General features: G+C 49.3%; 110 protein-coding genes and 1 pseudogene (2 of these 111 running past the window's edge). 100 read left to right on the top strand and 11 right to left on the bottom strand.

The features are described from left to right. The 85 genes and pseudogenes from NYE29_RS23850 to pduL all read left to right on the top strand — a co-directional run. On the top strand, nt 1–460 hold the 3' portion of the coding sequence (locus tag NYE29_RS23850; protein ID WP_340897799.1) for a FliH/SctL family protein. It extends 395 nt beyond the left edge of the window; only the last 460 of its 855 coding nucleotides appear in the window; its start codon lies beyond the left edge, outside the window; its stop codon occupies nt 458–460. Continuing rightward, nucleotides 453–1,766: a flagellar protein export ATPase FliI gene (gene fliI / locus NYE29_RS23855; RefSeq protein WP_038600094.1), complete on the top strand. Its 1,314-nt coding sequence runs from the start codon at nt 453–455 to the stop codon at nt 1,764–1,766. Before NYE29_RS23850 ends, fliI begins: the two co-directional genes overlap by 8 nt. 6 nt (nt 1,767–1,772) lie before the next feature. After that, on the top strand, nt 1,773–2,216 hold the full coding sequence (gene fliJ / locus NYE29_RS23860) for a flagellar export protein FliJ (RefSeq protein WP_038593525.1): 444 nt from the start codon (nt 1,773–1,775) through the stop codon (nt 2,214–2,216). Between the two features lie 18 nt (nt 2,217–2,234). Then, entirely contained in the window at nt 2,235–3,182 is a 948-nt protein-coding gene (locus NYE29_RS23865) for a MotE family protein (protein ID WP_340897800.1), read from the top strand. A 23-nt stretch (nt 3,183–3,205) separates the two neighbouring features. Further along, nucleotides 3,206–4,801: a flagellar hook-length control protein FliK gene (locus NYE29_RS23870; RefSeq protein ID WP_340897801.1), complete on the top strand. Its 1,596-nt coding sequence runs from the start codon at nt 3,206–3,208 to the stop codon at nt 4,799–4,801. A gap of 28 nt (nt 4,802–4,829) precedes the next feature. Beyond that, a complete protein-coding gene (gene flgD / locus NYE29_RS23875) occupies nt 4,830–5,318 on the top strand; it encodes a flagellar hook assembly protein FlgD (protein WP_038593518.1) in 489 nt (162 codons plus the stop codon). Further along, nucleotides 5,315–5,698, top strand: a complete 384-nt coding sequence (locus NYE29_RS23880; RefSeq protein ID WP_076110103.1) for a TIGR02530 family flagellar biosynthesis protein — start codon at nt 5,315–5,317, stop codon at nt 5,696–5,698. Before flgD ends, NYE29_RS23880 begins: the two co-directional genes overlap by 4 nt. Before the next feature lie 123 nt (nt 5,699–5,821). Further along, on the top strand, nt 5,822–6,640 hold the full coding sequence (gene flgG, locus NYE29_RS23885; protein ID WP_076110102.1) for a flagellar basal body rod protein FlgG: 819 nt from the start codon (nt 5,822–5,824) through the stop codon (nt 6,638–6,640). Between the two features lie 84 nt (nt 6,641–6,724). After that, nucleotides 6,725–6,949, top strand: coding sequence for a flagellar FlbD family protein (locus NYE29_RS23890; RefSeq protein ID WP_038593507.1), 225 nt, complete (start codon nt 6,725–6,727; stop codon nt 6,947–6,949). Further along, entirely contained in the window at nt 6,946–7,413 is a 468-nt protein-coding gene (locus NYE29_RS23895) for a flagellar basal body-associated FliL family protein (RefSeq protein WP_340897802.1), read from the top strand. The genes NYE29_RS23890 and NYE29_RS23895 overlap by 4 nt, the downstream gene beginning before the upstream one ends. Before the next feature lie 39 nt (nt 7,414–7,452). Continuing rightward, entirely contained in the window at nt 7,453–8,451 is a 999-nt protein-coding gene (fliM, locus tag NYE29_RS23900; RefSeq protein ID WP_038593500.1) for a flagellar motor switch protein FliM, read from the top strand. After that, nucleotides 8,441–9,739 carry a flagellar motor switch phosphatase FliY gene (fliY, locus tag NYE29_RS23905; RefSeq protein WP_340897803.1) on the top strand — a complete coding sequence of 433 codons (1,299 nt, stop codon included), beginning with the start codon at nt 8,441–8,443 and terminating at the stop codon, nt 9,737–9,739. The genes fliM and fliY overlap by 11 nt, the downstream gene beginning before the upstream one ends. Before the next feature lie 26 nt (nt 9,740–9,765). Next, nucleotides 9,766–10,131, top strand: a complete 366-nt coding sequence (locus NYE29_RS23910) for a response regulator (protein WP_019910416.1) — start codon at nt 9,766–9,768, stop codon at nt 10,129–10,131. Between the two features lie 9 nt (nt 10,132–10,140). After that, entirely contained in the window at nt 10,141–10,668 is a 528-nt protein-coding gene (locus tag NYE29_RS23915) for a flagellar biosynthetic protein FliO (protein ID WP_038593494.1), read from the top strand. After that, a complete protein-coding gene (gene fliP, locus NYE29_RS23920; RefSeq protein ID WP_076110099.1) occupies nt 10,665–11,432 on the top strand; it encodes a flagellar type III secretion system pore protein FliP in 768 nt (255 codons plus the stop codon). Before NYE29_RS23915 ends, fliP begins: the two co-directional genes overlap by 4 nt. A 22-nt stretch (nt 11,433–11,454) precedes the next feature. Further along, entirely contained in the window at nt 11,455–11,724 is a 270-nt protein-coding gene (gene fliQ / locus NYE29_RS23925; RefSeq protein ID WP_038593488.1) for a flagellar biosynthesis protein FliQ, read from the top strand. Between the two features lie 10 nt (nt 11,725–11,734). Beyond that, entirely contained in the window at nt 11,735–12,520 is a 786-nt protein-coding gene (gene fliR, locus NYE29_RS23930) for a flagellar biosynthetic protein FliR (protein ID WP_038600090.1), read from the top strand. A gap of 22 nt (nt 12,521–12,542) precedes the next feature. Continuing rightward, nucleotides 12,543–13,637, top strand: coding sequence for a flagellar biosynthesis protein FlhB (gene flhB / locus NYE29_RS23935; protein WP_340897804.1), 1,095 nt, complete (start codon nt 12,543–12,545; stop codon nt 13,635–13,637). Nucleotides 13,638–13,657: 20 nt separating this feature from the next. After that, the gene (gene flhA, locus NYE29_RS23940) at nt 13,658–15,691 is read left to right on the top strand and encodes a flagellar biosynthesis protein FlhA (protein WP_340897805.1); all 2,034 of its coding nucleotides are present in this window, start codon (nt 13,658–13,660) and stop codon (nt 15,689–15,691) included. Further along, nucleotides 15,688–17,112: a flagellar biosynthesis protein FlhF gene (flhF, locus tag NYE29_RS23945; RefSeq protein WP_076110097.1), complete on the top strand. Its 1,425-nt coding sequence runs from the start codon at nt 15,688–15,690 to the stop codon at nt 17,110–17,112. The genes flhA and flhF overlap by 4 nt, the downstream gene beginning before the upstream one ends. Then, nucleotides 17,112–17,987 carry a MinD/ParA family protein gene (locus NYE29_RS23950; RefSeq protein WP_038593478.1) on the top strand — a complete coding sequence of 292 codons (876 nt, stop codon included), beginning with the start codon at nt 17,112–17,114 and terminating at the stop codon, nt 17,985–17,987. The genes flhF and NYE29_RS23950 overlap by 1 nt, the downstream gene beginning before the upstream one ends. Nucleotides 17,988–18,025: 38 nt before the next feature. Then, complete coding sequence (locus tag NYE29_RS23955) at nt 18,026–19,429, top strand: protein-glutamate methylesterase/protein-glutamine glutaminase (RefSeq protein WP_340897806.1); 1,404 nt, start codon at nt 18,026–18,028, stop codon at nt 19,427–19,429. 34 nt (nt 19,430–19,463) lie between these two features. After that, complete coding sequence (locus tag NYE29_RS23960) at nt 19,464–21,509, top strand: chemotaxis protein CheA (RefSeq protein ID WP_340897808.1); 2,046 nt, start codon at nt 19,464–19,466, stop codon at nt 21,507–21,509. Nucleotides 21,510–21,536: 27 nt separating this feature from the next. Continuing rightward, the gene (locus NYE29_RS23965; RefSeq protein ID WP_038593472.1) at nt 21,537–21,998 is read left to right on the top strand and encodes a chemotaxis protein CheW; all 462 of its coding nucleotides are present in this window, start codon (nt 21,537–21,539) and stop codon (nt 21,996–21,998) included. A 3-nt stretch (nt 21,999–22,001) separates the two neighbouring features. Next, nucleotides 22,002–22,628, top strand: coding sequence for a chemotaxis protein CheC (locus tag NYE29_RS23970; RefSeq protein ID WP_038593470.1), 627 nt, complete (start codon nt 22,002–22,004; stop codon nt 22,626–22,628). Beyond that, nucleotides 22,621–23,118 (top strand): chemotaxis protein CheD, encoded by a 498-nt coding sequence (locus NYE29_RS23975; protein ID WP_076110094.1) that lies wholly within the window; start codon nt 22,621–22,623, stop codon nt 23,116–23,118. Before NYE29_RS23970 ends, NYE29_RS23975 begins: the two co-directional genes overlap by 8 nt. Before the next feature lie 2 nt (nt 23,119–23,120). Continuing rightward, complete coding sequence (locus NYE29_RS23980; RefSeq protein WP_076110093.1) at nt 23,121–23,534, top strand: hypothetical protein; 414 nt, start codon at nt 23,121–23,123, stop codon at nt 23,532–23,534. Between the two features lie 76 nt (nt 23,535–23,610). Then, the gene (locus tag NYE29_RS23985; RefSeq protein ID WP_076110092.1) at nt 23,611–24,399 is read left to right on the top strand and encodes a FliA/WhiG family RNA polymerase sigma factor; all 789 of its coding nucleotides are present in this window, start codon (nt 23,611–23,613) and stop codon (nt 24,397–24,399) included. Between the two features lie 29 nt (nt 24,400–24,428). Then, complete coding sequence (locus tag NYE29_RS23990; RefSeq protein ID WP_076110091.1) at nt 24,429–25,832, top strand: DUF342 domain-containing protein; 1,404 nt, start codon at nt 24,429–24,431, stop codon at nt 25,830–25,832. A gap of 117 nt (nt 25,833–25,949) precedes the next feature. Further along, nucleotides 25,950–26,261, top strand: coding sequence for a hypothetical protein (locus NYE29_RS23995; RefSeq protein WP_038593454.1), 312 nt, complete (start codon nt 25,950–25,952; stop codon nt 26,259–26,261). Between the two features lie 37 nt (nt 26,262–26,298). Beyond that, entirely contained in the window at nt 26,299–26,877 is a 579-nt protein-coding gene (locus tag NYE29_RS24000; RefSeq protein ID WP_076110090.1) for a hypothetical protein, read from the top strand. After that, nucleotides 26,874–27,500: a hypothetical protein gene (locus NYE29_RS24005; RefSeq protein ID WP_340897813.1), complete on the top strand. Its 627-nt coding sequence runs from the start codon at nt 26,874–26,876 to the stop codon at nt 27,498–27,500. Before NYE29_RS24000 ends, NYE29_RS24005 begins: the two co-directional genes overlap by 4 nt. Nucleotides 27,501–27,701: 201 nt before the next feature. Further along, on the top strand, nt 27,702–28,403 hold the full coding sequence (rpsB, locus tag NYE29_RS24010) for a 30S ribosomal protein S2 (RefSeq protein WP_036692565.1): 702 nt from the start codon (nt 27,702–27,704) through the stop codon (nt 28,401–28,403). 129 nt (nt 28,404–28,532) lie between these two features. Next, complete coding sequence (gene tsf / locus NYE29_RS24015; RefSeq protein ID WP_038593448.1) at nt 28,533–29,183, top strand: translation elongation factor Ts; 651 nt, start codon at nt 28,533–28,535, stop codon at nt 29,181–29,183. Between the two features lie 108 nt (nt 29,184–29,291). After that, a complete protein-coding gene (gene pyrH / locus NYE29_RS24020; protein WP_038593446.1) occupies nt 29,292–30,020 on the top strand; it encodes a UMP kinase in 729 nt (242 codons plus the stop codon). Next, nucleotides 30,020–30,574 carry a ribosome recycling factor gene (gene frr, locus NYE29_RS24025; protein ID WP_038593444.1) on the top strand — a complete coding sequence of 185 codons (555 nt, stop codon included), beginning with the start codon at nt 30,020–30,022 and terminating at the stop codon, nt 30,572–30,574. Before pyrH ends, frr begins: the two co-directional genes overlap by 1 nt. A 79-nt stretch (nt 30,575–30,653) precedes the next feature. Next, nucleotides 30,654–31,427: an isoprenyl transferase gene (locus NYE29_RS24030; RefSeq protein WP_038593442.1), complete on the top strand. Its 774-nt coding sequence runs from the start codon at nt 30,654–30,656 to the stop codon at nt 31,425–31,427. A gap of 21 nt (nt 31,428–31,448) precedes the next feature. After that, a complete protein-coding gene (locus NYE29_RS24035; protein ID WP_076110088.1) occupies nt 31,449–32,252 on the top strand; it encodes a phosphatidate cytidylyltransferase in 804 nt (267 codons plus the stop codon). A 24-nt stretch (nt 32,253–32,276) separates the two neighbouring features. After that, nucleotides 32,277–33,416, top strand: a complete 1,140-nt coding sequence (locus tag NYE29_RS24040) for a 1-deoxy-D-xylulose-5-phosphate reductoisomerase (protein WP_340897817.1) — start codon at nt 32,277–32,279, stop codon at nt 33,414–33,416. Nucleotides 33,417–33,566: 150 nt separating this feature from the next. Continuing rightward, nucleotides 33,567–34,841, top strand: coding sequence for an RIP metalloprotease RseP (rseP, locus tag NYE29_RS24045; protein WP_038593436.1), 1,275 nt, complete (start codon nt 33,567–33,569; stop codon nt 34,839–34,841). 105 nt (nt 34,842–34,946) lie between these two features. Beyond that, nucleotides 34,947–36,395, top strand: a complete 1,449-nt coding sequence (gene proS / locus NYE29_RS24050) for a proline--tRNA ligase (protein ID WP_038593433.1) — start codon at nt 34,947–34,949, stop codon at nt 36,393–36,395. Nucleotides 36,396–36,702: 307 nt separating this feature from the next. After that, complete coding sequence (locus tag NYE29_RS24055; RefSeq protein WP_340897819.1) at nt 36,703–41,031, top strand: PolC-type DNA polymerase III; 4,329 nt, start codon at nt 36,703–36,705, stop codon at nt 41,029–41,031. 176 nt (nt 41,032–41,207) lie between these two features. After that, nucleotides 41,208–41,675, top strand: coding sequence for a ribosome maturation factor RimP (rimP, locus tag NYE29_RS24060; protein ID WP_038593427.1), 468 nt, complete (start codon nt 41,208–41,210; stop codon nt 41,673–41,675). 26 nt (nt 41,676–41,701) lie between these two features. Next, the gene (nusA, locus tag NYE29_RS24065; RefSeq protein WP_076110085.1) at nt 41,702–42,799 is read left to right on the top strand and encodes a transcription termination factor NusA; all 1,098 of its coding nucleotides are present in this window, start codon (nt 41,702–41,704) and stop codon (nt 42,797–42,799) included. 32 nt (nt 42,800–42,831) lie between these two features. Next, on the top strand, nt 42,832–43,140 hold the full coding sequence (gene rnpM, locus NYE29_RS24070; RefSeq protein ID WP_076110084.1) for an RNase P modulator RnpM: 309 nt from the start codon (nt 42,832–42,834) through the stop codon (nt 43,138–43,140). Next, nucleotides 43,133–43,451: pseudogene (locus NYE29_RS24075) on the top strand (YlxQ family RNA-binding protein); the annotation flags it as partial. The gene rnpM and the pseudogene NYE29_RS24075, both read left to right, overlap by 8 nt. Next, nucleotides 43,449–46,217, top strand: coding sequence for a translation initiation factor IF-2 (gene infB, locus NYE29_RS24080; RefSeq protein WP_340899785.1), 2,769 nt, complete (start codon nt 43,449–43,451; stop codon nt 46,215–46,217). The pseudogene NYE29_RS24075 and the gene infB, both read left to right, overlap by 3 nt. Before the next feature lie 18 nt (nt 46,218–46,235). Then, nucleotides 46,236–46,589 carry a 30S ribosome-binding factor RbfA gene (gene rbfA, locus NYE29_RS24085; protein ID WP_076110082.1) on the top strand — a complete coding sequence of 118 codons (354 nt, stop codon included), beginning with the start codon at nt 46,236–46,238 and terminating at the stop codon, nt 46,587–46,589. Nucleotides 46,590–46,610: 21 nt separating this feature from the next. Beyond that, nucleotides 46,611–47,588 carry a DHH family phosphoesterase gene (locus tag NYE29_RS24090; protein ID WP_340897823.1) on the top strand — a complete coding sequence of 326 codons (978 nt, stop codon included), beginning with the start codon at nt 46,611–46,613 and terminating at the stop codon, nt 47,586–47,588. After that, nucleotides 47,585–48,499 carry a tRNA pseudouridine(55) synthase TruB gene (truB, locus tag NYE29_RS24095; RefSeq protein ID WP_076110080.1) on the top strand — a complete coding sequence of 305 codons (915 nt, stop codon included), beginning with the start codon at nt 47,585–47,587 and terminating at the stop codon, nt 48,497–48,499. The genes NYE29_RS24090 and truB overlap by 4 nt, the downstream gene beginning before the upstream one ends. A 37-nt stretch (nt 48,500–48,536) precedes the next feature. After that, entirely contained in the window at nt 48,537–49,484 is a 948-nt protein-coding gene (locus NYE29_RS24100) for a bifunctional riboflavin kinase/FAD synthetase (protein WP_340897825.1), read from the top strand. Nucleotides 49,485–49,634: 150 nt separating this feature from the next. Then, the gene (rpsO, locus tag NYE29_RS24105; RefSeq protein ID WP_019910460.1) at nt 49,635–49,904 is read left to right on the top strand and encodes a 30S ribosomal protein S15; all 270 of its coding nucleotides are present in this window, start codon (nt 49,635–49,637) and stop codon (nt 49,902–49,904) included. 300 nt (nt 49,905–50,204) lie between these two features. Next, on the top strand, nt 50,205–52,307 hold the full coding sequence (gene pnp, locus NYE29_RS24110) for a polyribonucleotide nucleotidyltransferase (RefSeq protein ID WP_340897826.1): 2,103 nt from the start codon (nt 50,205–50,207) through the stop codon (nt 52,305–52,307). 360 nt (nt 52,308–52,667) lie between these two features. Next, the gene (locus NYE29_RS24115; RefSeq protein ID WP_340897827.1) at nt 52,668–53,654 is read left to right on the top strand and encodes a polysaccharide deacetylase family protein; all 987 of its coding nucleotides are present in this window, start codon (nt 52,668–52,670) and stop codon (nt 53,652–53,654) included. 80 nt (nt 53,655–53,734) lie between these two features. Further along, nucleotides 53,735–55,000: a M16 family metallopeptidase gene (locus NYE29_RS24120; RefSeq protein ID WP_076110077.1), complete on the top strand. Its 1,266-nt coding sequence runs from the start codon at nt 53,735–53,737 to the stop codon at nt 54,998–55,000. Next, nucleotides 54,978–55,424 carry a dUTP diphosphatase gene (gene dut / locus NYE29_RS24125; RefSeq protein ID WP_179091716.1) on the top strand — a complete coding sequence of 149 codons (447 nt, stop codon included), beginning with the start codon at nt 54,978–54,980 and terminating at the stop codon, nt 55,422–55,424. The genes NYE29_RS24120 and dut overlap by 23 nt, the downstream gene beginning before the upstream one ends. Before the next feature lie 212 nt (nt 55,425–55,636). Further along, on the top strand, nt 55,637–56,533 hold the full coding sequence (dpsA, locus tag NYE29_RS24130; protein WP_038593387.1) for a dipicolinate synthase subunit DpsA: 897 nt from the start codon (nt 55,637–55,639) through the stop codon (nt 56,531–56,533). Next, complete coding sequence (locus tag NYE29_RS24135; protein WP_038593383.1) at nt 56,534–57,130, top strand: dipicolinate synthase subunit B; 597 nt, start codon at nt 56,534–56,536, stop codon at nt 57,128–57,130. It begins immediately after the preceding gene. 172 nt (nt 57,131–57,302) lie between these two features. Next, entirely contained in the window at nt 57,303–58,202 is a 900-nt protein-coding gene (gene dpsA, locus NYE29_RS24140) for a dipicolinate synthase subunit DpsA (protein WP_076110075.1), read from the top strand. Between the two features lie 187 nt (nt 58,203–58,389). After that, on the top strand, nt 58,390–59,610 hold the full coding sequence (dapG, locus tag NYE29_RS24145) for an aspartate kinase (RefSeq protein ID WP_038593379.1): 1,221 nt from the start codon (nt 58,390–58,392) through the stop codon (nt 59,608–59,610). 16 nt (nt 59,611–59,626) lie between these two features. Next, nucleotides 59,627–60,502, top strand: coding sequence for a 4-hydroxy-tetrahydrodipicolinate synthase (dapA, locus tag NYE29_RS24150; RefSeq protein ID WP_076110074.1), 876 nt, complete (start codon nt 59,627–59,629; stop codon nt 60,500–60,502). A 611-nt stretch (nt 60,503–61,113) separates the two neighbouring features. Next, nucleotides 61,114–62,793, top strand: a complete 1,680-nt coding sequence (locus tag NYE29_RS24155) for a ribonuclease J (RefSeq protein ID WP_038593375.1) — start codon at nt 61,114–61,116, stop codon at nt 62,791–62,793. Between the two features lie 231 nt (nt 62,794–63,024). Further along, on the top strand, nt 63,025–63,519 hold the full coding sequence (locus tag NYE29_RS24160; protein ID WP_038593373.1) for an RNA polymerase sigma factor: 495 nt from the start codon (nt 63,025–63,027) through the stop codon (nt 63,517–63,519). Then, the gene (locus NYE29_RS24165) at nt 63,516–64,526 is read left to right on the top strand and encodes an anti sigma factor C-terminal domain-containing protein (protein ID WP_340897828.1); all 1,011 of its coding nucleotides are present in this window, start codon (nt 63,516–63,518) and stop codon (nt 64,524–64,526) included. Before NYE29_RS24160 ends, NYE29_RS24165 begins: the two co-directional genes overlap by 4 nt. Before the next feature lie 130 nt (nt 64,527–64,656). Then, nucleotides 64,657–65,436: a ClpP family protease gene (locus NYE29_RS24170; protein ID WP_340897829.1), complete on the top strand. Its 780-nt coding sequence runs from the start codon at nt 64,657–64,659 to the stop codon at nt 65,434–65,436. Then, complete coding sequence (locus NYE29_RS24175; RefSeq protein ID WP_038593366.1) at nt 65,433–65,648, top strand: YlzJ-like family protein; 216 nt, start codon at nt 65,433–65,435, stop codon at nt 65,646–65,648. Before NYE29_RS24170 ends, NYE29_RS24175 begins: the two co-directional genes overlap by 4 nt. A gap of 124 nt (nt 65,649–65,772) precedes the next feature. Further along, nucleotides 65,773–68,433, top strand: coding sequence for an FtsK/SpoIIIE family DNA translocase (locus tag NYE29_RS24180; protein ID WP_340897830.1), 2,661 nt, complete (start codon nt 65,773–65,775; stop codon nt 68,431–68,433). A gap of 378 nt (nt 68,434–68,811) precedes the next feature. Further along, the gene (gene sleB / locus NYE29_RS24185; protein ID WP_038593360.1) at nt 68,812–69,672 is read left to right on the top strand and encodes a spore cortex-lytic enzyme; all 861 of its coding nucleotides are present in this window, start codon (nt 68,812–68,814) and stop codon (nt 69,670–69,672) included. A 204-nt stretch (nt 69,673–69,876) separates the two neighbouring features. After that, nucleotides 69,877–71,115 carry an EF-P 5-aminopentanol modification-associated protein YfmF gene (yfmF, locus tag NYE29_RS24190; protein WP_340899787.1) on the top strand — a complete coding sequence of 413 codons (1,239 nt, stop codon included), beginning with the start codon at nt 69,877–69,879 and terminating at the stop codon, nt 71,113–71,115. A 2-nt stretch (nt 71,116–71,117) separates the two neighbouring features. Continuing rightward, nucleotides 71,118–72,398, top strand: coding sequence for an EF-P 5-aminopentanol modification-associated protein YfmH (gene yfmH, locus NYE29_RS24195; protein ID WP_038593355.1), 1,281 nt, complete (start codon nt 71,118–71,120; stop codon nt 72,396–72,398). Next, nucleotides 72,398–73,165, top strand: a complete 768-nt coding sequence (gene ymfI / locus NYE29_RS24200) for an elongation factor P 5-aminopentanone reductase (RefSeq protein WP_038593352.1) — start codon at nt 72,398–72,400, stop codon at nt 73,163–73,165. The genes yfmH and ymfI overlap by 1 nt, the downstream gene beginning before the upstream one ends. Nucleotides 73,166–73,318: 153 nt before the next feature. Further along, nucleotides 73,319–73,579 (top strand): DUF3243 domain-containing protein, encoded by a 261-nt coding sequence (locus tag NYE29_RS24205; protein ID WP_038593349.1) that lies wholly within the window; start codon nt 73,319–73,321, stop codon nt 73,577–73,579. A gap of 177 nt (nt 73,580–73,756) precedes the next feature. Next, a complete protein-coding gene (locus NYE29_RS24210; protein WP_038593346.1) occupies nt 73,757–74,524 on the top strand; it encodes a DUF3388 domain-containing protein in 768 nt (255 codons plus the stop codon). A 91-nt stretch (nt 74,525–74,615) separates the two neighbouring features. Continuing rightward, nucleotides 74,616–75,596: a helix-turn-helix domain-containing protein gene (locus NYE29_RS24215; RefSeq protein ID WP_340897831.1), complete on the top strand. Its 981-nt coding sequence runs from the start codon at nt 74,616–74,618 to the stop codon at nt 75,594–75,596. Nucleotides 75,597–75,677: 81 nt separating this feature from the next. Continuing rightward, nucleotides 75,678–75,839, top strand: coding sequence for a hypothetical protein (locus NYE29_RS24220; RefSeq protein ID WP_167347618.1), 162 nt, complete (start codon nt 75,678–75,680; stop codon nt 75,837–75,839). A 208-nt stretch (nt 75,840–76,047) separates the two neighbouring features. Continuing rightward, nucleotides 76,048–76,539, top strand: coding sequence for a YajQ family cyclic di-GMP-binding protein (locus tag NYE29_RS24225; protein WP_038593340.1), 492 nt, complete (start codon nt 76,048–76,050; stop codon nt 76,537–76,539). A gap of 149 nt (nt 76,540–76,688) precedes the next feature. Continuing rightward, on the top strand, nt 76,689–77,276 hold the full coding sequence (gene pgsA / locus NYE29_RS24230; protein ID WP_038593337.1) for a CDP-diacylglycerol--glycerol-3-phosphate 3-phosphatidyltransferase: 588 nt from the start codon (nt 76,689–76,691) through the stop codon (nt 77,274–77,276). Nucleotides 77,277–77,322: 46 nt separating this feature from the next. Next, a complete protein-coding gene (locus NYE29_RS24235) occupies nt 77,323–78,612 on the top strand; it encodes a competence/damage-inducible protein A (RefSeq protein WP_076110063.1) in 1,290 nt (429 codons plus the stop codon). Nucleotides 78,613–78,909: 297 nt separating this feature from the next. Next, on the top strand, nt 78,910–79,974 hold the full coding sequence (gene recA / locus NYE29_RS24240) for a recombinase RecA (RefSeq protein ID WP_038593331.1): 1,065 nt from the start codon (nt 78,910–78,912) through the stop codon (nt 79,972–79,974). Nucleotides 79,975–80,088: 114 nt separating this feature from the next. Continuing rightward, complete coding sequence (locus NYE29_RS24245) at nt 80,089–80,823, top strand: regulatory protein RecX (protein ID WP_038593328.1); 735 nt, start codon at nt 80,089–80,091, stop codon at nt 80,821–80,823. Between the two features lie 307 nt (nt 80,824–81,130). Further along, nucleotides 81,131–82,672 (top strand): ribonuclease Y, encoded by a 1,542-nt coding sequence (gene rny / locus NYE29_RS24250; RefSeq protein WP_038593326.1) that lies wholly within the window; start codon nt 81,131–81,133, stop codon nt 82,670–82,672. Between the two features lie 125 nt (nt 82,673–82,797). Continuing rightward, nucleotides 82,798–83,592: a TIGR00282 family metallophosphoesterase gene (locus NYE29_RS24255; protein ID WP_038593324.1), complete on the top strand. Its 795-nt coding sequence runs from the start codon at nt 82,798–82,800 to the stop codon at nt 83,590–83,592. A gap of 200 nt (nt 83,593–83,792) precedes the next feature. Continuing rightward, entirely contained in the window at nt 83,793–84,053 is a 261-nt protein-coding gene (locus tag NYE29_RS24260) for a stage V sporulation protein S (RefSeq protein ID WP_019910496.1), read from the top strand. Between the two features lie 165 nt (nt 84,054–84,218). Next, nucleotides 84,219–85,196 (top strand): dipeptidase, encoded by a 978-nt coding sequence (locus NYE29_RS24265; protein WP_340897834.1) that lies wholly within the window; start codon nt 84,219–84,221, stop codon nt 85,194–85,196. Between the two features lie 164 nt (nt 85,197–85,360). Beyond that, entirely contained in the window at nt 85,361–85,933 is a 573-nt protein-coding gene (pduL, locus tag NYE29_RS24270) for a phosphate propanoyltransferase (RefSeq protein WP_076110060.1), read from the top strand. A 159-nt stretch (nt 85,934–86,092) separates the two neighbouring features. Here pduL and NYE29_RS24275 read toward each other — a convergent pair whose 3' ends face one another. After that, nucleotides 86,093–86,257 (bottom strand): hypothetical protein, encoded by a 165-nt coding sequence (locus NYE29_RS24275; protein WP_179091715.1) that lies wholly within the window; start codon nt 86,255–86,257, stop codon nt 86,093–86,095. A 289-nt stretch (nt 86,258–86,546) separates the two neighbouring features. On the opposite strand from NYE29_RS24275, the gene NYE29_RS24280 reads away from it, so the two are divergent. Further along, on the top strand, nt 86,547–88,124 hold the full coding sequence (locus tag NYE29_RS24280) for a DEAD/DEAH box helicase (protein WP_076110059.1): 1,578 nt from the start codon (nt 86,547–86,549) through the stop codon (nt 88,122–88,124). Between the two features lie 495 nt (nt 88,125–88,619). After that, nucleotides 88,620–89,033: a VOC family protein gene (locus tag NYE29_RS24285; protein ID WP_076110058.1), complete on the top strand. Its 414-nt coding sequence runs from the start codon at nt 88,620–88,622 to the stop codon at nt 89,031–89,033. A 111-nt stretch (nt 89,034–89,144) separates the two neighbouring features. Here NYE29_RS24285 and dapA (NYE29_RS24290) read toward each other — a convergent pair whose 3' ends face one another. Beyond that, a complete protein-coding gene (dapA, locus tag NYE29_RS24290) occupies nt 89,145–90,020 on the bottom strand; it encodes a 4-hydroxy-tetrahydrodipicolinate synthase (protein WP_038593308.1) in 876 nt (291 codons plus the stop codon). 119 nt (nt 90,021–90,139) lie between these two features. On the opposite strand from dapA (NYE29_RS24290), the gene NYE29_RS24295 reads away from it, so the two are divergent. From NYE29_RS24295 to NYE29_RS24305, 3 genes are all read left to right on the top strand, one after another. After that, nucleotides 90,140–91,036 (top strand): LysR family transcriptional regulator, encoded by an 897-nt coding sequence (locus tag NYE29_RS24295; protein WP_076110056.1) that lies wholly within the window; start codon nt 90,140–90,142, stop codon nt 91,034–91,036. Between the two features lie 176 nt (nt 91,037–91,212). Next, nucleotides 91,213–93,093, top strand: coding sequence for a molecular chaperone HtpG (htpG, locus tag NYE29_RS24300; protein WP_340897836.1), 1,881 nt, complete (start codon nt 91,213–91,215; stop codon nt 93,091–93,093). A gap of 190 nt (nt 93,094–93,283) precedes the next feature. Next, nucleotides 93,284–94,015, top strand: coding sequence for an MOSC domain-containing protein (locus tag NYE29_RS24305; protein WP_144024283.1), 732 nt, complete (start codon nt 93,284–93,286; stop codon nt 94,013–94,015). 77 nt (nt 94,016–94,092) lie between these two features. Here the strand turns inward: NYE29_RS24305 and NYE29_RS24310 are convergent, their stop codons facing one another. Further along, nucleotides 94,093–94,962, bottom strand: coding sequence for a LysR family transcriptional regulator (locus tag NYE29_RS24310; RefSeq protein WP_076110054.1), 870 nt, complete (start codon nt 94,960–94,962; stop codon nt 94,093–94,095). 151 nt (nt 94,963–95,113) lie between these two features. On the opposite strand from NYE29_RS24310, the gene NYE29_RS24315 reads away from it, so the two are divergent. Then, nucleotides 95,114–96,850 (top strand): ABC transporter ATP-binding protein, encoded by a 1,737-nt coding sequence (locus tag NYE29_RS24315; protein WP_076110053.1) that lies wholly within the window; start codon nt 95,114–95,116, stop codon nt 96,848–96,850. Beyond that, entirely contained in the window at nt 96,847–98,586 is a 1,740-nt protein-coding gene (locus NYE29_RS24320; RefSeq protein WP_076110052.1) for an ABC transporter ATP-binding protein, read from the top strand. The genes NYE29_RS24315 and NYE29_RS24320 overlap by 4 nt, the downstream gene beginning before the upstream one ends. A 203-nt stretch (nt 98,587–98,789) precedes the next feature. Here the strand turns inward: NYE29_RS24320 and NYE29_RS24325 are convergent, their stop codons facing one another. After that, nucleotides 98,790–99,920, bottom strand: coding sequence for a YARHG domain-containing protein (locus tag NYE29_RS24325; protein WP_340897838.1), 1,131 nt, complete (start codon nt 99,918–99,920; stop codon nt 98,790–98,792). A gap of 144 nt (nt 99,921–100,064) precedes the next feature. Beyond that, nucleotides 100,065–100,955 (bottom strand): helix-turn-helix domain-containing protein, encoded by an 891-nt coding sequence (locus tag NYE29_RS24330; protein ID WP_076110050.1) that lies wholly within the window; start codon nt 100,953–100,955, stop codon nt 100,065–100,067. A 189-nt stretch (nt 100,956–101,144) separates the two neighbouring features. On the opposite strand from NYE29_RS24330, the gene NYE29_RS24335 reads away from it, so the two are divergent. Further along, on the top strand, nt 101,145–103,223 hold the full coding sequence (locus NYE29_RS24335) for a beta-galactosidase (RefSeq protein WP_340899789.1): 2,079 nt from the start codon (nt 101,145–101,147) through the stop codon (nt 103,221–103,223). Between the two features lie 141 nt (nt 103,224–103,364). On the opposite strand, the gene NYE29_RS24340 is transcribed toward NYE29_RS24335, so the two are convergent. Then, on the bottom strand, nt 103,365–103,988 hold the full coding sequence (locus tag NYE29_RS24340) for an NUDIX hydrolase (RefSeq protein WP_076110049.1): 624 nt from the start codon (nt 103,986–103,988) through the stop codon (nt 103,365–103,367). 155 nt (nt 103,989–104,143) lie between these two features. On the opposite strand from NYE29_RS24340, the gene NYE29_RS24345 reads away from it, so the two are divergent. From NYE29_RS24345 to NYE29_RS24365, 5 genes are all read left to right on the top strand, one after another. Further along, nucleotides 104,144–105,277 carry a stalk domain-containing protein gene (locus NYE29_RS24345; protein WP_340897839.1) on the top strand — a complete coding sequence of 378 codons (1,134 nt, stop codon included), beginning with the start codon at nt 104,144–104,146 and terminating at the stop codon, nt 105,275–105,277. Nucleotides 105,278–105,361: 84 nt separating this feature from the next. Continuing rightward, nucleotides 105,362–105,814 (top strand): hypothetical protein, encoded by a 453-nt coding sequence (locus tag NYE29_RS24350; protein WP_076110047.1) that lies wholly within the window; start codon nt 105,362–105,364, stop codon nt 105,812–105,814. Between the two features lie 155 nt (nt 105,815–105,969). Then, a complete protein-coding gene (locus NYE29_RS24355) occupies nt 105,970–106,644 on the top strand; it encodes a response regulator transcription factor (protein ID WP_038593282.1) in 675 nt (224 codons plus the stop codon). Then, nucleotides 106,641–108,008: a sensor histidine kinase gene (locus NYE29_RS24360; protein WP_076110045.1), complete on the top strand. Its 1,368-nt coding sequence runs from the start codon at nt 106,641–106,643 to the stop codon at nt 108,006–108,008. Before NYE29_RS24355 ends, NYE29_RS24360 begins: the two co-directional genes overlap by 4 nt. 221 nt (nt 108,009–108,229) lie before the next feature. Continuing rightward, the gene (locus NYE29_RS24365; RefSeq protein ID WP_076110044.1) at nt 108,230–109,156 is read left to right on the top strand and encodes a phosphotransferase enzyme family protein; all 927 of its coding nucleotides are present in this window, start codon (nt 108,230–108,232) and stop codon (nt 109,154–109,156) included. Nucleotides 109,157–109,278: 122 nt separating this feature from the next. On the opposite strand, the gene kduD is transcribed toward NYE29_RS24365, so the two are convergent. The 3 genes from kduD to kduI all read right to left on the bottom strand — a co-directional run bounded on the left by kduD (nt 109,279) and on the right by kduI (nt 111,728). After that, complete coding sequence (gene kduD, locus NYE29_RS24370) at nt 109,279–110,034, bottom strand: 2-dehydro-3-deoxy-D-gluconate 5-dehydrogenase KduD (protein WP_076110043.1); 756 nt, start codon at nt 110,032–110,034, stop codon at nt 109,279–109,281. Between the two features lie 70 nt (nt 110,035–110,104). After that, nucleotides 110,105–110,860, bottom strand: coding sequence for a DeoR/GlpR family DNA-binding transcription regulator (locus NYE29_RS24375; RefSeq protein ID WP_076110042.1), 756 nt, complete (start codon nt 110,858–110,860; stop codon nt 110,105–110,107). 34 nt (nt 110,861–110,894) lie between these two features. Continuing rightward, a complete protein-coding gene (kduI, locus tag NYE29_RS24380; protein ID WP_038593270.1) occupies nt 110,895–111,728 on the bottom strand; it encodes a 5-dehydro-4-deoxy-D-glucuronate isomerase in 834 nt (277 codons plus the stop codon). Between the two features lie 259 nt (nt 111,729–111,987). Between kduI and NYE29_RS24385 the strand changes: the two genes are divergently transcribed. Beyond that, nucleotides 111,988–113,667, top strand: a complete 1,680-nt coding sequence (locus NYE29_RS24385; RefSeq protein WP_256718075.1) for a hypothetical protein — start codon at nt 111,988–111,990, stop codon at nt 113,665–113,667. Between the two features lie 74 nt (nt 113,668–113,741). Here the strand turns inward: NYE29_RS24385 and NYE29_RS24390 are convergent, their stop codons facing one another. Further along, the gene (locus NYE29_RS24390) at nt 113,742–114,071 is read right to left on the bottom strand and encodes a DUF4362 domain-containing protein (RefSeq protein WP_076110040.1); all 330 of its coding nucleotides are present in this window, start codon (nt 114,069–114,071) and stop codon (nt 113,742–113,744) included. 88 nt (nt 114,072–114,159) lie between these two features. Between NYE29_RS24390 and NYE29_RS24395 the strand changes: the two genes are divergently transcribed. Further along, complete coding sequence (locus NYE29_RS24395) at nt 114,160–114,642, top strand: SRPBCC family protein (RefSeq protein WP_076110039.1); 483 nt, start codon at nt 114,160–114,162, stop codon at nt 114,640–114,642. Nucleotides 114,643–114,972: 330 nt separating this feature from the next. Here NYE29_RS24395 and NYE29_RS24400 read toward each other — a convergent pair whose 3' ends face one another. Further along, on the bottom strand, nt 114,973–115,343 hold the 3' end of the coding sequence (locus tag NYE29_RS24400; protein ID WP_076110038.1) for a beta-galactosidase. Its footprint extends 1,966 nt past the window's final position; only the last 371 of its 2,337 coding nucleotides appear in the window; the start codon falls outside the window, past its right edge; its stop codon occupies nt 114,973–114,975.

The raw sequence follows: 115,343 nt of genomic DNA on the forward strand, positions 1-115,343 counted from the left end.
TGCGGAGATGATGGAAGAAGCACGTAATGTTCTTCAAGAAGCATACCGCGGGAGAGACGTCATTATTCAGGAAGCTGAGCCTTTCCTGGTGGAGCTTAGCTGCAGTATCGCCGAGAAAATTGTGGACAAGCAGCTGACGGTTGAGCCGCAGTTCGCACTGGATCTGATCCGCAAGAATCTGGCCCGTAAACGTGAGCAGGGACTTATCTCCCTCTGCGTTTCACCTGCGCAGTTCGCTTTCGTCAATGCGGCCAGGGAAGAATTGGCGCTGGCGGTGGATTCGCAGGCCGAACTGCAAATCCTGCCTGATTCCACGGTCAAGGATCTTGGGTGTGTGATCCGCTCTTCCTTCGGCAGCATTGATGCACGAATCGACACTCAGCTTGCAGAAATCAAGAAAGAGCTGGTTCGAATCGCATTGGACACCGAGGAGCACAGAAATGGGGAAGACGATGCTTGACAGTGGGCGATATAAAGAACAGCTGCGTAATTTCGACCCCGTAAGAATTAACGGGAAGGTTACCCAGGTGATCGGGCTGATGGTTGAGTCAGAAGGGCCGGATGCCAGCATCGGTGATGTCTGCTACATCTATCCTTCAAAAGGCAATAAGCCGCTGCAAGCTGAGGTTGTAGGCTTCCGCGATAATAAAGTGCTGCTGATGCCTCTTGGAGAATTGCAGGCGATAGGCCCCGGTTGTGATGTTGTAGGTACAGGCAAACCGCTGAGCGTTCAGGTTGGTTCCGAACTGCTTGGTAAGGTGCTCGATGGATTGGGCCAGCCGCTTGACGGCTCATTGATTCCGGCCCGGATGCCGCATAGCTCGACCTTCAATATTCCGTCCAATCCGCTGAATCGTCCCCGGGTGCATGAGCCCATCAGTATTGGCGTCCGGGCGATCGACGGTCTGCTTACGATCGGCAAAGGTCAGCGGGTAGGGATTTTTGCAGGGTCCGGCGTCGGTAAGAGTACTCTAATGGGCATGATCGCCCGCAATACTTCGGCGGACGTGAATGTGATTGCCCTTATCGGTGAGCGGGGCAGGGAAGTGCTGGATTTCATTGAACGTGATTTAGGGCCGGAAGGTCTGCAGCGCTCGGTAGTTATTGTTGCCACATCCGACCAGCCGGCACTCATACGGATCAAAGGTGCGCTGATCGCCACAACGATTGCTGAATATTTCCGCGACCGGGGACTGAATGTGATGCTGATGATGGATTCGGTAACACGTTACGCCATGGCACAGCGCGAAGTAGGGCTGGCGGTAGGCGAACCTCCTGCAATGAGAGGTTACACCCCTTCCGTATTTGCCAGTCTGCCCAAGCTGCTGGAACGGGCGGGAACAGGGCCAACGGGTTCCATTACCGCTTTTTACACAGTGCTGGTGGATGGTGACGATATGAATGAACCCATCGCCGATGCTGTGCGGGGTATACTCGACGGACATATTGTGCTCAACCGGAATATCGCGAATAAAGGTCACTTTCCTGCAATTGATGTACTGGCCAGCATCAGTCGTGTAATGAAGGATATTGCTCCCGAGGAGCAAATTGACGCGGCCGAGAATGTAAAACGACTTATGGCGGTATATAAGGATTCAGAGGACTTGATCAATATCGGTGCCTATCAGAGAGGCTCCAATGCCCAGATTGATGAGTCGATGCATTATATCGACAGCATCTGGGATTTCACGAAACAGAAAGTTAACGAAAAAGTGACGCTGGCCGAGGTTCAACAATCATTAATTTCACAGTTCTCGAGGAGTTGATCAGCAGTGAGGTTCCATTATACTTTTCAAAAAGTTGTGGACTTGAAAGGCAACGAAAAAACACAGGCAGAGTGGATGCTTTCAAGTGCGCTCGGAGAATTGCAAGCCCAGGAAAAAAGTCTTGATGAATTAATCTCTCAGCGCAGCACACTGATGCTGTCCCTGCAAAGTGCAGCCGAACAAAAGACACCGATGGCCAAGATTCGAGAGATGCAGGATTACATGGATTATCTGGATACCTGTATCGCCCGCAAGCATTTGGATATCCGCCGGGCTCATGTAGAGGTGCAGCATAAGCAGGATCATCTTAGCACTAAGGTCCTTGATGAGAAGGTTTGGCTGAAAGCCAAAGACAAGGCTCAGACTATATTTCAGCAGAATATGATTTTACGGGAACAAAACGAACTGGATGAGATGGCTACCGTCCGCTTCGCGATGAAATCCCTCTAACCCGGGAGGTTTCCGCTAGTGGCTAACAATGATATGGAATTTGAAAATGAAGAGTCAGCAGGTAAATTCGAGCGGTTTTTGTTCTTAATGATTCCGATCATATTCACTCTCGTACTGCTTGGTGTGTTGTTGACTCTATTTAATATGGATATCCGCAACAACGTGCTGGCAATCGGAAACAAGATCCCTTTTATCGAAAAAGTGATTCCTGATCCTCCCGCCGAACCGGGGAGCGAGACTGCCACTGATCCTGAAGCGCAAAGCGAAGAGCAGGAGGCAAGTTCGGAAACAACGATCAAAAAACTGAAGGCCCAGGTTGCTGAGCAGGCCAAACAGCTGCAGCAGGTGACCGAAGAAAAAACGACTCAGGAAACCCAGGTTCAGGCGCTCCAAAAGCAGATTGACGGTATGAAGGAAGAAGCTGCAGCTGCGGAGGTTGCTCCTGAGGAGACGGAAGATCCGTATGAAGTGAAGGTCGCTGAATTAGCCAAGCTGTATGCGGGAATGAAAGCCTCCAAGGCAGCTCCGATTATGGAAAATTTAACTACTGAAGAAATGGTTCAAGTGTTTAGCGCCATGAGTAAAGCCAGCAAAACAGTGATTCTGGAAAAAATGGATCCTAAAAAGGCTGCAGATGTCTCGATTAAGCTAAAAGAAACGACAGATTCTACCGATATGGCTATTGCAGCCCTTCAATCGAGGTTGAAGCAGAATGAGGCTAGTGTGGCCACAACAACTTCAACCGCTAATCTCAATAAGGACAAACTCAGCCAGACATTCACGTCTATGCCTGCGACGGAAGCGGCAACCTTGCTTGGTTCAATGTACAGTATTAGCCCTGATAAGGTGATTACGATATTGAACACGGTGAGTGACAGTGTAAGATCCTCGATCTTAGGCGAGATGACAAAGAAAAACAGCGCTCAAACTGCCAAAATTGTAAATCGGCTGATGGGTGGTAAATAACACTTGAAAGGAGGTGAAAAATAATGAGTTTAGTCGTTCCATCACTTTCAGGCGGTAACCTGACAACATCGGCAGGAACTTCTTCTGCTGCAACCGGAGCAGCTTCAGCCCTTGGTGGAGCAACTGCTGCAAACGGAACAACAACGGCAATGCCTTTTGCTCAGACTCTAGTTCAGAGTATGACTGGAGGAACTACAAAGGAAACAGAGACGCCTTTACTGGGCAATCTGGCTTCATTGCTGCAGGGTTTGCTGAATAGCGCAAGCTCGACGGGGGAAGAAGCTGGTCAATCGCTGGGCGGTAAGGATGCAGAAAGTTCCGAGAGCTCTAAGCAGCTGGAAGGGCTTTTGCAGGATATTGAGAAGCTGGATGACAATATCAGCACTGACCCTGCTTTGCTCGCTGCCCTGCAAGGCTGGCTGATTCAGGTATCGGCACTGCTGTCCGGCAGTAACAACCCTGCTGAGACTGGTGCAGCAAACATGGACATTGACCCTGCATCGGGCTTATCTCCGCTTGCCCAGAACTCAGAGACTGTGCGTTTTGTTGTTCAGGATGACCTTACTAGTCTAGTGAATCTGATTCAGCAGTCGTCCGTTACCGGGAATGAAAAAAATGCGGCCGAGGGTATTGAGTTGTTGAACGAGTTCACGGTCATTATGGCCCAAGCTGCCGTTTCTGAGAGTAAACTTAAGTCAAAACCAGTTATCCATGCGGAGGCATCAGCCGTAGAAAATAACGTTATTGCTAAAGAGTTAACTCGGGCAGAAACTTCTATACCGGACAATAAGGCAAAAACGGTAGAGGCAACAATCCTTAGCAATACTCCTGCTGTGACTTTGAAACAACAGGCAATGGCTGAGAATAACAGGCCTGTATATTATTTTGAAGCTAAAGCACCTGTACTTGAGAGCGCAGATCCGCTTACGCCTGTAACAAATACAGGTGCTGCTGAAGCAGAGGTGATCACAACACCGGCCTCCAAGACTGGAGCGGAGGTTAAACCAGCCGGAATCTTAGAAGAAGCTTTGCCCGAGATCAATGGGACTGCAGATGAGAACAATGTCGTGACTGCAGGACAATTGTCACTTAGAGGCGGTATTACAGCGCCGCTGAAGGCAGCGACAGTCCAAGTGCCCGTTCATCAATTCGCTCAAGAAATGGACACAATGATCACGGGGAAACTTGAAATTCTAAAAAAAGGCGGGGTAGCTGAAGCTACAATTACGCTTTTTCCGGAAAATTTGGGACAAGTAGATGTTAAGATTACGATGCAAAACGGCAATTTGATTGCCCAGTTCTTGACTGAGCATTCCGGAGCCAAAGATATGCTTGAGCAGCAGATGAGTCAATTGCGCAGCGCATTGCAGTCTCAAGGACTTCAGGTCGAGAAATTGGAAGTTTCGCAGAATTCAGCGCTCCTCTCCCAGTTCAACGGGCAGCAGGGACGTCAATCGGCTTCCGGCGGGCAACAGCAGGATGGTCGCTCTAAGGAACGCCGTGAGGAAATTGCTGATGCGGTGCTTGCCGCAGAGCTTAATGGGGAATGGAAGGATTGGGTAGCAAACGGCCAGGAGGATATCCGTTACGAAGGCGGAGGCTTCTCAGCCAAAGCTTAATATTTTGAAAAAAGTGAGGTGAAATGAAATGGAATCAACGACTCCGATAACTACCAAAGATCAATGGAATTATGTAGTTCCTGACAGCAGCAAGAAAACAACAGGCAGCTCCGTCCTGGGCAAGGATCAGTTCTTGAAAATCCTCATGACTCAATTGCAGAATCAGGATCCCACGCAGCCTATGGAGGATAAAGAATTTATCGCCCAGATGGCTCAATTCTCATCGGTAGAGCAACTTATGAATATTTCGACCCAAATGACGGCTATGAGTCAGTCGCTTGGTTCGGTCTCCGGATTGATCGGAAAGGATATCACCTGGACTGATACGGAAACCAAACTTCCAAAGACAGGCAATGTAGAATCCATAGTTGTCAATAAAGGTGTGCAATATGCAGTTGTAGGCACTGAGCGAATTGCTTTAACTGACATTACACAAATCCAGAATGCAGCATCTAAAGTGGAAACTGTGAGCGACAAGACTCAAGACGACGCCGGGGAGAGCGGGGGGACAATATGAGCGACAGGTTGACTATAGGACAACTGTATCCCTCAAGTGTACATCCGCAGGCTCTACAGCGACAGCAGGCAGCAAAGAATACGGTCAAAACAGAAGCTTCATTTGAAAGTGTGCTTCAGCGGAATTTACTGAAATTCAGCAATCATGCCGCGAAACGACTGGAGCAACGGGGGATTGAACTTGGAACCCGTCAATTGGATGAGATCTCTTCGGCAGTGGATAAAGCTGCAGCCAAGGGTAGCAAAGAATCCTTGATATTAATGAAGGATATGGCTCTAATCGTCAGTGTGCCTAACCGTACTGTAGTCACGGCTATGGATGGAAGCTCTATGAAGGACAATGTGTTCACACAAATTGATAGTGCAGTTATTATCTCATAAACCGGCCGGTCCTATCGGGAGAGCCGGAGTAGACGCCGACCGACTGACGTGTCTACAGCTCAATTATGATTTACATTATAAATTATGGGTCAGTTGACTCTATAATCCGGGAGGATATTAATCATGTTAAGATCTATGTATTCAGGTGTTTCAGGTATGCGCGGATTTCAAACCAAGCTGGATGTCATCGGCAATAACATCGCCAATGTGAACACACTCGGTTTCAAATCGGGCCGCGTAATGTTCAAAGACATCATGAGCCAAACCGTATCAGGTGTTACTGCTCCGGTTGAAGGCGGTCAAGGCGGGGTCAATGCGCAGCAGATTGGCCTTGGAGTAAGCATCGGTTCCGTAGACACCATGCATCTGGCGGGCAGTGCCATGACTACCAACAATCCTACCGACCTGCGGATTGACGGAGACGGCTTCTTCGTGGTTAGACTTTCGGATGATCAGGAGACTCCTTTTCTGACCCGTGCCGGTGATTTCCATATGGATGCAGCCCGCAACCTGATCACTTCCGATGGACTGCATGTTCTGAATTCCGATGGCGAGGCTATTCAACTTGCAGCGGAAGTAACGGCGTTCTCAATCTCCAGCGACGGCACCATCGTACAGACGATGGCTGACGGAACAACTGAGCCGGGCGTTAGAATCGGTATGGCTAAAGTAAGCAATCCGCAAGGTTTGGAGAAAATCGGCGGTAATCTGTATCGCATGACATTGAATGCGAATGCCGATGGTGAGCTTGTGATAACGACTCCGAATGATGCAGAAGCAGGTACAGGGAAAATCGTCTCCGGTCAGCTAGAAATGTCCAATGTCGATCTGACGGGTGAGTTTACTGAAATGATCGTAACCCAGCGCGGTTTTCAGGCGAACTCACGGATTATTACAACTTCTGATGAAGTCCTTCAGGAAGTTGTTAACCTCAAGCGTTAATTTTTAAACCATAATCATAAACTTGCTGTATTGTGAAGTCTTGGGGGAGGAACTCCTCCCCCTATTTTTGTTAGGAGGTCTGTTATGATTTCGGTAACAAGATTGAATGGAACGCCAATGTTTTTAAATGCTTTGCTGGTAGAAATGGTAGAGGAAGGCCCGGATACTTACATTACACTGGTAACCGGAAAAAGACTGATCGTGCTTGAAAAAGCCGATGAGGTCATACGTAAGATCCGAGATTATAACAGGGACATAGGCACATATGCTGCCACCATTAAAGTCCAGTCTATGGAGGAGCTCTCATGAAAAAGATGATGCCGTGGCTCATTACAATTTTACTTGCGGTAACACTCATCGTAGTAGCTGCATTTTTACTAATGGATAAGATCTTCCCAAGCGATGCGAATGATGTGAAAGCGGCAGTTCAAAATGTGGAAACCAACACAATGAGTGCTGATCAAATCGTCGAACTGACGGCGCAAATCACCGATATCAAAACTAATCTTGCCGATCCCGATTACATCCTTTCAGTAGACATCGCGTTCCAATTGGATACAGCGAAGTCCAAGGAAGAATTCGAAAAGATAAAAGCTATTAAGATCACGCCGCTAATTATTAAGGCGATTGCCGATACCAAGCCAGAGGATCTCAATGGTGCTAGCGGCAAAGATCAAATCAGCAGCAAGCTGGTGAATATAATCAACAAGAATTTGACTGAAGGGTCTATAACCCAGATCGAATTCACTAAATTCATTATGGCTTCTATTTAGCTGCTGGCGGGTTTAATTGTTTGATGGGGGGTGATTGAATTGGTTGATGTACTATCACAAAATGAAATTGATGCTCTGCTTGCCGCACTTTCATCCGGTGAAATGGATGCCGACGAACTTAAAAAAGAAGAAACCCAGAAAAAAATCCGCTCTTACGATTTCAAACGGGCCGTGCGCTTCTCGAAAGATCATATCCGCAGCCTTACGCGGATTCATGATAACTTTGCCCGCTATCTTACGACGTACTTTTCGGCCCAATTGCGTACCTTTGTGCAGATCAGTGTCGTTCAAGTAGAGCAGCTCCCTTATGATGAGTTCATCCGTTCCATTCCAAAAATGACGATTTTGAATATTTTCGAAGCGGAACCGCTGGAGGGACGAATGGTCATGGAGGTGCATCCGAATATTGCCTTTGCCATGCTTGATAGGCTGCTGGGCGGTTTTGGAACGGCACCAAGCAAGATTAATGCACTGACCGAAATTGAAACAACTATCATGGAGAGGATTTTCAGCAGATGTTTTGAAAGTCTACAGGAAGCCTGGAAGACGGTTCTGGATATTAATCCACGGATGGAAGCTCTGGAGACGAACCCGCAGTTCATGCAGATTGTATCACCGAATGAAACGATTGCGCTGATCTCGTTAAGCACCAAAATAGGCGACACTACCGGGATGATCAATCTATGTATCCCTCATGTCGTACTGGAGCCGATTATGACAAGGCTGTCCGTACACCAATGGTTTGTTTCTGAGAAGAAGGTGCGGGACGAGGTTGAACTTGAATCTATCCGTTCGAGAGTTCACAGGGCGCAGCTGCCTATAGTTGCAGAGCTGGGTGAATCCAGGTTATCCATAGCTGAATTTCTCGGGCTTAGCGTCGGCGACGTAATCTCTCTCAATAAGACCGTGGATTCCGGGCTGTCGATCAAAGTAGGGGACAAGCTGAAATTCATTGGAAGTCCAGGGATGATTAAAGAGCGTGTAGCTGTGCAAATAGACGAGATTGTCAGTGAAGGAGCTGAAGAGTTTGACGAGTAAAGACTATTTATCCCAAGAAGAGATCGATGCTCTTCTCAGACAGTCCGCGGAAGGCTCAATGGAACCACAGGAAAAGACAGTTGATGATTACCTGACACCATTTGAGCAGGATGCGCTGGGGGAAATCGGCAATATTACATTTGGCAGTGCAGCGACTGCACTTTCCACTTTGCTGGGTAAGAAGGTTGATATTACGACTCCGCAAGTGTCCATCATTACCCGTGGGCAGTTTGAGGAAGCTTTTCCTAAACCTCATGTTGCGGTACATGTACAGTACGTGGATGGTTTTCAAGGCATTAACTCACTGGTAATCAAGATCAGGGATGCGCAAGTCATTGCCGACTTAATGCTTGGCGGTGAAGGAGAACCCAAGGATGAAGAGCTGAATGAAATTCATATCAGCGCCGTGCAGGAAGCAATGAACCAGATGATGGGCTCATCTGCTACCTCCATGTCAACGATCTTCAACCGGTTTGTCAACATCTCGCCTCCGGGAATTGATATCCTGAATATGTCGAGTGGAGAAGGGGTAGGCAGTCTTCCGGATGACGAAACTTTGATTCAAATTTCCTTCCGACTGAAGATTGGGGATCTTATCGACTCCACGATTATGCAGCTTTTGCCGGTTCAGTTCGCCAAGGATATGGTCAGCATGCTGCTCGGTGATGTCAGCCAGGCGGATCAGGAAGCGGCTGTGTCGACAGCAGACAAGTCTGCTGCACCAGCACCTGCCCAGGCCCCTGCAGCACCTCCAGCGCAGCAGACGCCGCCTGGACCTGGTGAAGTGCCGCCGCAATATCCGCCTCAGGGAATGCCGCCTTATCCGGGGATGCCTGAAGGAGGCTATTATTATCCACCGGCAGGAATGCCTGCTTATGGAATGCCGGGCGTGCCGCCATATGGAGTACCGCCTCAGGGAATGCCTTACGGACAGGTTCCACCGCAGGCGCCGCCTCTTGGACGCAATGTAAATGTACAGCCTGTTCAATTCGCTAATCTTAGCGCAGGAGCCTTTGGCAATATTGATGAAAATAATTTAAATTTATTAATGGACATACCACTGAGAGTGACCGTAGAATTAGGAAGGACCCAGAAGCAGATCAAAGATATTCTGGAAATGTCGCAAGGTTCGATTATCGAGCTGGACAAGCTGGCTGGTGAGCCTGTTGACATTCTGGTGAACAACAAGCTCATTGCCAAGGGTGAAGTCGTAGTTATCGACGAAAACTTCGGAGTTCGCGTTACGGATATCGTCAGCCAGTGGGACCGAATTCAAAAATTACAATAAGCATACTTAGGGAGGATTTTTTAAAAATGGCTAACCGAATTCTAATCGTGGACGATGCAGCATTTATGAGAATGATGATCCGGGATATTTTGTCAAAGAACGGATTTGAGGTAGTGGGTGAAGCCCAGGACGGTTCGCAGGCTATTGAGAAGTTTAAAGAACTGCGTCCGGATCTGATCACGATGGATATTACCATGCCTGAAATGGACGGAATTGCCGCCCTTAAAGAAATTAAAAAAGTAGATGCCAATGCCAAGGTCATCATGTGTTCAGCCATGGGTCAGCAGGCTATGGTCATTGACGCGATTCAAGCGGGTGCCAAGGACTTTATCGTTAAACCGTTCCAGGCAGACCGTGTTATTGAAGCAATCAACAAAACGCTGGGCGTGTAGGAATCAGACATGCCGGCTAACAGCGAACCGCTGGGAAACAGTAACCCCCTGCTGAATTTGCTCAACGTTATTTTTGTCCTTGCGGCAATCGTCATTCTTATAGTGCTGCTGATCCGTTTTCTTGGCCGCCGCAATCAGACGTTAATGAGCGGGCGCTCCATCCGAACGCTGGGTGCGCTCGGACTGGGCCCCAATAAGTCTGTGCAGATTATTGAAATCGGCGGCAGCCTTTACATGATCGGGGTCGGTGAGAATATATCCATGTTGGATAAAATCACGGACCCGGCGGAAGTGGCACTTATCATTTCTACGTTTGAAGAAGAGTCGTCAGGACAGAACAACTTTCTGGTGCCGCTCATTTCCAAAATCAAAGCCAAGGTGCGCGGTGAGGTTCCATCTCAGGAAATCGAACTTAGTGAAACATCCTCTTTTTATGAGACCCTGCAATCCAAGCTTGCACTTGCACCTGAGCGCAACGAAAAAATGGAAGAGCTTCTCCGGGATGATGCACTTAAAGATGAGTCGAGGGATTTATGAAAAAAAAGCTGATTCTTTCTTTTCTGCTGCTCGGTATGTTCAGTGTTTTGCTTTTGCATCCGATACACGCTGATCCTATACCGAACATTAATATTCAAGTTGGCGACAGTAACGGTTCAAGCAGCGGGGGTACCAGTTCCATCTCTATACTGCTACTTGTGACAGTTCTGAGTGTAGCCCCGGCTTTTCTTGTTCTAATGACCAGCTTTACACGGATCGTCATCGTATTGGGTTTCGTCAGAACCTCACTCGGTACACAGCAGATGCCTCCGAACCAAGTGCTTGTAGGGTTGGCGCTTTTTCTTACTCTCTTCATAATGTCGCCTACACTTGCACAGGTGAATGAAACGGCGCTGCAGCCGTACATGAAAGGTACCTTAACTCAGTCCGAAGCGCTTAATAAAGCAGCCGAACCGATGAAGGAATTCATGTTCAAACAGACGAACACCAAAGATCTGCTTTTGTTTATGAATTACACGGGTAACAATGCCACGGTCAAACCCGCCACGTACAATGATATTCCGTTGACAGTGATGGTGCCGGCTTTTGCCATTGGTGAAATGAAAAAGGCGTTTACAATGGGCTTCATGATTTTTATACCTTTTCTGATCATTGATATTGTAGTTTCGAGTACACTGATGGCCATGGGGATGATGATGTTGCCTCCGGTCATGATTTCATTACCGTTCAAAATAATGCTCTTCGTACTGGTAGACGGCTGGTACTTAGTTGTAAAATCACTGCTGATGAGTTTTAACACCTGACGTATAAGAGGAGGCATAAGGGATGAATACGGAGTTTATTATCGGTCTAGCCGGCCAAGCCGTATATTTGGTGCTGGAAACAAGCGCTCCCATGCTGATTCTTGGTCTGGTGGTAGGACTGATAGTCAGTATTTTCCAAGCTACAACCCAGATTCAGGAGCAGACGCTTGCGTTCGTTCCCAAAATCGTCGCCGTACTGCTCGCTTTACTGCTGTTCGGCCCTTGGATCATTACGAAGCTGGTAGACTTCACCAGTCAAATTTTGGGCAGTCTCTACATGTATATCGGTTAAGACTATGGATATGGAGACCCTTCTGCAAAGTTTTCCCGTCTTTCTGTTGATTTTTTGTCGAATTTCCGCCTTTTTTGTTGTAATACCAGTGTTTTCTTCTCAGAGTCTACCGGCAACTTTCAAAATCGGATTGTCCTTTTTTGTCGCCTTAGTTGTCTTCAGCTCAAGGGGGACCGGCATTGTTGTTCCACAGGACCTCACCTATATTTTGCTAGTGGCCAGGGAAGCGTTGATAGGTTTGCTGCTCGGGTTCATCGGCTATCTGATGTTTATGACGATTCAGACGGCCGGATCCTTCATTGATATTCAAATCGGATTTGGGATTGCCAACGTCATTGACCCAATGACTGGAGCATCAGCCCCAATCATAGGTAACTTTAAGTACATGATCGCCCTGTTGCTGTTTCTGAGCATGAATGGACATCATTACTTGTTGAATGCGATCGTATACAGCTATAACTGGGTGCCTCTAGACAACGATTTGTTTGTCAAAATGATCAATGGCAGTCTTTCAGAATTTCTGGTCCGCTCTTTTGCCCAATCTTTTATGCTGGCCTTTCAAATGTCGGCACCTTTGGTTACCGCGCTGTTTCTTACGGATATCGGTTTGGCCTTTCTGGCAAGAACCGCTCCGCAATATAATGTATTCGTCATCGGGGTACCGCTCAAAATTATTATAGGTCTTGCGCTGCTTCTTATTCTGATGCCGAGTCTGGCTGCGTTGTTCCAGAATCTCTTCGACATTATGTTTGAGTCCATGCAAAATTTGCTGGGTCTTATGGGGAAGAGTCCTTAGGTGACTGTAAGGAGAGAGTGTTATGCCGAAGCCGAAACGATATAAACTGGATCTTCAGCATTTTGGGGGGGATAAGACAGAGAAAGCCACCCCGAAAAAACGTCAGGATGCCCGTAAAAAGGGTCAGGTAGCCAAAAGTGCCGAACTTTCCGGTGCGGTTGTATTGTTTTCGGCGCTGCTTAGTCTGACGATGTTCGGAAGTTTCATGAAAGAACGTTTTATGAGTCTATATTTGGATGTTTTTCAGAATCGCATTATGATGGAAGTAACAGCGGAAAATGTGTCCAAGATGTTCAACGAGTATGGTCTGCAGATACTGATTCTGCTGGCCCCGCTGCTCGGGATTACCTTCTTACTTGCACTAGTCGTAAATTTTGCACAGGTTGGCTTTATGGCCTCAGGTGAGGGGATTACGCCTAAGTTCAGCAAGATTAATCCGATCAAAGGGTTCAAAAATATATTTTCCATGCGTTCGTTTGTGGAGTTCCTGAAATCGGTCTTTAAACTGGTGCTGATTGCCTATCTGGTTTACAGCACGCTTTGGGGAGAGAAAGAGAGTTTTGCCGCTCTTTCACATGTGAATGCGGAGGGTGTATACCGTTTCACTGCAAAGATGACCATGAATCTTGGCATCAAAATAGCAGCTGCATTGTTCATTATGGCAATTCTCGACTATATATACCAGAAGTACGAACATGAAAAAAGTCTGAAAATGTCCAAGCAGGACATTAAAGATGAATACAAAAAGATGGAGGGCGATCCCTTAATTAAAGGAAAGATCAGGGAGCGCCAACGCCGAATGGCAATGCAGCGGATGATGCAGGAAGTGCCAAAGGCGGATGTGATCATTACGAATCCTACGCACTTTGCCGTTGCCCTTAAATATGACGGTTCCAAAATGGAGGCTCCGCAGATTATAGCCAAAGGCCAGGATTATGTGGCGCTCCGCATTCGAGAGCTGGCTAAGGAGCATGGTGTTGTGACTATGGAGAACAAGCCGCTGGCACGGGCATTATTCCAAAGAGCAGAAATTGGCGATGTCGTTCCTGCCGATCTGTTCCAGGCGGTTGCCGAAGTGCTGGCCTATGTATACAAGCTTAAAGGTAAGAGGAGATAAGCCGGGGGAGGTAAAGGACATTGAAAGCTAAAGATCTTACAGTTCTACTGGGCGTTATCGGTATTGTGCTTATGATGATTCTGCCCATCCCGGTCTGGCTTCTGGATGTACTGCTGATTGTCAATATTTCGATAGCACTAACCATTATTTTGGTCGCAATGAATACAAAGGATCCGCTGCAATTTTCGATTTTTCCTTCTTTGCTGTTGATCACAACGTTATTTCGTCTCGCACTCAACATTTCCACTACCAAGCTGATTCTTAAAGATGGTCATGCAGGTGAAGTTGTTGCCACGTTCGGCAGCTGGATTGCCGGGGGACAAATCGCTATCGGATTCATCGTCTTTCTAATTCTGGTTGTTGTGCAGTTCATTGTTATTACCAAAGGTTCGGAACGTGTTGCTGAAGTAGGCGCCCGGTTTACATTGGACGCGATGCCCGGTAAACAAATGAGTATTGATGCTGATTTGAATGCAGGGATGATTAATGAACAGCAGGCACGGGAACGCCGCCGGAATGTTGAACGCGAAGCTGACTTCTTCGGAGCAATGGATGGTGCGAGTAAATTCGTCAAAGGTGACGCAATTGCCAGTATCATCATCTTGCTGATCAACCTGATCGGCGGATTCGTCATCGGGATGACTATTCATGGACTGTCGTTTCAGGATGCACTTTCGACATATTCCGTACTGACAATTGGTGATGGACTGGTCAGCCAAATTCCTGCTTTGCTCATTTCAACCGCTTCCGGTTTGATCGTTACACGGGCGGCGTCAGAAGGGAACCTGGCAGAGGATTTAACAGGCCAATTATTGTCCTATCCGAAGCTCTTGTACATCGTTGCGGCGACAATCGCCTTCCTTGGATTCTTCACTCCGATTTCAGTAATGTCTACCTTGCCCCTCGCAGCACTCATGGGATATGCGGCTTACAGCATGGGCCAGAAGGCAAACCAAAAACAAATTGCCGAGGAACAACTGGTCGAGGAGAAGCAGATTGAAGAAGTGCGGAGTCCGGAGAGCGTCATTAACTTGCTTACAGTGGATCCCATTGAATTTGAGTTCGGTTACGGACTTATTCCTCTGGCCGATACAGGTCAGGGCGGAGATTTACTCGACAGAATTATCATGATTAGACGACAATGTGCCCTAGAAATGGGACTTGTGGTGCCTGTTATTCGTATTCGCGACAATATTCAGCTAAAACCGAATGAATATGTCATAAAAATTAAAGGGAATAATGTCGGCGGTGGTGAATTATTACTTAATCACTATCTTGCCATGAGTCCCGGTTATGATGATGAATCTATAAACGGTATTGAGACTGTTGAACCATCTTTTGGACTTCCTGCACTTTGGATTGACGAATCGGTGAAAGAACGGGCGGAATTATCCGGCTACACCGTAGTTGATCCGCCTTCCGTGGTTGCTACGCATTTGACGGAGCTGATCAAACGTCATGGGCATGAGCTGCTAGGACGTCAGGAAACCAAACAGCTGGTCGACAATCTCCGGGAGAATTACCCCGTGCTGGTTGATGAACTTATTCCTTCGGTACTGGCAATTGGTGATGTTCAGAAGGTGCTCGGCAAGCTGCTGCGTGAAAAGATTTCGATCCGCGATTTGGTGACGATCTTCGAAACGCTGGCTGACTATGGTACTTACACCAAAGATCCTGATATCCTGACCGAGTATGTCCGCCAGTCGTTGTCGAGACAGATTACACAGCAGTTTTCCCAAGTGGGAGAGACGCTGCGTGTAATTACTGTCGGACCTAATTTGGAGAAGAAAATTTCCGAAAGTGTGCAGCAAACGGAACAGGGCAGCTATCTGGCACTGGATCCGGTTTCGACACAAACCGTGTATCAGCGGCTTACGGAACAGATCAACCGTTTGCTCCAGTCCGGGCAGCAGCCTATCGTACTGACTTCACCGACCATTCGTATGTATTTGCGGCAGGTTATTGAGCGGACGATGCAGGATATTCCGGTGTTGTCCTACAGCGAACTGGAACCTAATATCGAAATTCAAAGCGTTGGAGTGGTGAACTTATGAGAGTGAAGCGTTATGTGGTCGATACGATGCCTGACGCCATGCATTCCATCCGCAGCGAGCTAGGAAGCGATGCCGTCATCCTAAGCACCAAGGAAGTTAAAGTCGGCGGATTTATGGGCATGTTTAAAAAGAAAAAAATTGAAGTTGTAGCCGCAGTGGAAGAGGTACGGAAGCCGGCAGTACCTGATAAGGCCCCTGTACAATCGCTGAATGTTCCGCGTAGTGCAGTGCCACAGGCCTATCAGAAAGCCGCCACAGCATCATCACCGTCAGCATCGCTCACGAAGGAGCCTGCTGCTGGCCGGAGCTTTGCTGAAATTGCCGCTGCCATATCGGAAGCCTCCGGGATTGCTGAGGCAGGCGGGAATGTAGCCGTTCTGCCTGCAACTGCAACCGTAACTGCTGTTGAGGAACAGAAAGAGGAATTGGATAGAGAGCTTGCATATGCAATGCAGGCCTCTGCTCCGAAGGAACAGCCTGGTTCGGTCAAGGCACTTTACGAGAACTTTGGTGCTGAACCCAATCCTCCCGCAGTCTCGGTAGCGGAAAGTGATGTCCTTCGCGAAATCAGGGACATGAAGCATTGGATGGAACGTATCGCCCGCTACTCTTCAAGCGGAGTGGAATTGCCCGAGCAGCTGGAACAGCTTAAGATCCGTTTACTGGACCAGGAGACTGATCCGGTGCTGGTGGAGGAATGGATCAGCAATGTGTTTACCCGCTGGAATGATGAGGGGCGTACCGGAGCTCCTGATCAATTCGGTGAAATGCTGAAAGCTCAGGTGGATGAATTTTTGTCAGGCCGTATTGCAAACGGAATTGCGGCGGATACGCGGATTGTTTACATTGCCGGGCCAACCGGAGTGGGCAAAACAACAACAATCGCCAAGCTGGCGGCAGAGCAGCTGTTTAGACAAGGCAGGAAGGTCGGCCTCATTACCTCCGACACTTACCGGATTTCCGCGGTGGAGCAGCTGCGCACGTATGCATCGATACTGAATATTCCGCTGGAGGTTGTTCAGTCCCCGGGAGATTTGCAAAGAGCGTTGTTCCGCCTGGAGAGCTGTGACCTCGTTTTGATGGATACGGCAGGCCGGAATTACCGCAATGAGATGCTCGTCGCTGAACTTCAGAGCCTGCTGGCCAAGGAACTTAAGAGTGAAACTTTCCTTGTACTCAGCCTGACCTCAAAAAGTCGCGATATGAAGACGATCGCCGAGCATTTCGGCCGTTACCAGCTTGACAAGGTTATCTTCACAAAGCTGGACGAGACAGGAAGCTATGGTCCGCTATTTAATGTTCTGAATGACTTCCCTCTTATGCTGTCTTATATAACGAATGGCCAGAATGTGCCAGATGACCTGCTAATGGCTACCAAAGAGCAGCTATCAGGGATGTTGCTGGGAACAGGAGGGGCGTAATGGATCAGGCGCAATCCTTGAGACAGCTGGTGTCCAACAAGGACACCAAACTCGTGCCCAAAGACGGGGTTTCCGCCAGAATCATCACCGTATGCAGTGGAAAAGGCGGTGTCGGAAAGTCGAATTTCACGCTGAACTTTGCATTAGCGCTGAAGGCAATGGGCCGTAAGGTACTATTGTTCGACGCCGATATCGGAATGGCCAATATAGACGTCTTAATGGGTGTCTCTTCTAAATATAATTTGTACCATCTGCTGAAAAGAGAGGCGGATATCGGACAAATTATTCAGACGGGCCCAGGCGGTCTACAATTCATTGCAGGCGGATCGGGTATGGATGAGCTGTTTTCTCTCTCGGAATCAGATTTGAATTACTTTACAACACAGATTGCGCAAATTGCTGATACTATGGATTTTATCCTGTTCGATACGGGGGCAGGACTTTCCAAAGAAACACTCAAATTTATTAGCTCGGCGGATGATTGCCTTGTGGTAACAACCCCTGAGCCTACAGCTATAACTGATGCATATGCATTGATGAAGGTAGTGCACAATTCCTTTCCCGAAACTTCCTTTAGACTGATTGTGAACCAAGCAGGAGACGAAAGGGAAGCGAAAGCAACCAGCGACAAAATCCGCATGGCGGCAAGCCGCTTTTTACAATTAGATATTCCTTTTCTCGGGTATATGAGTAGTGATGCACATGTTGTTCAGGCAGTTAAGAAACAAGTTCCATTCTCAGTGGCTTTTCCGAACAGTGCAGCAGCCAAAGACGTACAGCGGCTTGCCCAAAACTATTTGGCCGCGGATTCAGCGGAACCAAGCAAGGTAGAGGGCATAAAGGGATTTATCAACAGGTGGTTGAAGCGTAAATAATAATTGTTCTGAATTAGAGGAGCAGAGGTGGAAATGATATGAAGCCATATAAAGTTTTGGTTGTTGATGATTCTGCATTTATGCGCAAGATCATTTCCGATTTAATTGAAAATGACGCGAACTTCCAGGTCACCGCTACGGCTTCAAACGGCCGTGAAGCTATTGAGAAAGTAAATCAGCTTTCTCCGGATCTGGTAACGATGGATGTGGAGATGCCGGAAATGAACGGCCTGGAGGCGCTGAAAATAATAATGGCCCAGCGTCCGCTGCCGGTGATCATGCTCTCAGGAATCAATGAGCAGGGCATGAAGGAAACGATTATGGCGCTGGAGTCAGGAGCATTTGATTTCATACGTAAGCCATCCATTTCCAACTCCCAGGATATTATTGCTGTAGGAGAATCTCTCCGGGAGCAAATGAAAGAAGCGATGATGGCCCGTGAGCAGCGTGAAGCTCGAGCATCCGCCTCCAAGAGTGAGGACAAGCCGCCAGCTGCGGTTATTCCAAAACCTCTGGCAGATCCTCCTGTACGCAAGCAGGAACTTCCCAAGAAAGCAAAAGCCGCGGAAGTTCCCGGCACATCAGCACGAGACAAGCTGAAGCCGGAGGCAAAGACCGCGTCCACTAAGGAAACGGGCAAGAATTTGCTTGATAAGCAGCCAGGGAATAGCGGATCCCCGCGATATCCTGTCAAGCCTACTGCAGCTCCGGTAACCCCGGCATCTTCTGAAAAAGCAAAAAACCGCTCCAAAGCGAACGCTACTCCAGTCACACCTGATGTACGTCTGCAACTGGATGGTGTTCCCGGTACGTTCGTCGAACCTCCTGCAGCTTCGGCTGACCGGAAGTCCGGCAGTACTAAAGGGCTGCGCAAGCTTGTTGCTGTAGGCTGCTCTACAGGCGGGCCGCGTGCGCTCAAGGCGTTTTTGGAGAACATCCCGGCTGAATTTCCGGCACCGATAGTCATTGTCCAGCATATGCCGCCTAATTTTACTAAATCATTAGCCCAGCGGCTTAATACCTTTAGCCCGCTTGAGGTTGCAGAAGCGGAGCATGGCATGATCCTTCGCCAAGGAGCGGCTTATATCGCTCCCGGAGGTTATCATCTGAAGGTTGTTCCAGCAGCGGGCGGACAATATGCGATTGAGCTTACGAGTGAGGATGCCCGCAATGGGCATCGTCCATCCGTGGACATGATGTTCGAATCACTATTGCCGCTTACCACGCTGGAACGGCATGCGGTAATTATGACGGGTATGGGCAGCGATGGTGCCAGAATGATGAAATCCCTATATGATTCGGGTGTAACCTCAACCTTCGCTGAAAGTGAAGAAACCTGCGTTGTATATGGAATGCCGCGATCTGCGGTGGAATTGAATTGCGTTAAACATATCCTGCCTTTGCATGAAATTGCTCCAAGGCTGGTGCAAGCCGTTAAATAATGGAAAAGCGAACTTGAAGGGGAGGTGCTCGTTAGTGGACATGAACCAATATTTATCCATGTTTATTGATGAGTCAAATGATCATCTGCAGTCATTGAACGAAAGTATGATGGGGTTGGAAGCAAATCCTGATGATCTGAGTATTGTACAGGTAATATTCCGCTCTGCGCACACCTTAAAAGGTATGGCGGCTACGATGGGTTTTGAGGATTTGGCTTCTCTTACCCACCAGATGGAAAATGTTCTGGATTTAGTACGCAATAACAAGCTGCGGATGCAGGATTTCACTTTTGACACACTGTTCAAAAGTCTGGATGCCCTGGAATCAATGGTTGAGGACATTACGGCTGGGGGCGAAGGTAAGGCGGATGTCTCGGCAATCGTGACTTCTCTTCAGGCTATTGTTCGAGGCGAAGTTCCTACTGCGGCCGGTGCCGCTACCGAGGTTACAGCTGCAGCTCAAAAGACTGGAGACGCTCCGGTGTTTTTAGATGAATTCCAATACTCGGTTCTGCAGCAGTCGCTGCAGGAAGGCCATCAGGTGCTTTATGTGGACGTAGCGATCCGTCAGGATTGTCAGCTTAAAGCGGTGCGGGCATATATGGTTTTCGATCTCTTGGAACGTTCAGGAGAGGTGGTCAAATCCTTCCCTTCGGTTCAAGATATAGAGCAGGAAAAATTCGATTACGGCTTTTCCCTCTATTACATAACCCAAAAGGACGCAAGTGAAATTCAATCTATGATCCTAAACTTATCGGAAATTGATAAGGTTACGGCTTTAGCCCTTGATCAAGAGACACTGGAACAGATGGTGCAGGATATGGCTGCCGCTACTGTGGAAGCACCGGTTCAAGAAGCGGCTGCTCCCGCAGCGGCACCGGTCAGAGAAGAAGCAATCAAAGCGGCAGCTGCCAAAACGGTTGCAGCACCTTCCCGGACGATCCGCGTAGATATCGAACGCCTGGATGTGCTGATGAACCTGTTCAGCGAACTGCTGATCGACCGTGTCCGTCTGGAACAGCTGGCTACAGAAGTGCAGAATAGCGACCTTACTGAGACTGTTGAACATATGGGACGGGTTAGCGGCGATTTGCAGAACATTGTCATGAAGCTGCGCATGGTACCGGTCGACACTGTATTTAACCGTTTCCCCCGCATGGTTCGTGACCTTGCCAAATCTCTGGACAAAAAAATCGATCTGATCGTTACTGGTGCTGAAACAGAGCTTGACCGTACTGTTATTGATGAGATTGGTGATCCGCTGGTGCATTTGCTCCGTAATGCCGTTGACCATGGGGTTGAAGGCGTTCAGGAGCGTATTGCTGCCGGCAAACCGGAGACGGGTACGATAAATCTGCGGGCTTTCCATAGCGGCAATCACGTCTTTATCGAAATTGAGGAGGACGGCGCCGGAATCAATCCGCAGAAAATATTGAAATCTGCTGTTAAGAAGGGAATTCTTACTCAGGATCAGGCTGCTGGCTATTCGGATGATGAAGCCATTCAACTTTTGTTCTCACCGGGCTTTAGTACCGCAGAGGTTATCTCTGACGTATCGGGGCGCGGAGTCGGGCTCGATGTCGTGAAATCCAAGATTACTTCTCTTGGCGGCAACGTGGTTGTTTATTCCACCTTCGGCAAAGGAACTAACTTTTCAGTACAGCTTCCACTAACCTTATCAATTATCGCGGCCATGCTGGTGCGGCTTGGTTCCGAGAAATACGCCATCCCGCTTTCTTCCATCGTGGAGACTGGGATTGTGAAGAAAACTCAGATCCGCACGATTCATAGCAACAAAATGATTGAATTCCGTAACGGTCATATCCCTCTGCTTTCACTGAGCAAATTCTTCTCGGTGCCTGATTTTGATGAAAGTACTGAAGAGGAAACGGAAATAGTAGTAGTCCGCAAAGGGGAACGCCTCGTAGCCCTGGCCGTTCAGGATTTTATTGGGCAGAACGAAATCGTCATCAAGAATCTTGGCAAGTATCTGCCTGAGGTTCAAGGCATCTCCGGGGCGACCATACTTGGTGACGGTCAGGTTGCACTTATTATTGATCCGAATGCTTTTATTAAATAATCAGGATAGAACAGGGAGGTTCATTCCATGGCTGAAGATATCAAAGTAATCGTGTTTAAACTAGGCTCTGAAGAGTACGGTATTGAAGTGGAGAAAGTCCAAACTATTGAACGCATGATGCCAATTACCCGTGTGCCGAAGACCTACTCCTTTATTAAGGGAGTTATCAATTTGCGCGGAGTGGTTATTCCGGTAATTGATTTGCGGGGCCGTTTCGGTATTGAGGAAGCTGATCATACTGATCAGACCCGTATCATTATCGTCAATGTAAATGCAATGGAAGTCGGCTTTATTGTGGACTCGGCCAATGATGTTATTGACTTGAACCGCGATTCCATTGATACACCACCGGAGGTTGTGGGCGGCATCAGAGCGAAGTATCTGGACGGGGTGGCTAAAATTGGAGAAGAACGTTTGCTGATCATGCTCAATTTGAACGAGGTGCTGAACAAGGGCGAAATCGTGCAATTGGAAAGCCTAGAGGGCTAACATATGGAGCTTTTCAAAAACTTCAAAGATTTTAAAATGGATGTCCTTAAGGAAGTGGGCAACATTGGAGCTGGTAACGCCGCCACCGCGTTATCTCAGCTTCTTGGCAAGCCGATCGATATGGCTGTTCCGAAAGTGCAGCTGCTGAGCTTTGAAGAAATCACTGAAAAGGTCGGAGGAGCAGAAGAACTGGTATATGCAGTTTTCCTGCGGGTCGAGGGTGAAGCACCGGGCAATCTCTTTTTCATTCTTACTCCGGAAGCGGCTATAAGCCTGCTTAACCGGGTTGCCGGTATTGAGATTTCTCCCGAGCAGGAGCTGGGTGAAATGGAGCTTTCGGCTTTGAATGAAATTGGCAACATTCTTGCCGGGTCTTACCTGTCTTCCCTTGCCGACTTCACCTCGCTTTCCATGTACCCTACAGTACCTGCACTGGCCATGGACATGGCCGGGGCCATTCTGGGCTACGGTCTGCTGCAGTTCGGTCAGATGGGCGATGATGCTTTGCTGATCGACACGACTTTCCTGGAAGGCAAGGACGAAATTGAAGGACAGTTCTTTCTTATTCCCGATCCAGAATCATTCCCGAAGATCTTTAAATCATTAGGAGTACCGTTTGATAATGATTGAAGAACAAAGCATTATTAAAGTAGGTATGGCAGATCTTAATGTAGGAAGCCAAGACAGCCTTGTGCGCACAACAGGTCTTGGTTCCTGCGTGGGGCTTACATTGTTTGATCCCGGGAAGAAGCTGGCGGGGATGGCGCATGTGATGCTGCCTTCGTCGGATATTGCACGTGAGGGACAAATGAACATTGCCAAATTTGCAGATACCGCAGTGCCGGAGCTTTTGAACCGCTTGCTTACACTTGGAGCAATGCGCAGCCGGATCGTGGCCAAGATGGCCGGAGGCTCTCAAATGTTTGCCTTTGCCGGGGGGAATGACACCATGAGGATCGGGCCTCGTAATGTGGAATCCTGTAAGCTTGCTTTGGAGGCGCTAAAGATCCCTTTGATTGCTGAGGACACGGGCGGCAATTTTGGCCGCACCATTGAAATTTCCTGCAGTACCGGTATACTCTATATCCGCAGCGTGCAAAAAGGCACTAGGGAAATATAACCATGAGCAGAAAAATAGTAGTGAACATCATCGTCGGAGCGATAGGATTTTTGTTTACCTTTTTTGTGAACTATGGGCATAATTTACTTGGAACAAGTTTAATTCGGGCCAGTTTTGGATTTATTATTTGGTTTGTGCTTGCATTCCTCTTAAGATGGGTATTGGGTTTTATTGCTGGACAGTCCGCAGAGCCAGAAGATGCTGAGACAAACTTAGAGGGCAACGAGGCGCTGGGTGGTAATTTTGATGTCATTACTCCGGATGAGGATGAAGAATTAATAAACCTGCTGAAACCGAAGCCGGCCGAAGAAAGCGGAAGCAGTGAAGGTTTTACACCGCTGCAGCCGCCTAAACTGGTCTCTATGAAAGATCCTGAAGAATTGGCCAAGGCCGTTCGTCACCTGAAAGAAGAATAAGCGTGTGCTATTGCGGAAGTGGCTCACCTGTTCCGTGTTATGCCCGCTGACTAAACTTTGGGAAGGGTGAAAGCCGTTGAACGAGCATAAAGCTTCTCAATCGGAAACTGACGGGCTCTGGGAACAGTGGAAAGAGCAAGGTAATCCCGAAGCCAAAAAAAAGCTGATTGAGAATTACCTCCATATTGTAGATTACGTGTCCAGCCGCTTGGCAGTCGGATTACCTAAAAATGTATCTAAAGATGATTTGGCCAGCAACGGTGTCATGGGTTTGATTGATGCCATCGAGAAATTCGACTATAAGCGGGGACTCCAGTTTCAGACTTATGCTTCCTGGCGTGTACGTGGAGCGATTCTTGATTCATTGCGCCAGAGCGACTGGGTTCCCAGGTCCGTGAGGGAGAAAGCCAAAAAAATCGAAGATGCTTACCAGCAGCTGGAGCAGAAATACCTAAGATCAGTCAGTGACGAGGAAATGAGCGAATATCTGAATGTTTCGGAGACGGAATTTCAGAATATGCTGCAGGACGTAGCAGTAATGTCGCTCTGCTCACTAGAGGATCCTATTCGCGAGGAAGAATCAGAGACACGCTTGTCCATCCTCGTGGATGATAAAGCCAAAAATCCGGATCGCAAAGTAAATGAGTTTTATTTGCGCGATACGCTCACTAAAGGCATCGAGAAACTAACGGTGAAAGAAAGGACCGTTGTGTCCCTTTTATATTATGAAGATTTATCATTAAGCGAGATCGCCGAGGTGATGTCACTGTCGCCTTCACGGATTTCGCAGCTTCATTCAAAAGCTATTTTGCGGCTGAGAGGAACACTTGAGAAAAATCGCGATCTTCTCATGCAAAACGATTAACCGGGCGACGGTGACAAGGGGGAGCAAAATTGATCGGTAATTATGCTTTGAACCAGTACGTGAGTATCACGTTTTCGGAGGATAAAGGGATTGCGTACCTCCAATTTTCCAAGAAGGATGAAAACTTCTCCTGTTCGAGTGAAGATCTCGAAAGCTTCCTAAACAGTCACAATATTCGTTACGGTATTCAGCGGGATATTGTACAGCGAATCAGCAGCAATCCAGAAGAGTATTTCTTCAACAGGGTACCAATTGCTATTGGTGATCCCGCGGTGAATGGTACGGATGGGCGGGTAGTCCTTACTATCGATATGGAAGAGGACCGCAAACCGCTAGAAAAAGCTGACGGCAAGGTCGATTATAAGGACCTGGTCCGGCTTCACAATGTTAAGAAAGGTCAGTTGATTGCCAGGAAAATTCTGCCAATGCCCGGCAAAAGCGGCAATACGGTTACCGGCGAGGAAATTCCGTATAAAGCGGGAAAAGATGCCCACTTTAAAGTCGGCAAAAATGTTCTGATCGATCAAGATGAAACTTCGATGTATGCCGCGATGGACGGACTCGTTACTCTGACGGAGAAGGGCAAGGTCAATGTTTTCCCGGTTTATGAAGTCAACGGTGATGTTGATTACAGTACGGGAAATATTGATTTTGTAGGGACAGTTGTTATTCGCGGCAACGTCTTGACCGGGTTTACGGTTAAATCTGCCGGAGATATCCGTGTGGTTGGCGGAGTGGAAGGTGCTGAACTGATATCCGGGGGATCGATCGAGATTGCCGGCGGAATTATCGGATATAACAAGGGACTCGTCAGTGCAGGCAAAAATGTAAAAGTATCGTTCATCCAGGATGGAAATGTCGTCGCCGGAGAGGATGTTATCGTTTCGCAAAGTATTATGCATTCTAATATCCGGGCTGGCCGGGATGTGCTTTGTAATGGTTCAAAGGGACTTATAGTAGGTGGTGTTGTACAAGCCGGTGAAAGAGTTGTAGCAAGAACCATCGGAAATACGATGTCTACGGCGACGGCCATTGAGGTTGGCGTTGTACCAGAACTCCGAAATGAGATTAACGATCTGCGCCTGGAGCTGCGGCAACTGCTTGAAAATGAGGACAAAACCAACAAAGCGCTGTACCTGCTGAATCAATTGGCGAACAATGGTCAGCTTGCTCCTGATAAGGTGGCATTGCGCGTCAAGCTGAACGCCACCAAGCAATCGCATATGCGTGAGGAGAAGCGCATTAAAGAGCGTGTACTGGAAATTGAAAGAATGCTCGAGGATACGGTTAGAGCCAGGGTGGAAGTAGTTAAGACCATCTACGGAGGTTCCAAAATCGTAATTGGCAGATATACACGTTTTGTCAAGGATCCTACGGAACGGGTTGTATTTATTTATAGTGAAGGCGATATCACTTTGGCGCCGTACGTTTAATCAGGCGGGCAGCGACAGGCGGCCGGCCATCCTTGATGTCTAAATACAGCAGGCTTCGGAAGGATTTGCGAATCTTGGGACGGCCCGTCCGTTTCTACTTATGAGAAGAGGGTTGCTATGAGTCTGAAACCGGTGGAATTGCAGATTGCCCTGCCCCGGACAACTGACGCGGGCAAAGTCCAGCATGGGCTGCAGCATCGTCCTGCTGTAGATCAGCAGCAGCTCGCAGGACAGAATGTCAAGCAGAGCTCGGAGCTGGCCCATCGCAGCACTGAGGTTGACGAATCTGCGGAATCTGCGCTGCGCAATGATGATAGCCAGGGAAATCATGCGGGAAGTCAGTCCTCTTCCCATCAACAAGAGAAACAGCAGACGTCTCACGACGCTGAACATCCCTATAAGGGCCGACGGATCGATCTCAGTCTCTGAGAGGATATAATTTGATATGTAAAAGGAGATAGGGCACTTGCAACCATGGGTATATATCGTGCTGGTAGGCGCTGTCGCTATCGTTTATGCCCTGAGACTGCCGGCGCGTGCAAAAGAAGACTCAGCCGATAAGCAGAGTCTAAAGGAAACAGAAGCGGCGCTTGAACTATATATGGCGGACATCGAGCGGGAAAATGATAAAATGCTGCAGCTTGTCAGCAGCATCAAACAGCAATCCCAGAACAACAGAACAGCAATGCAGGAGGAGGTCGATTCACTTCGGGAGCAAGTTGCCGATCTGCAAAAGAACTCTATGCTGCTTGAAACGCGTCTGACGGCTGAAGAAAAGGGCCTGCTGCAGCTAACAGCTTCATTTGCCAAGGAATCTTCAGCCAGCCGCGCTTCAGAAGCTGTGAGACCGCCTTCAACAGAGCACGCTGCAGAACAGCCGGAGCCGAAACCAAAGCCGGTCAACTCGATCAAATTGCGTTATCCGCGATTGTTCGAGCTGCATGAGCAAGGTAAGTCTATTGACGCTATCGCTAAGACAGCAGGACTTCAGCGTGGAGAGGTTCAACTGATTCTGCAGCTGGCCAAGCAGGAGGAAACCGGATGATCAAGAATCGTTCCTTCATGTTCGGACTAGGTACAGGCCTGATTGCAGGAGCATTGCTGCTGCAAGTGATGATCACCGGGGGGGCTGCTCCCTTGTCCAAGGAGAAGCTAATCAAGGAAGCTGCGAAGCTGAACCTTACCGTAACCGATCCGAGTGCAACACCTATTGCCACTAGTAATACAGGCGAGACAGGAGAGGTAACAGATGGAGCAGGGAAAGAGGGGACAGCTGCGGTTGTTCCGTCAGCAACTGTATCCGCCGCTCCAGCTTCGCCTGCTTCTACGCCGCAAGCGGCGTTGGAGCCAAGCGCTGCCGCTGCTCCTTCTGAACCAGCTACCCCGTCAAAGCCGGCAAGCGAGAAGAAACCATCCAGTGCCCCAGTTGCGCCAGCAACTCCGGAGGTTGCCGTAAACGGCTCGATATCGGTTACAATTCCTACCGGCAGCACACTTACGGAAACTGCCGATTTGCTGGTCAAAGCAGGTGTAATTACGGATAAGAATAAGTTTCTTCAGACGGCAGTAAGCCGTAAAGCCAATACGAAAATTCAATATGGACGGTACAGCTTTACTAAAGGTGAGAGCAATAATGTTATCATTGACAAGCTGATTACAGTGAAATAATTTATCTTAGAACTTTGAAATTCACAAAACTTTTCATGAATCGTTGCATACATTATTTTATTATGGTATAGTAATTGACGGTGTTAAAACACACGCCGGTTGATTTCGACAAGGGGTGCTTTCTTCTGAAGAAAGTCTTGTAGAAAAATGACACGCGGCGGAGGAGACACACAATAAACCAAAACTAGGAGGTGTGTGAAGATGGCAGTAATTTCCATGAAGCAGCTTCTCGAAGCTGGGGTACACTTCGGTCATCAGACTCGTCGTTGGAATCCAAAGATGGATCGTTATATCTTCACTGAAAGAAACGGAATTTACATTATTGACCTGCAAAAAACGGTTAAAAAGGTAGAGGAAGCTTACAACTTTGTAAAAAGCGTCGCTGGCGACAACGGCACAATCCTGTTCGTAGGAACAAAGAAACAAGCTCAAGATTCCGTAAAAGAAGAAGCTGAACGTTCGGGTATGTTCTTCATTAACCAACGTTGGCTGGGTGGTACCCTGACTAACTTCCAAACTATTCAGAAGCGTATTGATCGCCTGAAGAAACTGGAAGCTTGGGAAGAAGACGGTACCTTCGCAGTTCTGCCTAAGAAAGAAGTAATCCTTCTCCGCAAAGAGAAAGATCGTCTTGAAAAATTCCTGGGCGGTATCAAGAACATGAAAGGCCTGCCAAGCGCGCTGTTCATTATCGACCCGCGTAAAGAGCGCATCGCTGTTGCGGAAGCTCGCAAATTGGGTATTCCTATCGTGGCTATCGTTGATACTAACTGTGATCCGGACGAAATCGACTATGTTATCCCGGGCAACGACGACGCAATCCGCGCCGTGAAATTGCTTACTGGTAAAATGGCTGATGCCGTTGTCGAAGCTCACCAGGGCGAAGACACAACTACTGCTTAAATAGTAGCCGGAATCAAACAAGAACTTAAATGAAAAGGGTGGTTGGCAGGTGGATAACCTCTCACTGCCCTTTTTTTAGGATAATGGACCAAAATGGTATAAAACGACAATTATCTGGAGGGAATAACAATGGCAGTAGATGCAAAAGCAGTAAAGGAACTTCGTGAAAGAACAGGCGCAGGGATGCTGGATTGCAAAAAGGCGCTTGAAGAAGCTAACAATGACATCACCAAAGCCGCTGAATTGCTTCGTGAAAAAGGCCTTTCCGCAGCAGCTAACAAAGCTGGACGTATCGCTACTGAAGGTACAGTAGAATCTTACATCCATGCTGGCGGACGTATTGGAGTACTTGTAGAAATCAACTGCGAAACTGACTTCGTAGGTAAAACGGATTCCTTCAAAGAGTTTGCACGCGATATCGCAATGCAAATTGCTGCAGCTAACCCGCTTTATGTTCGTCGTGAAGAAGTTCCGGCAGAAGCTGTAGAGAAAGAAAAAGAAATTCTGAAGGCACAAGCGCTTAATGAAGGCAAGCCTGAGAAAATCGTTGAAAAAATGGTTGAAGGCCGTATCAGCAAGTTCTACGAAGAATATTGTTTGCTTGAGCAACCCTTCGTTAAAGATCCGGACAAAACCATTTCCCAGCTGCTGAACGAAAAAATCAGCACTATTGGTGAAAACATCTCCATCCGTCGTTTTGTTCGTTTTGAACTGGGCGAAGGTCTGGAAAAGAAAGTCGACAACTTTGTTGAAGAAGTAATGGCGCAAGTTAATCAATAAGAAGCAAGTCGGATTACAACTTCATTGAACTGAATAATGCAAGCATCAAATGAACGGAACACAGGCACAATCGTGTTCCGTCTTTTGTAAGAAAGTGAGGGTATACATTTGGAACAGCCGGTATTTAAAAGAGTAGTCCTTAAGGTAAGCGGTGAGTCACTATCAGGACAAAACGGATATGGCATTGATGCCGAGACGATTATTTCCATCGCAGAGCAGGTCAAGGAAGTTGTTGAGCTTGGAGTTCAAGTCGCTATTGTTTGCGGCGGAGGCAATATCTGGCGCGGAATCGCAGGAAGCGCAAGCGGTATAGACCGTGCAACAGCCGACTACATGGGGATGCTGGCAACAGTGATGAACTCACTTGCACTGCAGGATGCATTGGAGCAAATCGATGTTCCTACCCGGGTGCAGACCTCCATTTCGATGCAGCAGATTGCTGAGCCGTACATCCGCCGCCGTGCCATTCGCCATTTGGAGAAAGGACGCGTGGTAATCTTTGCCGCAGGAACGGGTAACCCCTTCTTCTCGACGGATACGACGGCAGCTCTCAGAGCAGCTGAGATTGAAGCAGAAGTTATCCTGATGGCGAAGAATAAAGTGGACGGTGTCTACTCAGCAGATCCTTTCAAAGACAGTACTGCCGAGAAATACGAGCAGCTGACCTACATGGATGTGCTGAACAAAAATCTTGGCGTCATGGATTCCACTGCATCCTCTCTGTGCATGGATAATAATATACCGCTCATTGTGTTTGCTATTACAGAGCAAGGCAATATCAAACGTGTCGTTCTCGGTGAGAAGATCGGGACGATTGTTAAAGGGAGTGTAGATTAATGCCACAAGCGGTCAAGAAAAATGCCGAAGAGCGTATGGAAAAAGCGATTTTATCGCTGAAACGTGATTTGGCCTCATTGCGGGCGGGACGCGCTTCGACAGCGCTGCTGGATCGCATTCAAGTTGAATATTATGGTGCACCTACCCCTGTTAACCAGCTGGCCAACATCAGCACACCAGATTCACGGACGCTGCTGATTCAGCCTTGGGACAGATCATCGCTTTCCGACATTGAACGGGCAATTATGAAGTCCGATCTGGGACTTACACCGGCTAACGACGGTACTATCATCCGTTTGTCTATCCCTGCGCTAACCGAGGAACGCCGTACTGAGCTTGTGAAGTTCACCAAAAAGTTCGGTGAGGAAGCAAAGGTAGCCATCCGCAACATCCGCCGCGATGCCAACGATGATATCAAGAAAATGGAGAAGAACGGCATCTCCGAAGATGAATCACACGGACACCAAGAAGATATTCAGAAATCAACGGATAAGTTCATAGCTGAAGTTGATAAGGTGCTCTTGTCCAAAGAAAAAGAGATTATGGAAGTATAATGACAATCAAGAGACTTCAGGGCCCCTCCGTTTATGGTGGGGTTTGTCTCTTTCTGATAAGAGCTTGGAGGAAACGGAAATGATCAAACGGATTCAAGCATGGCTGAGCCGTAAAGACAGGCAGGAGCCACAGCCAGTCGAGATTTCACCGGACAACATTCCCCGGCATGTGGCTGTAATTATGGACGGCAATGGGCGCTGGGCTAAACGGCGTGGTTTGCCACGCATTGTCGGCCATCAGAATGGAATGAAAGCTGTAAAACGTGCAACAATTGCGGCCAACGACCTGGGCGTTGAGTTTTTGACCATGTACGCTTTTTCTACAGAGAACTGGAAACGTCCTAAGGATGAAGTTGACTTCCTGATGCGTTTGCCTGTGGAGTTCCTGGCCCTTGAATTGGACGAGCTGATTGAGAAAAACGTACAAGTGCGCGTGATGGGTGATACCGATGCTTTGCCTACACATACCCGGAAGGCGATGGAAGAAGCCGTTGCCCGGACACAAGGGAATACTGGACTTATATTAAATTTTGCCCTGAATTACGGAGGACGTAAAGAAATCGAGGATTGCATGCGCGGATTGGGTCAGGATATCCAAGCAGGCCTGCTGTCCCCGGAGGAGATTACATCGGAGCTGATCGACAGCCGACTGTTATCAGGCGGGCTGCCAGATCCGGATCTGCTGATCCGGACCAGTGGAGAGATGCGGCTCAGCAACTTTATGCTCTGGCAGGTCGCTTACAGTGAGCTCTGGTTTACAGACGTGTTCTGGCCGGAGTTTGATAAAACGCACTTGCTGCAGGCTGTAGCGGAGTACCAGAGACGCACACGCCGTTATGGTGGACTGAAGTAGCCTGATGGGAGATGGAAATCTTTGAAGCAGCGATTGATTACCGGAATTGTTGCCGGAGCAGTGTTTTTGGGATTGTGTTTTTTGGGCGGCTGGGCTTATCAGCTTTTGCTTGCCGGTATGGCGCTCATCGGGTTTTATGAATTTGTTAAAATGACAGGTGTCCGGGTGTTTGGTGGTACTGCGATACTTGGTTATGCTGCTGTAGCCTGCTACATGATTCCTTGGAGCCTGCTCGGAGTGAATCCATGGCTGTCCTGGGAACAAGGTATATGGCTTCTACTGCTGCTGTTCCTGCTGGTGACGGTATTCAGTAAGAATAAGCAGGATATTAAGATTACTTCACTCCTGTTCACAGGGATTGTATACATAGGAATGGGCTTTTCCTATATGGCTGTGGCCCGAGCTGCGAGCGACGGTCATGGGCTCTTCTGGACCTTCCTTTTGTTGTGCTGCATTTGGGGCAGTGACGCAGGTGCTTATTTTGTAGGGAGAAGCATTGGGAGAAATAAGCTCTGGCCAGCAATCAGCCCCAATAAAACGGTAGAGGGAGCCCTTGGAGGGGTAGTGATCTCTATCGTAATTTCCATTGTTTTCGCGATATTTGTTCCTGATCTGCTGACTTACGGACGCGCGCTGCTTATCGGTTTGTCCTGCGCTGTGCTCGGTCAGCTTGGAGATCTTGTACAATCTGCCTATAAACGGGTGTACGGTATTAAGGATTCAGGCTCGCTGCTGCCAGGTCATGGAGGAATTCTTGACCGCTGCGACAGCTGGATTATCGTATTTCCTTTCGTACATATCGTAATGCTTATGCCTTACTATTAAAACGACGGGAAAGAAGGTTCACATATGAAGAAAATAAGTGTTCTCGGATCTACCGGCTCGATCGGCACTCAAACACTGGATGTAGTTGCAATGCATCCGGACTCTTTTGATGTTGATGGTTTGGCTGCAGGGAGTAATACAGCCCTGCTTATGGAGCAGGTCCGCCGCTTTCAGCCTCGCCGAGTATCAGTGTCCACGAAAGAACTCGCTGAGCAGATCAGACCGGAGCTGCCCTCCGGTATTGAGCTTTTTTACGGAAGTGAGGGATTGGTAGAAATTGCTGCGGGTGGGGACGCTGATACGGTCGTCACAGCAGTGGTGGGCAGCGTGGGCTTGCAGTCAACGCTTGCCGCGATCGAAGCCGGACGGCATATTGGGCTAGCCAATAAGGAAACGCTTGTCACGGCAGGGCATTTGGTCACCGAGCTTGCCAACCGTAAAGGTGTTAAGCTGCTGCCCATCGACAGTGAGCACTCCGCAATTTTTCAATGTCTGAACGGTGAGAACCGTGAGGATGTTTCCAGCATTACCATCACCGCCTCTGGCGGGTCTTTCCGTGATTACACCCGCGAGCAGCTGAAGAAGGTTTCCGTAGAGGATGCGCTTCGCCACCCCAACTGGAGTATGGGAGCCAAAATAACAATTGATTCGGCAACCATGGTTAACAAAGGACTTGAGGTCATTGAAGCGCATTGGCTGTTCGGTCTGCCCTATGAGCAGATAAATGTCCTGCTGCATCCGGAGAGTATCATTCACTCCTATGTAGAATTCCGGGACAGCAGTATTGTCGCCCAGCTCGGAAATCCGGATATGCGGGTCCCGATCCAATATGCGCTGACCTATCCGGAACGTTGGGAATCGCCTGCCGCGCGGCTGTCACTTGCCGCAATAGGACGCCTAACTTTCCGGGAAATGGATTTTGTACGGTTTCCAGCCTTGAAGCTGGCGATTGAATGCGGGAAAGCGGGGGGGACGGCAACCACAGCCTTTAACGCGGCTAATGAAATTGCAGTTGCCCGTTTTCTCCGGCATGAGATTCCCTTCCTGCGTATTGAAGAGATTATTGAAGAAGTGCTCCAGCGCCTGGTGAATGTCAATCAACCGGATTTACAGCAGATTCAGCATTGCGATGAGATAACCCGGGAGCTTGCAGCTAAACTTTAAATAAATCACTTTATGTATTTGAAAAATGGAAATATTTGCTTTGCCCTGAAAAATTGGGTGGGACAGTTGATTCTCTTGTGCAGGGCCTTGGAATAATGATAAATTAAGAGGACATACTTCGGTCTTACACCTTAAGGGGGAATGTAACGCATGGAAATGGTAAGAGTCGTCTTTTTAACGGTGTTCATGTTCTTTGTTTTGGTGACCGTGCATGAATGGGGGCATTATTATTTTGCCAAACGCGCGGGTATCCTTGTAAGAGAATTTGCTATCGGTTTCGGTCCGAAACTGTTTTCTTATAAACGCAATGAAACCCAGTTCACGCTTCGCCTGCTGCCTTTTGGCGGTTATGCACGGATGGCCGGTGAAGATCCCGAAATTATTGAGATCGGTCCAGGGCAGACGATTGCCGTAAGACTGGGACAGGATAACAAAGTTAAAAGCATCTTTCTAGACGCGCTCGATACCCGCAGAAATGTAATCCGTGGGGAAGCGCAATATACCGACCTTGAGAACGAGCTGAAGATCCGCCTTGATGTCGATGGAGATGTCACCACTTATGATGTTCATCCACAGGCAATGATGATCAAACGGGGACAGCAGACTCAGATTGCGCCCAAAGACCGTCAATTCGGCAGTAAAACTGTAGGTCAGCGTGCTTTGGCCATCGTTGCCGGGCCGGTGATGAACTTTCTGCTTGCTTTTGTGCTTTTTGCAGTACATCTGCAGATGGCTGGTATCGTCATTGAGAATCCAACCTTTGTGAAGATTGGAGATCTCAGCGAAGGCATGCCGGCTCAGGAAGCCGGAGTGCAAAAAGGTGACATTGTCGTCTCTATTAACGGAGAACAGATTGGCGGAGACTACCAGAAGATGATTTCATTAACTTCCGCCTCCAAAGGTAAAGAGATGCAGTGGACGTTGCAGCGTGGCGATGAAACCTTTAATGTGGCCATGATTCCCCGCAGTATGGAGGGCGAAGAAGGCGGCAAAGTGGGGATCACTCCTGAGTTGCCTACACGGCAGCCCGGTTTTGGTGAGACCATTACTAAATCAGGAACAGCCATGGTGGATTGGACCAAAACGATTTTTGTTAGTTTTAAAACACTGATTAATAACTTTAATATGGATGATATTTCGGGTCCGGTCGGAACAGCGAAGATGACGGGGCAAATCGCTCAGCAAGGCATTCAATACTTGACCTATTGGGCGGCTATTCTAAGCCTGTACCTCGGTATTTTTAACCTGCTGCCGATCCCTGCGCTTGACGGAAGCCGTCTAGTCTTCCTGGGTGTAGAAGCACTTCGCGGCAAGCCGGTAGATCCAAGCCGTGAAGGGATGGTCCATTTTGTCGGATTTGCCTTGCTGTTCCTGGTCATGATCGCCGTTACCTATAATGATATCCTGCGGCTAATTACCGGTTGATTTTTACTTGAATGAATTTGAGCTTTGGCAGTCCCCGCAAAGGACTTGAACGATGTTGTGAAACCAAAGCCACACTTTGCAGGGCATTAGGAGGAGTTCCATCATATGGCAAAAGATAAGCAGTTTGTTACGGAAATCACCCCACAGAGCGAGGATTTCTCGCGCTGGTATATCGATGTAATCAAGAAAGCGGACCTGATGGATTACTCTCCGGTCCGCGGCTGTATTGTATTCAAACCGGAGGGATACGAGATTTGGGAGCATATCCAGGAGGAAATGAACCGCCGCCTTAAGGCAACGGGCCACCGTAATGCTTATTTCCCGGTCTTTATTCCGGAAAGCTTCTTCCAGAAGGAGAAGGATCATATCGAGGGCTTTAACCCTGAGCTGCCTTGGGTTACGGAAGCTGGCGGTGATGTGCTGGAGGAACGTCTGGCGGTTCGCCCGACCTCCGAAACCATGTTCGGGCATATGTATTCCAAATGGATTCAATCCTACCGCGATCTTCCGGTATTGATTAACCAATGGGCCAACGTAGTCCGCTGGGAGAAGCGTACGCTGCCGTTTATCCGTACCACAGAGTTCCTGTGGCAGGAAGGCCATACGGCGCATGAGAATGAAACTGAGGCCCGTGAGGAAACGATGCGGATGCTTGAGAATTACCGTGATTTTGTCGAGACCTATTTGGCAATTCCGGTCATCACTGGACAGAAGACACCTTCCGAGCGTTTTGCCGGGGCGGTTGACACGTATTCTATAGAAGCCATGATGAAGGATGGACGAGCTGTACAGGCGGCAACCTCTCATTATTTGGGAACCAAGTTTGCTACAGCATTTGATATTCAATATTTAAGCCGTGACAATGTGCTGGAATATGTTCATACAACCTCATGGGGCTCCACAACACGCTTAATCGGCTCGCTTATTATGGTGCACGGGGATGACCGTGGTTTGGCTTTGCCGCCTAAGGTCGCTCCAACACAGGTAATCATGATTCCAATCGGACCTCCTAAGACCCGTGAAGCTGTCATTGGCCGGACGGACGAGCTGTTCAAGGATCTGAAAGACGCAGGCATCCGTGTGCGTGTGGACGACCGTGCTGACGTTACTCCAGGCTGGAAATTCAATGAATACGAAATGCGTGGAGTGCCAGTCCGTCTTGAATTAGGTCCTCGTGATATGGAAAACGGGGTTTGTGTTCTGGTTTCGCGTATTACAGGTGAGAAGAAAATCATTCAGCAGGAGAACCTTGTCGCAGAGGTTAATGCCATGCTGGAGCAAGTACACAATGAAATGTTTGAACGTGCATTGAAATTCCGTGAGGACCACTTCTATTCGGTGGATACGTTAGCAGAAATGAAGGATTCGATGGAAGAACAGCGTGGTTTTGCTTTGGCAGGCTGGTGCGGTTCCGAAGAATGCGAGTCTAAAGTCAAGGAAGAAACAGGTGCAGGCAGCCGTAATATTCCGTTTGAGCCTGCGGTGAAGAAGGATACTTGTATTTGCTGCGGCAAGCCCGCTGCGCATACGGTTGTTTTTGCCAAGGCGTATTAATTCTTTGCTCAATACTATATAATTCTTCAGTATCTGAATGTAGCTTCTGGGAGAGGAGTCGGCGGGCCGAAAGAACCCAATGCTTTCACCTCCCGGGAGCTTTTTAAAATAGTGGACTCAAGGCTTCCTAATGTTTTCTTTGGTTTTGGAAATTAGGTTTTTTCAAAATATAAGAATTTATATGCTACACGCTATAAATTATCCTTCTATTTCTCGCTGAAACGGATACCGTCCTTTTGAGGACAGCGAAGCCGTTTCCACTTGCGGGGAGATTTTATTATCTGTGTAAAAGTTAGGTGGGGGAAGCATGGAACAGAACATGGAAAGAAGAAAAAGATTCGAGCTGTTGATGAAGCAGGGAGAGATTCCGCCTGCACTCATTGATCCCTACTTTTTGGACGGGCATATCGAACGTGTGGAAATCAGCCGCGGTAACCGGGACTGGCACATCGTCATTGCCAAAGATACTCTTGTTCCGGCACAAACCTACCGGACATTTTGTTTGAGAATGCGTGAGAAGCTGCAGCATATCGCCAAAGTCAGCTTCTTGTTTCTATATGATGAAAAAGTAAGCAGAGCAGAGCTTGTTCAGGAATACTGGGGCTTGTTTCTGGAATGGGCGCAGCGCGAGATCCCTTCGGTCAACGGTTGGCTGACCCGCTCCACTCAAGAGCTTCAAGACAGTACGCTTCTGCTCAGCCTAAATGATTCGATGTCTTTAGAGCTGGCCCGTAAAAAGGGAATCGAAGGCGCCATTATTAAATTTTACGATAAATATTTTGGCCTGTCCCTGAAAGTTAAGCTGCAGATTGCCGAGAACGAAAACAGCAAAGCGGATGCTTATGAAGAGTTCCAGCAGAAGCTTCAGCAGGAGCAGCGCGAGCTCGTTGAAATGATGATGATGGCCAGCGAGCCGGATGAACCCGTTGATGAGGGAGATCCGAATGAAGTCATTAAGCTTCAGGTCGGTTATGAAATCAAGGAGCAGGCTGTACCTATTCTGGAAATTCAGGATGAAGAGAAGAAAATCACGATTCAGGGTACGATCTTCGGACTGGACAGCAAGGAGCTGCGCAACGGCAATACCCTGTTCACCTTCTGCATCACAGACTTTACTGATTCTCTGCAAATGAAGATGTTTGCGAAGACCAAAGAAGATCTGAAGGTTATGGGCCAACTGGCCAACGGCAAATGGGTTAGAGCGCGCGGCAAGGTTGAATATGACCGCTTTATGCAGATTCCCGAGCTGGTAATGATTCCATCGGATCTAAACGAAGTATCGGCACCGCCGGCACGAAAGGATAATGCGAAGCAGAAGCGGGTAGAATTCCATTTGCACACGACTATGAGCACGATGGACGCAGTGGCGCCAATTGACGCATATGTCAAGACCGCAGCGAAGTGGGGGCACCCGGCAATTGCCGTCTCTGACCACGGGGTTGTGCAGAGCTTTCCGGACGCCAATCATGCTGCACATAAGCATAAGATCAAAATGATCTACGGCGTCGAGGCCAATGTGGTGAATGACTCAGTAAATATTGTGGAGAACGCGCAGCCGCTGGACCTGAAGACCGCCACCTATGTCGTATTTGATATAGAAACCACCGGTTTGTCGATCACCCGGAATAATATTACCGAACTTGCTGCGATTAAAATGACCGGCGGCCAGGAGATAGACCGCTACTCAACGTTCGTGAATCCGCATGAGAAAATTCCATACCATATTCAGCAGCTGACCAATATTACTGATGAGATGGTTAAGGACGCTCCTGATTTGGAGCCGGTGCTGAAGAAATTCGTCGAGTTCATAGGCGACAGTATCCTGGTTGCCCATAATGCCAGATTTGATATGGGGTTCATTCAGGCTTCCCTGGTGAAACTGGGTCTGCCTGTGCTGTCCAATCCTTCCCTGGATACGTTGGAACTGGCACGTCTGTTGTATCCGAGCATGAAGAACCACCGGCTGAATACACTCGCCGACAAATATAAGGTTCTGCTGGAAAGCCATCACCGTGCGGTGGATGATACCATTGCCCTGGGAGGCATTCTGAACGGTCTGCTGGCTGATGCCGAGAAGATGAAGGGGATGACCCGGCTTGACCGGCTGAATGATTATGTAGGCAATGATCTGTCGAACACCCGGCCGTTTCACTGCGGCATCTATGCACTCAACCCGACTGGCAAGAAGAACCTTTACAAGCTGATATCCATGTCGCATACGGAGTATTACAAGCGCGTTCCCTGCATTCCTAAGTCCAAGCTCGAAGAGCACAGGGACGGTCTGCTGGTCATTTCCGGCTGCGAACGGGGAGAGTTCTTTGAGGCTGTGCTCAATAAGTCTACTGAAGAAGCGATGGAGGTTGCCCAGTTCTACGATATTCTGGAGATTCAGCCGCTGACGATGTACATGCATTTGGTGGACAAGGGATTCGTGGCCAGCGCAGAGGATTTGCGGGGCGTAGTGCGCAAGGTTTGTGAAATCGGCGAACAGCTGAACAAGCCCGTGATTGCAACAGGCAATGTGCATTATCTGGAGCCGCGGGACAAGCTGTTCCGCGATATTACGATCCACGGGATTACAGGATTCAGCCCGCTCAAAGACCAGCGCAAGCCGGATGCCCATTTCCGCACTACGGAAGAAATGCTGGCCGAATTCGAATTCCTGGGCGCGGAAAAAGCGATGGAAGTTGTCGTCACCAATACGGTGGAGCTGGCTGACCGCTTTGAGGAATATGACCTGTTCCCGGACCAGCTGTTTACGCCGATTATCGATGGCGCTGATGACGAAATCCGCAACACCTGCTATGAGACGGCAAAATCAATCTATGGTGAGGAATTGCCTGAGGTTGTCGTTGCCCGGCTTGAAAAAGAGCTGGCGCCGATTATCAAATTTGGTTTCTCTGCCAACTATCTGATTTCTGAGCGTCTTGTGAAAAAGTCGAACAAGGATGGCTACCTCGTAGGTTCCCGTGGTTCGGTAGGTTCGTCTGTAGTTGCCACCTTCCTCGGAATCTCCGAGGTAAATCCGCTGCCAGCTCATTATATATGTGTAAATCCGGAATGCCGGCATAGTGAATGGTTCCTCGACGGCAGCGTGCCAAGCGGCTTTGACCTGCCTGACAAGGTCTGCCCGGACTGTGGCGGCAAGCTCAAGGGTGAAGGCCAGGATATCCCCTTTGAAACGTTTCTGGGCTTTAAGGGCGATAAGGTTCCCGATATCGACCTTAACTTTTCGGGTGAATATCAGCCGAACGCCCATAACTTTACCAAAACGATGTTTGGTCCGGACAACGTCTTCCGTGCCGGCACCATCGGTACGGTAGCGGAGAAGACAGCCTTCGGATTCACTAAGAAATATGAGGAGCATCATCAGAAGCGCTGGCGGGGAGCGGAAGTGGGACGTCTGGCCGCAGGCTGTACCGGGGTCAAGCGAAGCACTGGCCAGCATCCCGGCGGTATTGTCGTTTTGCCGGATTATATGGAGATAGAGGATATTACACCAGTGCAATTCCCGGCAGATGATGTCAATGCGGAATGGAAGACCACCCACTTTGACTATCACGCCTTTGATGCCAACCTGCTCAAGCTCGATATTCTGGGCCACGATGATCCGACAATGATGCGGATGCTGCAGGATTTAACAGGAGTGGACCCTACAACCATCCCGATGAACGATCCGAAGGTCATGAGCATGTTCAACTCCACAGATGCGCTTGAAGTAAGGCCTGACCAGATCCGGACCCCTGTGGCTACTTACGGAGTTCCGGAAATGGGGACGAAATTTGTCCGCCAGATGCTGGTGGAGTCGAAGCCTTCCAGCTTTGCCGACTTGCTGCAAATCTCCGGGCTGTCGCATGGTACGGGCGTATGGCTCGGCAATGCCCAGGAACTGATCAAGAACAACACCTGCAACATCAAGACAGTTATCGGCTGCCGCGATGATATTATGCTGTTCCTGATTTACAAGGCTGGGATGGATGCGGGACTGGCCTTCAAAATTACCGAGAGCGTACGTAAAGGGAAAGGGCTGTCTGCTGAATGGATCGAGGAAATGAAAAAGTGCAAGGTTCCTCAGTGGTACATTGATTCCTGCCTGAAGATCCAGTACATGTTCCCGAAGGCGCATGCCGCCGCCTATGTTATTTCCGCGGTCCGCACCGCCTACTTCAAGCTGTATCATCCTATTGAATATTATGCGACATACTTCACGGTACGGGCGGCTGATTTTGATATTGAACTTTGCTGCCAGGGTTACGAAGCCATCGCCCGCCAGATTGTAGATATTGAGCAGAAGGGCTTCCAGGCGCTTCCAAAGGAAAAAGCGATGCTGCCGATTCTTGAAATGGCGCTTGAGATGACAGCCCGAGGTTTTACTTTCAAAAATATTGATTTGTACCGTTCCGACGCAAACAAATTTACTGTTGACGGCAAAAGCCTCATTCCACCGTTCTCTGCACTGGCGGGAATTGGTGAGAATGCCGCCTATAACATTGCTGCCGCCAAGGATGCCGGAGAGTTCCTCTCCATCGAGGATTTCCAGCAGAAATCCAAAGCGAGCAAGACGGTAATTGAGCTGCTGACCGGGATGGGCTGCTTCCGCGGCCTGCCGGAAAGCAACCAGCTATCTCTGTTTTAAACTACAAATTGGATGCCTGAAAAGAGGCAGTCAAGGGCTAGCACTTGTCAGTGCTGATGCACTATGGTATAATTTTTTTGGTAATAATGAGATAAGTCCGTTGTGTAAAGAGTGGGGAAACCCACTCTTTATCTTTGGTATATAGCAAAAGACAAGTTCGTGGAGGTTAATTTCTTTTGAGCACACCCAAATCCAAAATTAAACAAACGGTAGAGCAGATGCTCGGGTCCTATCTCGAGGACAATGGTTTCGAACTGGTGGACGTTGAATACGTGAAGGAAGGCTCCAACTGGTTTTTGCGCATATTCGTAGATAAAGAAGGCGGCATTGATATTGACGACTGCGGTGCCATCAGCGAATATTTCAGCTCAAAGCTGGACGAGAATGATCCTATACCCGAGGCTTATTTCCTTGAGGTTTCCTCGCCGGGTGCTGAGCGCCCGCTTAAGAAAGCGGCAGATGTTGCCAAAGCGGTAGGCAAGGACGTGTATGTGACAGTTTATGAGCCGATTCAGGGACTCAAAGAATTCGAAGGTCGTTTGCTCTCATTCGAGAACGAGGAACTGCTCATCTCCGCGGGCAAAAAAGAACATGTAGTACCGTATGCCAAAGTCGCCAGCGCGAGATTGGCCATTATTTTTTAACGTCTTGAAAGGGGGACCGGATTTTCATGAGTATGGATTTTATCGAAGCTATGAATGAACTGGAGAGGGAGAAAGGCATCAGCAAGGATGTGCTGTTTGAAGCCATCGAAGCTGCGCTGATCTCCAGCTATAAACGCAATTTTAATGCGGCGCAAAACGTGCGTGTGGACATGAACCGCAACACTGGCGTAATTAAGGTATTTGCCCGCAAGCTGATTGTTGAAGAGGTTCTGGATACCCGGACCGAAATCTCACTGCCGGCTGCACGGGAAATCAACCCGCACTTCCAGCTTGAAGATATCGCTGAGCTTGAAGTAACGCCGCGCGATTTCGGCCGTATTGCTGCCCAGACTGCCAAGCAGGTAGTCACCCAGCGTATTCGTGAAGCGGAGCGCGGACTTATCTATAACGCTTTTATCGACAAGGAAGATGATATCGTTACCGGGCTTGTACAGCGCCAGGATATGCGCAACATCTATGTTGACCTTGGCAAAATCGAAGCGGTTCTGCCGCTCAGCGAGCTGATGCCTGGAGAAAAGTTCAAGCAAAGCGAGCGCATCAAGGCTTATATCACCAAGGTGGAGAATACGACCAAAGGGCCGCAGATTATGTTGTCCCGCAGTCATCCCGGATTGTTGAAGCGTCTATTCGAGCTGGAGGTTCCGGAAATTTTTGACGGCGTGGTTGAAATTCGTTCTGTGGCCCGCGAAGCAGGCTTCCGTTCGAAAATTGCCGTCTTCTCACGCAATTCCGAAGTGGATCCGGTTGGCTCCTGCGTAGGCCCAAGAGGCACACGCGTGCAGACCATCGTCACAGAGCTGCGCGGCGAGAAAATTGACATTGTCCGTTATTCTGAGGCTGTACAGGAATATGTGGCCAACGCGCTCAGCCCGTCCAAAGTGCTTGAAGTTCAAGTCTTTGAAGCGGAAAAAATGGCCCGTGTCATCGTGCCTGATTATCAATTGTCACTGGCGATCGGCATCAAGGGGCAGAATGCCCGTCTTGCTGCCAAACTGACCGGCTGGAAAATTGATATCAAGAGCGAGACCCAGGCAGAGCAGGAATACGGCAGACCTAAAACGGTAAGCGATGAAATGCATCAGGATTCCGTCTCCATTGATTAATTAACCTGCTCACTAGAGGGGAGGCGTTTATGATGAAGCAAAGAAAGGTGCCGCTGCGCAAGTGCGTTGCCAGCCAGGAGATGATGCCCAAGAAAGAGCTGATTCGCGTGGTTAGAACGCCCGAGGGCGAAGTGCTGATCGACCTGACAGGCAAAAAGTCAGGCCGGGGCGCTTATATCTGCGGCAAGCTTGAATGCTTTAAACTGGCACAAAAGAATAGAGCACTTGACCGCGCGTTAAAATGTCAAGTGAGTCCTGAAATCTATGCCCAGCTTGCCCGGGATTTTGCATCCGTGGAGGAGCAATTTTTGGCAGCAAAGGATAGTGAGGACGATGAGTAAGGCACTTTCTTATTTAGGGCTTGCGATGAGAGCAGGCAAGATTGTCACCGGCGATGAGGCCGTGCTTAAAGCGGTACGGTCTTCAGAGGCGAAGCTGGTCGTTCTGGCGGGTGACGCTTCAGATAATACCCAAAAAAAGTTCCGTGATAAATGCGGAACCTACGATATTCCACTAGTAATCGCATTTCACCGGGATGAACTCGGTGCAAGTATTGGTAAAGACCAGCGCGTTGTGCTGGCCGTTACGGATAAAGGATTCGCGGAAATGATCTCCAAGCAACTCGGAGATACTGTCGGAGGTGGAGTTATTGACTAAAGAAGACAATAAAGATAAACTGCGCGTGTATGAATACGCGAAGTCTCTGAACATGAGCAGTAAAGAAATTATTACAATTCTGAAGCGTTTGGATGTCCCTGTGAATAATCATATGAGTGTCATGGAGAATGGCTCTGTGACCAAAGTAGAACAGTTCTTCAAGGATATTAAGTCAAACGCTGCAGCCAAGCGGGATCCCGGCACCAGCAGCCGGCCGGTAACTACCGGCTCGGTAACAGCCGAACCTCAAAGTGCTCAGAATGCCAACAAAAATCAACCGGAAAAGCAGGTAGGTATGAACAGTAACCAAAACAACAACCAATCGACGACGTCCCCAAGGCCCCAAAGCGGACAAGATTCCCGCAGAACAACAACAGGCTCCACTCAAAATTCCCGCCCGCAGGGCAGCTCCACTAGCGGCAGCCGCCCGCAGGGCAGCTCCACTAGCGGCAGCCGCCCGCAGGGCAGCTCCACTAGCGGCAGCCGCCCGCAGGGCAGCTCCACTAGCGGCAGCCGCCCGCAAGGCAGCTCCACTAGCGGCAGCCGCCCGCAAGGCAGCTCGACCGGCGGCAGCCGTCCGCAAGGCAGCTCGACCGGTGGCAGCCGCCCGCAGGGCAGCTCGACCGGCGGCAGCCGCCCGCAAGGCAGCTCGACCGGCGGCAGCCGTCCGCAAGGCAGCTCGGCCGGCGGCAACCGTCCGCAAGGCAGCTCGACTGGCGGCAACCGTCCGCAAGGCGGCTCCACTGGCAGCCGTCCGCAAGCTCAAGGCGGTGCACCACGCACTGGCGATAACCGTCCGCAAGCTCAAGGCGGCGGCACCGGCGGAGACTTCTCCCGTGGCGGTGGCGGTGACAGAGGCGCTAAGAGAAACACTACAGGCGGCAGACCGAACAACAACAGCGGCCAAAAGCGCTTTGAAGACGGCAAAGGCGGCAACTACCGCGGCCGTGGCGGCAAGAACAACCGTGGCAGAAACCAGTCAATGGAACGCCGCGAGAAGATTGACAACACACCGAAGAAAATTATCGTACGCGGCAGCATGACCGTTGGTGAAACTGCCAAGCTGCTTCACAAGGATGCTTCTGAAGTGATCAAGAAGCTGATCTCGATGGGTGTTATGGCAACCATCAACCAGGAACTTGATATTGACACCATTCTGCTGCTGGCCGGTGAGTTCGGCGTAGAAGTAGAAGTGAAGATTCCAGTGGATGAAGACAGCTTCGAGACTGTTGAAGAGAACGACTCCGAAGAGGATCTTCAGGCTCGTCCTCCGGTAGTAACGATCATGGGTCACGTTGACCATGGTAAAACAACACTGCTTGATGCCATTCGTTCCACGAACGTAACTGGCGGCGAAGCTGGCGGAATTACTCAGCATATCGGTGCTTATCAAGTTGAAATCAACCACAAGAAAATCACATTCCTGGATACACCGGGTCACGAAGCGTTTACCGCGATGCGTGCTCGTGGTGCCCAAGTAACAGATATGACGATTATCGTTGTAGCTGCCGATGACGGTGTAATGCCTCAGACGGTTGAAGCCATCAACCATGCAAAAGCTGCAGGTCTTCCGATTATCGTTGCAGTCAACAAAATCGACAAGCCGGGTGCAGACCCTGATAAGGTAAAGCAGGAGCTTACAAGCTATGAGCTGGTTCCGGAAGAGTGGGGCGGGGATACCATCTTCGTTAACCTGTCCGCCAAACAGCGCATCAACCTGGAAGAACTGCTGGAAATGATCCTGCTCGTTGCTGAAGTGAATGAGTACAAGGCTAACCCGGACAAACGGGCACGCGGTACTGTAATCGAAGCTGAGCTTGACAAGAACCGTGGACCGGTTGCCCGTATTCTCGTGCAGAACGGTACGCTGAAAGTCGGGGACGCCTTTGTAGCAGGTAACTGCTTCGGACGCGTACGCGCCATGGTTAATGACAAAGGACGCAAGATCAAGGAAGCAGGTCCTTCCACACCAGTGGAAATTACCGGTTTGACTGAGGTGCCTCAGGCAGGCGATCCGTTTATGGCCTTTGAAGATGAGCGTAAAGCCCGTGCTATCGCGGACAGACGTTCTACAACCCAGCGCCAATCCGAGCTGAACACGAATACCCGTGTAACCTTGGATGACCTGTTCAAGCACATCAAGGATGGCGAGATCAAAGACCTGAACGTAATCATTAAAGCAGACGTGCAGGGATCGGTTGAAGCGCTGAAAGGCTCTTTGGCCAAGATCGAAGTCGAAGGTGTACGTGTGAAGATCATTCACAGCGGTGCAGGTGCCATTACGGAATCTGACATTACACTCGCTGCTGCATCCAATGCTATTGTTATCGGCTTCAATGTTCGTCCGGATGCCCAGACGAAAGCGGCTGCCGAGCAAGAAAAAGTGGATGTTCGTCTGCACAACATCATCTACAACGTAATTGAGGAAATTGAAAGTGCGATGAAAGGGATGCTTGATCCGATCTATAAAGAGAACGTTATCGGTCATGCAGAAGTGCGCAACGTCTTCAAAATCAGCAAAGTGGGTACCATTGCAGGTTGTATGGTTACTTCCGGCAAAATTGCCCGCAATGCCGAAATGCGCTTGATCCGCAGCGGTATTGTTGTCTTCCAAGGAAAGATCGACACCTTAAAACGTTTCAAAGATGATGCCAAAGAAGTGGCGCAGGGTTATGAATGCGGCATAACTTTGGAACGCTATAATGACGTCCAAGAGGGCGACATTATCGAAGCGTTCATTATGGAAACGGTAGAGCGCTAAGCGAAGAGGTGAATATAGATGTCTAAAATCAGAGCGGGACGGGTTGGCGAACAGATCAAGAAAGAGTTGAGCCAGCTTATCCAAAGCGGACTGAAGGACCCGCGCATCGGGTTCGTAACAGTAACCGGCGTAGATGTAACGAACGATCTCTCGCAGGCCAAGGTATACCTGAGCGTGTTCGGAGACGAAGAGCAGAAGAGCGATTCGCTAAAAGCGATTGAGAAAGCCAATGGCTTTCTCCGCTCCGAACTTGGCAAGGCGATCCGCCTGCGCCACACGCCTGAGCTGATCTTCAAGATGGACGAATCCGTTGCTTACGGAAGTCATATTGAGAAGCTGCTCGGCGAGATCGGCAAGAACGAAGAAAGTTAGGAAACATAAAGGAGACGGCGAATGCAGAGCTATGAACAAAGTCTCCAGCAGACCCGTAAGTTTCTGCTGGAACACGACGATTATCTTGTAGTGTCGCATGTTCAGCCGGACGGAGATGCAGTCAGCTCCACCCTCGCGGTGGGCTGGCTTCTCTCATGTCTGGGCAAAAAATATACTATGCTGAATGAAGGCCCGATTCCCAAACGGATGGAATACTTATGGCATGCCGATGAGATTGTCAATCTGGGGGAAGGTGATTTGCCCCGGAAGTACAGTAATGTCATTTGCGTCGATTGTGCAGATTTTCAGCGTGTGGGGCTGACCCAGCGCTTTTTTGCTCAGGATGCCCTTATCGCAAACATTGATCATCATCCCACCAATAACGGTTACGGATTCGTTACGTTGATTAAGCCGGATGCTGCTGCGACTGCGGAAATTTTGTTCGACCTGCTGAAGACGTTTGAGGTGGAATGGGATATAGATATTGCTACAGCAATCTATACAGGATTGCTGACCGATACCGGCGGCTTCCGCTACACCAATACCTCACCTAAAGTGATGGCGGCTGTCTCTGAGCTGCTGGTACTGGGAGTTAACGGTCCCGAGCTGGCGGAGACGTTGCTGGAGGAAATGACATTAGCTCAGGTGAAGGTGCTGAACCGGGCACTGAATACTTTGCAATTAACTCCGCAGGGCGATGTTGCCTGGGTTTATGTAACACCACAGGATATGCTCGAATGTAATGCCGCCAATGAGGATCTTGAAGGCATTGTTAATTATCCGCGTAATATCCGCGGTGTGGAGGTCGGCATGCTGTTCAAGGTCATCGATGAGACTGCTGTGAAGGTCAGCCTGCGTTCGGCCGGCAAGGTCGATGTCGCAGCGCTGGCTCAAGTCTTCGGAGGCGGCGGACATACCCGCGCAGCAGGTGCCCGGGTTGAGGGTACGCTGGAGCAGGCAATACCACGGGTGCTGGAGGAGGTCAGACGTCTTTTATGAGTGAGCTGACAGGTGTTTTGGCTGTTTTTAAGCCTGCAGGGTACACTTCACATGATGTTGTAGCCAAAGCCCGGCGGATTCTTGGCATGAAGCGCATCGGACATACCGGAACTCTGGATCCTCAAGTGACAGGCGTATTGCCGCTTTGTCTTGGTAGGGCAACCCGGGTTGTGGAGTATATTCAGGAGCTGCCTAAGGAATATGTGGCCACACTGAGACTAGGTATGGCAAGTGATACCGAAGACTTAACCGGAACCATCACGGAAACTGTGGATGAAGTGAAAGTTACCGAGGAAGAAGTTCTGGCGGTACTGAACTCCTTTAAAGGAGTAATCTCTCAGGTTCCCCCGATGTACTCGGCGGTGAAAGTGGAAGGCAAACGCCTCTATGAGCTGGCTAGAGAAGGCAAGACTGTAGAACGCAAGAGCCGTGATGTGGAGATTTACGAAATTGAGATGACGGATATGGTGTACAGCGGCAATTATCCTGATATTACCTTCCGTGTGCTGTGTTCCAAGGGTACATACATCCGTACGCTTTGCGTAGATATCGGCCGGGCGCTAGGAGTGCCCGGTGTGATGGTCAAGCTGGAACGGACGATGTCCGCAGGGATATCCGCCAGTCACTGTCTAACCCTTGAGCAAATTGCCGAGCATAAAGAAGCAGGCACACTCGATGAACATCTGATCGCGGCGGATGAAGCGATTTCCCATCTGTCCCGGCATTCGGTAATGGATGAGAAGAGGAAGGCCGCCCTGCAGGGGCAGCGCCTTTCAACACGTTACGTAGCACCTGAAGTAAAGCAGGCCGGACATTTTCGGCTGTATGATCTACAGGGAGAGTTCCTGGGCATTTATGAATTGGATGACACAGGAGCTATAGCCCCTGTAAAGGTATTCGCACAAGCATAATATTAATTTTATTAGTGAATTGTAGGTGAGAAACAGCGTGAGAACCGTAACCTTAAGTTATCCAATGCCAGCGGAGACCGCAGCGCAGTGGGCGCAGCCGCAAGTGACTGCCCTGGGCCAGTTTGACGGACTGCACCGCGGACATGCCAGCGTCATTACTTCCGCTGTAGCTCTGGCCCGTAAACAAGGCGTACCGGCAGCAGTCATGACCTTTCATCCTCATCCCAAGGATGTAATGGGCAAAGGTGACTATGATGGATATTTGACCCCGGCGAAGGACAAGCAGGAACTGCTTGCCGGCATGGGGGTCGATATTTTGTATATAATTGAATTTAATGAGCAGCTGTCCCGGGTTAGCCCGCAGGATTTTGTCTCTGTAATGCTGCTGCCGCTGCACATTGTAACTGCAGTTATCGGCTTCGATTTCCGCTTTGGCTACATGGGCAAAGGGGATGCCGATATGCTCCGTGAGCTGGGGGACGGTGTGATGAATGTGGAGACGGTGCCTCCTTTTCTGCTTGAAGGAGAGAAGGTAAGCAGCTCCGGCATTCGGAAGAGCCTTCAGAACGGAGATCTAACCCTGGCCAACGCATGGTTTGGGCGCTGCTATCATCTGCGCGGAGTTGTAGGGCACGGGGAGAAGAGAGGCCGCACAATTGGTTTTCCGACTGCAAATCTTCAGCTGGAAGACCGTTATGTCATCCCGGCTAAAGGGGTGTATGCAGTGCGGGTCTTTTATAAGGAAGACGTTCTGTACGGCGTAATGAATGTCGGCGTGAAGCCTACGTTCCATGAGGGGATGATTGCCCCGAGCTTTGAGGTGCATCTGTTTGATTTTGCAGGAGACATCTATGAAGAGGAACTTAAGGTAGAACTGGTCTCCTTTATCCGGCCTGAGCGTAAGTTTGAGTCGATTGATGCCCTGATTTCACAGATTGCTGCTGATGCCGAAACGGCCAAAGAGCTGCTGGGCTATCATTCTTAATCTGCACGGGACAAGCCGTTTACTTTTCTTTCCGATAATGCTATACTGATTAACGTTGCTGGAAAAACAGCATCATAACCATAGCTTGGTTGCTCGTTCTCACCGACGGTGACGAGGCTACTGGCGATTATAATGAAGGAGGTGAACAGGATGGCATTGACTCAAGAACGTAAACACCAATTGATCGACGAGCACAAAACTCATGAATCCGATACTGGATCCCCTGAGGTGCAAGTTGCTATCCTTACGGAGAACATCGTTAATTTGACTGACCACTTGCGTACGCACAAGAAGGATCATCATTCCCGTCGCGGATTGCTGAAGATGGTTGGACAACGTCGTAAACTGCTGGCGTATTTGAAGAACAAAGACATCAGACGTTACAGCGCCCTGATCGAAAAACTGGGATTGCGTCGTTAATTTTCCATAAGATTACCCTTAAAGCAGCCTGGTTGTATACCGTATGTCCTTCTCGGAGCGACAGCGGGACAGCCGGGTTGCTTTTTGAAAATTTAGGGAAAACTTTTACAATTAGGCTAGCTTAACTTATTCGCAAAAACGGCTATTTTACCTCTTATGGAGGACAAGCCGTTTTTGCTTGTATAAAACATAGAGAACCGGCCCTTGACCCAAAGTGATCAAGACATCCGTTTCACCAATGACAATCATTGAACCTGCGATAATGTACAGCGGGTCTACTACCATTCAAGGAGGGATTTTATGGAACAACGTGTAGAAATGCAGCTTGGCGGAAGACGCCTTGTGCTGGAAACAGGCCGTCTGGCCAAACAAGCGAACGCAGCCGTAATGGTTCGTTACGGAGATACTGCTGTATTGTGTACGGTTACAGCGTCAAGCGAACCTAAAGATCTGGATTTTTTCCCGCTTACGGTTAACTATGAAGAAAGATTATACGCAGTGGGTAAAATCCCGGGCGGATTTATTAAACGCGAAGGCAGACCGAGTGAGAAGGCTATTTTGTCCAGTCGTCTGACTGACCGTCCGATTCGTCCGCTGTTTCCGGAAGGATTCCGCAATGACGTGCAAGTATTGAATATGGTTATGAGCGTGGATCAGGATTGTGCGCCGGATATTGCTGCTATGATCGGTACTTCCGCAGCACTCAGTATTTCCGATGTTCCTTTCAATGGTCCTATCGGCGGTGTGGCTGTCGGCCGCATTGACGGTCAATTCATCATTAATCCTGACGTTGTACAGCAGGCGGCAAGTGACATCTACGTGGTGGTAGCGGGAACTAAAGACGCCATCATGATGGTGGAAGCGGAAGCCAATGAAGTGCCGGAAGATGTAATGCTGGAAGCCATCATGTTCGGTCATGATGAAGTCCGCAAGATCGTAGCAACAATTGAGCAGCTGGTAGCAGTTGCCGGCAAAGAGAAGATGGCTGTGAAGCTGCATGCGGTTAACGCTGATGTCAACACAGAGGTTCGCGCTTATGCGGAAAGCCGTCTGGTAGATGCCGTGAAAATTGCTGAGAAGCATGCCCGTCAGGATGCCATCGACTTGGTCAACAATGAAACGGTGGAGTATTTCGTAGAGAAATACATAGAGACACCTGAACTTCTTAAAGATGTGAAGGAAGTCCTGCATGATATCGTGAAGGATGAAGTCAGACGTTTGATTACACATGATAAGGTTCGCCCGGATGGCCGCAAGCTGGATGAAATCCGTCCGATTGAATGCGATACTTCTCTGCTTCCGCGTACGCACGGATCCGGACTGTTCACTCGTGGACAGACACAAATTCTTAGCGTATGTACACTGGGTGCACTGGGTGATGTACAGATTCTTGACGGTATTGATCCGGCAGAAACTAAACGGTTTATGCATCACTACAATTTCCCTCCGTTCAGCGTAGGGGAGGCACGTCCGCTTAGAGCACCGGGACGTCGCGAGATCGGCCACGGAGCCCTTGGAGAACGCGCGTTGTCCAAAGTCATTCCTAGTGAAACCGAATTCCCGTACACTATCCGTTTGGTATCTGAAGCGATTGAATCCAACGGATCTACTTCCCAGGCAAGTATCTGCGCCAGCATTTTGGCAATGATGGATGCGGGTGTGCCGATCAAAGCCCCTGTAGCGGGAGTAGCGATGGGTCTGATTAAAGATGGAGAGCATGTCTCGATCTTGACGGACATTCAAGGAATGGAAGATCATCTTGGCGATATGGACTTCAAGGTAGCAGGTACGGCTGAAGGTGTAACGGCGATCCAGATGGATATCAAAATCGACGGCATCGACCGTAAAATCCTGCAGGATGCTTTGCAGCAGGCTAAAGAAGGACGTATGTTCATCTTGGGCAAAATGATGGAAGCTATCTCCGAGCCTAGACCAAGCTTGTCCAAATACGCTCCTAAGATCATTATCATCAACATCAATCCGGATAAGATCCGTGATGTTATCGGTGCAGGTGGTAAGATTATCAATAAAATCATTGAAGAAACCGGCGTGAAGATCGACATCGAACAGGATGGCCGTGTCTTTATCGGATCTTCGGACGAAGAAATGATTCAGAAAGCCCGCGGCATTATCGAAGGCATTGTGCGTGAAGTGCAGGTCGGCGAAATTTATGTGGGTACCGTTAGACGCATCGAGAAGTTCGGCGCATTTGTTGAACTGATTCCGGGTAAAGACGGGTTGGTGCATATTTCCCAGCTCTCCACTGAGCGCGTAGCCAAGGTGGAAGATGTAGTTGCCATCGGCGACACCATCACTGTAAAAGTTACCGAAATTGACCAGCAGGGCCGTGTGAATCTATCGCGCAAAGCGGTATTGACTTCGGAAAGCGGAGCAAAGGCGTAAGCCGGACTCACCCTTTTGGCAAAAGCGTCAATTGTATAATTGAGAAGAGACAGAAGCGTATGCATTCTGGCTCTTTTTTAAAAATATAGGAATTTATAGGCTTCATGCTATAAATTATCCTTATATTTCTCGCTGAAACGGATACCTTCCTTTTAAGGACGGCGAAGCCGTTTCCACTTGATATAACGATGTTTTGGATTATCTTTGCAGCCCGGGCCCCACTTTGTGGGGTTATTTTAATTTGCTTCAAGTGCGAGCTGTATGCATATTCTTCTCCAAACCTACATAGGCTGGGACAAAGCGTCCTTGCACCCTGTGCGGGACGAGCGTGAGACGTTTCTGCCGGGGAGGAAAGGCGTCATGAAGACGGAAAAAGCAGCGCTTGTGCTTGCCTGTATTGCTGTGGTAATCGGTCTTGGCAGTACATACGGACCGGTGAAGGAAATGCTGGCCGAGCTTAAGCCGCAGGATGGACTGGCTGTGTGGAGTAATATTCCGAAAGAGCGTGACCAGGAGCTGCGTTCTTTGATTGAGAGCAAAGCGGCCAAGCTGAATGCTGCACCGGTGGATGCTGCTGTGGACCGGGTGTGGAAGGCAATTCCGGGTTATAATGGCCTTCAGGTTGATGTAGAGGCTACGTACCGCAATACACTGCTGCAGGGGCCGGGAGAGGGTCTGAAATGGGTGTACCGGCAAATCCCGCCGAAGGTGTCACTGAATGATCTGGGTGCTCACCCGATTTACCGGGGCAATCCCGCCAAGCCGATGGTCTCGCTGATGATCAATGTAGCATGGGGCGATCAATTCATTATACCGATGCTTAACATTTTGGATGAGGAAAAGGTAAAGGTGACCTTTTTTCTGGATGGAAGCTGGCTTAGTCATAACCGGGAGCTTGCGGCCGAAATGCTGAAGCGAGGGCATGAGATGGAGAATCACGCGTATACCCATCCCAATATGAGCACTTTAAGCCGGGCCCGGGCGACCGCCGAGATTGAGAAAACGAAGAGTCTGCTGAAAGAAAGTCTTGGAGTAACCAATACCTGGTTTGCGCCTCCGTCCGGTGATTTTGATCAGGAAACAGTGGATATCGCCGCCTCATTGGGGCTGAAAACAGTGCTGTGGACATTGGATACCGTCGATTGGCGCAACCCTTCTCCAGAATCCGTTGTCGCCAAAATCAGCAGCCAGTCCGAGCCGGGTACATTGATATTGATGCATCCGACGGCTTCCTCTTCCAAAGCGCTGAGAGGCATGATCCGGGGGATTAAAGCTAAAGGTCTTCAGCTGGGTACGGTCAGTGAAACACTGTCAGCGGAGCGGCTGGCCCCTTCAGAAGTTGAGTGAGTGGTTAATTTCTGGTAGGATAAGAGTCGCGCGTAACAAATACAAAGATAGATACAGGGCTATGCCAGGAGGACGTAGAAGTGGAAAAAATAGTATTATCGAACGGCCTGCGGGTGGTTACGGAGAAAATCCCTACCGGACGCTCCGTTTCCTTTGGAATCTGGGTCAAGAATGGCTCCCGCAATGAGAACCCGCTGAATAACGGGATTTCCCATTTTATCGAGCATATGCTTTTTAAAGGCACAGACCGCTTCAGTGCCAAAGATATTGCCGAGCAGTTTGATGCGATTGGCGGCAACGTCAACGCATTTACCTCGAAGGAATATACATGTTATTATGCAAAAGTATTGGATGAGCATCTGCCGATCGCCGTGGATGTGCTGTCCGATATGTTCTTCCGCTCGCGGATTGATGCCGAAGAGCTGGCCAAGGAGAAAAATGTCATCCTGGAGGAAATCGCCATGTGCGAGGATACGCCAGATGATCTGGTTCATGATCTGATGTGTGCTGCGGCGTACGGCGAGCATCCGCTGGCTTATTCCATTCTGGGCTTGAAGGAACGGCTGGCAGACATGACGGCCGATGATCTCCACGCGTATATGAAACAGCAGTATACCATTGAGAATACGGTAATCAGCGTAGCAGGCAATATCAATGACGGACTGGTTGAACTGCTGGAGGCCCATTTCGGATCTTTCGATAACCATGGTGAATCTGCGCCTTTGACAGCTCCTGATTTCCATGGCGAATTGCTGTTTCACCGCAAAAAGACGGAGCAAAACCATATTTGCCTCTCCCTCCCGGGCGTAGAAAGCGGCGGACCGCTTCAATATGCCATGGTGCTGCTGAATAATGCCATCGGCGGCGGGATGAGCTCCAGAATGTTCCAAGAGATTCGCGAAAAACGCGGGTTAGCCTATTCCGTCTACTCCTATCACAGCTCCCAGGCAGACAGCGGCCTGTTCACCGTCTATGCCGGCACTGCGCCGAAACAGACCAAAGAGGTGACGGAACTGATTAAGGAAATGATGCATGATCTTGCCGTTAACGGTCTGAGCGAAGATGAGCTGAGAAAAGGTAAAGAGCAGCTCAAGGGCAGCCTGATCCTCAGCTTGGAGAGCACCAGCAGCCGGATGAACCGGATTGGCAAAAATGAGCTGATGCTTGGACGGCATGATACTCTTGACGATATGATCACCAAAATCGGACTCGTCACCATGGATGATATCAATCGATTACTGGACCACATGTTTGCTGAGCCCCTCGCATTAGCGATGGTCGGCTCCTCTGATAAAGCTATTGCCAATGTTAGGAGAGATGATCTTGTCTTATTACGTTCAAATTAACAAACTGCCCGGCAACGAGGATGTGCTGCTGCCCCGCAAAATGTCGGAACAGGCTTCCGGCTATGACCTGTATGCGTCTGTGGACGGTGAGGTTGTGCTTGCTCCGGGCGAGCGCGCCCTGATCCCTACGGGAATCTCACTGGCGATGCCGGACGGGCTGGAGGCGCAGATCCGTCCGCGCAGCGGCCTTGCTCTAAAGCACGGCATTACCTGCCTGAATACCCCGGGGACGATTGATGCCGATTACCGCGGTGAAATTAAAGTTTTATTGATTAACCTGGGTCAGGAGCCGTTTGCCATCGCACGCAATGAGCGGATTGCCCAAATGGTGTTCCAGGCCGTGCCGTCTGTGACCATGGTGGAAGTGGACGAGCTGTCCGAGACACAACGCGGCGCCGGAGGCTTTGGCCATACTGGCAAATAGCAGACGGAATTATTGTTTTACTCATACCTGGAGCTTGCGGATGTAGCCTGTAAAGGCCTTCTCCGCAGGCTTTTTTTGTTGCATTGACCTTAAATTGAGTCAAGCCATGTATCAGTTTCTCCTGTATTTCTTCTCTGCTCTTCACCCATGGGCGCCCCCCGGCATAAGATGCTTTATAGTCGATAGTGTATGTGGAAAGGAGCGTCATCCCTATGCTTACTGGCATCAGGATCGTGTTCCTGGGCGGGGACGCGAGACAGATTGAAGTGATTCGGAAATGTGTGGAAATGGATGCGACGGTAAGTGCTGCCGGATTCGATAAGTGGGAATCCCCTAGCCCGGGGGTGAACCTGGAAGAGCTGTCGGCAGAGCTCTTAGGCAATGCGGATGTGCTGGTACTGCCAACCGTTGGTTGTGATGATGAAGGGAATATCAATGCGCTGTTCTCCTCTCACCGTCTGCAGCTGCTGGATGAGCACATCGCTGCGATGCCGTCCCGATCCACGGTGTATACCGGTATGGCCAAAAGCTATTTGCGCAGTCTGTGCGCCAGACATTCACTAAAGCTGGTGGAACTGCTGAACCGGGACGATGTGGCGATATACAACTCCATCCCTACAGCAGAAGGCGCGCTGGTTATGGCCATTCAGAATACCGATTTTACTATTCATGGTTCCACGTCGATGGTACTCGGGATGGGAAGAACCGGGTTTACGATGGCTCGGGCGCTTCAAGGGCTCGGCTCCAGCGTAAAGGTGGGGGTAAGAAGACAGGAGCATTATGCGCGGGCGGAAGAGATGGGCTGGAAACCTTTTATGACAGGTGAGCTGCTGCTTCATGTGCCGGATGTTGATCTTATCTTCAATACCATCCCAAGCATGATTATTACCGCGCAGGTACTATCCCGGCTTCAGAGGCACTGCGTAATTATTGATTTGGCCTCCGCACCGGGCGGATGTGATTTCCGCTATGCGGAGAAGCGCGGGATTAAAGCGATGCTGGCTCCGGGATTGCCCGGGATCGTTGCCCCCAAGAGCGCCGGAATTATTATGGGTAGTGCGCTGGTACAGTCGATATCTGACGAGACTTCAATCAGGGGGGACGAATAAATGGATTGGCATGGTAAAACAGTAGGTTATGCAATTACCGGTTCACATTGCACGTTTGCCGAAGTGATGCCGCAGATTCAGCGCTTTATGGACGACGGTGCAAATGTGGTGCCGATTGTTTCCGCATCGGTGCTGAACACGGATACCCGCTTCGGCACATCGGAAAATTGGTTAAAACAGTTGAAAGATATAACAGGGAATGATATCATTTCTACAATTGTTGAAGCGGAACCGCTGGGTCCTTCCAAGCTGCTGGACGTTCTGACGATCGCCCCTTGCACGGGGAATACGACGAGCAAATTGGCCAACGCCATGACAGACAGCCCCGTACTGATGGCAGCAAAGTCCCAGATGCGTAACGGTCGGCCGCTAGTGCTGGCCATCTCCACGAATGACGGCCTTGGCCTGAATGCGGCGAATATTGCAAAGCTTTTGGTAGCCAAACATATTTATTTTGTGCCGTTCGGCCAGGATAATCCTGTAGGCAAGCCCAACTCGCTTGTAGCGCGTATGGATCTCATACCCGAGGCCTGCTACGCAGCTTTGCAGGGCAATCAGCTGCAGCCGATGATTATCGAACGGTTTCATTCAGCATAATTAGCATGTTTCGATACAGTAATCATGCTCGAACATAGGCTTCACTTTTGCCGCCCTCATTCTGAGGGCGGTTCAGCTCTTTTTTAGCATTCCAAAGGTTGGACCTGGCCGCGTCTATTGTCATTACTTGATTTGGGCAGGTCCCGTGCAATTAGAAAGGAGCGTCATCCTTATGTTTACTGGCATCAGGATCGTGTTCCTGGGCGGGGACGCAAGACAGCTGGAGGTCATTCGTAAATGCGTAGAGATGGATGCGACGGTAAGCGCCGCCGGGTTTGATAAGTGGGAAACTCCAAGTCCTGAAGTGAACATGATTCAGCTTTCGGCCGGACTGCTCAGCAGCGCGGATGTGCTGGTTCTGCCTACGGTGGGATGTGACGAGGAAGGAAATATTAACGCCGTATTTTCCTCGGATCGCCTACAGCTGCTTGACGAACATATCGCGGCGCTGCCGCCGGACTGCACAGTGTATGCCGGTGTAGCCAAAAGTTATTTGCGCAACCTGTGCGCCAGACATTCGATTAAGCTCGTGGAACTGCTGAACCGGGACGATGTGGCGATTTACAACTCCATCCCAACAGCAGAGGGTGCACTGGTTATGGCTATCCAGAATACCGATTTTACAATTCACGGCTCCTCTTCGATGGTGCTAGGCATGGGCAGAACCGGATTTACAATGGCAAAGGTATTGCAGGGACTCGGTGCCAGTGTGAAAATAGGCGTCAGGAGGCAAGAGCATTACGCACGTGCGGAAGAGATGGGCTGGAAGCCATTTATGACCGGAGAACTGCTGCTGCATGTGCCGGAGGCTGATCTCATCTTTAATACCGTCCCGGGCATGATTATAACCGCGCAGGTACTTTCACGTCTTCAGAAGCACTGTGTAATTATCGATCTGGCCTCCGCTCCGGGCGGATGCGATTTCCGCTATGCGGAGAAGCATGGACTCAAGGCGTTGCTGGCGCCAGGTCTGCCTGGAATAGTTGCCCCAAAAAGCGCAGGGATGATTATGGCTAATGCGTTGGTGCAGTCGATATCTGACGAGACATTGCGCACAGCGGACAATAAATGAATTGGCTTATAAATGAGTAGGTTATATTATTACTTTCAATCCGCTTCAATCTGCTAAGAGGAAGGTTTGACCAATATTCAGCATTTCAAAGTAAAGATCTTGCGCACATGAGCCGTTCCTTGGATAGAAACAGTTCTTCAGTGCATATAACGCATGCTTGCTTAGAGAAGTAATGGAGGAATTATAAATGGGTATTTTGGTGCAAAAGTTCGGCGGAACCTCATTGTCCACACCGGCAGCGAGGGAGCATGTCATCCGCCACGTCAAACGGGAGATGGCCAGCGGCTTTGATCTGGTTATTGTCGTCTCCGCTATGGGACGCAAAGGGGAGCCTTACGCAACCGACACGCTGCTTGACTGGGCAGTGCAGAACGGGAATTCCCTGCCGGACCGGGAGAAAGATCTCTTGATGTGCTGCGGAGAAATAATCTCCGCCACTACACTGTGTGGTCTGCTGGAGCAGGAGGGCATCCGCTCTACGGTGCTTACAGGCGCACAGGCTGGCTTCCTTACCGACAACAACTACGGCAACGCAAGAATTCTCGATGTGCAGACCGAACGCATTCTACGGGAATTGCGAGAGCATAAAGTAGTTATAGTAACCGGGTTTCAGGGTCAGACCGAAGCCGGTGATTTTACGACCCTTGGACGCGGGGGAAGCGATACCTCGGCAACAGCGCTTGGTGCAGCACTCCGTGCGGATATGGTCGATATTTACACCGATGTGGACGGGATTCTTACAGCCGATCCGCGGATTGTCGAGGATGCGAAGCAACTGACCTATGTCAGCTATACAGAAATCTGCAACATGGCCTATCAAGGGGCTAAAGTTATACATCCCCGTGCGGTGGAAATTGCCATGCAGGCCCAGATTCCTGTACGGGTGCGCTCAACGTTCTCGGAAGCCGAAGGTACGCTTGTCACCCATCCTGAAGGATTCAGCGATGTTTCACACGGGGTAGTGGACCGTTATGTTACGGGGATTGCTTATGTCAGCAACATTACACAGATCTCTGTGGAGTGTCCGGACGGCAACGGTACCGGTGTACAGCTGCAAATCTTCAAAAGTATGGCCGACAATGAAATCAGTGTGGACTTTATCAATGTAACGCCTTCGGAAGCTCTGTACACTGTGAACGATGACAAATCGGAGCAGGCTATCGCTGCGCTGCAAGAGTTGGGACTTCGTCCCAAGAGTTTGTCCGGCTGTGCCAAGGTCTCGGTAATCGGCGGAGGCATTAACGGCGTGCCGGGGATTATGGCGCGCATTGTTGAGGCGTTAACCTCGCAGAACATTCAGATTTTACAGTCTGCCGATTCCAATACAACAATCTGGGTACTGGTGAAGAAGGAAGATATGGTGCAGTCGCTGCGTGCACTGCATGCCAAGTTTGAATTGCACCGCTGACAAGGAGGAATTCAAAGTGGATTTCGGAAGATTAATAACCGCGATGGTAACCCCTTTTGACGGGGATGGAGAAATCAACTGGGAAGCAACTTCACGCCTTGTTGACTATTTGATTGAGGAGCAGAAATCCGAAGCGCTGGTAGTCTGTGGTACCACCGGAGAATCGCCCACACTTAGCGAGGAGGAGAAGCTCCGGCTTTTTTCCTACGTTCTGGAGAAAGCGGACGGACGCTGTAAAATCATTGCCGGAACGGGCAGTAACAGCACGAAGAATTCCATACATCTTACGAAGGAAGCGGAGAAAATCGGAGTAGATGGTGTTCTTCTCGTCGTTCCTTATTACAATAAGCCAAACCAGGAGGGGCTGTACCGGCACTTCTCGGCGATCGCTGCGGAAACAACCTTGCCCTGTATTCTTTACAATGTTCCAAGCCGTACCAGCGTAAGCATGAGTGTGGCGACGACATTAAGACTTGCTGAAATCCCCAATATTGTGGCGACCAAGGAATGTGCCTCAGTCGATCAGATTACTCTGATCGCTTCGGCTTGTGCAGATGATTTCCACGTATACTCAGGGGATGATTCTGCGGGACTGGCAACACTTGCCGTCGGCGGTCACGGCATTATTAGCGTAGCCAGCCATGTGGTGGGAGTTGAGATGTCGGAAATGATCGAAGCCTTTATCTCCGGCAATGTGCACCGGGCCGGCGAGCTTCACCGCCAACTGTTCCCTGTGTTCAAAGGGTTGTTTGAATGCCCGCAGCCGCTGCCGAATCCTTCGGCTGTTAAGTATGCACTGGAACTGCGGGGTATTCCTGTCGGATCCGTGCGTCTACCACTGGTGGGACCGAGCGAAGATGAGGCCGAGTTCATTAAAGCGCTGCTGAATTAGAAGGTCAAATCTCTTGAATAAGCATTGCAGCAAGAAGCTGTCTTCCCGAGTGGGGAAGACAGCTTCTTGTGTTTGTATTAAAACTGTAAGCTGGCGGTTAATTCTCAAACAGTCGAAATGTTGTGAAATAAGCGCAAATGTTAAGGATTGCAACAAAGTTTCTGCTTGTCTTTTCCTCAAATAATGCAGGTTCTTTAAGGAAAGAATAGGCTTACGAAGCCGATGACTTGTCTTTTGCCAAAAAAATCATGTATAATGTTCTTAAGTGACTGGGTGCGGCAAAAATTAAATATGCGGTAATCTTCCGTCAATGTAATTTTACATTGTGTGACAGGATAGGTCCTTGTATAAGTCTGTGCAATTGCTGCCAGATTTACGCGCGAGGGGCGCGGCGGTGAAGTTTGACGGTGTTTGTCCGCTTCAAGAAGGTGCTCACTGCCCGAATTCGGGGGTTTTTCGCTTTGCGTAATTATGCAGACTTACGGAATTTCTTGTTCATCGTGGAAACTATCGGCAATTTGAAGAATGTGTTCAGCGCCGCTGAAATAATGAAGCTCATTGTTTACAAATAAAAAGTATGACGTCCAACATCATAGGAGGGTTAGATTCATTTGTCCAAAAAAAACAACAACGATAAATTGCTGATATTCGCATTGGGCGGAGTCGGAGAAATCGGGAAAAACATGTATGTCGTTCAATACGGAAACGACATTGTAGTCGTGGATGCCGGTCTAAAGTTCCCGGAGGAAGATATGCTCGGTATTGATATTGTAATACCTGACATTTCGTACCTGACAGAAAACCGTGACAAGGTAAGAGGTATTGTGCTTACCCACGGACACGAGGATCACATCGGCGGATTGTCTTATGTGCTAAAGAACCTGAATGTTCCAGTTTATGGAACAAGACTTACCCTTGGACTTGTGGAGAACAAGCTTAAGGAAGCTAATCTGCTCGGAGAAACGAAACGCATTCTAATTAACGAAGATTCGGAAATCGAACTGGGAACTTCATTGAAAGCAACCTTCTTCAGAACCAATCACAGTATTCCTGACTCCGTCGGAGTATGTATCGAAACACCGGAAGGCAATGTTGTCCATACAGGTGACTTCAAATTTGACCACACCCCAGTCAATGGTCAATTTGCCAATCTCCACCGTATGGCTGAAATCGGCCAGAAAGGCGTACTTGCGCTTATGTCTGACAGCACGAACGCAGAGAAGCCAGGCTTCACGCCTTCGGAGAAGAATGTCGGCATCGTACTGGAAGATATCTTCCGCAAGGCTGAACAGCGTGTTGTTGTGGCAACCTTTGCCTCCAACGTGCACCGTATTCAGCAGGTGGTTAACGCCGCTGAATCCACTGGCCGCAAGATTACGGTTATTGGCCGCAGTATGGTGAATGTGGTATCCATCGCTTCTGAGCTGGGTTATCTGCATGTGCCGGACGGCATGCTGATTGAACCAGAGGAAATGAATAGAATGGCCGGCAACCGTGTAGTTGTGTTGTGCACAGGCAGCCAGGGCGAACCGATGTCAGCTCTTACACGCATGGCGCGCTCCAGCCACCGCAAAGTGGATATTCTGCCGGGCGACACCGTTATCATTGCGGCAACGCCGGTACCGGGTAACGAGAAATATGTAGGCCGTACGATTGATGAATTGTTCCGTCTTGGTGCTAACGTGATTTACAGCGGTTCCAATTCCGGCGTTCACGTCTCCGGTCACGGCAGCCAGGAAGAGCTGAAGCTGATGCTCAACCTGATGAAGCCTAAATACTTTATTCCTATCCATGGTGAATTCCGGATGCAGCGCAAACATGCGCTTCTGGCAGAATCTGTCGGAGTGGAACCAAGCAACATTTTCATTACCGAAATCGGCGAAATTGTTGAAATTCAGGGCGGATCAGCCCGCAAAGCCGGCAAGGTTACTGCAGGCAACGTGCTGATTGACGGTCTTGGCGTTGGCGATGTTGGCAATATTGTACTGCGCGACCGCAAGCTGCTGTCCCAGGATGGTATCCTTGTTGTCGTTGTGACACTGAGCAAGCAGAACGGAGCAATCGTATCCGGACCGGATATTATCTCCCGCGGCTTTGTCTACGTGCGCGAGTCCGAAGGACTTCTGGATGAAGCGAACCGGATTGTCTCCAGTACGCTGCAGCGCCTGATGAGCGAGAAGGTCAATGAATGGGCTTCGCTCAAAACAAGCGTCAAAGATTCACTCGGCCGTTTCCTCTATGAGCAAACACGCCGCAGACCGATGATCCTCCCGATCATTATGGAAGTGTAAGAAGCAACTAGCTTCTTATAATATAAATATGCAGGGCCAAAGGCCCCTTCTCCCCGGAAATATTGGACGGTTTCTTGGGGAGGAGGGGTCTTTGTGTTGTGCAGTATTATCCCCAGTGTCTATGCAAAATTTGAATGGCAGGTCCGGCTCCGATGCCAATGTGCCGAAATAATTTTATGGCAGGGACAACATTTAGGCCCTTCAATCGTTATATAGCCAAGGAGGTGCAAGATGGGCCCGAAACTGAAGGAGCAGCAGCTTCAATCCAAAATGGCAGAAATCCGCAAGTATTTAATCCGCTTGGGCGCTGGCACCGCCGATGCGGAGGATATCGTGCAGGACACTGTGTACAAGGCACTGCTGTATCTTGACGGGATTGACGAACATAAGATCAGCGCGTGGCTCTACAAGGTGGCAATTAACAGCTACTATGATTTATGCCGAAGGCAAACGCGGTTCCAGTATTCCGAGGAAATCGATCTTGAGGCACCTGCAAATGAGCTGCCCGAATCAATGTTGCTTCAGCAGGAGCAAAAAGTGCTTATCGAAAAGGTTCTTGGAAAGCTGAATCCGGCGAACCGCCAGCTGATATTGCTGAAATATGAGATGGAATTCTCCTATAAACAAATCGCGGCGCTTCTAGGCATAACGGAAGGGACGGTAAAGGCTTCACTATACCGCGCCAGACAGCAGTTTCAACAAATTTACGGAGGTGAGGCTGAATGACTGCTCCATGGGAAGAACAAGAGGATCAGAATCTGGTACATACACTGAAAAAAGCCAAACGCAAAAGCCTGTTCCGCAGCATTGTCATTTCGCTGATTGTTAGTATTCTTACGCTGACCGCTATTTTCTTCGGTGCTGCGCAGCTGGTGGAGCGGAGATCGACTGAGGCCCGCTACAGCGAATGGATGTATATGATGATCAGCAGCCCCAATGAATTCCCGTCCGGATTTAGAGACAACCGTGGATTTCTGTCGGGTGTCATGGAAGTGAATACGTACAAAATCATTGAAGGTGTACCTGTTCCGTGGAATGAAAAATGGTTCAATTACAATGAGTGGTGGTTTCCGTTCGCTACTGGAGCATATGGGGGTACAACCCATCTTAGTGGGACTGACCCGCAGATGAAAGTGGAGAGCTATAAATACAACAGGCAGTACAATCCTTACAACGGACAGAGGGAGATGGCTTATTATATTCCGCAAGTAAAGTATGGTAAAATCCTGAACGACCTTCCTTTGCTTACGAAGAAGGAGCCTGACGAACTGATGGAGATGGCTTTATCTTTCGATAAGCCTTATTCCTTTGATGAAGTGAAGAAGATGCTGCCTGAAGGAACGAGATCTGTATGGTATTGGGTCGATACGTATGATGAAACCTCATGGTTCAATTTGGAACCCCATGAAGACGGGAATGGCGGGATGATAGACCCAGAGCCCATGGCATCTTCCTCTGGTGTATATGGTTTTGGGATCGGGCCTAACCGGGATGAGGCGTCACCGCATGATTTTCTCGAGCACATTAAGAACGGGCTTAAACTAAAGGACAATTACCACAGTGAATACAAGCGGATCCAACAATACTTAAAAAAAGACAAAAATGAACCTGAAGCCGGAGATGTCCGTATTCTGGGTGTCGTGGTCACTGGCTCCGCAGCCGGTCTGAAGAACCTGAAAGGGCAGCCCTATATCCGCGGTGCTGTGCTGGGAGCCGTTGCGGATAACTATTAAGATAGGAGGAGCAGGCTGATTTTTTATAGAAGTTCATTGCATAAGGGAGTCCCCTGGAATGTCATACTATTGAAAGATAGTACGGCTGCAGCAGATTAGGGCTGTAAGCGGAAAGGGTGAACTGCGCACAATGGACTTTACAGCAGGTACAGATACTGGCAAGAATGAAGAGATCCTTCCGGGAGAAATAAAGCCCGTAACGAGTGAACCCATCCCACCGGGTACTGTGGGGGTTCTGAAGGAGCTGGGGCAGACGGTAGTTCCAACAGGAGAACCCGATATTTTCTGTATAACGATTATCGGGCAGATTGAGGGGCATTTCGTACTGCCTCCGCACAACAAAACGACTAAATATGAACATATTATTCCGCAACTGGTGGCTGCCGAACAGAACAAAAATATAAAAGGGCTGCTGATTATTCTGAATACGGTCGGCGGTGATGTGGAGGCAGGGCTGGCGATTGCAGAAATGATCGCGTCCTTGTCGAAACCTACAGTGACCGTAGTCATTGGCGGGGGCCACAGCATCGGAGTTCCGATTGCCGTGTCTTCCAGCTATTCCATTATTGCGGAGAGCGCGACTATGACGATTCATCCAATCCGCATGAACGGGCTTGTTATCGGTGTGCCCCAGACCTTTGAATACATGGAGCGCATGCAGGAGAGGATGGTCAGATTCGTCACTTCCCATTCACATATTTCAGAACAGCAATTTAAAGATTTAATGTTTAAGACAGGGGAGCTTAACCGTGATATCGGCACAGCTGTAGGCGGCTATGATGCCGTCAAATATGGTCTGATGGATGAGGTTGGAGGCATCGGCGCGGCGCTGGCGCACCTGAATGGTCTGATTGCCAAGGATAATCCCCAAAGCACGGATGTATTGCTGCCGGGGGGGCTGACACAATGACCTTCTATACGGTACTTCCGATGGAACAAGTTTTTGAAGGGGCGATCCATTTTTCACAGCCCTTGCGGGAGGTCAGCATTCAGGGAATGCTGATGCAGGTTGAACCGCTGGAGGGAGGACAAGCACGGATTGTAAGGCTGCTTCATTGCCCGCTGGACAAATATTTGGACCCGGCATTCGCTCCGGGAGCCGTCGTGTTTTACGATAGATGACAACTACCCCCGGAATCCTTAAGGGAAATGCGAACAGAGAACATAAAGATGCATTTTCTGACAAAACAGAACATAGGTACGCCACGCCATTATATGGTATAATGTTGTTCCGGGGGTGGCTGTTGTGGCTAAACGAAAAAAGAAGAAGAAAAAAGCGCTGCTCGGCAGTGTTCTAAAATATGAAATTTACGGCATTATGCTGATAACGATTTCCGTCATTGCATTGTCCGGCGAGGCTGCGGTTGGACGTTCTCTTTCAAGTATGGCAGGTTATTTATTAGGCCGTTTTTATTTTGTGCTGCCGTTGGCCGGTATTTTTTACGGGCTGATGGTGATGATTCACAGAAGATGGCCTTCAAGTTGGAACAGCCGCCATTCCGGCGTGCTGCTGCTTGTGCTGTCCTTGTGTCTGATGAGTTCGATCTCAGCGATGGAGCAGAAGCTCGGTCCATTGTCGATGCTGCATCCTGGCAATGTTATGGCGCAAATACATACTGATCTTTCCGGTGCGCTTTCGCCCGGTTCCAGCAACAGCAGCGTATATATGCTTGGCAAAGATATTAGCGGAGGCTATATCGGTGCGCTGGAGTTCGCAGCCCTGCTGTGGCTTTTCGGCACACTTGGTGCCAAGCTGCTAATGATTGTAATGATGGCCATCAGCTTCATGCTGGTCACGAACCTGTCTTATGTAGAACTGTTCTCGTTGCTGCGGGTACGTGCTGGGAAACTGCTGGAAGGGATTCGCCTGAAAGCGGCCAACCGTCCAGCTGCAGTTCCCGTTGCGGCCCGTTCCTCCAGAACAGGCAGAACACCAGCGCCGCAGCCTGTACAAGAGCTGGAGGAAGATGAAGAGGATGAGGACGAGCAGGCTTTGCCAAGACGAAGTCAGCCGCTGTTCTTCCGGCGGATTGGGGGTTGGCTGAGCGGGACTACACGGACAGAAGGGCAAGGCGAAGAAGAACGGGAGGAAGATCTCTCGACAGATCTGCTTAACGGCTCACCCAATAGCCCGATTATTAGCGGACTGGATGCCGGGAGGGGGCGTGCTTCTCTGGATAATCTGGAGGATGATTTCGCTGGAGAAGATTTGGAGCCCGTTACACCGATTATCCGCGATTTCTTCGAGCATATCCGTTCAGAAGGACTGAATGAAGAAGACCGTGAGGACTGGAGCGAATTCTCTCCTGCAGCGCGGAGCGGGAACAGCTTGAGAGGCTCTGTGTTAGAAGGAGTTCCGGCAGATACTCCAGCTATTGATGGAGATACGCCGGAAGATCCTGTGGTTGTGGAGCTGGACGGGCTGCTGGGTGCAGGCGAAGACGGAGTCCCAGTGCCTGCTGCTCCGCTTCCCCCGCCGCCCAAACCGTATAAGCTCCCTTCCTTCCGGCTTCTGGCCAAGCCTAACAATGGAGGCAAGGCGGGAGACCAGAACGATTACATGCAGACTGCCCGCAAGCTGGAAGCTACACTGGAGAGCTTTGGTGTCCGGGCGAAGGTACTTGAGGTGGTAAGAGGACCGGCTGTAACCCGTTACGAAATTCAGCCGGATATCGGGGTGAAGGTAAGCCGGATCGTCAATCTTACGGATGATATCGCGCTTGCGCTTGCAGCGAAGGATATCCGTATGGAGGCGCCAATACCGGGCAAATCAGCAATTGGGATCGAGGTGCCTAACTCTGAGGTATCCGTCGTAACCATGCGGGAGGTTATGGAAACACAGGTGTTCCAAGATGCCGAGTCCCGGTTGTCGATCGCTTTCGGCCGTGATATTTCCGGCCAGACGATTGTCGGCAATTTAGCCAAGATGCCCCATCTGCTCGTAGCCGGTGCTACCGGATCGGGTAAATCCGTGTGTATCAACGGTATCATTACAAGTATCCTTTATAAAGCGAAACCAAATGAAGTCAAATTTCTGATGGTTGACCCGAAGATGGTTGAATTGAATGTATATAACGGGATTCCCCATCTGCTTGCCCCGGTAGTTACAGATCCTAAGCGGGCTAGCCTGGCGCTGAAGAAGATTGTCGTGGAAATGGAAAAGAGATATGAGCTCTTCTCCAAATCGGGCACACGCAATGTGGAAGGCTACAATACACTGATGAAGGATAATCCTGCTGCAGTTCTGCCTTATATTGTTGTTATTGTGGACGAGCTTGCCGACCTCATGATGGTTGCGGCAAATGATGTTGAGGATGCGATTTGCCGGCTGGCGCAGATGGCACGGGCGGCGGGCATTCATTTGATTATTGCCACCCAGCGTCCATCGGTGGATGTTATTACTGGACTTATTAAGGCAAATATTCCTTCCCGTATCGCATTCGGCGTGTCGTCAAATGTGGATTCCCGGACGATCCTGGACATGCCGGGGGCCGAGAAGCTGCTTGGACGAGGGGATATGCTCTTCCTGCCTATGGGCGCATCTAAGCCAATCCGTGTGCAGGGGGCATTCATGAGCGATCAGGAAGTGGAGACCATCGTGCAGTATGTCAGCAGCCAAGGGGAGGCCAATTATGACGAGACCCTGGTGCCTGAAGTAGATGACATGGTGACAGAGGACCAGGAGCCGCAGGACGAGCTCTATGAGCAGGCGGTACAGATTGTACTGGAAGCGAAGCAGGCCTCTGTATCGCTGCTCCAGCGGCGGATGCGCGTAGGTTACACCCGTGCTGCGCGGCTGATAGATGCCATGGAAGCCAGAGCGGTTATCGGGCCGTACGAAGGCAGCAAGCCGCGGGAAGTACTTATGTCACTGGAGCAATATCAACATAACAAAATAAGCTCATAATATAGCCAAAAGAGCTGATCCCGGGTAAAGGGATCAGCTCTTTTTTGTATGTGATATTTAGTTTGCTTTTGGCGCTTCAAGGAGACGTTCAACGATGTAATCGAGCTGTGCATTAAGCGAAAAGATGGGCAGAAGGAACTCTGCCGGATATCTATAATTTCTATCAGAGCTTTATTCCACAGCAAAATATGATCTTGCAAATTCATGGCCGTATCTCAACTCCTGTCGGTTCATCTTTTGATTATAGGTGATAATTATTCTCATTTGCAATGGAATACAGTCCTTCTCCGGGTTGCAATGCATAGGATCACCTGTCAGTCGTCATAATAACTTTAGCCATCAATGTTGAACTTACAAGAGAAAGGTAGAGCGAACCCAATGAAAAAACATAAGCAATGGATTTTTGCCGGCTTAACCCTTGCACTGGCCACCTTGCCGCTTGCAGGTCTATTCTTTGAGGATCAGAATGCGATCTACGCCAGTCCGTATCATGCTTCATCTGATCTGTCGGAAACTGCTGCTCCCGATGTTGAGGCATTGCCTGCTTTTGGAACAACACCGCTTAAGGTCGGCTCTTCCGGACAAGATGTTTACGAGCTGCAGGGAAGATTGAAGCATCTTGGGTATTACGCGGGCAAAATTGACAGCCAATTCGGGTCTAAAACGAAAAATGCAGTAACCTGGTTCCAGTGGAAATTCGGCATAAAATCTGACGGTATCGTCGGTGCCAAAACAAAGTTGAAACTGTACAATGCCACCAAGGCCTGGAAGCCGACAGAGCCTTCAACCAGCACAGCAAATAAAAATACCGGAAACAAAAGTAAAACTGCCGATTCCGGTAAGTCGAATACAGCGGAACTATCCTCAGGGAATACAATGGGCCTGTCCGAAAATGATTTGAAAATCATGGCCAATGCCGTTTACGGGGAATCGCGGGGTGAGCCGTTTGAAGGACAGGTTGCCGTTGCTGCGGTTATTCTGAACCGCGTGAAATCCCCAAGCTTTCCGAATACACCTTCCGGCGTTATTTTTCAGCCAGGGGCATTTACGGCCGTAGCTGACGGGCAGATCTACCTAGAACCCAATGAGCAGGCACGCAAAGCTGTTCAACAGGCGCTTAATGGCTGGGACCCTTCCGGCGGCTGCCTTTATTATTTTAATCCGAAGACGGCTACTTCCAAATGGATATGGACCCGTCCGCAGGTGAAGACAATCGGGGAGCATATTTTCTGCATGTAGCAGCGGACTTGCACTTGCCGCAATGTAACCCCCTGTATAAAACCGACCCAGAGCAACCGGTAAGCTTTCTTCCGGTTGCTTCCTTACTTTGGAATGGTTTAGAATGGATAATACTTCATAAACTTGTTGTAGAGCATCTATCCACGCCGTAAAGGAGTTTTGGACTTGACAAATAATGGATTTCAACATGGCAACGCCGCAGGCATGCGTATTCATGTATTGCCGACCAAGGCGTTCAAGACCTTCGCCATTTCACTTTATGCAGGGGTTCCGCTGGACGAAAGTACGGTCACTTCAACAGCGCTGGTTCCTTTTGTGCTTCGCAGAGGTACAGCCAACTATCCGGAAACAACCCAGTTCCGTGAACGTCTGGAGGAACTTTATGGTGCCGGATTTGGTTTTGATATCTACAAAAGAGGCGATTATCAGATTGTCCAGTTCCGGATGGATACGATCAACGACTCCTTTGTGCAGAGCAAAGAGAGCCTTCTCGGGGAGTCTTTTGCTTTCCTTGGCGAAGTACTGACCCGGCCATTGCTGGAAGACGGAAGCTTCCGTGCTTCGTATGTCGCAACAGAACGTGAGACGGTACGCAAAAAGCTGGAAGCGATTGTTAACGATAAGATCCGCTATGCGGCCGAACGCTGTATCGAAGAAATGTGCCGTCAGGAGCCTTACCGTCTGCATCCGCTTGGCCAAAGAGCCGACCTTGACAGCATTACTCCAGAAAACCTGTACGAATCCTACAATTCCTGGTTGAACGGAGCGATCCTCGATCTTTACGTTGTTGGTGACACTACACCTGAAGAAGTTGAAAAGCTGGTCGTTCGCCATTTTGGCCGTGGCCACAAGGAGACCGTAGCGTATTCCTCCAATTTTACACCGGTAGCCGTTACAGAGGTCCGGACTGTGGAAGAGAAGCTGGATGTCAATCAGGGTAAGCTTAACATGGGGCTGCGCACTTCCATTACTTACAAGGATGACAAATACGCCTCCGCGCTGATGTATAACGGGATATTGGGCGGCTATCCTCACTCAAAGCTGTTCGTCAACGTTCGTGAGAAGGAGAGCCTTGCCTATTATGCTTCCTCCCGCTATGACGGGCATAAAGGCATTGGAACCATTCAATCGGGGATCGAAACCCAAAATTACGGCAAAGCCGTCGATATTATCCGCAAACAGCTGGAAGAATTGAAGGCCGGTAATATCAGTGACCTGGAGCTGAACCAGACCAAGGCAATGATCCGCAATCTGCTTTCCGAAATTCAAGATTCGGCGTTTGAACTGATCTCGTTTGATTTCAACCGTCAGTTGTCTGGAAAAGACCGTTCCGCACTGGAGCTGCTGGCTCAAGTCGATGGCACCGGAGTGGAAGATGTGAAGGCGGCTGCCGACACGTTCCAGCTGGATACGATTTATTTCCTGACAGGGAAGGAGGAATAGCGGTGAAACAGATCCATTACGAAAGACTTCAAGAAACACTGTATCACGAGGTTATGGATAACGGTCTGCAGGTCTATGTGCTGCCTAAGCCCGCTTTCCAGAAAACCTATGCCACCTTTGCCACTAAATATGGCTCTGTGGACAATCACTTCAAAGTTGCCGGCGGCGAAGAAACCACTGTCCCTGACGGTATTGCCCACTTTCTGGAGCATAAAATGTTCGAAGAGCCGGAAGGCGACATTTTTGCCACCTTTGCTTCTAACGGTGCGTCGGCGAATGCTTTCACGAGCTTTGACCAGACAGTGTATCTTTTTTCGGCCACAGAAAATATTGAGACCAATCTCAGCACCCTCGTTGATTTTGTACAGCGGCCTTATTTCACCGACGAGAATGTCGAAAAGGAAAAAGGAATTATCGGCCAGGAAATCAATATGTACGCGGATAACCCGGATTGGCGCGTCTATTTCGGTTTGATTGAGGCCATGTATGCCAAACATCCGGTACATATCGATATCGCCGGAACGATCGAATCAATTGCCACCATTACCAAAGAAACACTGTACACCTGTTACAATTCCTTTTATCATCCCAGTAATATGCTGCTGTTTGTAGTCGGTGGCGTAGAACCGGAGAAGGTATTCGAGCTGATCCGCAGCAACCAGGCCGGCAAATCATACGAGAAGCAGGGTGAAATCACGCGTATTTTTGAAGAGGAGCCCGTTCACGTTGCAGAGAAACACAAGGAAAGCCGTCTCGCCGTATCTATGCCGAAATGTCTCTTTGGCTTTAAAGAGAAGGTAGAAGGCCTCACCGGTGAAGCGGCAGTCCGCCGTGATCTCACCACTAAGCTAATGCTGGATCTGCTGCTGGGCAGCAGTACGACGCTGTACCAGAAGCTCTATGACGAGGAACTGATCTCCGACAGCTTCGGACATGAATTCAACAGCTCACCGCAGTACGCGTTCTCGGCGATTGGCGGCGATACGAAGGATCCGGATCTGCTCATCAGCAGGTTGAAGGAAGAAATCAGTGTTATTCTGAAGACCGGCTTTGCCGAGAAGGATTTCGAGCGGGCGCGCAAAAAGAAAATCGGCGGCTATCTGCGCATGCTGAACTCGCCGGAGAGCATTGCTCACGAATTCACACGCTACCAGTTCAGAGGCGGCGATTTGTTTGAAGTGCTGCCGCTTTATGAATCCATTACGCTGGATGAAGTCAATGCCCGCCTGCGTGATCATGTGGACTGGGAACAACTCGCTGTGTCGCTTGTGGTGAGTCCTTAATGGCGTTATCGGGAGAGGGCAGCAAGCCAATAGGAGAAATGACCGTGCTTGTCACTGGAGGCAGCGGGGGAATTGGCGGGGCTATCGCCGAACGTTTTGCTTCCGTGGGGATGAACATTGTTATTCATTATATGAACTCGCACGAAGCGGCCAATGATGTGGCCCGGCGCTGTATGGCCCTGGGGTCCAAGGTGTTGACGGTGACCGCTGATATGAAGGACCGCAGCCAGCTTGTCCGCATGGCAGAAAAGCTGGAAAGCAGCGGGATGCAACCGGATATTCTGGTTAATAACGCCGGAAAAGCACATTATGGCATGCTAGCCGATGTGACGGAGGAAGAGTGGGACGATATTATGGCGGTGAATCTGAAAGGCACTTTTTTGTGCAGCCAGATTTTTATGCCTTATATGGTTAGCCAGCGATATGGGCGGATTATTAATGTCTCCTCCGTTTGGGGCATCTCAGGCGCTTCCTGCGAGGTTGCCTACTCCGCCAGCAAGGGCGGGGTGAATGCCTTTACTAAGGCATTATCCAAAGAGCTGGCACCCTCAGGAGTCACGGTGAATGCCGTGGCTCCCGGTGCTGTCCATACGGCCATGCTGGCCAATCTGCAGGAGGATGAGATGCGGATGCTTGAGGAAGAGATTCCTGCGGGACGACTGGCTTCCCCTCATGAAATCGCCTCGCTTGTTTATTTTCTCGCCTTGCCTGAATCCGGGTACATTACCGGCCAGGTGATCAGTCCGAACGGCGGATGGATCACCTGATGGTTCCTGTTACTGGCGTGGAGGCTTGGAGAAATGCTCCAGCATAAGAACGTACCGTCCGAGACATATTATAACTGTTGCTTTTAAATCTCACGTAAGGCGGCTGTCACCTGAACAAGGCGGGCGGACCGTAAACATGAAGGAGGATTTAAGATGTCAACAGAAACCGTAGTGAAAAACTTTGATAGCTGGAAAAGCTTTTTGGGTGAACGGGTCATTCAGGCTGAAAAAATGGGGATGAGCGAAGAAACCATTTCCAAGCTGGCTTTCGAAATCGGGGAATTCCTTGATAAGAAAGTCGATCCGGGAAACTATTCCAACCGGGCAATCAAAGAGCTGTGGGATGTCGGTACGGACGATGAGAAGCATACCATTGCTTCCCTCATGGTCAAGCTGGCGAAGAAAAACGCATAGGCATGCGGAACAAGCTCCCCTCGCGGGAGCTTTTCTGCAATTATTACAGTAGTGTCCTTGCCTTTCAATTTCATTTTATATATCATTAACATGACCCGTGTTTCAGAACGCTTGCCGAAGCAGGTTTTTTTAATGTATGGCAAAGTGCAGGGAAAAGGAATCTATGAGGTGTAACAAGTGGAATATAAACAATGGTATATGGAGTACAAGATACATAAGAACAGACCTGGTCTGCTTGGAGATATCGCTTCTATGCTCGGAATGCTTGAAGTCAACATCCTGACCATCAACGGTGTGGAAGGCAAGACGCGCGGAATGCTCCTGGAAACAAACGATGATGAGAAGATTATGCTGATGGGTGAAATGCTCAAAAAAGTAGATAATATTACGGTTACGGCGCTGCGTTCTCCACGGCTTGTGGATAAGCTGGCTGTCCGGCATGGACGATATATTGACCGCGATTCGGATGACCGCAAGACGTTCCGTTTTACGCGGGATGAGCTGGGACTGCTCGTGGATTTCCTCGGTGAACTGTTTAAAAGGGAAGGGAATCAGGTTATAGGACTACGGGGAATGCCCCGCGTCGGCAAGACGGAGTCTATTATCGCCGGTAGTGTCTGCGCCATGAAGCGCTGGACATTTGTTTCTTCGACGCTTTTGCGGCAAACGGTCCGCAGCCAGCTGGCTGAGGATGAGATGAACCCTCATAATGTCTTTATTATTGACGGGATTGTAAGCACGATCCGCTCCAATGAGAAGCATTACAATCTGCTTCAGAATGTGATGAGTATGCCCAGCACAAAAGTAATTGAGCATCCGGATATTTTTGTGCGGGAATCCGAGTATACCTTTGATGATTTTGATATCATTATTGAGCTGCGCAATATGCCGAACGAAGAGATATTGTACGAGTCGTTTACGACAAGCTACAGTGATGATCTTTAGAATATAAAACAAAGCGGATGCTTTCGAAGCGGGTTTTGTACGATGCTCTTCAAGAAAGCAAATGCTGACAAAACTTTTAGGAGGTGATGGCATGTCGGAACTGGGCCGGCATTTGAAGGAGGCTCGTCTGCAAAAAGGGATGAGTCTTGACGATGTCCAGGAAGTAACAAAGATTCGAAAAAAATATTTAGAAGCCATCGAGGCGGGTGACTATAAAGTGCTTCCCGGGAGCTTCTATGTTCGGGCGTTTATCAAAACCTATGCTGAGGCAGTGGGTGTGAACCCGGACGAGCTCATGGAGGAGCATGGCAATGTCCCGGCTGCCCCGGTAGAAACAACAACGATGGAGACCGTGATTCAGAAGCGCAGCCGCAGACCTGAAACGGAACGGAATGCGAAGTGGCTTCCGACAGTCCTGATGTGGACCTTCCCAATATTGATTATTGTAGTAATTTATTTGTACGCTTCTTCGAATATGAACAAAGCTGATCCTGAAAATGCTGCTCCCGAGAATTTGACCAACGAACAAAAGGATCCTTCTAAAAATCAGCCTTCCCCGACAGCGGTCGGGGGCGGAGTGGTGTCTCCTTCGGAATCAGCAGGCAGCCCTGAAGCGACTGCAACGGCTACTGTGGCTCCGACGGCTACACCGGTTCCTTCACCAAGCTCTCAGGCGGTTACGGTCACACAGGACCGTAAATCGGGCAAAACGACGATTTACAAAGTTTCTGCTCCTTCCGGAAGCGCTGTGCAGGTTGAGATTGCGGCAACCGGTGTAAGCTGGCTTGAAGTTTACAAGGGTGAAAATTCCAAAGGTGAGAAGCTCAGCTTTGGCAACACTGCGGCCGGCGAGAATAAGAGCTTTACACTCGGCAGTGAAGGGATCTATATTAAATCCGGTTACTCGCCAGCTACAAATATTACTGTTAACGGACAAGTGATCACTGACGGCAAAACCTCCTCCCGCATTCTGCTTGAACTGGATGAGGGCACTTCAGCCGACAGTGAATCCGGAAACACAGATGAGCCGCAGGACAGCGCTACTAGCCAGAATAGCACTTCAGGTCAATAAAGGTATCCACGTATAGACTTTGGCATTTTGGAGAATCTAAGAGTGATTTACAGTTCTTACGCCAAAGTGAGGTGTACTCTCATGACCGTTAGCTGGATTGTAACAGGGCTGGGCATTATCGTCAGCCTCCTCGGTTATTACTTGACACCGAGCGCCTGGGGCTATGGAATTCTTGGCTTTGGACTGGCACATATTGTGCTGGGGATTCTGGATATGTTTCGGGCTCCCGCTCGTAGCAGATAAAGCCGCTGTATGAACGTCTCCCGGTTGCGGTTATTGCCGGGGGCGTGTTTTTAGCCTTTGATTATCAAAGGCTTGCACTTGGCTCCACATCTGTGGGGCTGTTTTGCATGCGGGGGGTGCGGGTGCCTTATTCTTGCCATAATTAGACTTAAGAAGCCCTTTCTCATATAATAGGAGCAGAATAATTGTTAGCAAAGGACGTGGATTCATGAGTTCGGAAAGTTCATTTGACATTGTATCCAAAATGGATATGCAGGAATTGACCAATGCTGTTCACCAGACCGAGAAGGAGATTGATAACCGGTTTGACTTCAAGAACAGCAAAAGCAGCCTGAAGCTGGAAAAGGATGCGCTTATGATCGCCTCAGAGGACGAGTATAAGCTGGGGGCAGTCATTGATATTTTGCAATCCAAGATGGTCAAACGTGGGATTACCCTCAAGAATCTGGATTTCGGAAAAGTCGAACCGGCTTCCCTTGGGACAGTGCGCCAGCGTCTTGGCCTCAAGCAGGGAATCGATCAGGAAAACGCTAAGAAAATCAATATTCTGATCCGGGATTCCAAGCTGAAGGTGAAGAGTCAGATTCAGGGAGATCAAATCCGCGTTACCGGCAAAAGCCGCGATGATTTGCAGCAAATTATTCAGATTTTGCGCAAAGCCGATTTGCCGCTGGATTTGCAGTTTAACAATTTAAAGTAAGCTTTTGTGCCCCGCAGTGCTTACGCACCATTTTTGCGGGGTGCTTTCTGTTTTTTTGACACGTACATATGGCTATAATATACTTGCTTAAGCAGTTTTGAAGAAAATAGTGGAATTTTGGATTCGTAACGATCAGGGGAGGAACTTCAGTGAATTTGCCCAACCGCATCACGCTAGCCCGCATTTGCCTTATCCCGATTATGATGTTTTTTTTGCTGGTGGATTTCAGATTTTATCCGGAGCCTTTACATTGGGGCTCGTTCCAGCTTTCAATTAATCATCTGATCGCGGCTGTAATCTTCCTGCTCGCGGCCAGCACGGACGGTATAGACGGCTATATAGCCCGGAAATATAACATGGTCACTAATCTCGGCAAGCTGCTCGACCCGCTGGCGGACAAGCTGCTGGTTTCTGCGGTGCTGATTTCTCTGGTTGAGCTGGGAAGATGCGATTCATGGATCGCCATTGTGATTATCAGCCGCGAGTTCGCCGTAACCGGGCTGCGCCAGGTAGCGCTGCTCGAAGGCAAAGTGGTTGCCGCCAGCAAATGGGGCAAGATAAAGACAGTCGTGCAGATTGTCGCTATTTCCCTTCTGCTGCTCAACAACTTCCCCTTCCAGTTCGTCAGTATCCCTCTTGATGATATTGCCATTTGGGCCGCTGCGCTCATCACTATTTACTCGGGGATTGATTATTTCGTGAAGAACAAGGATCTGCTGCAGCTTCATGATGCTTAGAACTTAATAACTCATCCACTCTACAACCAGGAGGAGAAAGCCAGCTATGAAAGCGGAAATTATTGCCGTCGGAACGGAGCTTTTACTTGGACAAATCGTGAACAGCAATGCCCAGTTCTTATCTGTAGAGCTGGCCGCGATGGGAATTGATGTTTATTTTCAAACTGTGGTCGGGGATAACAGCGGCCGTATTCAGGAAGCAATAGAGATTGCAAAGAGCCGTGCGGATGTCATTTTGTTCACCGGTGGAATAGGCCCGACCGAAGATGACCTGACCAAAGACGCACTGGCGTTAACGCTGGGCCGTTCGCTTCATATCGACCAGCTTGCGATGGATCATGTACAGCGTTTTTTTGATGACCGGAAGATAGTGATGACAGAGAACAACCGTAAGCAGGCACTTATTATTGAAGGAACTACGCCGCTTTCCAATGAAATCGGCCTTGCTGTCGGCATCGCGTTCGCCCATGAAGAGAAGTATTATATCGTGCTTCCAGGCCCGCCGCGCGAGATGAAGCCGATGTTTACGGACAAGGCTAAACCATGGCTGCTGCAGCACGCGCTGACAGACGAAATGCCGATTTACTCCAAAATGCTCAAATTTGCCGGCATCGGCGAGTCGCTGCTGGAGGACAAATTGATTGATCTGATCCGGAGTCAGACTGATCCAACTATCGCTCCTTATGCCAAGGAAGGAGAAGTGACGGTCCGCATCTCTACCAAAGCGACTTCTGAACACAGTGCCATGGAGAAGCTGGACGTGCTGGAGAAGACAATCAAGGATATTCTGCCGGAGCATATGTATGCCAATATAGATGTGCCGCTGGAACAGCTTATTGTGGATTGGATGGCGGATGCCGGACTGACCTTAAGCGCCGCAGAGAGCTGTACAGGCGGTTTGCTGATGGAGAGCATCACGAATATTCCAGGCAGCGCATCCATGTTCAATGGAGGTATAGTTTGCTATTCCAATGAGATGAAGAAGAAGTTGCTGAATGTGCCTGCTGCTCTTCTCGAGGGTCCTGATGCTGCCGGAGCGGTCAGCCGCGAAGTCGCTGAGGTGCTGGCGGAACAGGTAAGAATGATAGGGGACAGTGATTTCGGGTTATCAGTTACAGGTGTTGCCGGTCCCGGCTATTCCGAACGCAAGCCGGTAGGGCTTGTCTATGTCGGCTTAGCAGAACGGGGGCAAAAGACTGAAGTGTATGAGCTCAATCTCAAAGGGACGCGTGAGAACATCCGGCTGCGTTCAGTCAAAGCGCTATTATACCGTCTCTGGCGCAGGCTGGAGGAGCGCAAGGTGGCTACTCCGCTGGATGGATCAGCCTTGCAATAACCTGCTAAGACGGTATATAATTGTATATACGGAAGAACCGTAGCACTGAGAACTCTCTGCTGCGGTTTTTTGTTTTATGCGGCGCCGCTGACTACAGCGGAGCTCCTGTGAGCATAGGCCGTTGATTTCCGGTGACTGAAGGATTTGTATTGAATTCAACATCCGGAAGGAGGCTTACAATAAAAGGGAGTATTCTCCCGGAAGACAAAAAAAACGAATGTATGTTCGAAAAAAAGCTTGGCAAGACCTCCAAAACACGTTATTATATTACTATAAACAGTGAAGGAAGTGGTCTGATTGTCAGATCGTCGTGCAGCGCTTGATATGGCGCTTCGTCAAATAGAAAAACAATTCGGTAAAGGTTCGATCATGAAACTGGGAGAATCCTCGCATATGAAAGTCGAAGTCGTACCTAGCGGCTCCTTGGCACTTGATATTGCATTAGGTATTGGCGGACTTCCTAAAGGACGTATTATTGAAGTATACGGACCGGAATCTTCCGGTAAGACGACTGTTGCTCTACATGCGATTGCAGAAGTGCAGAAGCTTGGTGGACAAGCTGCTTTCATTGATGCAGAGCATGCGCTTGACCCTAAGTATGCTAATGCTCTCGGCGTAAACATTGATGAGCTGCTGCTCTCCCAGCCGGATACAGGCGAACAGGCACTGGAAATCGCCGAAGCGCTCGTCCGCAGTGGCGCAGTAGACATTATTGTCGTGGACTCCGTAGCGGCACTGGTGCCGAAAGCGGAAATTGAAGGCGATATGGGAGATTCGCACGTTGGTTTGCAGGCACGTCTGATGTCTCAAGCTTTACGTAAGCTGTCCGGAGCGATCAACAAGTCTAATACGATTGCCATCTTCATTAACCAGTTGCGTGAGAAAATCGGCGTTATGTTCGGTAACCCGGAAACAACTCCAGGCGGCCGGGCATTGAAATTCTACTCTTCCGTTCGGCTTGATGTGCGCCGCGTAGAGAGCATCAAGATGGGAAATGATGTTGTCGGTAACCGTACGAAGATCAAAGTCGTGAAGAACAAGGTTGCACCTCCGTTCAAGCAGGCTGACGTTGATATCATGTACGGTGAGGGTATCTCCAGAGAGGGAAGCCTTGTTGATATCGGTACGGAAATGGATATCGTTAACAAGAGCGGAGCCTGGTATTCCTACGAGGGTGAACGTTTGGGTCAAGGTCGTGAGAATTCCAAGCAGTTCCTGAAAGAGCATCAGGACATTGCTCTGGTGATTGAGAATAAGATTCGTGAAGCCAGCAATTTGTCGACGATTGTAGCGGCTCCGAGTGAAACCGAGATTGCTGCAGAGCAAGAGGAAGAAGAAAACTTGCTGCTCGAAATCGAATAAATTAAAGTGAATATTATATAAGGTAATAGGCGCCCTGTGAATGATCTTAACAGGGCGCTTTTTCATAAGATCAGAAGAGTATAAGAATCAATAGCTATGAGGTGACAGACAGCCATGGTAATACAATTGAACCCTGAACCGGAAGAACAGGAAGAACAACCGCTGGACAATTTCCCAGAAGGCGAGCTGCTTGTCATCACACGGGTAGAGCGGCAGAAGAAGTCCGATCACCGTTACATTATTCATTTCGGCGCTTATAACATGACTGTTCATGAAGATGTCATGATTAAATATCGGATGATTACCGGCAGTTCGTTCATGAAGGAAGATCTGGTGGAAATTGTTGTTGCGGATGAACGGCAGCGTGCTTATGTAGAGGGACTGCGGTATTTGGAACGTAAGCCTCGGACATCTCAGGAAATGGCCCGCCGTTTACGTGAGAAAGAAATAGGAGAGACTATTATTGCCGAGGTCCTGCTGCGTTTGCAGCAGGAGCGTTTCCTTGATGATCCCTTGTATGCCAAGCAGTGGGCGGAACAACGCATTGCAAATCAGCGTAAGGGCAAGCTATGGATCCGTCAGGAGCTGCGGGAGAAAGGGATCGACAAGTCGCTGATCTCGGAAGCGCTGGAGAATATCTCTCCGGAACAGGAACTGGAAAGTGCTCTGCAGACAGGGCGCAAGAAATGGAATCTGATTCGCGGAGACGTTAATGACAAGCGCAGAAAGACCGGAGCCTTCCTCATGCGGCGCGGATATTCCGGTGAAATGGTACGGCAGGTACTGAATGTTTTACGCCAGGAAGAGGATTTTGAGGGTGAAGAAGAGGAGATTTACTTCCCTGACTGATTCTCTTGACTTAAATGCGGTTATCGACTCTCTTGACAAGGTCTTTTTATAAATAATAAAATATAACATGAATCGGCATAAACTAAGAATCCTTTTTCCTTCCCAAAAAGCAGACTCTTATGAACCGGTTCGCGTACAACTCATATGAAATGTAATCGCCGGATAAGGCGGGCAGTGTGCATGTGCAGCATGTGCAGTATGGCAATCGGTGTATTACCGGTTTTTTGTATGGTGATGAACGGATAGTTTAACAACTGCACAATTCCCAAGGCATTTCCCTTGGAGGAACCAACGAGGAGGTGAACAGATGGTAACTGCAATCTGGGTCATAATCGTTCTCGTTGTAGCTGCATTATTCTTTGGATTCGGTTATTTTATTCGTAAATCCCTTGCAGAAGCTAAGATTTCAAGCGCAGAGAAAGAAGCCGTAGTCATCGTGGAGAACGCGAAGAAAGAGGCGGAGGCGCTGAAGAAGGAAACGGTACTCGAAGCTAAGGACGAAGTCCACAGAATCCGTACTGAAGCTGAGAAAGAAACTCGTGAACGTCGGAATGAAATCCAACGGCAAGAGAGACGTTTGCTGCAAAAGGAAGAATCACTGGATAAAAAAATGGAATCGCTTGAACGAAAAGAAGAACAAGTAGCTAACAAAGAGAAACGAATTGACGAAACACAACAGCAAATTGATGTAATTTACAAGAACCAGGTCACTGAACTGGAACGTATTTCCAATTTGAGCATCGATGATGCCAGAAGTATCATTCTTAGCAATGTAGAACAGGAAGTTCGCCACGAGACCGCACAGATGATTAAGGAAATTGAACAGCAGGCCAAAGAGGAAGCGGACAAGAAAGCCCGCGAGATCATTACACTGGCTATTCAGCGCTGCGCAGCTGATCATGTGGCGGAAACAACCGTGTCAGTAGTTACATTGCCGAATGAAGAAATGAAGGGCCGGATTATCGGCCGTGAAGGCCGCAACATCCGTGCACTGGAAACTCTTACTGGTATTGATCTCATTATTGATGATACGCCGGAAGCCGTTATTTTGTCGGGCTTTGATCCGATTCGCCGCGAAGTGGCCCGTACGGCACTTGAGAAGCTGGTTGCTGATGGACGTATCCATCCGGCACGGATTGAAGAGATGGTGGAGAAATCCCGCAAAGAAGTGGATGAGCGGATTCGCGAATACGGTGAACAGGCTACCTTCGAGGTTGGCGTTCACGGATTGCATCCGGATCTGATCAAAATTCTAGGCCGTCTGAAATTCCGTACGAGCTACGGTCAAAATGTACTCAAGCACTCCATGGAGGTTGCTTATTTGACTGGACTTATGGCCGGTGAGCTTGGGGAAGACATCGTGCTTGCTAAACGTGCCGGTCTGCTGCATGATATCGGCAAAGCGCTGGATCATGAAGTGGAAGGTTCGCACGTCGAGATTGGCGTCGAACTGGCGAAGAAATACAAGGAGCATCCGGTTGTTATCAATAGTATCGCGTCCCATCACGGTGACTGCGAAGCTACTTCGGTTATTGCCATGCTGGTTGGAGCTGCTGACGCCTTGTCGGCTGCACGCCCTGGCGCACGCCGTGAGACACTGGAAACGTATATCAAACGTCTGGAAAAGCTGGAGGAAATCTCCGAAAGCTTCGACGGCGTCGAGAAGTCCTACGCCATTCAAGCGGGCCGCGAGGTTCGGGTGATGGTGCAGCCTGAGAAGATCGACGATGCGGAAGCATTCCGTCTGGCCCGCGACATTACGAAGATGATCGAGAGTGAACTGGATTATCCGGGTCATATCAAGGTTACCGTAATCCGCGAGACACGGGCTGTTGAATACGCTAAATAAGCAAGGAAATCGGCCCCCCTGCGGGGCCTTTTTTCTTTCATACAGAATATATGCTTTCGAAGCCGGATGTGTACGAAGAACATTCAGCACGGATTAACCCACTAAACTTTTAGGAGGAGAACAACATTAAAGTTTTATTTATAGGTGATATTGTAGGCAATACCGGCAGAAAAGCGCTGCGTGAAATGCTGCCTTCGCTGAAGAACAAATACCAGCCGCATATAATCATTGCGAACGGAGAAAATGCCGCAGCGGGAAGAGGAATTACTTCCGCTATTGCCAATGAATTTTTCAACTGGGGCGTTCATGGCATTACAATGGGCAATCATACATGGGATAACAAGGACATCTTCGAATTTATCGACGACGAGCCCCGGATCATCCGTCCGGCTAATTTCCCTGCAGGAACACCTGGCAGAGGATATACGATTATTAAAGGCAATGGCAAAGAGCTGGCGATTGTCAATTTGCAAGGACGGACCTTTTTGCCGGCAATTGATGATCCGTTTCGGGTGGGCGAAGAGATTGTGGACGAGCTGCGCCGGAATCACAAGTGTATTCTGGTGGATTTCCACGCCGAGGCTACTTCCGAGAAGATCGCTATGGGCTATTTTATGGACGGGCATGCTTCAATTGTTGTAGGAACCCATACACATGTGCAGAGCAATGACGATGTTATCCTGCCGGGAGGCACTGCTTATCTGACGGATGCCGGCATGGTTGGTTCAAGAGAAGGGATTTTGGGTATGGAAAAGGATGCGGTCCTCTATAAGTTCACTACCCAGCTTCCGGCCAGATTTGTGGTTGACGAAGGTAAATGGCAGTTGCACGGTTTATTCGCAGAGATTGACGAGGCTACGGGCAAGGCAACACGTCTGGAGAAGATTCGGCTGCGTGAAGATGAATGGGTAATGAGTTAATGAGGGCACCAAGGAATTAGGCTTTTCGGGAATAATCGCTGGTTTTGGGTAAAGTGTGATATTTTTTATATCGAAAAAGAGTAACTTTTGTACCATTTTCTCCGGAGTAGTCCGCAAAAAGAAGGAATTATTTCTTCTCTCGCGAATAACATCTACAGTAGTGGAAGAACACCATCATTTTCCCAGGGGAGGTACTTACTATGGATGTATTAAAAGTATCAGCTAAATCCAATCCGAATTCCGTTGCCGGCGCACTAGCGGGTGTTCTTCGTGAACGTGGATCGGCCGAGCTACAAGCTATTGGAGCAGGAGCACTGAACCAAGCAGTCAAAGCAGTTGCCATCGCCCGGGGATTTGTCGCGCCAAGCGGTGTCGACTTGATCTGCATTCCAGCCTTTACTGACATAGTGATTGATGGAGAGGATCGGACGGCGATTAAACTCATTGTAGAGCCTAGATAATTAATGAATGTTAGAACTTACGGGATGAACCTGTTTACCTATGTAAACAGGTTTTTTGCTGTGCAGGTGAAGAGCGGGTCATCCTCTGCATAAACTATAAGCAGGAGCGCTGGATGCGATGTGGCGCGGAAACTGGATGACAAGTAAGAAAGTGAGGCCGATCTCATGGGAAGAGCGGAGCAACTACGGGTGGCGGATTTCCATTGTGATGTTCTGAGCAAACTGCAGGCTTCCCCCCATCTTAATTTCGACAAGGACAGCCGGCTTGATGTAACTGCAGAACGGCTTGCAGCGGGTGGCGTCGGCCTGCAAGTTTTTGCGATTTATCTGTCTACGGTTAGGGGAAGACCTAGTTTTGAAAGTGTGCTGGGACAAATTGAACTATTCCAGGGCAAAGTGCTAGGCTCAGGAGGCCTTCAGTGGCTGCGCTGGAAGGAGGAAGCAGTGGAACTGGTTAGAGTGCCCCCTAGATGGGGGCTGCTGTCTCTGGAAGGCGTAGACGGTCTGGAGGGGAATCTATTCTATGCTCAGTTGTGTTTCGATCTCGGGGTGCGCTTCCTTGGAGTCACCTGGAACTATGCGAACTGGGCTGCAGATGGTGTACTCGAACAGCGGAATGGAGGATTTACCGAAAAAGGCCGGGAGCTGATCGAGTGGTGTAACAGCAGCGGTATGCTGCTGGATGTGTCTCATTTGGCCCCAGCAGGCTTCTGGGAGTTGGCTGAGCGGAGCAAGCGTCCGTTTATTGCCTCCCACTCCAACGTCGCAGCTGTGTGCGGCCATCCGCGTAATCTGAGCGATGAACAGATCAAAGCGTTGATTGCCATGGACGGCCGGATGGGACTTACCTTTGTTCCTTGGTTTGTTAAAAATGGAGGCGACGCCAAAGCGGATGATCTTCTAAGGCATATCGATCATGTCTGCAGCCTGGGTGGCACAAGGCAGCTGATGTTTGGTTCCGATTTTGACGGGATTGATGCCTGGGTAGAGGGACTGGAGCATCCTGGAAAATACGCCGAGTTTGCTGAGATGCTGCTCCGCTTCTATCCGGAGGATCAAGTGAAGGGGTGGCTGTACGAAAATGCTTGGAGTTTTTTAAGCCTGCATTTGCCGCCAAAACTAAACGACCAAAAAATACCATAAAGTAACAGATCATGACAAAATCGTGACAATCCAGCTTCGAAATCTCAAAATGTCGAAAAAAGGACTCTCATTGTGCAGAGGGTCTTTTTATTTTTGGGTAATAAGAGGTATAATGTTCAGTGGCTTGTACAGATACTAGAGAAAATACAAGGAGTGACTTTACAATGAGCAAGACTGTACCCGTAGGTGTGTCGGCTAGACATATTCACCTTACGCAAGAGCATGTGGAAGCGTTGTTTGGCGCAGGTTATCAATTGACTGAGTTCAAACCACTCTCCCAACCCGGACAATTCGCAGCTAACGAGCAAGTAGCAGTAATCGGCACCAAAGGTAAATTCGACAAAGTAAGAATTCTAGGACCTGTCCGTCCGGCATCACAGCTGGAGATTTCCCGCACAGATTCTTTCAGCCTCGGCGTGAAAGCACCTGTTCGTGAATCCGGACATATCGAAGGCACACCGGGCATTACCCTTAAGGGACCAGCCGGTGAAGTAGAACTGGAGACTGGCGTAATTATTGCTGCACGTCACATTCACTTCCACACTTCTAAAGCAGAAGCTTGGGGCATCGCCGACAAGCAGCTTCTAAAAGTACGTCTGGGCGGCGAACGCGGCCTGGTACTGGAAAATGTTCTTGCCCGCGTATCGGACAATTTTGCGCTTGATATGCATATCGACACCGACGAAGCCAATGCTGCAGGTGCCAACAACGGCGACACAGCTGAAATTGTAGATTAGTATTTATTTATAAGCAGGTCAAGACGCGGAGGAGCGATCCTCCGCTTTTTTATGTTCTGTTATCTTATGCGTTTAGGATGATGCCTTGGAGTTGAGGTAGTGGGTAAATGAGATGAGAAAGTGGTTACTATGTTATAGCTACAGTGTTTACGATGGTTCCTACGGGCTGCGTTCTTCGAGCAAAGTCTGGCTGAGTTTGGCAGCGGCGCGGTTTTTGTACCACATATAGCTATAGTGCTTTTTGCAATAGCCCTTGGCATAATGTCTCGCTGAACAGTTGGGGAATGTGCATAATGATGGATTTGCTGTTCTTTTTTTACCCATGATTCAAAGCGCTCCTTTGCGTCATTTGTGATTTGCATGATTACTGTACACCAGCAATCTAAACCAAATCTGAACAACCCTGCTTTAGTAATGGAATAGGAGGCGTGAAAGGAATTGATGGTGGTTACACTAGGACTAACATAAAAATTTCTGCTGATGTTTTTCTTATTGTTCAATTTGTGTTATCATTATGTGTTATGACTTTGATGAGCGCTATGTGGAGACGCTGCAAACAAGGTACAGCAGTTACCTGATTGATAATATATGTATTTAAAATTAAGGAGACAACATGACTTTTAATGATTTGAATTTGATCCCAGCGATCCTCAAGGCGTTAAGCCAAGAAAATTATACATCACCCACCCCCATTCAGGAGGAGTCCATTCCCGCGGCTTTGGCCGGCAGAGACGTTCTAGGCTGTGCTCAGACCGGAACAGGCAAAACAGCCGCTTTTTCCTTGCCGATTATTCAGCTGCTAAGCCAGCAGCCTTCTGCAACCGGCGGCAGACGCCGGATTCGTTCGCTGATTCTCACACCGACTAGAGAGCTTGCACTGCAAATCTCGGAAAATATCCAGGCCTACAGCAAATTCACCAGTATCCGTTCAACAGCTATTGTTGGCGGTGTATCGCAAAAAGCTCAGGAGCGGGCATTAAGCCAGGGCGCGGATATCCTGATTGCCACGCCAGGGCGGCTCATCGACCTGATTACCCAGAAGCATGTTGATCTGCAGTATGTGCAGATTCTTGTACTGGATGAAGCGGACCGCATGCTGGACATGGGCTTCATTCATGATGTGAAGCGGATTATCGCCAAAATGCCAAGCAAAAAACAAACATTATTCTTCTCGGCTACGATGCCGACAGAAATTTCGAATTTGATCAAAACACTGCTGGTGAACCCGGTGAAAATCGAGATTACGCCAGTTTCCTCCACCGTGGACAGAATCGAGCAGTCGATCTATCTGCTGGAGAACGGCAACAAGCAGAATCAATTAAACCGTCTTCTTCAGGACAAATCGATTGTCTCGGCACTGGTCTTTACCCGCACCAAACGTGGTGCTGACCGGGTTACCCGTGATTTGACGCGGATTAATATTACTGCTCAAGCGATTCACGGCAACAAATCCCAAAATGACCGGCAAAATGCGCTGCGCAACTTCAAAAGCGGAGCTACCCGCGTGCTTGTTGCTACAGACATTGCCGCCCGGGGGATTGATATTGACGAACTGTCGCATGTCATCAACTTCAACCTGCCGAATATTCCGGAAACTTATGTCCACCGTATTGGCCGTACAGGCCGTGCCGGTATGAGCGGAATCGCCATTTCTCTCTGTGAGGCCGAAGAGATCCCGTACCTCAAGGATATTCAGAAGCTGATCGGCAAGACGATCCCTGAAGTTAAGGACCATGCGTATCCGATGTCTAAGAGCGCACAGGCTTTGCTGAATGAACGCCCGGCAAAAGCTCCGGCGAAGCCGGCAGCCAAGGCGAAGACCAATCCGGCGCGCAAGCCAAAGTCGGAATGGTTCACACAGGGCAACCGTGCGGGCAGCACTTCCGGCGGAAGTAAGAACAGCGGCCAGGGCAGCAGACCGAACGGGGAATCGGCTCATCAAGCAGGAGCGGGTGCAAGATCCGGGAGTGCTTCGGCCAGTGGAGCCGGTTCTAGCGGCAGAGCAAGCGGAGGAAACGGCAGCGGAACAAGTGCTAGCAGCCGCCCAGGCGGCTATAGCGGCAGACCTGGTGAACGGGCTGGTGCCGGACAGAACAGCAGACCTGCCGGCAGCCAAGGCGGCAGACCCGGTAACAACCACAGCAGCCGACCTGGCGGCAGACCTGCAGCCAAAGCGGGCAGATCGCAATAAACGGATGCTTATAGATTAGACTGCAGCCTTCCCTGAGCGGGAGGCTTTTTTTTGTGCGTTATGAGTTCTGCTTTCCGAAGCTGTAGGCTAAACTGGAGTAAAAGAGGTGAGCTATGTGATAGATGAATTTGTCTGGGGAATTTTCGTCGTTGATAATTATCAATTACTTCGAATGCCGATGAATAATAGCTTCGCATACTATCATAAAAAGAGTGGTAAATTTGTTGTTAAGCTTGCGAGTCTCGTCAGTTACACAAAAAAGCGGTAGTCTAGGGCTTTATTTCGCCATGACTTCCGCTTTTTTATTGGTATCGACGAGTAAAGGCAGCTTGCTAACCCGGTTCAGAAGCTTCACGAGACAGCAAATAAAGGTAAAACTATCCATCCTGAAGAATATGGATAGAGTATTAAAAATGGAAAAATAGCATTGATTGAAGATTATGGTTAAAGCATTATAAAACAGTTGCATATCTCAGAAGAGGTGGAATTGGGAGTATGAGATTGAAATTAGAAGGAATTACGGTTTTGGCGCATGATGTTCCTAGATTGACTAGCTTTTATCGTGATGTACTCGGATTTAAGACCGTTGTTGAAGAAAACCATTATGCTGAATTTGTGAATGGCGGCATTCGCCTTGCGATTTGTTTAACACCATTGATGGCGGATAACACAAACGGTCATTATTCCTTTATAGAAGAGCGTAAAGGGCAAGCCTTCGAGCTTAACTTCGAATGTGATTCACCGGAGGCTGTCCACACGATGTATGAGGAGCTTATTTCAAAAGGGGCTGCAGGGATCACTGCACCGAAGTCGATGTCTTGGGGGCATACCACGGGTTTCTTCGCAGATCCGGAAGGCAACATTCATTCTATTTTTGCGGTTAATCCGGTGGCAGCGGACATTCAATAATACCTAGACTACGCTGAAAATGGTAGACATAACAACAACCGCCTTGGACAGTCTGTGACTGCACCGTAGCGGTTGTTGTTATGCGTAAATATCCGGTTATGGATTCAGGTGTTATCCGGCCAGATAAGCCCCCAGTTCCTCACGCAGCTCAGAGCTGATCGAGGTCATCGGCAAGCGGAGCGTATCAGAGGAAATCTCTCCGTAGGCGCTAAGCAGCCATTTGATCGGAGCCGGATTGGACTCCTTGAAGAGCAGCTTCATCAGCGGCAGCAGCTGGTCGAACGCTGCTGTAGCTTCAGCGGTCTGCCCGGCTTTGAACTGCTCGTAGATACCGAGGAACTTCGCGGTATGCACGTTGGCCGAGGCCAGCATGCCCCCGGCGGCTCCGCAGCCCAGCATATGCAGGAACTGCAGGTCGTCGCCGCACAGCACCGGCTTCGATCCCAGCCGTGACAGCTCGGAGACTAGCAGCGGAGAGCCGGAGCAGTCTTTTAAACCTACTACGTTATTCATCTCAAGGATGGTGCGTGCGGTATCGACCGACATGCCGACTCCGGCGCGGCCCGGGATATCATAGGCGATGACCGGAATGCCCACTTCGGCGGCTTTGCGGAAATGCTCAATAATGCCTTGCTGGGAAGGGCGGCTGTAATAAGGGACGACCACGAGCACAGCATCAGCACCTGAATTGGCAGCCAGCTCAGTGCGGGCTATAGTGGAGGCCGTATCGTTAGTGCCTGTGCCGACCACCAGCGGGACCGGGCTCGATTTCAATAATTCCCGTGATGCATCCACGAGAGTCTGTAATTCCTGTATGTTGACTGTCGGCGATTCTCCAGTGGTTCCATTGACGACCAGACCATGAATATTGTTCTTGATGATGTTGTTCACATAACGCTGATATGATTCCAGATCAATCTCGCCAGCTGCATTGAACGGGGTTACCACGGGAACATAGATTCCATAAATCTGTTCTTCTGTTAACATGAATATCGTCCTCCAAAATGTTGAAATCCTTTTATCTTACTGTAGCATGGAATATTCCATCGGCGTTAGCTATAATAAATGATGTGGGTTATCAATAATATTGATGTTAGGGTGAGGTTATGGATTTAACATATATGCGGACCTTCCGCGAGGTCGCGAAACGGCAGAGCTTTACCCGCGCGGCTGAAGAACTGGGCTATGCGCAGTCCAGTGTGACGATGCAGATTCAGAAGATAGAGAAGGAATACGGGGTTCCACTGATAGAGCGGCATGGACGCGCGCTTCGTCTGACTCCACCTGGAGAAGAGCTGTTGAAGCTGTTCGTGGAGATTCTGGATTTGTATGACCGTTCTAAGGAGACGATCGCCCAGCAAATCGGCGGGACGCTGACGATCGGAACCATTGATTCCTTGGCTGCGTTTTATTTGCCGCCGTTCCTGCAGCAGCTGCGCACGACTTTTCCGGGACTGAACATTCATCTGCAGACCGAGCAGGAAGCCAATCTGGTGGCGAAGATCCGGGACGGTGAAGTGGACATCGGCTTGATGCTGGACCGGAATGCCACGGACTCCGTGCTTGAGCGGACGATCATCAGAGATGAACCGCTGGTGCTTGTTGCACCTGCCACCCATCCGCTGGCCCAACTTGCGGACGTGACACTGCAGGATCTGAACAATTGTGAGCTGATCGTTTCCGAGGAGAGCTGCATTTACCGCAGCCTGTTCGAGAATCTGCTGCGGGAGCATGGGATTGTTTTCCGCATCGGCTTTGAGCTGTCGAATCTGGAGGCGATCAAGCGTTGCGTGCGCAACGGGCTGGGCATTGCCTTGCTGCCAAGAATCGTCGCCGAGGAGGAGATCGAGCGGGGGAACCTGGCGGAGCTGTCTTTTGCCCATCCGGAAATTCATTTCGATCTGCAGCTGCTGCTGCATCCCAAGAAGTGGAAATCACTGCCGCTGCAATCGCTGATTCAGATGCTGCTGGCAGATGCTAAGTCGAAGACGGTGGCGCTGTGAAATGCGCGGAGGAACGACAGAAAAGTGACTTTTTAACAGGCTAGTATGCAGCAAGATATTGACATCAAAAACGAGAATATGGTATATAAAAGGAAGTGTTAGCACTCATTCGAGTGGAGTGCTAATTTCCAGAGAGTAAACAGAAGAGTTATTTTTGAAAGGAGATTATTTTATTCATGGCCAAAAAAGAGTTTAAAGCCGAATCGAAGAGACTACTAGAGATGATGATCAACTCCATTTATACACAGCGGGAAATTTTCCTGCGGGAGCTGATTTCCAACGCAAGCGATGCCATTGATAAAATCTATTACAAAGCGCTGGCAGACGATGCGCTGGTGTTCAATAAAGAGGATTATTTCATTAAAGTCACTGCCGACAAGGACAGCCGCACGTTGACCATCTCTGATACAGGGATCGGGATGACGCAGGAAGAACTGGAGAACAATCTGGGGATTATCGCGAACAGCGGCTCTTTTGCTTTCAAAAAGGACAATGAGTCGAAGGACGGCCACAATATTATCGGCCAGTTCGGTGTCGGGTTCTACTCTGCATTTATGGTGGCGGACGATGTTACTGTAATCAGCAAGGCGCTGGGCAGCGACCAGGGGTACAAATGGGAGTCCCAGGGCGCGGATGGATATACGATCGAACCGTTCGAGAAGGATGCTGTCGGCACCGAGATTATTTTGAAGATTAAAGAGAACAGTGAAGAAGACAACTACGATGAGTTCCTGGAAGATTACCGCCTGAAATCCATCATCAAGAAATATTCTGACTTTATCCGTTTCCCGATCAAGATGGATATTACCGGCAGTCAGCCTAAGGAAGGCAGCGAAGGCGAGTTCGAGGAAACCAAAGAAGAGCAGACTGTGAACAGCATGGTGCCGATCTGGCGCAAGAACAAAAACGAGCTGACCACAGAGGACTATGACAACTTCTATGCCGAAAAACGCTACGGCTTCGATAAACCGCTGAAGCATATCCATATCAGTGCAGATGGTGCTGTAGTCTATAATGCGATTCTGTTCATTCCGGAAAATACACCGTTTGATTATTACACCAAGGAGTATGAAAAAGGTCTTGAACTGTACTCCAACGGCGTGCTGATTATGAACAAATGCGGGGATCTGCTGCCGGATTACTTCAGCTTTGTCAAAGGGATGGTCGATTCCGAGGATCTGTCGCTTAATATCTCCAGAGAGCTGCTGCAGCATGACCGCCAGCTGACCCTGATTGCCAAGAACATCAAGAGCAAGATTAAGAGCCAGCTCCTGAGCCTGCTGAAGGATGAAAGAGAGAAATACGAGACATTCTACAAGTCTTTTGGCAGACAGCTTAAATTCGGAGTCTACAATGACTATGGCATGGAAAAAGAAACCCTCCAGGACCTGCTGATGTTCCACTCCTCCAAGGAGAAGAAGCTGGTTACGCTGGCTGAATACGTAGAAAGAATGCCGGAAGACCAGAAGTATATCTATTATGCTTCCGGGGAATCGGTTGAGCGGATCGAGAAGCTGCCGCAGACTGAAATGGTATTGGACAAGGGTTATGAAATGCTCTATTTCACCGATGATATCGATGAGTTCGCGATCAAGATGATCATGAACTATAAGGAAAAAGAATTCAAAAATGTATCCAGCGGTGATCTGGGGATTGAAGCAGATGCAGCTGACAAGCCTTCGGAAGAAGAGGAAAACGAGAACAAAGGGCTGTTCGACGCGATGCAGGGTATTCTGTCCGGCAAAGTGAAGGCAGTCAAAGCCTCCAAACGGCTGAAAAGTCATCCGGTCTGCCTGTCCACGGAAGGCGAGCTGACCATCGAGATGGAAAAAATCCTCAAAGCGATGCCGAACGGCCAAGAGGTACAGGCGGATAAGGTACTGGAAATCAATATTAACCACGACGTCTTCAAGTCCTTGAAGGCTGCTGCCGAAGGGGATCAGGAGAAGCTGGGCCTTTACACGAACCTGCTCTACAATCAGGCGCTGCTGATCGAGGGCTTGCAGGTTAATGATCCTGTACAGTTCACCAACGATATTTGCAAAATCATGGTATAGAATGGCGGCATTTGCCGAACTGGAGCATCACTGAAGGCTTCGCCCAACGGCTGCCCAGAGAGAGGATGTCTCATCGTAAAGATGAGGCTTCCTTTTTTTTGTTGAGGCTTGTATCAAGAGAGCTACAATTTAAGGAGAAATCGGGTACAATAAGCTTATGTAATTTCTAGGACAAATGGAGGTACAGACTTTGACATTGACTGTTGGTGTGATCCGTGAAATCAACCGGTATCCGGTCAAATCGTTCGCGGGAGAGCAGCTGGAGGCTTGCGACATTGAATCCTACGGCGTCGTAGGCGATCGGGTTTGCTCTTTTTATGATGAAAGGAAACAGGGCTGGAAGCGATTCGTTACGGCCCGCAATATACCGAATATGCTTACCTATCAGGCGCGTTACCGGGATGGGGAGGTCGCTGTCACTGCAGCGGACGGGCGGACCTTTCGCTGGGACGAGCAGCTGCTTGAGGAGATTCAAAGCCAGACAAAAATCCCGGTGAGCATGTCCAGCCTGAAGCAACCGCACCCGGAGAATCCGCATTTGCTGTCGGTGGATGAGGCCAGTATTCTGCTTGTTACCGATGGCAGTCTGAGAAAACTGGAGGCGCTCTGGGGACGCGAGGTCGATCAGCGCCGGTTCCGCGGGAATTTCGTGATAGCATTAAGCGATGAGTCGCTGTTTGAGGGAGACTGGACCGGGCGGAGGCTGCGGATTGGCGGGGTAGAGCTGCAGGTGAATGAGCTGTGCGAGCGATGCGTCATGACGACGATGGACCCGGATACTGCGGAGAAAGCCCCCTCGCTTCTGAAAATCGTCAACAAAGAGCTGGGGCTTCAATTCGGCGTGTATGCTTCCGTTATCCAAACCGGGCGCGTCTGCGTTGGAGATGAGGTTCATCTGGCAGATAGGCCGGCAAGCCAATAAGCTTAAGCGAAATGCCAGCGCTGTTCCGGGTAATGCCGGTACAGCGCTTTTTTCATTTTGTGTATCCATACCCATGCCTACTCCGCTCTGAAGCATTCAATGAACTTCTCGGCCAGCGACGACAAATATTTGTCCTTCATCCATACGGCAGCGACCCGGGTGCGGAGCGATTCACCACGGATTTCCTTATAACGCAGATTGTCGTTTCTCATGAGGCCGAAGGCTGATTTCGGAAGAATGCCGATGCCGAGACCGGCATTGGCCCAGAGCAGCGTGGTGCGGGCATCGTCGTTCATGCAGAACACATCCGGATTGAATCCGTGCTCCAGGCAGGTTTCACGGATCAGCTGCTCGAAGCGGCGGTAAATAATCAGCGGCCTGTCCTTGAGTTCCCCGATATCAATAGAGGACTCTCCGTCCGTCCAGTCATAATCAGGAGTCATCACGGCAATCATAGGTTCAGCCCCGGCATATACACATTCGAGACTTGTGCTGTTAAAGGGCGTGCGTACAATGCCGACCTCGATGATTCCTTTGCTGAGCAGATCAATCACCTTATAGGTGTTGCCTTCGTGAATTTCGAATTTGACGCCGGAATAGATTTTGTGAAAATCAAAGAGCCGATCCTGCAGCAGAGTTGCCGCAGAGGAGGAAACCGTGCCAATGGAGAGCGTTCCCCGCAGCCCGCTTGCAAAATCACTAATCTCACGTGTGGTGGCATCGGCCAGCTCCAGAATCTGCTGTGCCCGGCCCCGCAGAATTACTCCGGCATCGGTCAGCTGTATACTGCGCGGTCCGCGCTCCACTAACTTTACACCAAGCTCCTCCTCCAGCAGTTTCAGCTGCTGACTGAGCGGGGGCTGGGCCATTTGCAGCTTCCGTGCAGCGGAAGTAATCTGTCCTTCCTCGGCAATCGCCAAGAAGTATTTGAGCTGTCGGATATCCATTTGTAAAACCTCCGGATTTGGCATATGAATTAAGTATGGCATTGATACGAAACCAATATTATTAATATGTAAGCAGGTATGACATAATCATAACGGGTCTTAACGCTATTTCATAGTGATTACATACTACATAAGTTAGGTGAGGGTTACTGTGTTCAAAATTGCTGTTTTTCTTAAACCGTACAGAAAAGAAGTTATACTCGGGCCGATCTTTAAGCTGCTGGAGGCGATCCTGGAGCTGCTGCTGCCGACCATCGTTGCGCTGATCGTGAACAACGGAATCGGCGGGCAGGATAGTGCCTATGTGTACCGGATGGGCGGGCTTATGCTGCTGATGTCGCTCCTCGGTTTCGGCTGCTCGATGGTTTGCCAATATTATGCCGCCCGGGCATCACAGGGCTTTGGCACTTCGCTGCGCAACAAGATGTTCAAGCATATTTCTTCGTTGTCCTATGCCGAGCTGGATACCTTCGGTACACCGTCGCTAATCAACCGGATCACGAGTGATGTGAATCAGCTGCAGCTGGCAGTGGCCATGCTGATCCGTCTCGTAGTCCGTGCGCCGTTTATCTGCATCGGGGCCATTATTATGTCGATGGTTCTCGATTTCCGGCTGTCGCTGATTCTGCTCGCGGCGACACCTGTTTTTGGCGTCATCCTGTACTTTATCATTACCCGCAGCTCGCCGCTCTACCGCAAATATCAGCAGAAGCTGGATCATTTGGCGCTGGTGCTGAGCGAGAATCTATCCGGTATCCGCGTCATCCGCGCCTTTGCCGAAGCACGGCGGGAGAAGCAGCGCTTCAATGAAGCTTCGGATGATTTGACGGCAACGGCGATCCGGGTTGGACGCATCTCTGCCTGGCTTGGCCCGATGACTACTCTGGTGGTGAACGCAGCGATTATTGCCATTCTGTGGGCTGGCGGCATACACATTGATGCCGGCCGATTATCACAGGGTGAAATCATTGCGTTTATCAACTATGTAACCCAGATTCTGCTGGCGCTGATTGTTGTATCGAATCTGGTAATTCTCTTTACCAAGGCTGCGTCCTCTGCGAACCGTGTGAATGAAGTGCTGGCGGCTGAAACCTCAATCTCGGATGAAGGGAACGGCGCCCTGCCAGTGATGGAAGCGGCAGCTTCTGCTATTTCTTTCGAGCATGTCTCCTTCGGTTACAACAAGACTGGAGAGCTTGCACTGCAGGATATCTCAGTGGTGATCAACCGCGGAGAAACCGTGGGGCTTATCGGCAGCACCGGCTCCGGCAAGTCCACCTTCGTGAATCTCATTCCGCGTTTCTATGATGCGGTGGAGGGGGAAGTCAGAGTAGGCGGCGTCAACGTCAAAGAATACCGGCTGGATCAGCTGCGGAGCCTGATTGGCATTGTGCCGCAGAAGGCGCTCCTGTTCACCGGGACGATTGCCGATAACCTCCGCTGGGGCAAGCAGAATGCAACGAAGGAGGAACTGATGCAGGCGGCCGTTGTAGCCCAGGCCGATGAATTCATCCGCAAGCTGCCGGAAGGGCTGGATACACTGGTCGCGCGTGGAGGGTTGAACTTATCCGGCGGACAAAAGCAACGTCTTACCATTGCCCGCGCCGTCGTGGGTACCCCTCCGATCCTTATCCTTGATGATTCTTCCAGTGCGCTCGACTTTGCGACCGATGCGGCACTGCGCAGGGCACTGAAGGAGAGCAGCAGGGATATGACCGTGCTGCTGGTATCCCAGCGGGTCAGCACGGTGCGGCAGGCGGATCAGATTATCGTATTTGAAGAAGGACGGATTGTTGGGAAAGGCAGTCATCAGGAACTGCTGGAGAACTGCGGGGTTTATCAGGAAATCTGCCAGTCCCAGCTTTCCAGCGAGGAGGCGGGACAATGAAGGGCGACAATACCTGGAAGAGATTGTTTGGCTATACAAGTCATTTTAGAGGCATGACCATAACCGCGGTAATCTGCGCCATCATCAGCGTGATTGCCAGCCTGATCGGGCCGCTGCTGATCGGCCGGGCTGTCGATCATATGGTGGGTCCGGGAGATGTTGATTTCGCCGGAATCCTCCGGCTGCTGCTAATCTTGGCTGCGGTATATATTGTGGGCAGCTTTTTTGGCTGGCTGCTGACGTATTACACCAATCGGATAGCTTACAAGACGGTCTACGACATGCGCCGTGAGTTGTTTGACAAGCTGAATGTGCTGCCGCTGAAATTCCATGACAATCATCCGCAGGGCGACAGCATCAGCCGTTTTGTCAATGATATGGACGCCGTTTCGGACGGGCTGCTGCAGGGTTTCTCCACGCTGCTGACCGGTATTGTGACCATTGCCGGTGCGATCGGGCTGATGCTGTACATTAGTCCGGTGATGACGGTAGTCGTGCTGCTGTCGGCTCCGGCAACCTTTTTTGTCGCCCGGTTCATCACTACGCGTTCCCAGAAGCTGTTCCGTGAGCAGGCGAAGATTCTCGGCGGATTAAACGGATATGTGGAAGAAATTATCGGCGGACAAAAGGTGGTGCAGGCTTACCACTACGAGGACCGTTCATTCGCCCGTTTCTCGGAACGTAATAATGAGCTGTACCAGACAGGCGTCAAATCCCAGTTTTACGGTTCATTGGCTAATCCGACAACACGGCTGGTCAATAATATTACCTTCTCGGTCATTGCGATGATCGGCAGCGCGCTTGTAATTGGTGGGCATTTTTCGGTAGGGGATTTGTCCAGTTTCCTGATTTATTCGAACCTGTTCGCAAAGCCGTTTAATGAGATCACTGGTGTCATCACCCAGCTGCAGTCGGCGACGGCTTCGGCACAGCGGATCTTTGCCATTCTCGACCTCCCGGCGGAAACGCCGGATGCTGCAGGGGCACACGTCATGGGTACCAGTCATGGCACAATCACCTTTGATAAAGTAAGTTTTGCATATGATCCCGGGCGTCCGCTAATCAAGAATTTCAGCCTGGAAGTGAAGCCGGGTACCCGTGTAGCCATTGTAGGACAGACTGGGGCAGGGAAGACGACGCTGGTCAACCTGCTTATGCGTTTCTATGACGTAGACAGCGGGACAATCAAAATTGACGGAATAGACATTAATAAGATCACCAGGGACAGTCTGCGGCGGAATTTCGGAATGGTGCTGCAGGATACATGGCTGTTCGGAGGCTCCATCCGCGATAATATTGCTTATGGCAAACCGGAAGCGACGGAGGAAGAGGTGGTGGTAGCAGCCAAAGCAGCGAATGCGCACAGCTTCATCAAACGGTTGCCGGAAGGGTACGCTACGAAGATCAGCGGTTCTGGAGACAATCTGTCCCAGGGACAGAAGCAGCTGCTCACCATCGCCCGCGTTATGCTCGTGGATCCGCCGATGCTCATCTTGGACGAAGCAACCAGCAGCATTGATACATTGACGGAGATTCGGATTCAGAAGGCTTTTCTCGCCATGATCTCAGGGCGCACCAGCTTCGTTATTGCCCACCGGCTGTCCACGATCCGCGAGTCCGATCTCATTCTCTACATGAAGGACGGAGACATCGTCGAGAGCGGCACACATGAGGGACTCCTGGAAAGCGGAGGACACTATGCCCGGTTGTACAACAGCCAGTTTGCTACGGTATAGCGGGGCTGAAGGTGGTAGGGTATGGAGGACGCACGTCACGTTGGCAGACACCTTCACACTCTTTTATTGATCCTATTTATACAAACAGCGGCAGTTCATGGACGGTGAAGTAACGTCCTGGACTGCCGCTGTTTTATTGAGAGAAAGTTCCTTTGTTAGTTCAATTAGCTAAATACGGTAGGCTGCCCTTTAGTTGAGCTGCTTCAACCATATAATATCAGCCCCTCGAAATAATCAGTGAAATCATACTTATCCCCTGCCTGAAACCAACCAGTTAATCCTGTGGAGAGCTCAAACTTAATATAACCCCGGTTGTCTTCTCCTAAGAAACTCACCTGATCACCAGGGTTGATTTGCAGATATTCTTCATCTGAGTTTCTTAGTTTCTGCAACCTTAGTTCTTTTTTGGCGGTTAACACAGTAGGGGGAGACATAGGGTAAAAATCTTGTTCTTCCTCACGAAGTTGATGCTCTGCATCTAACCGGAATACGAGTTCACGATACCATGTCTGCAGTTCCTTCCCTTGATCAATTCCCTTAACAGTGCCATGCCCGTCAATCATAGAAGAATGTGCAGCGAAATCAGGAACGGTACCAACGGGACTGATTTTATGACCGTCATAGTAATAAAAATAAGTCTCTCTCCAAAAAGAATACTGACTGTCGAATTGAAAAGCAATTTCAAAGTAAGGATCATTAATATTAAGGTCTACAATATCAAAATAAGGATAAACATCTTCACCTTCAAATTGAAGAGATGTTCCATTTACTTTAAGCGTCCATGTTGTATCCCCTTCCGTTTTAGGGACATTTAGCTCAACATCATCACTAATTCCATCTCCATTAAGATCAATAACCATTTGTTGCTGTTTAAAGGTATTGGAGCCCTCATAATCTTTGACACGATAATCATCCGTATGTACTGGGATTAACTGATAGGCTGCGTACTTTGCACCATAGGTATGTAATAATTCGATATTTTTCTTTTCTATGTCAGTGAAAGCTTCCTTGTAATTTTGGTTCTTTTTGTACCATTTCTTTGAAGAAAAGTAGTCGGCCAAATCCTTGCGTTTGAATATATAACCATGCCGGGCATAAATCTCATTACGCGCCAGTTCCAAGATATGACCATCCATGTTACTAACGTTGTCAGCATTCAGCAATACCTTGTTACTGTCATTTATGATGTATTCCCTGACCGGATTTGCCGGGCTTACAGCCTTATTGCTATTTTCTTCCTTTGTAAATTTCGATTGTTCCTTAGTGGAACAGCTTGACAAGAGAATCAGGACTCCAAAAATGAGACCCATTCTTCTGAGATTGTGGTAAAACAAATTGCATCCCCCTTAGTTGACTTCTACATCCTAAAATTTGGATCTAGCAAATATACCATAAAAAGGGGGCAGCTCCAACGAGCTTTTTTATATTAGCTTACCTGTTATTTTAAAAATAGAGCCCAGTTCCTGAGGCAAAAGCACTTATTGCTTCTGCCGGTTCGCTGCTTGACTCTGGCTTCGCTGCAGTGACTCCCTCATTACACCCGGCGTGCAGCCGTAAGTCTTGCGGAATACCCGGATGAAATAGTTTGTTTCCATCCCAAGATTCAAAGCGATATCCTGCACAGGGATGCCGGGACTTTCAGTCATCAATTGAAGACCCCGCTCCAGCCTCAGGTTCTGGAGGTATTTATGCGGGGTTACGCCATACTCTTGCAAGAACAGTCGCTGGAAATGCTGCACGGAATAGCCGACAGCGGCAGCCAGATTAGCGACCAGCAACGGTTCGGTGAAATGCTCATTGATTAATCTCACCGCTTTTTGCAGTGCTTCGTTGCGGACATGCTCATTTTCCAGGCGGCTGGCTGTACCGGCAGAAGGCTCGCCCCGGCGCATCATAAGAATCAGCCGGTAGAGGCTGACGGACAGTTCCTGCGTGGCCTGTTCCTCCTGGCGGCTGGCATTCCCTCCATTTACGGTCTGCCAGATTCCGCCGATGGCTTCCCAGCATTCCTCGAAGCGCACAGGATGATAGGCGGAGGGCGGCAACAAGCCGAGGCTGTGAAGCATTGGCCCTGTCTGGCTGCCGTAAATGCCGGTAAAAGCTACATGCCATGGCTCATGAGACAGCGGGTAATATTCATGTCCGCGGTCAGGCGGGAAAACGAAAGCCATTCCGGGTGCCAGCACCGTTTCTGTTCCGTCCGTGAGATCGCGGAATATCCCGTTTCCGCTGCGGATCAGGAAGAGCTGATGGACAGGGAATCCAGACGGGCGGACATGATGGTACTGAATGTGTCTGCCGACAGAATAAGGGTACAGGGGAAAGTCCTCCAGGTTACGCGGCATTTCAACCAAAGAAAAAGGCAGCAAAACTGTTCACCTCCTATTCATTTTGTGCTATGTAATCGCGAGTATAATCCTACTGTGAATCTGCGGTTATCCTATATTATAAATAGTATAAATGTTTGTCCGTGAAAAAGACAGAGACACAGAACAACTTGAATCAGAGAAAAGTCTCATTCTGACACGGATCTAAAATGAGAGGATGAATGTACGATGATGAGCAAGAAACTCCCTGCGGTCAGCAGCAAGGCTCCCGTAATGTTGCATGGGGCCGACTATAATCCCGAGCAATGGCTGAGATATCCTGAAGTTCTCCGCGAGGACATCCGCCTAATGAAGCTGGCGGGCTGCAATGTGATGTCTGTCGGTATTTTTTCATGGGTGTCGCTGGAGCCTGAAGAGGGCGTATTTACATTCGATTGGCTGGATCATGTGCTGGACTCTTTTGCGGAGAACGGAATATATGCTTTCCTGGCTACTCCAAGCGGAGCACGGCCAGCCTGGATGTCCGAGAAGTACCCTGAGGTGCTGCGGGTGGAACGAAACCGTGTGCGCAATCTGCATGGATTCAGGCACAACCATTGCTACACCTCCCCGGTCTACCGGGACAAAACAGCAACGCTGAATGCCAAGCTGGCTGAACGGTATGCTCATCATCCGGCGGTCATCGGCTGGCATATTTCGAATGAGTTCGGCGGCGAGTGCCATTGCGATTTGTGCCAGAACGCCTTTCGGGAATGGCTGAAGGCCAAATATAAGGGCAGCCTCGACGAACTGAACCATGCCTGGTGGGCAGCTTTCTGGAGCCATACCTATACCTCGTGGGAGCAGATTGATTCACCAGCACCGCATGGGGAGACACAGGTCCATGGCCTGAACCTGGACTGGCGGCGGTTTGTCAGTGAGCGGACGATTGATTTCTGCCGGCATGAAATTGCAGCCGTACGGGATTTCAACCCGGATCTGCCCGTGACCACCAACATGCATATGATCGACGGTATTGATTACCGTGAGCTGGCCAAAATTCTGGATGTCGTCTCCTGGGATGCATACCCGGAATGGCATTACACCGAGGACGATGATGATGTCCGGCTGGCGGCCTGGACAGCTCTGAACCATGATATGTTCCGCAGCTTCAAGCATAAGCCGTTCCTGCTGATGGAGAGTACGCCTTCGCTCACGAACTGGCAGTCAGTCAGCAAGCTGAAACGGCCGGGCATGCATAAGCTGTCATCCCTTCAGGCGGTCGCTCATGGCTCTGATTCTGTGCAGTACTTCCAGTGGCGCAAGAGCCGCGGCTCCAGTGAGAAGTTCCACGGTGCTGTGCTCGATCACAGCGGCCATGCAGAAACCCGTGTGTTCAGGGATGTCGCCGAGGTTGGCAAAACACTTGCGGGATTAACCGAAGTAGTCGGCACCGTCACACCGGCAGAGACGGCGATCCTGTTCGATTGGGATAACCGCTGGGCAATCAAGGATGCCCAAGGGATCCGCAATTCCGGACTGAAATATGAAGAGACCGTGCTGCAGCATTACCGTGCCCTCTGGGAGCTTGGCATTCCAGTTGACGTGATTGGTTCAGGAGATGACCTCACACGCTACAAGCTGGTCATCGCTCCGATGCTGTACCTGATCAGTGAAGAAAATGGTCAAAGAATCGAGAAATATGTGGAGCAGGGGGGAACCTTCCTGGCAACCTACTGGTCTGGAGTGGTAGGCGAAACAGATTTGTGTCACCTCGGCGGGTTCCCGGGACCGCTGCGCAGAACGCTTGGCATTTGGGCTGAAGAAACGGAAGGCTTGCACAGCCGGGATGTGAACGGTCTTGTACTGAATGCAGGCAACGCCTTGAAGCTCTCGGGCGATTACGATGCGCATGAAATTGCCGAGCTGATCCATCTGGAGGGGGCGGAGGCGCTAGGCCATTACCGCAGCGATTTCTACGCCGGGCAGCCGGCATTGACACTCAACAAGCTCGGAGCAGGCAGAGCGTACCATTTGGCTACCCGCGTCAAAGACGCAGCGTTTTACGTAGAGCTGTATGCTGCAATTACCGCCAAGGCGGGAATTGGCCGCGTGCTGGAAAGTGAACTGCCAGCAGGTGTAACGGCGCAGCTTCGTGCAGACGGTGAACATGACTATATTTTCCTGCAGAACTTCAGCGGTACTGAAGCGTCAGTGACACTAGATGGTCTGGTTTATACAGACCTGGAATCAGGTGAGGCAGCCCCCGAAGTTGTTGCACTTCCTGTGAACGGGCTAGTAATGCTGAAACGGAAAGTAGCACAGAAATAAATAGAATTACAAGAGGCAGGACCCGGTCATCAGGGTCCTGCCTTTTCATTGTGGAAACGGAAGCAGCCTGCGGGTGCAGGGTAGAATCTTGCTATACGCATAAGGGAATGGTTAAAATAGGTAATGATTGAAGAATGCTAATCAGCCAAAGGCTGCCTCAATGCCCTCAATGATGCGCCGATAATAATTGATCTCATGCGGCACAAAGTGGCTCCTGTCCACAGTCTGGCTGATTGGAATTCGCGTACCGCTGCTTTCCACCCTAAATCCTTGAATTTGCAGTGTAGCGCTGTCTCCCAGCCACAAACTTCGAAAGCCGGCGAAATCGGCTGTTACAATTCCCGCAACCTCTTCCTGTTGCAGCTTAAAGTCGCTTAAAGGGGAGGCGTTCGCGTACAAAAAGACATGCGCCCGCTCTCTGTCGAGAAAGCCCTCATTGTCCATGCTGTAAGGGATGATCCCAAGGGGGATCAGCTGCTCAAAAGCAACGCAGATTCCAAGCTCCTCCTGCACCTCACGGACGCCATCCTCCGGAACCTCATCAGATAATAAATGCCCAGCGGCCGTGATATCCAGCAGACCGGCATAATCTTTCTTGTGTTCGCTGCGCAGCTGAAGATAAATATGGAGCATATCCTGTTCCTTGCTGACGAACCAGCAGTGGAAGGTTTCGTGCCAGAGTCCCAACCGGTGAACTTCATCACGGGGCGCGGTCCCGGTAATATTGCCATTGTCATCAAAAGTAGTCAGTAGTTCGTCATTCATGCGAAGGCTCCTTTATTAATGTTAACATCTGGTACTGCCGATCCTACTTCGTCGGCTAAATATATCATAGCATTTGCCGCACAGGCAACGGCTTGTCCACATAGAATACGATATGAACGAGTTAGAATATCCCATCATCCCAAGGAGGAATGTTTATGAATAGCCTGTTACATTCAAGGCTAGGCAAATTGTTTCTGGTAGCTTCAATAGTTTTTTTTGGTTATTTTTTTGGTAATAAGCAGGAGACCGTGCATGCAGACTCGCCCATAACCTCGACGGCTATTTATGAGGCTTATCTTGATGTAGATATGGTTACTGAGGCCTTGAAGAACGGATTAGGCGTGAAAGTTAACGATTTTTTATCATCGGCAACCACACCGCTGGATCAAAAAGCGGCAGTAATAAATGCGCTGTATTCAGTTCAAGGATGGGAGGATAGAGATCTGACAGAGGAGTATTCACAATCTGTTTATGGAAAGAAATCAGATTCGCTGGATAAAGCGAAGTTGACACCGCAGGAGATTTTTGTCCTTGGCTATATGAAGGTGCTCGATCATTATTTTGATCCTGATTTGTATTGGATCACTGAAGCCCAGAAGGCGTCACCGGACAGTATGACGGTAGCCCTGATCCATGCGCTTGCCGTGTCCCAAGAGAACTTAATGTGCAGCTGGAAGAATACGGAGGCGGTCCTTGCCGATAAAAGTCTGAAACAGGACATTCGACCAGAAGCCATCGACATTATTATTGAGTATATGGAGCTGTACAAGGATGACCTTTGTCAAGGCGGTGGCCAGCAGCAGGCAGCAATCAATTCCTTGGTAGATGATATTAAGAGAGACGCCATCGTTCTGTCTATCGGCCAGAGCAACGTGCTTGCCAAAGGAAAGCAGACAATGATAGATGAAACGAATTCAAAGATCACCCCATATCTGCGCAAAGAGACAACAATGGTTCCACTGCGTTTTATATCAGATCAGTTCGGTGCCGCAGTACATTTTGATTCCAAGAAGCATGAGGTCACGATTCAATACAGAAATCAGAAGATCTTAATCAATGAAGCGGATTCCACTATTTCAGTCAATGGCCGTTCCTCAGCAAAAGACACAACGATCGTGACAAAAAACGGACGGACGTTTGTCCCCCTGAGAGTGATAATGGATGTATTTAGCAAGAAAACGTATTATCATCGGGGATTGATAATAATCTCGGATAAGCTTGTGCTTAATCCGTTTAATGCACAGGATAATCAAGCGGCAGAGAAAATCAAAGTTGAATTTGTTAAATGAGAAAAGGGGAATGTAATGAGTTTAGTGACGATGAAGCGGGAATCCTTTTATAGCTTAGGTGATGAAAAACTTGGGAGCGCGTGTATGGAGCCGACTTTTATGCAGATACGCGGTAAATCGCCGGCGGTTAAGGCGGAGGTGATCTCGCAGCTGACACGGGGACAACAGGCACTCTGCATGTTCCGGGTTATGTATGGTCACAGTTATAAATCGGCGGCTGAGTATTATGCCTGGATCTCCTACATGCTGAGTATACCGGGGTATTGGGACCGGATGATGGAGGGGGTGCGGTTTTTTGACGAGTCGGGAATGGTAGCTTTGCTGGAGGAAACCAGGGGGCAGCTTGAAGCGAGAAACAGCAGGTTAAAGGTCAACTGGGGAGATGCAACGCTTATGGATCTGGAGCGGGATGACGAACTGATGCAAATGATAAAATCCCTGTTTGACCGATTTGAGCAGATGGCCCCGATGACCCACTCCATTATTGCGAAATATATTCGTTCCCATCCCGAGGAGTTTGTGTTATTGGCGGATTAATCCGCTCAGCTAGGATGCTGTCCAGTCACCCGATTATGCTTAGTAGGAACTGACGACACAAGATGCATTTAACAGACGGTTCCTTTAGTTGAACGTTTATTATGGGTTGATTTATAGTATAATGCTAGGATCTACAACAGGAAAAGAGGGAACGAATGCCTACTATACTGGTTGCTGACGACGATGCGAACATTCGCGAACTTGTTTGCTTGTTTCTGCGCAACGACGGATTTGAGACAGTTGAAGCCGTGGACGGCAAAGAAGCACTGAACGTCTACGCCTCAACGCATGTTGATCTTGTCGTGCTCGATATAATGATGCCAATTATGGATGGATGGACGTTATGCAAGGAGCTCAGAAGAGCCAATCCTGATCTTCCATTACTTATGTTGACTGCGAGAGGTGAAACCTGGGAGAAAGTGAAAGGGTTCGAACTTGGGACGGACGATTATTTGACGAAACCATTCGATCCGTTAGAGTTGACAGCTCGTGTCAGGGCATTGCTGAAACGATACCGGATTGGCTCTACGCAACCGATCCAGTTCGGCAACGTCATCCTTGACCGGCAAACCTATAAGGTGATGAGAGGGACGGAGTCGCTCACGTTGCCGCTCAAGGAATTCGAGCTGTTGTATAAGCTTGCTGGAACACCGGGGCAAGTGTATACGCGTGAGCAGCTGATTGATCAAATTTGGGGGATCGATTACGCTGGAGATGACCGAACGGTCGACGTACATATTAAACGGCTGCGCGAACGGTTCGCGACTACACCACATTTTCGTATCGAGACGGTGCGCGGACTTGGCTACCGGCTTGAGGTTAACGAATGATCAGATCCTTATATACACGTATCGTCCTGACATTTCTAGTCTCCGTCATCGGGGGCACGGTCCTTGCCCTGTATGTGGCTGTTTGGGTATATAAAGATAAATTGAACGAAAACATGCTAATGCCTTTACTTCACTTTGGCCAGGATGTCACCCGGCTTTACGAAACCCTTCCATTGACTGAAGCGGACGAGTTCGTAAGTGGAATGTATCAGCTCAAATCTTTTTATATTCGAATTTACGAAGAAACGGGTAAGTTCAAGTCTTATGGATCGCTTAACGGAGACAAACCTGTCACTGTAAGTATGGAACAACTGAAAAAAGTAATAGATGGAGAGATTGTTCAAGTAAATCCCAGTGGTTATGCTACTGTTCTCTTAGGGCTGCCTTTGACAACTGAAACGGGTACGAAAGCGATGTTTTTAGAATCAATCGGCCCCCCTTCTGCCGCTTTCAACCGAAAGTGGATTTTGACTTTTATAACTTATTCGTTGATCGCAGGAAGCCTATTGATTCTGGTTGCTGCCAGGTTCCTAGTCAGTCCGATCAAAAAGCTGACCATAGCGACTAAGCGTATCGCAGATGGAGATTTCAGTGTGAAGCTGAATATTAAGCAAAAGGATGAGCTAGGTACTCTGGCTCGCAGCTTTGAAGAAATGACGCATGACCTGCAGCAGCTGGAGCAGCTGCGCAGGGAATTCGTATCAAACGTGTCACACGAAATCCAGTCACCGCTCACCTCGATATCCGGTTATGCTATGGCGCTCAAACAAGAAAACATCGAGGTTCATAATCGGATACGTTATCTCGACATTATCATCAATGAAGCGAATCGGATGTCCAAGATGAGCGCTAGCCTGCTAAAGCTGAGTTTGCTTGAATCGCAGTCACAGCAATTGACTCTGTCAACGCTCAGTCTGGATGAACAGATTAGGCGGGTCATTGTCGCGATTCAGCCGCAATGGTCGGCTCGCAACATCACTTTCGAGCTCGAACTGAAGGCAATTATGCTAACGGGAGATCATGACCAGCTAAATCAGGTATGGACCAACATTCTCGGCAATAGCATTAAATTTTCCAAGGATGGCGGCGTTATTACCGTCAGCATTACACAGGATAACAAAAACGTGACAGTCACAATATCCGACACTGGCATTGGTATTTCCCCCGAGGACCAGAAGCGTATATTTGAGCGATTTTTTAAGGCTGATCGTTCCCACAGCCGTAAGTATGAGGGCAGCGGTATGGGGCTTGCCATCGTTAAACAGATCGTATCGCTTCATCAAGGTGACATCCGGTTGGAAAGCGAACCTGGCAGGGGAACAACATTCATTGTCACCTTGCCAATCGTAACGCCGGCAGTGTAATAAGATTCATACTGTATCAATTCCAATGCTCCGGTAATCTGTGCAAGCTCACTTGCCTGTGATGCCGGGGTGTTTTTTCGTACGTGCTTAGATTGACGATTCAGCTTGAAATTAACGCACAATTATTTATAAAGAAACTTTACCTGCCATAGAGGGAGTCTGCTTGTTATAATCTTGTTGAATGATGAAGCAGTATTTAGAAAGTTGAGGTAAACAACGCTATGGAAGAAAGAATATTGCAATTTCTAAATAATACATATCCTATTAATTTTTATGATGTTAAAGCCGTAACAAATGAAATGTACCGTTGCCAATCTCAAAAAGGTGTTTTTTTTGTTCGAATAACGAATTATAAGTCCTATCAAGAACAATTAGATGAAGTGAATTGGACGAATTATCTTTTTAACCAAGGTATAGGGGTTTCCCAGGTTATAGCCACTATTAATAATTCATTCATTGGGAAAATAATGTTAGAGGAAGAGAAGCGGGTCGTTGTATTTCAGGCTGCATCCGGAATTCATCTGCCACGTTCAAAATGGAACAAAACGGTATTTAGAGATCTTGGACAGCAAATAGGCAGAATGCATCGAGTCAGTAAAGGATATATGAATTCTGAGACTACTGCACATATCAATCATTGGCATGAGTCTAAAGAATACGATTTTCTTAAATACATTCCTACAGAAGAGAAGACGATACGGGAAATTGCACACGATGTAGTAAATGAAATTAAGGAACTACCGCAGGAGTCTTCAAATTATGGCTTAATACATGGAGACCTGTGGCTGGAAAACATCCTTGTAGACAGTGACTCCAAGCTAACGATGATTGATTTTCAAGATTGTGAAAAACATTATTATGTATACGATTTAGCCGTTCCTATCTATTCTGCACTAGAGTTCTCCTTCTCAGGAGGAGAGAACCTCAGAGATTATGAAAGATCCATTACCAGGGCATTAGTAGATGGATATAAAGAGGAGAATGAGCTCTCTTCTGAGATGCTTACGAAACTACCGCTGTTCATGAAATTAAAAGAATTGTTTGAATATAATTTAATGCATATGTATTGGAATGCTAAAGAGCTAAGCGAGGAGCAGGTCCGAATCTTGAACTTATATAGAAGTCGGATGGAGTACAGCCATTCTTGAACTAACAGTGAATAGAGCGGAATGAAGTTATCAGATAACGATTGTTAAAAAAAACAGCAGGCTGGGACTTTACTTTCTCGTCCCTGACTGCTGCTGTTTCTATTATTGGGTTAGTAAAATACTTATCTGGCCAGCCATCCGCCGTCTACATTCAGGATATGACCGTTCAGGTAGTCGGAAGCAGCGGAAGCCAGGAATACGGCAGGTCCCTTAACATCTTCTGCAGTTCCCCAGCGTCCGGCAGGAATGCGGTCCAGAATCGAGTCGGAACGGCTTTGATCCGCGCGGATTGGAGCTGTGTTTTCTGTAGCCATGTAGCCTGGTGCGATCGCGTTGATGTTCAGACCGGAACCGGCCCATTCGTTGGCGAAGGCTTTGGTCAGACCGGCAACCGCATGTTTGCTTGCAGTATAGCCCGGAACATTGATCCCGCCCTGGTAGGAAAGCATGGAGCAGATGTTGATAATTTTACCGGATCCTCTTTCCAGGAAGTGGCGGCCGGCAATTTGCGACAGCAGGAATACAGTATTCTGGTTCAGGTTGATAACATCGAACCAGTCTTTTTCGCTATGGTCTTTGGCCGGAGTACGGCGGATCATGCCTGCACAGTTGACCAGAATGTCAACGTGACCGGTCAATTCTAGCGCTTTGTCGAACATGCCCTGCAGGGTAGTGTGGTCACTCAGGTCAGCTTCGATGCCGAGAGCTTTCACACCGAAAGCTTGGGCGGCTTCAACGGTTTCCGCACTTGTGTTCAGGGAGGCAGAAACAACGTCAGCGCCAGCTTCCGCAAAAGCAAGGGCAATACCTTGTCCAAGACCTTGGGCAGCGCCCGTTACGATGGCTGTTTTACCAGCCAGACTGAATAATGATGACATATTAATATTCTCTCCTTTGAGTGGGGATTGTGGAATTTGTACTTAAGTTTTTTTAAAAGAGTGCAATTTATTATCCGCATTCAATATTGACGCCCGCACTGCGGAACTGTTCCACCGTTTCGGGTGCAAGGCCGCTGTCCGTAAGCAGCACATCCACTTCCTGCAATGAAGCGAAGGTGCGCAAAGCGGTATGCCCGAATTTATGATGATCGCAGGCGGCGAATACTTTGCGGGCCGTGGAGACCAAGGCCTGTTTGAAATCTATTAAATCACCGGTGTATATAGACAGCCCATGCTCGATATGCACGGCTGTAGCCGACAGAAATGCTTTTTCTATATTTAGCTTTTGCACGTATGAGACAGCTTCGGGACCTGCGAGCATGTTGCGGACGCGGTAGCCTCCGGGAACGACCAGACGTATGTTGTCTTTGGGAACCAGTTCGCTAATGATGTACACATCATTGGTGACGACCGTCAGAGGCATATTGTCCAGCCGCCGGGCAATTTCAAGCGTGGTGCTCCCGCCGTCCAGTGCAATGATGTCATCCTCTTCGATATGGGCAAGCGCGCGCAGCGCAATCTCCGTTTTCTCGTCGGAATATTTATCCAGCGGGTTCTTGGAAGGCAGAATGCCGAACTGATCACTTTGGGCCAGTACAGCACCGCCGTGCACACGCACGATCAATCCCTGTTCCTCCAGCTTGCTTAAGTCCTCGCGGATTGTTTTTCCCGTCACCTGGAGCTTGTCGCTCAATTCGTTTACCGTTACGTCCTTCTGGTTCAGCATAACTTCCATAATCATCTCGTGTCGCCGTATCGGGTTCATCCGCCTGCCTCATCTTTCCGTAGTTGATTTCTTTCTATTGTAATTCTTTCATACCTACGGGGTCCATATCATCATAACGTTTGTTGTCACCGGCCATGCTCCAGATGAAGGTATAGTTATGCGTGCCTACACCGCTGTGGATTGACCAGCTTGGGGAAATGACGGCTTGTTCATTGTGCATCACGATATGGCGGGTTTCGGTAGGTTCGCCCATCAGGTGGAACACGATAGAGTCATCCGGAAGATCGAAATAGAAGTAGGCTTCCATCCGGCGCGGATGAGTATGGGAAGGCATTGTATTCCACATGCTGCCCGGTTTGAGCTGAGTCATACCCATGACCAGTTGTGCGCTTTGTACACCATTGGTATGAATGAAGCGGTGAATCGTACGCTCGTTGGAGTTCTCCAGACCACCCATTGCTCCGGATTCGGATTCGGCGAGTGTAGTTTTGGTTGTAGGATAGGACTGGTGAGCCGGAGCGGAGTTCAGGTAGAATTTCGCCGGTTTGGCGCTGTCTGCGCTTTTGAACACCACATCTTTGGAACCTTGGCCGACATACAGGCATTCTTTGAAATCTATTTCATATTCTGTTCCGTCTACAACAACTGAACCTTTGCCGCCGACATTGATGATACCCAGTTCACGGCGTTCCAGGAAGTAAGTGACTCCCAGTTCCTTCAGATCCGTGGTAAGCACAACATCTTCGGTTACGGGATTGGCGCCGCCGACGATCATGCGGTCTTCATGGGTAAGCACAAGCTTCAGTTCATTCGGAGCAAAAATAACGGGAATGTGGAACTCTTTGCGCAGGCGCTCAGTATCAAACTGTTTAACTTCGTTGGGATGTGAGGCGAAACGTCTTTCCATTGGATATTCAATCTCCTTCAAAAACGTATTTTCGTTCGTATAGGTACAATTTAATCCATTTACGTTCATTTGGCAAGTGATAATCTTTTTTAGTATGTTTATTTTAGTTTATTTATCGCTTTTAGAGATTGCCATATGAACCGAAAGCGTGCACAATAGACTAAAATACAAGATCCAGGGAGAGTGAAGGGGATGTTGTTGAAGTCGTGATTCCTGAGAGTGAGCAGAGAACGATAAAAAGAAACTTAAAATATGGAGGGTGAAACCGGTAATGGTGGATGTCAATCATACTCAGAGTCCTTATAAAATTCGTCAGGATGAAATTATATATAATGTAGCGTTGGAAGCGGAGAGCCGTCCGCTGCTGGAGAGCGGTCTTTGGTTCCACGATGATGTGCGTAACAATTTTTATTATGCCTCTTACCTGTTCGCAGCTGCCGTAGACCTGTCTCGCGAGCTGCCCTTTGACCGTGTAGCAGCGAAGCAGAAAGCGGAAGCTGTGCTGCTGGAAACCGTTCTGCTGCAGAACAGACAGCCCGGGACTGCGCTATACGGACACTGGCCGCTTGGCCTGAACCCGGTGCCGCGGGAGGCCTCGCCGCATGAGCTTCCGGTGGAAATTATGGGCAGTCTGATGGCTTGGTTCTGCAAGCATTATTCCAGCGAGTTCAGTGCAGGACTCCGAATTGCTTTTCATACGGCCATCGGCCATATCTACCGCAGCGGATTTTACCGCAAACCGGTGGTGACCTTTGGGCATCATGAAGCTAAATATACCGCAGCGAAGCTGATCTTCGGCAAGCTGTTTGATGATGAGGAATTACGCGAGGAAGGACTGCTCAGCCTGCAGAATACACTGGCCTATGTCCGCGGGAATGGCATGCCGGAGTATGGCAGCCTGCCGTGGTTCTGGCATTGGGTGCAGGCATTTACCTGTGCCTGGGAGCTGGAAGAGGACCCTAAGATCAAAGACATGCTGGCAGAAATGCTGGATTATCTGTGGAAGGAACGGGGGCACTTCTACCTTCAGGGCGCCTGGGTTGGCGCACATTCCCGGGGCTGGCCGCATGATGTTCCGGCGGACGGCAATGTGCTGCATGATTATGTGCAGTTTGGAGACTTCAAATTGCCTGCGGAGATGCCGCGAACTGAATATGCCGGATTATTATTCTATGAAGCGCCGGAGCATGTGCGGTCCGCTGCTTTGGACCGTAGCGTGCCTGTTGAAGTCAAGAAGCTGACCCGGAAGGTTGTGCCAAGTGGCCCTGATCCTCAGCCGCTGCTGCATTCATACGCTTATATCACGGAGGATTATGCGGCTGGAGGTATGTGGGAGCGGGTAGAGGAATTTGATAACGAACAGCTGCGCTGGGCCTTCTCACTGCCAATTGGCGTACAGGAAGGGAGCAACCGGCTGTATTTCTTCCATCCCGGTCAAGGCTATCGGGAAGGCGATCCCCGCCATCAGAGTCCGCATATGGAGGTGCTGTTTCACAAGAGTACGGTCCTTTCCTTGTATCCCGTTCCGGAAGGAGAGAATGACTCTGTCGTAGGGGTTCTGCCCAAAGGGGAGTGGGTCAAGTCGCATGAGGCGCTGTTCGGGAGGGCTGGTAAAGTGTACTTTGCTGTTTACTTGTCCCAGCGCTACGAGTTGAAAGAACGGCAGGACTACCTGGAGGTTACGGTTACAGGAATGCCGGGAGGAGTTGTCGTGGAGGCTGTTCCGGTGAAAGAGGCAGCAGAGCTGGGGTTTGGCGACTTGCCTGCCTTTGCTGCGGAAATGACGAATAAAGTGCCGGAGTTCAGCACCGGAGATGACCTGTCGGTCCAATATCAGACTTTAAGCGGCGATCAGCTACAGCTCACCCTTGGGGTGGGTGCGGGTCCTCAAGCCAGTCTGGGCGGCAGCCGGATTTCACTGGAAGACTATGTTGTTTAATAAGTTTCTATCCTAAATACGGGGTTAAATGAACGGGCAACCATGCGGTTGTCCGTTTGCGTGTACGCTGCATTTTACTTCTTTTTGCGGATCAGAAAATAGCTCATTTCCGGATTGTCGGCTGTGCATCCGCTGATCGAATAGAAAATCTCCCCGCCGCCGCTGTCTTCCTTTGTAATCTCTGTGCAAACATCCGTTTTAATACCTTTGCCGGCTCCCCCATATTCATCGTTGGAGTTGTCCACACTATACCTGATCACTTGCCCATCGTAATTCAAATCTTTAAAGATCGGATCGCCTTTATCAATCGCTTTTTGAATCGAATATCCGGTATCGCGTTTACAACCGGCAATGCTTAATGACAGCAGGACTAATAATAGGCAGATAAAAGGCAGTTTTCTCATAAGATTCACTCCATTTGCGATTTGCTTGTAAATACTTTACAGTTTTAAGGATAAGCATACTATTAATCACAGAAAAGGGGAACTATTAATGATTGCTGAGATTGTAGCGGTCCCGGAAGGCTTCACAGCCACCTTTGTATTCCATTATAAGCATTCTGTGGATCGCGTTTGGGCGATGTTGACTCAAAATGAACTGCTGAAGGAATGGTTCTCCGAGCTGAGGGTAAAGGATTTACGGACCGGCGGGATCATCGAGTTTGATATGCAGGACGGTACCTTTTTGGAATTGGGAATTACAGGTTTTGAGCGAAACTCCATATTGGAATATATCTGGGGAGAGGACAAGGTTCGTTTTGAGCTGCTTCCGGAGCGGGAAGGCTGCCGGCTGCAATTAATCGAGACCATGGGCAAAATTACGGAGCATACAGCCAAAGATCTCTCCGGGTGGCATGTCTGTCTGGAGGTGATCGCAGCATTGCTGGACGGTAAGCCATTCGGTAACCGGAAACGGGTATGGGAGAACAGATATGAGGTGTATAGTGCGCTTGTGGACAAGTATTATCATTCGTAAGTATGAACGGGGTTTCGCCGATATTGGTGTGATGCTATTTCTACAGGTGTAGTAAACTCATGCATATAGTATCTGTGCTTGAGCCAGTCGCTCCTACGGAAGCACCATAGTTTTCTCTTCCATCCGTAAAGTTATCCAATGATAGTGAAATGCTAGACTTATCTGCTCCACGATTCATTAATACGGCTGAAGAATGCAGTTGTAATAGGGAGGCGTTCGGCGACGATTAATCTTAATGGCAAAATGTCAGAAATATAAAGAGGGTATTCTCAAGCTGAGAACACTAGCTTGGAATACCCTGTTCTTGCAGTCCGGCACAAACTTAAATCATTATACTTGCGGGAACATAGCTGTTTTATAATGAGGAATTGCCTGAATACTATGGAACTCCGCAATTTCAACACCATTAAATACTTCAATAAATGCCTGATTCACATAGCTGTGCGTAGTACCTTTGCGAAGCGGGAAAATGGTCAGATGCAGTTCTTGTTTCTCCAGCTCATCTTTGAATTCCTTAAGTCCAATATTCCACGGATGACCATAATGAATATGATCGGTAAGCAAGCGACCTGACAGGAATGCGTTCGCCACGTCTCCATCATAACTAATTTGGAGCGACACATTGTCTACCTGCTCAGGCCACTCTGAATCAATATTTAGCAGTGCTGCCCGTTCAGATGTAAAAGTCACATCCATCTGAG

Origin of the sequence: Paenibacillus sp. FSL M7-1046, from assembly GCF_038007405.1 — a bacterium.
In the GTDB taxonomy this organism is placed as follows: Bacteria; Bacillota; Bacilli; order Paenibacillales; family Paenibacillaceae; genus Paenibacillus_AQ.

Excerpts from the sequence above, each read along its gene's own strand:
- fliI (WP_038600094.1), top strand. The coding sequence starts at position 453 with ATGCTTGACAGTGGGCGATATAAAGAACAGCTGCGTAATTTCGACCCC.
- NYE29_RS23870 (WP_340897801.1), top strand. The coding sequence starts at position 3,206 with ATGAGTTTAGTCGTTCCATCACTTTCAGGCGGTAACCTGACAACATCG.
- flgD (WP_038593518.1), top strand. The coding sequence starts at position 4,830 with ATGGAATCAACGACTCCGATAACTACCAAAGATCAATGGAATTATGTA.
- NYE29_RS23880 (WP_076110103.1), top strand. The coding sequence starts at position 5,315 with ATGAGCGACAGGTTGACTATAGGACAACTGTATCCCTCAAGTGTACAT.
- flgG (WP_076110102.1), top strand. The coding sequence starts at position 5,822 with ATGTTAAGATCTATGTATTCAGGTGTTTCAGGTATGCGCGGATTTCAA.
- NYE29_RS23890 (WP_038593507.1), top strand. The coding sequence starts at position 6,725 with ATGATTTCGGTAACAAGATTGAATGGAACGCCAATGTTTTTAAATGCT.
- NYE29_RS23895 (WP_340897802.1), top strand. The coding sequence starts at position 6,946 with ATGAAAAAGATGATGCCGTGGCTCATTACAATTTTACTTGCGGTAACA.
- NYE29_RS23910 (WP_019910416.1), top strand. The coding sequence starts at position 9,766 with ATGGCTAACCGAATTCTAATCGTGGACGATGCAGCATTTATGAGAATG.
- NYE29_RS23915 (WP_038593494.1), top strand. The coding sequence starts at position 10,141 with ATGCCGGCTAACAGCGAACCGCTGGGAAACAGTAACCCCCTGCTGAAT.
- fliP (WP_076110099.1), top strand. The coding sequence starts at position 10,665 with ATGAAAAAAAAGCTGATTCTTTCTTTTCTGCTGCTCGGTATGTTCAGT.
- fliQ (WP_038593488.1), top strand. The coding sequence starts at position 11,455 with ATGAATACGGAGTTTATTATCGGTCTAGCCGGCCAAGCCGTATATTTG.
- fliR (WP_038600090.1), top strand. The coding sequence starts at position 11,735 with ATGGAGACCCTTCTGCAAAGTTTTCCCGTCTTTCTGTTGATTTTTTGT.
- flhB (WP_340897804.1), top strand. The coding sequence starts at position 12,543 with ATGCCGAAGCCGAAACGATATAAACTGGATCTTCAGCATTTTGGGGGG.
- flhF (WP_076110097.1), top strand. The coding sequence starts at position 15,688 with ATGAGAGTGAAGCGTTATGTGGTCGATACGATGCCTGACGCCATGCAT.
- NYE29_RS23950 (WP_038593478.1), top strand. The coding sequence starts at position 17,112 with ATGGATCAGGCGCAATCCTTGAGACAGCTGGTGTCCAACAAGGACACC.
- NYE29_RS23955 (WP_340897806.1), top strand. The coding sequence starts at position 18,026 with ATGAAGCCATATAAAGTTTTGGTTGTTGATGATTCTGCATTTATGCGC.
- NYE29_RS23965 (WP_038593472.1), top strand. The coding sequence starts at position 21,537 with ATGGCTGAAGATATCAAAGTAATCGTGTTTAAACTAGGCTCTGAAGAG.
- NYE29_RS23970 (WP_038593470.1), top strand. The coding sequence starts at position 22,002 with ATGGAGCTTTTCAAAAACTTCAAAGATTTTAAAATGGATGTCCTTAAG.
- NYE29_RS23975 (WP_076110094.1), top strand. The coding sequence starts at position 22,621 with ATGATTGAAGAACAAAGCATTATTAAAGTAGGTATGGCAGATCTTAAT.
- NYE29_RS23980 (WP_076110093.1), top strand. The coding sequence starts at position 23,121 with ATGAGCAGAAAAATAGTAGTGAACATCATCGTCGGAGCGATAGGATTT.
- NYE29_RS23995 (WP_038593454.1), top strand. The coding sequence starts at position 25,950 with ATGAGTCTGAAACCGGTGGAATTGCAGATTGCCCTGCCCCGGACAACT.
- NYE29_RS24005 (WP_340897813.1), top strand. The coding sequence starts at position 26,874 with ATGATCAAGAATCGTTCCTTCATGTTCGGACTAGGTACAGGCCTGATT.
- rpsB (WP_036692565.1), top strand. The coding sequence starts at position 27,702 with ATGGCAGTAATTTCCATGAAGCAGCTTCTCGAAGCTGGGGTACACTTC.
- tsf (WP_038593448.1), top strand. The coding sequence starts at position 28,533 with ATGGCAGTAGATGCAAAAGCAGTAAAGGAACTTCGTGAAAGAACAGGC.
- frr (WP_038593444.1), top strand. The coding sequence starts at position 30,020 with ATGCCACAAGCGGTCAAGAAAAATGCCGAAGAGCGTATGGAAAAAGCG.
- NYE29_RS24030 (WP_038593442.1), top strand. The coding sequence starts at position 30,654 with ATGATCAAACGGATTCAAGCATGGCTGAGCCGTAAAGACAGGCAGGAG.
- NYE29_RS24040 (WP_340897817.1), top strand. The coding sequence starts at position 32,277 with ATGAAGAAAATAAGTGTTCTCGGATCTACCGGCTCGATCGGCACTCAA.
- rseP (WP_038593436.1), top strand. The coding sequence starts at position 33,567 with ATGGAAATGGTAAGAGTCGTCTTTTTAACGGTGTTCATGTTCTTTGTT.
- proS (WP_038593433.1), top strand. The coding sequence starts at position 34,947 with ATGGCAAAAGATAAGCAGTTTGTTACGGAAATCACCCCACAGAGCGAG.
- NYE29_RS24055 (WP_340897819.1), top strand. The coding sequence starts at position 36,703 with ATGGAACAGAACATGGAAAGAAGAAAAAGATTCGAGCTGTTGATGAAG.
- nusA (WP_076110085.1), top strand. The coding sequence starts at position 41,702 with ATGAGTATGGATTTTATCGAAGCTATGAATGAACTGGAGAGGGAGAAA.
- rnpM (WP_076110084.1), top strand. The coding sequence starts at position 42,832 with ATGAAGCAAAGAAAGGTGCCGCTGCGCAAGTGCGTTGCCAGCCAGGAG.
- rbfA (WP_076110082.1), top strand. The coding sequence starts at position 46,236 with ATGTCTAAAATCAGAGCGGGACGGGTTGGCGAACAGATCAAGAAAGAG.
- NYE29_RS24090 (WP_340897823.1), top strand. The coding sequence starts at position 46,611 with ATGCAGAGCTATGAACAAAGTCTCCAGCAGACCCGTAAGTTTCTGCTG.
- truB (WP_076110080.1), top strand. The coding sequence starts at position 47,585 with ATGAGTGAGCTGACAGGTGTTTTGGCTGTTTTTAAGCCTGCAGGGTAC.
- rpsO (WP_019910460.1), top strand. The coding sequence starts at position 49,635 with ATGGCATTGACTCAAGAACGTAAACACCAATTGATCGACGAGCACAAA.
- pnp (WP_340897826.1), top strand. The coding sequence starts at position 50,205 with ATGGAACAACGTGTAGAAATGCAGCTTGGCGGAAGACGCCTTGTGCTG.
- NYE29_RS24115 (WP_340897827.1), top strand. The coding sequence starts at position 52,668 with ATGAAGACGGAAAAAGCAGCGCTTGTGCTTGCCTGTATTGCTGTGGTA.
- dpsA (WP_038593387.1), top strand. The coding sequence starts at position 55,637 with ATGCTTACTGGCATCAGGATCGTGTTCCTGGGCGGGGACGCGAGACAG.
- NYE29_RS24135 (WP_038593383.1), top strand. The coding sequence starts at position 56,534 with ATGGATTGGCATGGTAAAACAGTAGGTTATGCAATTACCGGTTCACAT.
- dpsA (WP_076110075.1), top strand. The coding sequence starts at position 57,303 with ATGTTTACTGGCATCAGGATCGTGTTCCTGGGCGGGGACGCAAGACAG.
- dapG (WP_038593379.1), top strand. The coding sequence starts at position 58,390 with ATGGGTATTTTGGTGCAAAAGTTCGGCGGAACCTCATTGTCCACACCG.
- NYE29_RS24160 (WP_038593373.1), top strand. The coding sequence starts at position 63,025 with ATGGGCCCGAAACTGAAGGAGCAGCAGCTTCAATCCAAAATGGCAGAA.
- NYE29_RS24165 (WP_340897828.1), top strand. The coding sequence starts at position 63,516 with ATGACTGCTCCATGGGAAGAACAAGAGGATCAGAATCTGGTACATACA.
- NYE29_RS24170 (WP_340897829.1), top strand. The coding sequence starts at position 64,657 with ATGGACTTTACAGCAGGTACAGATACTGGCAAGAATGAAGAGATCCTT.
- NYE29_RS24175 (WP_038593366.1), top strand. The coding sequence starts at position 65,433 with ATGACCTTCTATACGGTACTTCCGATGGAACAAGTTTTTGAAGGGGCG.
- sleB (WP_038593360.1), top strand. The coding sequence starts at position 68,812 with ATGAAAAAACATAAGCAATGGATTTTTGCCGGCTTAACCCTTGCACTG.
- yfmF (WP_340899787.1), top strand. The coding sequence starts at position 69,877 with ATGCGTATTCATGTATTGCCGACCAAGGCGTTCAAGACCTTCGCCATT.
- ymfI (WP_038593352.1), top strand. The coding sequence starts at position 72,398 with ATGGCGTTATCGGGAGAGGGCAGCAAGCCAATAGGAGAAATGACCGTG.
- NYE29_RS24205 (WP_038593349.1), top strand. The coding sequence starts at position 73,319 with ATGTCAACAGAAACCGTAGTGAAAAACTTTGATAGCTGGAAAAGCTTT.
- NYE29_RS24215 (WP_340897831.1), top strand. The coding sequence starts at position 74,616 with ATGTCGGAACTGGGCCGGCATTTGAAGGAGGCTCGTCTGCAAAAAGGG.
- NYE29_RS24220 (WP_167347618.1), top strand. The coding sequence starts at position 75,678 with ATGACCGTTAGCTGGATTGTAACAGGGCTGGGCATTATCGTCAGCCTC.
- NYE29_RS24225 (WP_038593340.1), top strand. The coding sequence starts at position 76,048 with ATGAGTTCGGAAAGTTCATTTGACATTGTATCCAAAATGGATATGCAG.
- NYE29_RS24235 (WP_076110063.1), top strand. The coding sequence starts at position 77,323 with ATGAAAGCGGAAATTATTGCCGTCGGAACGGAGCTTTTACTTGGACAA.
- NYE29_RS24245 (WP_038593328.1), top strand. The coding sequence starts at position 80,089 with ATGGTAATACAATTGAACCCTGAACCGGAAGAACAGGAAGAACAACCG.
- rny (WP_038593326.1), top strand. The coding sequence starts at position 81,131 with ATGGTAACTGCAATCTGGGTCATAATCGTTCTCGTTGTAGCTGCATTA.
- NYE29_RS24260 (WP_019910496.1), top strand. The coding sequence starts at position 83,793 with ATGGATGTATTAAAAGTATCAGCTAAATCCAATCCGAATTCCGTTGCC.
- NYE29_RS24265 (WP_340897834.1), top strand. The coding sequence starts at position 84,219 with ATGGGAAGAGCGGAGCAACTACGGGTGGCGGATTTCCATTGTGATGTT.
- pduL (WP_076110060.1), top strand. The coding sequence starts at position 85,361 with ATGAGCAAGACTGTACCCGTAGGTGTGTCGGCTAGACATATTCACCTT.
- NYE29_RS24275 (WP_179091715.1), bottom strand. The coding sequence starts at position 86,257 with ATGGGTAAAAAAAGAACAGCAAATCCATCATTATGCACATTCCCCAAC.
- NYE29_RS24280 (WP_076110059.1), top strand. The coding sequence starts at position 86,547 with ATGACTTTTAATGATTTGAATTTGATCCCAGCGATCCTCAAGGCGTTA.
- NYE29_RS24285 (WP_076110058.1), top strand. The coding sequence starts at position 88,620 with ATGAGATTGAAATTAGAAGGAATTACGGTTTTGGCGCATGATGTTCCT.
- dapA (WP_038593308.1), bottom strand. The coding sequence starts at position 90,020 with ATGTTAACAGAAGAACAGATTTATGGAATCTATGTTCCCGTGGTAACC.
- NYE29_RS24295 (WP_076110056.1), top strand. The coding sequence starts at position 90,140 with ATGGATTTAACATATATGCGGACCTTCCGCGAGGTCGCGAAACGGCAG.
- htpG (WP_340897836.1), top strand. The coding sequence starts at position 91,213 with ATGGCCAAAAAAGAGTTTAAAGCCGAATCGAAGAGACTACTAGAGATG.
- NYE29_RS24310 (WP_076110054.1), bottom strand. The coding sequence starts at position 94,962 with ATGGATATCCGACAGCTCAAATACTTCTTGGCGATTGCCGAGGAAGGA.
- NYE29_RS24320 (WP_076110052.1), top strand. The coding sequence starts at position 96,847 with ATGAAGGGCGACAATACCTGGAAGAGATTGTTTGGCTATACAAGTCAT.
- NYE29_RS24335 (WP_340899789.1), top strand. The coding sequence starts at position 101,145 with ATGAGCAAGAAACTCCCTGCGGTCAGCAGCAAGGCTCCCGTAATGTTG.
- NYE29_RS24340 (WP_076110049.1), bottom strand. The coding sequence starts at position 103,988 with ATGAATGACGAACTACTGACTACTTTTGATGACAATGGCAATATTACC.
- NYE29_RS24345 (WP_340897839.1), top strand. The coding sequence starts at position 104,144 with ATGAATAGCCTGTTACATTCAAGGCTAGGCAAATTGTTTCTGGTAGCT.
- NYE29_RS24350 (WP_076110047.1), top strand. The coding sequence starts at position 105,362 with ATGGAGCCGACTTTTATGCAGATACGCGGTAAATCGCCGGCGGTTAAG.
- NYE29_RS24355 (WP_038593282.1), top strand. The coding sequence starts at position 105,970 with ATGCCTACTATACTGGTTGCTGACGACGATGCGAACATTCGCGAACTT.
- NYE29_RS24360 (WP_076110045.1), top strand. The coding sequence starts at position 106,641 with ATGATCAGATCCTTATATACACGTATCGTCCTGACATTTCTAGTCTCC.
- NYE29_RS24365 (WP_076110044.1), top strand. The coding sequence starts at position 108,230 with ATGGAAGAAAGAATATTGCAATTTCTAAATAATACATATCCTATTAAT.
- kduD (WP_076110043.1), bottom strand. The coding sequence starts at position 110,034 with ATGTCATCATTATTCAGTCTGGCTGGTAAAACAGCCATCGTAACGGGC.
- NYE29_RS24375 (WP_076110042.1), bottom strand. The coding sequence starts at position 110,860 with ATGAACCCGATACGGCGACACGAGATGATTATGGAAGTTATGCTGAAC.
- kduI (WP_038593270.1), bottom strand. The coding sequence starts at position 111,728 with ATGGAAAGACGTTTCGCCTCACATCCCAACGAAGTTAAACAGTTTGAT.
- NYE29_RS24390 (WP_076110040.1), bottom strand. The coding sequence starts at position 114,071 with ATGAGAAAACTGCCTTTTATCTGCCTATTATTAGTCCTGCTGTCATTA.
- NYE29_RS24395 (WP_076110039.1), top strand. The coding sequence starts at position 114,160 with ATGATTGCTGAGATTGTAGCGGTCCCGGAAGGCTTCACAGCCACCTTT.